Genomic DNA, 115,343 nt, shown 5'->3' with positions numbered 1-115,343 from the left:
GCGCGAAATTCCTGTTCCACCTCCTGCAGATTCCCGGGATTTTCTGTAATGGCAAGGCCCGGATAGTTGGGATTGGGTCGTACCATTGGTAAAAGGTATCCGTCAGAATCCGTCAAACTGGGACAATGGCTCAGGGGGCGCCACTTGATGCCATCCCATTCGCTGGTAAGGGCGAGGTGAAGTCCTACCTCAACGCCGGTATGTTTCCGCAATAACGCTGCCGCCTCCGGAAACCAGGGAGCCACGGCCATTACTTCAATAGAGGTCTCGATGCCATCCACAAACGCCTCGATACTGGCGAGATTGGCCGAACGGGAGGAACCCATATCATCACCCCTGACAATCAATCGGGGGCCGCTGCTTAGCTGGCAAAACGCAACCAGCGAAACGAATAAAAAGGGAAGGAACAAGAGGCATTTTTTAAAATTCATCATGGCAACCGGTGTTTTTAATGGGTAAAGAAATGGAGCTGGTGTGACGATATACTCCGGTATTTCGGGGAGCAACGGCTGTGATTTTTGGCGGAGAAATCGTACCTTCAACAAAGTAACAATAAAATTGGAAATTGTCGAAAATCGTTTGCACATGGCTACCACAGAAAAACACGATCGACGCATGGCAACCATGACCTTTGCCTCCGTCTATCCGCATTACCTAAACAAAGTCGAGCGAAAAGGAAGGACCCGAGAGGAATTGCATCGGGTCATTGAATGGCTCACCGGCTTTGACGAACGCAAGCAGCAGCAACTGATTGAGGCAAAGGTCACTTTTGAAACTTTTTTTCAGGAAGCTCAATTAAACCAACATGCCCGCCTGATTACCGGATTGATATGTGGCTACCGTATCGAGGAAATTGAAAACCCACTCACCCAAAAGGTACGGTACCTGGATAAATTGGTCGACGAACTGGCGAAAGGCCGGAAAATGGAGAAAATTCTGCGGGACGAATAGCTGGAAATCAATCAGCTTGTGGAACTGAAGCAGGTAGAACGGGTAGCTGCCGCGCGTTGAAAAACGAAGGCTACGCTCTATCCCTGGATTTCCTACTCCTCCTCGCTAACTCCGAATGTTGCAGCAATACTAGTGATTTCATACGGCATCAACGATAAACTCAATACCAAATACTCGGATCGAAGACAAAACATCGGTGAGTATCTAACTCTCAGGGATGTGAGTAGAATAGACTATCGACGATTCAGGAAACCTCACAAGTAAATGGATCTGCCAAGGTATCCGTTTTCTTCCAGTACCCACAGAACTACAAACAGCCTTCAATCCCACCTTAGTAAACCAACCCTCCTCCCCTGACCCCTTGATCGACGGGAAGAAAAGTGTAATCATTCCGAAATGACATCCACACAAATAGCTCCCGCCAACCGGCCGCCTTCCATCCAAGTATCCTTCATTGGCAGTGGATGAACAGCCGTCAGATGGGTACACAAGCTCATTCCGCTTTTGATTGCCCTATTTTTGAGCGGCTATTTAATTCGAAACGGCGAGGCCCCCGCACCTTTGTTGATCAGAAATAAAACCGCAACCGAAAACCGCTCCCGGGCATCGATATGCACGTGCCGGTCACTGTTGAAGCGTTGTCTGATCGGGTTTTGGTAATTAAGGTTTAGTAATAACCCCTTTCCCTGCACCTGCAGCCCCGCATTGGCAAAAACTGCCTTTCCGCCTGAGTTAGCCTCAAAAAAGCCTTCAAAGGTATGTTTCCCTCCGTATTCTGCATACAGTCCGGCGAAGGGCACCAGATTTAGTTTCCCGGAGGGTAGGTTGTAAAACAAGTTGGCCTGCCCGTTTGCCTTGTTACCAAATCGGTATTGCTGGGAATTAACCGTATTCATCTTGTATACTGCCTCCACATTCAAACCATAGCGGTTGTAATTTACCATGTAATTCCCCGTAACAAGTACATCCCAGGACCCCGTTCCCAGCTGAAAATTTGGGTTAATCAGTTGCTCGTTTTGGTTGTAGGCAAACGATCCTACGGGAGCCTTTACGCCTGTTCCTACCCAAAGATTATGAATCCATTGGTCATCGGCAGTGGCTTTTTGTTGCAGCAGCTTGTAGTTCATCAGGACCATGGGGTCACCCATGCCGTTCAACTTATGCTGCTCATGGCTGCCATTCATATCGTTATACAGGTATGGGAGTACCAGGTTTAGCTGCCAGCGCTCAGAAAGGGCAAACCGCCCCATCAGGTCCCAACGGTAATAACTATCGTGAGAATGCTCCGGGACCTGTCCGGTGTGCGCTACCGAAGCGAAAAACCGCGCCCGAGAGAATTTAACACCGACAAAATGCGTGTCGGTCTGGGGAATAATCCCGAAGTTGAATCCTCCCAGGGAACAACCGCAGGCCTCACAGGCCCGGGCGGGTTGGTAGGACAAGCCAGCAAACAAGAGGCAAAACAGCAGGATACTATTTTTTTTATGGATCATATTATGGAATAAATTCAGGGTTGGTTAGAAAAGATTCGTCAGTAAGTGCGTGCAAAAAGGCCTTGATAGCGACCTTTTCCTCATTGGTAAGGGATAAACCCGGAAGATTGGCAGCAAATATCGGGTCCAGATTCGGATGTACATGAATGCCTTCCGAATAGTGGTCCAGTACCTGGTCCAGTGTCTGGAAAGAAGCATTGTGCATGTAGGGGGCGGTGACGGCCACGTTTCGAAGGGAGGGCACTTTAAATTTGCCCCGGTCTGCATCCCGCTCGGTGATGCGCCCTCTGCCAGCATCCTTTATTTCCGCCTGTATGCCGTTGTTTCGATAGCTTTGGTCGTGAAACAGCGGTTCCTGGTGACAGCTTTCACAATGCTTGCGAAACAAAGCCATCCCTTCGAGTTCCAGGCTACCAAGGGCTTCCTGATCGCCGGCAACCCAACGGTCGTAAGGGCTGTCTGCCGACACCAGCATCAACAAATATTGACTCAACGCATGCAGCACAAAGGGTCCCGTTACGGTTTCTTGACCAAAGGCTGCTTTGAAGCGTTCCGGGTAAGAAGGATGTGCCCGAAGTCGGGCCACCACATTTTCCATGCGTTCGTCCATTTCCACATGGGATTCGATGGCGGTAATCGGCGTAAAATCGAGGTGTGTCACCCCGCCGTCCCAAAAAAACTCCTTTTGAAACGCCAGATTGAACAAGGGGGGTGCATTTCGGGTACCCACACGATCGTCCACCCCTACGCTAAATGGGTGAAGCCAGGAATCGGCAAAGGCGTGGGCCTGAATGTGGCAATTCGCGCAAGCAACCGATCCATCCCTGGACAACATGGGGTCAAAGAACAGGGCCTTTCCCAGCTCAAACCCCTCCCGATTTACCGGATTATTTTCAAAGGTATACCGGGGTTCTGGAAAATGAGTAGGTTTGACAAAGCGCATAGCTACCGTTCTTTCTTCACCATCGAATGCACATCCGGTTAACAGGTAAATCAGGGCAGCCAGCATGAGGCTGCCCCGGGAATTACATCTTGCCTTCATTTATTGGTGGGTATGGTCCACGTAAAAGGCCGCCGCGAGTGTCGGAGTTAGCGCCTGACCGGCCGCGGGTGAATGCACGTTATTAACGGATTCAAAATTTACCGATTCCAGCCACTTCAGGACATCCATGTGAATATGGGGAGAAGGACGTAGGCTTTCGCTTACGGTCACTGCCGCGTCGAAGGGCAGGCTAATCTGTACGTTGTTGTCAAAAAAGCGCTGCGGCTGCTCTCCTTCAGCCGGGATGTTTTTCCAGCCACCCAAATGAATGCGCAATGCGTTTTGTTCTTGCGGAGAAACAGGTGAATGCCCCTCAAAGAGCAGATTGATGTAACCGGAATTCCAATTCCAAAACCAGGCCCCTGCAGCCCTATCCAGTAGGCCACCTACGGCCCCTTCCTGGATTCCGTCTTCCTTGATTCCCAAGGTGAAATGGATTCGGTCGTATTGGCCGGCGGGAATAGAATGCAGGTGTACCGCATAGGAATCCGGGTCACCCTGCACTACCTGATAATATCCTTTCACCTCGTTCGCATCGGCACTTGCATTCATTTCATCGATAAACAATTCACCGTTCGGTCCCTCCAGACGAACGTGACTGATGTAGTATCCGAAACGCGTAATGTTAAACGGCTGTCCGTTGGCATTGGTATAAGGATAGGTGTCACTGCCCTCCGCCTGCAATTGCATGGGCAGGTTGCCCACCTGATTATCAAATTTTACAATCATTTCCCCCACTTCGTTCATTTCGGGGTCTTCGTTTTCCTGGCAGGAGGCAATCAATAAAAGAGACAGGCAAGCAAGGAGCAGTTTGCCCGCAGTAATGCTATTCAGTTTCATAATTTTTTTACTTTTTTTGTGGCATTTCGCCGATCGTTCAACAAAAGAATATGGGGCCCAGCAATCCTCCTCCACTGCTGCGATCACGGATCGTGTAGTGATCAGAGGCGAGAGCCTGAGGGTGCCCAAGGACCGGATGGAATGCATTCTCTAAGGAATGAAACGGCCAGGGACAATACGATAAAAATCAAATTCTGGGTGGTTTCTTTTCCCGTGCTAGTGCCGCCGTGTATGGAGAGTCCAGATAGGGCAAAAATCGGGGAGTAGTAGGCGTAGACAGCACCGCTCCCCTGTACCCAAAGGCGGTAACCGGCACAAATACGTTAAAATCAGCGCGAAATTCTATCAGAGGTACCTCCCGGTCGCTAGCCTTTTCAAGCTCTTTTTCCAGGTAACACTTTCCCTCACAGGTAGAAAGCGGTACTTCCCGGTTTTCACAGAAATAATCCGAGATAAATGCCTTGTTCATCTGGTAGTTTACGCAGATTACCGAGTACACCATGCTGTTAAGCACGATTACCCAGGCCATACAAATATGCCATAAAACCTTCACCATAAAGGAAAACGGTTTACTTGAAAACGTTCGGAAAATGGACGTTGGAATTAGAAAATAGGGCAACAGTCAACCGGTAGGGTTCGACTTGCTACTCCTCAGGAAAGAAAGAGGGATACGGATTTGGGTGGCACAAAAAGCGATTCACCAACGCGCCCGGAAATAGCCATCCGGTACGGTCGGAATTCCCTCGCAACGGATTTACCGGAAGCCACCTGCTCCAGGGCGAAAGGAGGGTTGAACAGGTACAGACCGAAATCCAGGGAAAAACGATGCTGCGATTCCCGATCTTTTTTGTCTTTTTCGGCACGCAGCTGCTTCGCCAGATAACATTTCCCGTCACATTGCATCTCCGGCCTTTCTTTGTTTATGCAAAACCGGTCTACAATTTCCTGCTTGTTGATTACGTAATTACCTACCACTACCGAATAGATCATGCTATTCAGTAAAACAGTAAAAATTAGCAATAGATGTGGCAAGGCTCTCACAAACGCAAAAAAACGAAAGAATACGTGACTGGGCAAGTGTTTTAACAAAAATATACCCGGGTTGTCTGTGAAATCCGGATTAACCCGGTACGAGACAGGAGCCGAAACAGGGTATTGAAATGTTAGTCAGCCGAATAGTCGATCCTGTAAATGCTCCCATCAAAGCCGCAGATGAGTAGTTCGCCTTGCTGGTCCAAACCAAAAGAAGCCACGGGAAAGGACGCTTGCATCAATTCGGATACCTGCGGTTCGGTTGCAACCGAAAAATCCATGGCCCATATACGTCCCGAGGCAAAATCGCCAAAGATGTACTGACCGGCCAATTCGGGAAGCGCTGTGCCCCGGTACACATAGCCGCCGGTCACCGACACATCGCCCTGACTGTGATCATAGGTCCAAATCGGCAACTCCAGCCCCTCCTGCGAACAATTGGAGGAAGGAGAAAAGCAAGCCATGCCTTCCATGGTATTCCATCCGTAATTCCCGCCATTTTCTATCAGGCTAATTTCCTCAAAGCGATTTTGCCCACATCCGCTGCCCATAAAGCACCGGTCTCCGGGTCAAAGCTAAACTTCCACACGTTTCTCAGCCCATAGGCGAATAGCTCCTCCCGGATGCCTTCCTGGTTTCCGGCAAACGGATTGTCCGCCGGTATGCCATAGGCCAGGTTTCCTTGCTCCACATCCACATCCACGCGCAGAATAGCACCCAGGAGCGTCTGTGGATTTTGTCCGTGATTTTGAGGATCGCCCCCGGAGCCACCGTCACCCACCGACACGTAAAGGAATCCATCCGGGCCAAACGCCAGGTGACCCCCGTTGTGGTTCGAAAAGGGTTGATCGATTTCAAGCAGCACCATTTCCGTCCCGGGATCAGCCCGGTTGGGGTCCGAGGCCGATACCGTAAACCGGGAAACAACGGTCCGGTCCGGATTGGATGCGGTGTAATTGACGAAGAAGTAACCATTGTTGTCATAATCCGGGTGAAATGCCAGGCCCAACAGTCCTTCCTCATTACCCGCATCCTCCACCTGGTTTTCCAAATTGAGAAAGACCGATCGCTGCTCCGTACCCGCTTGGTTGGGAAATACCGAAATCACGCCACGTTGTTCCACTACAAAAAGGCGATCGGTTCCATCGCCCGCATGCACGACCTCCAGGGGCCGATTAAACGATAGCCCGGGGAAGGCATTTACCAATTGTGGTTCACCGGTGTCGACCGGATCGGGCGGGGAGTCGGAGTCCTCCGGTACACAGGCGAAAAAGGCGACAAACCAACAGCAGGCAAGTAAGTGGATGATTCGGTTCATAGGTAAGAATCGTTTGTTGTAAACCAATAAGGACGAACAGGGGACAAACGATGCGTCCTCCAGGCCCCCGGCACCAATGGACGAAGGGTACCGGTAACCAATCTGGCTTACATCGGCGGCACGATGACGACCGTCCGCCAGGTTAGGCAGATGGCTATATCGTAAACATGTACGTAAATTTCAACAAAATGGCTTGATTTCTTCGGGTTTCGATGAACGGGGAAAAGGAATAATTATAGGTATACACCACAAAAAAATCCGACATGGGCAGGTACCTCCATTGCAGGCGACTGTTGATATTAAAGTTTTCGAGCTGTGTATTGTACTGAAGAAAGGAGGTCCAGAACATATTGGTGCTGAAATTGATTTCACTCCGGGTACTGATAAGTGTCAGCGTGGATGCCCCATGTGGCTCCGGAAGGGAAAGTGCATTTTGTTCCCAGGAGAGGGCGAACAGGCCCCAAGGCTGCCTTCTGAGGTTTAACTCGAGCAGGTAGGACGTCAGGTATCCATTGTAAAATCGACCCGATCCAAATTCCCCACGGAAAGGCAGGCCGGTTCGGGTATCGGAGCTATAGGCCAGACTTACCCGCGGGTAGCGGTACAATCCCGGCTGCAACGGCTCCCCATCCGTAAAGCCCGTATGAAACAACAAGCGGGTATCCAGACTCTGGGCCTGAAAATCAATCCTGCTGGTGTTTCGAAACCTGATTTGGTAATCAAGCCGCAACTCGTTGTCCATAAAGGACCAATCCGTGTAGTAATTGATGGTATTTCGGAGCTGAATATCGTGCGCCACGATTCTGCTGCCATTTTCGGGCCGAAAGATGTAGCCCATCCTCCCGTGAAAATGCTCCATGCCAAGATGGTATACCGTATCGTTCAGGGCATCGTAATTACGCATCTGCGGGATAAATCCCATGTCCGCATAATAGTCGTCTTCCATCCCGTAATAATTGACTCGGAAATTCAATTTTCTACCTCCGTGCTCAAAACCGAGCTGCCGGTAATTGCCCATGCCGATCTGGGATTTTTCGGAGAGGTGAAAGGCTCCAAAATAATTCCAACTCCCGGATTCATTGAGGTAGTTGAGTTCCAAACCTGCATTTCTACCAAAATCCGTTCTATCGGGTCCATTGCCGGCGGTTTGGGCTTGCAGGTTGGTCACATAGCCTCGGAGTACCGATCGTTCCCAAAGGCTCTGATTGAATACCCCGACGCTGTAATTCTGAGCCGCTTGCGAAGCAGTGGCCCGAGTACGGATGTTCATCAGGCCGATCCGAAAATCCGGGTTTAGGTTGCCACTCAGGCGGGCGCCATAGGCGATTGGAATGGGACGGTTGTTTTCGTCCAGGCCGATTCGACGGGTAAAAATGGGCTTCGCTGAATTGGGCCCAAATCCGGTAAAGAGGTCGTTGTTTTCCAAAAAGAAATCCCGTTGCTCCGGAAAACGCAAATTGAATCGAGTCAGGTTGGTTTGCTGTACGTCCACATCCACCTGGGAAAAATCCGGGTTCAAGGTCAAATCCAGATTCAGCGAAGAAGTGATGGCTACCTTCGCGTCCATGCCCAGATCGGTAGTCATTTCGGTATCGGTATCCTGCACGGCCCCCGACGTAACGTAAGGGATCAACGATATATTCGTTCCCGTTTTATCCGGAGCTTTGTCCCACCGCATCGCACCGGTGTAGCCAAGATCGTAGAGGCGAAAATTAACCGGCATGGGCGTCCAACTGTAGTACTCATTCTTCGCCATGTTGTTCCGGATGAAATTGATTCCCCAGGTGGCAATGTCCTTCTTGAACCGCAAGGTTTTAAACGGAATGGCTAATTCCACGACATACCTGTCAGGAAGCCGGGTTACGGCTGAAAACCATCGATTATCCCAGCTAAAGGTAAGTTCACGGGGAGCATTGGGCCCCAAAAGATCCTCCGACTGTACGTTATACGGACTGATCCCGAAAAAAAAGCCGTTGGTCCGACTATTTACCGGATCAATGATGACCGCAAAACCATCCCCTTCGAAAAAACTTTTGTCGCGCTCCAGCGTCTGCACCACGTAGGATTGAACGTCGTAACAGATGGCGGCAATGTATACATTATCGGCATCGTAAGTCATGCGTACCTCAGTTCGGGCATCTGCCCTGATCCCATCAAGCGGCTGTTGCATCCAAAAGTTGTCCACCACCACGGCCTCCTCCCAGGACGCCTCCTCCAGTCTCCCATCCACTACCAGCGGATCCACGGCCCGCTGAATTGGAAAACGATAGTCGGCCAGCAGCTCACTGGTCGACTGGCCCCATGACCATGTACCGCGTACCAGTAGTACGAAAAAGAAAAGAACGGAACGCTTCATTCGAACAGGGGTGGTTGGTATGGTCTGTTGGCTCAATTAAACGAAAGGGGATGAGGCGGGAATACCTGATAATAAAATCAATACCACACCCATTCTACCATCGAATTTAAATGTATGCTTGCATCAAATGGATTTTTTGGTTAAAAATTAAACACTACTTTGTGCAAATTTCACCAAATAATCAATTTAGCCTGAAAAATAAATTATCGCAGACAAAAATTACAACCGTTCATCAAAAGATGGGTAAATAACCAGCTTCCCTTGGCCAATGGATTCCTCGGGCCTGGAACCTGGGTCTCCCGGGCTAGCGCTTCTCGCGTAGGGCGATTGATTCCTGTTTTACCTGCGTTCGTTTGAACGGAACCGTTTGGTGGGGTTTTGAATCTCAAACGAATCCCCCTATTTGGACTGGATTCGGCTGCGACAGGCTCAGGCATTGTATTGACGAGAAATTTGTAACAGAAACGGATATTGGCTGGGGCGTATGGGTGGATTAGATGCGCAAGGGAACGTTGCAACAAGAGTTTAGGAAAAAAGGTGTCGTTCTCCCGATAAGATGACCGGTAATACCCCGTTAAAAAATGTGCGTACCGATCGGCATAAAACCGCCGCCGGATTGAATCACACAAAGTGATTGGAAAGGAAATCAAAATAGCTGCCCACCGGAGCAAAATCTATCTACATAGAGCTCAGGCACTAGCGCCTTATTTAAAAGAAAACGAAACACTAGCAACAAACGATTGGTCAATAGACCAGTAAACATTTCAGGCCGCACATAACATCTCAACCCGGTATGGCAGGCCTTCCAGGCATTGACAGGGTATTGTAGCATCTTCGTAGAAGGTAGTGCATCGGCAGCGATAGGGTATCGACCAGGTACATTGGCCTTTGCTCCAATACAGCCGGAGATACGAATCCAGTGAATTTTCACCTACCTACAGATAATCAGACGGTTAGTATATCCGGTTTCGATCGGCTGATCTGGGGTCTGCAATCACTTTCCCACTGTTCAATTTCCCCTGGATGGCGTCTGGTCGAAACGGCCTGCTTGCATCGTAATAATTCCGGGACAGATCGATATCGGAAATCAAGACTCCCGGCTCATTGGCCGGAAGCTTGTTTTGGACCAAACCATCCGGTGTAATGAAATGCACGGGCCAACTCTCGGGAGCCGAAGAATTCGTCAGCGACATGTAAAAATAGTTTGAAGCGGCCATTGCTTGCGATGTTACCGGCATGATCAGGGGATGGATACTGCCATGCTTTTGCCGTGCATTGTAGAACGATTGGAAAACCACGTCCGTATTTAGGCTACGGTACTGTCTGTAGAGTTCCGGAAACCGGATATCGTAACAAATCAACAATCCGCAAGTCACTCCATTCAACTCAAACCTGACAAAGTGATCTCCCGGCGAAAAGTAATTCAGATCACCCGCGGTACAAAACCGTTTGTCATACCTGTCGACCACCTCACCCGAGGAGCTAATGACATACAAACTATTGTGTGGTTTATTACCCTCACTCAATTGGTGCATGGAACCCAATACCACCCAAATTCCCAGATCTCTAGCCAAACTCCTGATGGAATCCGTTGAACGAAATAATTCATCCCAATCAAAATCCTCAATTGAATGCATGTCAACTCCAGGATAGCCAGACAATGCGCACTCGGGAAAGTGTACAATGTCTGCTTTTTTGATTTTTGCTTCAATCATTTGATCCTTGATCCAACCAAAATTCTCCGCGATGTCCGATGAAATAGGAAACTGGCAAGATGCAATTCGGATTTTCCCACTATCGGAACAGGATTTTGGCTGCTCCGTTCCGGAATTTTCGGTACCGCCTTTTAGGGGAGTTTCTTGTCTGGACCATGCCAGATGAACCAACGAAAAATAAAGGATAATTAAAAGAAGGCTACAGCAAAAACGAATGGCAGGTAACTGAAATTTCTTTTCCATGGACTCCTAACTTTTTACCGCTTGGCCAACCGACCTATCGGAAGATACAAAAAAAATGGCTATTTGCTACTTTTGGGCCAGATTTTTCTGAGCCACTTGCGCGCTGCTGCTACGCTCGTCCAATTGCTCCCGTAGCCTAACCAAAACAGCTTCGTAGGTTTCGTCCCCCACCAGGTTAGTAAACTCTTCCGGATCCGAGGCATGGTCGTAAAGCTCTTCGTTGCTCCCATCGGTACTGCTTCCCCAGCGGGTATACCTCCACCGATTCGTGCGCAAACTTGATCCCCCGTTCGTGATGGTATAGGCATACCCTTCTACCGAAGCATCCGTCGAACCCTTTAGTTGAGGCTCCAGGCTCTTTCCCTGGAGAATCGCCGGAATTTCGGCCGAATACCCCGCTACCCCTGCCAGGGTTGGATACACGTCCAGCAATTCCGTGACGGCACTGGAAGTGCTTCCATGCGCCTTTTCGTAGGGCTTTCCCGGAACAGAAATGATCAGCGGAACGCGAACGCTTCCTTCCCATAAACTGGTTTTTGACCAGCAATCGTGCTCCCCGAGATTGTATCCATGGTCCGACAAAAAGACCACAATGGTTTCGTTTCTCAGCTCCAGTCTGTCCAGCGCATCCAGCAACCTACCCACTTGCTGATCCATAAACCGGACGCTGGCCAGGTAAGCACGAATGGTCTTTCGCTGCTGCAGCGCGTTCATCCCCCAAATTTTTTCGTTTTGCCTACGCAAGGCCTGCTCGGGTACATTTTCGCCGATGCTAACCGGCGGCAGCACCACCTCGTCCAGGGAGTACGGAGAAAAACTGCTCTTCGGAGCGATCAACGGAACATGGGGTCGCACAAAACCGACTGCCAGAAAAAAAGGAGCCTCTTTCTTAATCCGCTGCTTGTTCGTGCCATTGGCCGGTAATTTTCCGGCCCTGTTTTCCAATACCGCAATGGCCTGACTGGCGGCCAGGTAATCCGTCTGCGTGGCCTCCAGGCTATCGGCAATTACCATCTGGGCAAAATTGGACCCATAATGATTGTTTTTGGGAGAAAGCAGTTCCAGATTGCCTGAACTCAAGGTTTCTGGACCCAACACATTGTAGGCATAGTCCCAGGAATCGGGATCGTCTCCGCCCGGTTCTCCTCGCTCGATTCCACCCGGAACACCCATGTGAAAGATCTTTGAAATCCTGGCAGTAAAATACCCTTGCTCGCGAAAAAAACCTGCCAGGGAAGGGTGATTAGCCAAAGCAGGCGTTTCCTTGCGGTAGCTACCCAATTGATCGTTGTTTCGCGTCACCCCGTTGGTTTCTGGATACAGTCCGCTCATTAGAGAAGCCCGCGAAGGACCACACAACGGAAACTGGCTGTAAGCTCGGGTAAACCGGACACCTGTTGCCGCCAGGCGGTCCAGGTTAGGGGTATGGTCTGCCACATTCATATAGGGCCCGATGCGCGTATTCAGATCGTCTGAGATTATGAGCAAAATATTTGGCTGCTGGGCAACAGCAGTTGATGAAACCAGCCCGTATACCATCATAACGGTCATCGGGAAAATCCATCCATACCAACCCTTGTGTACCTTCATAGCTATCGTTATTTGAGAATGAACATTCAATTTAAAAAGCGGCTGGTATCCATCCGAAGACCGGAGACAAAGGCCCAGGCAGGCCGCTTTCAAGCAGTGATGCGATACCCTTTTCTCGCATGCAAGGGAATAAATATACCGTATTTTTTTTGGATCAGCCGCTACTACGAAACGCGCAGCGCACGTCATTCGCCTATTTTTTTTTTATCTCCTTGGTACCAACGCACTGTTTTCCAGTAATACAATGTAGCTAGACACGAATAAAACCCCTGACCGCGTTTGGCAGTACCGCATTTAAAAAAACATTACGTATCCGACAACATGAAGCCCGCATTCCACCTTCTCCTCCTAACATTTTTGCTACTCGCCAGCGCTTGCAAGCAGCGGACAGCTACGAACAGCTCCTCCTACCTGAAAAAAAGCCATACCGATAGCCTGTTCCTTCAAGAATACCACGAAGGATTTATCATAAGTACAGACATACCCGGTGCGAATGACGTACGAGCCATTCATGTAGACAGGGATGAAACCGTTTGGATCGCCACCGGGCAGGGTGTCTTTTCTAAGCTTTCCAAATCCGAGGACTGGCGGCAGGAAATCTCAGGTGAAAATCCAGGACCTGCTTACGACCTGGATTCGGACAACTCCGGCCGCATATGGATCGCTGCCTGGGACGGGGTTTATATGGTTGAGGGAGAGGAGGTCTCGAAAATGCAGGGAACCACGCCGCCCATCGCCCGCATTCATGTTACGGTACAGGGAGTAGTCGCTATGGGCCCCTATGGTAGTTGGCTTTATCAGGAAAATCAATGGGTAAAAAAGGACTATACGAAGGCCAGAAGCATGCGTGCCGTAGTATCCGACAAGCAAGGGGGGCTGTGGATCGGGACCGACGTGGGTCTGTACCACTGCACAGGGCAAGGTACTAAAGTGTTTCAAGCAAACGAAGACTTGATTAGCGCCTATGTGCGCGGAATGGATTTTGACGACTCCGGCAATCTCTGGGTAGGAGGGCTAGGGGGCGTCACCATTCGGAATGGGGATCGGGTCATTGGCAAAAAGGAACCGGCAAATGGTATCACCAATGCCAACGTGAATGTGGTAAAAAGGGCTCCTGACGGTACAATGTGGGTAGGGACCGACTACGGAATTACGCGATTTCAACCCGGAAAGGAAGAATATTCCGTCCGATTAAGTAGACGATGGCTGGTAGCCGACGAGGTGAGGGACATTGATTTTGACGGAAACGGCGACGCCTGGGTGGCCACTTCCGCGGGAGTCAGTGCCATCCGCAGACAATCCATGACCCTCTCACAGAAGGCAGCGTATTTTTACGATCAACTAATCAATCGGCACGTCCGGGAACCCTGGATCGTCGGTAGATTCAAATTGGAAGTACCTGGCGACACCTCGACACTGGTGGCCGACGACGACGATAACGACGGAGAATACACCGCCATGTACCTGGCCATGGAGTCCTTCCGCTATGCGGTCACCGGAAGTGAGGAGGCCAGAGAGCGGGCAAAAAAAGCCTTCGATTTTTTACACCTCTTAAGGGAAGTGACCGGCATGGACGGTTTTTTTGCCCGAACCGTTGTTCCAGCCGACTGGGACAAACCCGTACACGATGGGAACCGAACGTACAGCCCCCAGGAATATGCCGAAGAAATTATCCGCAACCCACGACAAAAACCAGTCGAAATTCGCTGGCATCGCTCGCGGGATGGCCGGTGGTTGTGGAAAGGAGATACCAGCAGCGACGAGCTCTCGGGCCATTTTTTTGGTTACTACTGGTATTATTTCCTGGTTGCGGACGAGGAGGAAAAAGCGCGGATTGCCAGTCATGTGGAGAAAATCATGGATCACCTGGTGCGCAACGATTTTTACCTGATTGGTGTGGACGGAAAGCCCACCAAATGGGGCGTCTGGTCTCCTCAAAGCCTGAATGAAGATCCGGAATGGGCTCCGGAACAACCCCTAAACTCTTTGGAAATTCTTTCCTTTCTGAAATTCGCCCATGCAATTACCGGTAAGAAATCCTTTCACGATGCGTACCTGCGTTTGATAAACGAACACGATTATTTGGAAAATGCAAAGAAATTATTCACCACCAATCCCGCCTGGGAAACCTATTTTGATACCTACCTTGCTCTGTATACCTACCCGCCTCTCCTACAGTTGGAAGAAGATCCTGAGTTGGCTGCTGCCTACCGGCAACACCTGGATCAATGGTTTTTAAAATTCAAGGAAACGAAAAGCCCCCTTTTAAATTTCACGTATAACCTGCTAACTGGCGGTACGGAGGAATTGGCAGCCTCCATATTCTTTCTTCAGGATGCACCGCTCAGTTTGGTCGATTGGGAAATTGACAATGGTCGCAGAGAAGACCTGCAACTGGTGCGATCTCCCATATTGGAAGAAGTGCAGGTTAATCAACTCCGACCGCCGAGCGAGTACCGGACCATGCGCTGGGACCGGAACCCCTACTTCGCCCTGGCCGGAAATCCATCCCAGGAACGGGAACCGGTGTACTGGCTCCTACCCTATTGGATGGGAAGGTACAAGCAATTGATACGGTAAGCCCGGTAAAAACCACGAACAACCCTGCCGAATTCCGGTCAGTTGGGTTGGTAGCCGGGTCCTCGTACCACCCTACCGGGCAGAGCACCCGTATGTTGCCCATCCTTGAGCACCTGCGTCCCGTTAACAAATACGTGCATCACTCCAGTCGCGTACCGCATGGGATCCTCGTAGGTCGCCCGGTCTTGAATTTCATCCGGATCAAACAAGACCAAATCCGCAAAAAATCCTTCCTTGAGCACTCCTCTTTTTTCGATTTTCAAATTCATGGCAGGCAATGCGGTAAGTTTGTGAATGGCTTCTTCCAGGGGAATCACCTTCTCATCGCGCACGTATTTTCCCAAAAGCCGGGCAAAATTCCCAAAGGCACGGGGATGGGTACTCGATTTAAGAAAAACCCCTTCCGGTGCAAGCGAGCGTGCATCCGACCCAAAACTCATGTAAGGCAGCCTCAATTGCTTTTTTACATTTTCTTCCGACATCAAAAAGTAGACCGCTCCTACCCTGCTTCCATCCTGAACGACCAGGTCCATGGCGGTTTCGACCGGAGAGGTATTGCGCATTGCCGCCACCTCTGCCAGCGATTTACCCGTTAAGTATTTCAGGCTATCGTTCTTAAAACCAATCAGGAGTATGTCCTCGTAAGACTCCACTCCCATCATTAAACTCTCCCACTCCGTTGTGGGAGTGACCATCTCTTGCAGCAGCCTTTCTCTGACAACTGGGTCTTGCAAGCGCTCCGCCCACTGCTCGTACCCACCTTCCTGAACCCAGGGAGGCATGGAGGCATCGAGTCCCGTGGATCCGGCAGTATAGGTATACATGTTTGTGGTGATGCGTAATCCTGCTGCGCGAGCCGAATCAATCTTATTGAGCACCGCATCGAACTTGTTCCAATTTTCCTTACCGGCCATTTTTAAATGATATACTTCCGCCCGAATACCGGCCTCGTGCGCAATCCGAATCAGCTCGTCCAGGCTTTCCAGCAGTTGGTTTCCCTCGCTGCGCAAATGGGAGATGTACATCCCCCCATAGCTGGCTGCCACCTTGCTGAGTTCGATCAACTCTTCGGTGCTGGAATAAAAAGCAGGTGCATAGATCAGCGAAGAGCCAATGCCCAGGGCACCCTCTTCCATAGCCTGCCGAACCAATACTTTCATGGTATCCATTTCCTCCACAGTCGGAGCGCGGTTTTCAAATCCAACCGTATAAATGCGAAGGGTCGTTGCCCCCACAAAGGAGGCCACGTTTGGTGATACCCCCTTTTCCACGATAAAATCCAGGTACTCGCCCAATGAGGTCCAGGAAATCGGAAATGTTACATCCCCCTGACTCTTCAGTAGTTCGGCTTTCATTTGCTCGCTCAGTGGCCCCATGGAGGTGCCTTCACCAAAAACTTCCAGGGTAACTCCCTGACGGATGTCGCTCTGCGACCTCCCATCTTCGATCAGGGATTCGGTCGCCCAGCTAAGCATGTTGATAAAACCGGGTGCTACCACCAATCCCGTTGCGTCAATTTCTATTTTCCCCTGCGCTCCCGAAAGGGCAGCGATGGCGGCAATCGTGTCTCCCCGTATACCAACATCCGCGGTAAATGCCGGCCCGCCCGATCCATCAATGAGTTGCCCGTTTCGGATCAATACATCGTAGGATTCCTTATCGGTACACCCGTACAGTAGAATTAACGTTGCGAGTAAGGAAAGCAGTGGTCTCATGTAGGTGTTGATTAAAAGGTACGCCCAATCGCCCCGGCCCATTTCACCACTAAAACTAATAAAATTTAGCCAAGCCTCCGCATCGATCCCAACTGACGTCGAAATGGTTAGCAGGAATAAGCAAAATGAGCCGGTTTCCTTCCGCTGTAATTAATCCCTTACTTCCCGTACCAACCCTTCAAAATCTAGAAAAAGTGATTTGTCATTAAATTCAAAGGTACGCGTCTGGTCCTTTCGATCGCCCTGCACATAGGGGGAATCGTACCGTCGGTAATTCGTGTCGACCACTTTCCCATCGACTACAAAGTCTTGCCCAAAGACCAATGCATAGCGTTTCCCGTTTGATTGATAGGTCAAGGATAGCGTTTCCCGATCAAAGACAATCGGATTAGACCGGATCCGCTGCACAAAAGCCGCAAAGGAATCGTCCGTCGCGGCAGCGCCGGCCTCCGTGATCCAATAGGTTCGTTTCCCGTTTTGGACCAGGTTATCCCGGGTACCTTCCGGTACCTGAAAAGGCTCCGCGCCGATCAGGGCGCAATAGGTTTCGCCTTTTTTTCCGAACGCATAGCTTCCCTCCACCAGGACCGAATCAAATTCGTTCATGGGGAAATAGGCATGCGTATACCCCAGTAAGTCCATTTCCATCCAGCCCTTTTTCTCCGGGAGGGCATACAGGGAGAGGTTTACATTTTCGTCTTGCACGCTGTGGGGGATGCGCCCGTAGCCCACCCAATAGTTGGGAGATTGGTTGGGGACTCCTTTTTCCAGAGCAGGGTGGGTATGAAAAATACTAAAGTGATTGCGAATATTCATCCCAAAGACGTGCTGTTGGTCGCCATAGGTGCCGGGATGATATCCCTGAGCCGTAAATAAGCTGTAATCGCTGGTCCTGTAGGTATAGGTATTTCCTTTCTGAATGGCCACTCCATCGGATTGCGGCTTAAGTATGCGACTAACCAGGGGTTCCAAACGCAACCATTTTAGCAGAGAAAAATCCAACGTTTGAAAATCCGCCAGAAAATCGTTTGAAAACATGCGGTATTTTCGAATGTGGTGCAGGGAATTTCGGATCACTTCCGGGTTGGTAAATGCCTCCATTCCCCATTGCATCATCATGCTTCGATTGTCGGTACCACCAAACCCTTCGCTATCTAATTCCGAAATATCCAACCCGTTGCTTTGCTTGATGACCTGAACCGAGGAATCTTTCGCTATTTCGAAAAAAACAGCAGGGATCGTGTAATTGCTGCTTTTGACCAAACCATAGGTCATTCCCGGACCCGGGTCCTCTCCTGCTCCCCAAAAATAATTGATCAGCCTTCCGAGTGTGGAGCTTCGATTTCCCTTTCTATTGCCCTCGTACGCCCGGCCGCTGGTACTGACAAACAGCATCTGTGAACTCTGCGAAGCCATGTCATAAAACAACAAGTCCAGGATCATTTTACTCTTAATGACCACCGCTTCGTCCCTGGCAAAGTCAATCAGGTTGACCAAGGCAGCAATGTCTTCTACATAATACGTCCCCGAATAGAACTCCGTAAACCCGTAGTTCCACCGCATCTCCAACCAATCCAGGATCCGTTCCCTCGCCTTGTTTACGTGCTGTCTGCCGGTCAATCCACTGTTGGAAAAAATACGATCCGGATATTTTTGCCCAATCAAATATTCCGCAGATGCAAAGAGAATTTGGTGGTTTTCACTCCAGTAGCACATGGAATTCTCCCCGGGTTCGTCCCACCAATACCGGAAATCAAAAAGCACCTCCTGGGTTTGTTTCCGATAGGAATCAGGGATACGATCCCCTCCTTCGTACAAAATCCGGATAAGATTCACCAGCCTGAAATCTGCACAATCGTACTCGTTTCGTATGTATTCCAACCCCCCCTCCAATTGCTCCCAATCCACCGCTTCCTCGCCATTTGCCAACTGGTAATACAATTCATTGATTTGTAAATTGATTTCTTTTTCCGGACGTACCGGAAGGATTTCATACCGGGAGATCCGGAGGTAATCCAGCAGAAAAGTAATGGCCAGAAAGACGGCCAATAGTAACAGCCCGTATTTACCTACACGCAAGAGGAATATTCGATGCTTTTTTCCCATTTCCTATTATTAGTTACAGGATACCCTACCCGCTCACCGGGTGGCACCTGAGCCTACTGATTTTTCTACCAGAGCCGTCTGCCATCCCTACTGGCTGTCCCTACGTTTTTGATTTATAAAATACGCGTTGTTATCGTAGCGAGAGGCCTCGGCCCACTTTGCATTCGTTTTCGGTAGCAATTCTCCCAATTTCACTTTGATGCGGGTGTATTCTTTCGCTGATGCCCGATTGTGCCACTCGTTGGGGTCTTTCCTCAGATCGTACAATTCTTCGGAGCCGTCCTCGTATCGGATGTACCGAAAATCGTTGGTCACAACGGCATGGTTATTTCTGGCCCAGGTACTGATCGCATGGGTCTGCCAGTCTTTATTCGGGTCTGCCAGCAACGGGTACAGGCTACTGGCTTCCAGGTGCGGTGGCGGAGCAAGCCCTGCCAGTTCGGCCAGCGTGGGATAGATGGAGAACAACTCCACCGGCGCATCCAGCCGTTTGTTTTTCGGGACACCGGGCCCTGCAAAGATCAGTGGAGCAAGGGTAGCCCGATTCCAAAGGGCTACTTTGGCAAAAGTACCCTTTTCTCCCAGCCGGTAGCCGTGATCGGACCAAATAACTACGAGGGTGTTTTCAGCGTGTTTACTATTTTCAAGAGCCGCAAGCACCTCCCCAATGTAGTGGTCCACAAAGGAAACACTGGCCAGGTAAGCGTGAAGAATGTTTTTCCATTGCCCGTTTTCGATGGCCCAACGGGTGGTAGGCATCATCGGTAGATCGTCGATTTCCAGCGCTATTTGCGGCAGATCATCCCTGTCATTTTCCAGGTAAGCCGGGTAATGCATGCGGGCCGTGTCGTACAGGTCGAACCATTTTTGCGGAACGTGCCAGGGCACGTGTGGGCGAAGAAAACCTACGGAAAGAAAAAAGGGCTGCGCGTAGTCCCGCTGTAATCGCTCGATGGCCCATTTGGCAGAACGGTAATCGGGCATCTGCTCGTCCCGCTCGGGAAAGGCTCCCCAATCGGTGGATGTGCCCTTTTTATCCCAATGAAAGCTTTGGGCCGGCTTGGGACCAAAGCCAGGTTCCCTCCCGCCGCTTTCATCCAATAAACCGTCCGGTGCATGATTATGGAAAATTTTCCCTACACCCAAGGTGTAATAGCCCGCGTCCTTGAAATACTGGTGAAGTAGGGTGATTTTTTGAGTGGATTCGTTGGTCTCCTTGATTTTGTTGTCATCAATAAACCCATAAATCCCCGTAGTCGAAGGCCTCAGCCCGGTCATGATGGACATTCTGGAAGGACTGCACATGGGAGCCTGACACTGGGCATTGGCAAACAGTACTCCTCTCTGAATCAGCCGATCAAGGTTAGGGGTTAGGGCATCCGGATGACCCATCCCACCGATAAAATTGTTCAGATCATCCACGGAGATCATTAGGATATTGGGTGGCCCGGATTGGCGGGCGAGTAGATTACCTTGCTGCGTAATTGGTATACAAAGGGACAAGAAGAAAAATATTTGGAATTTTCTCATGATGGGTATTTATCTAGAGTAGACCGGTGCGGTAAAGTACCAAAAACAGGAGGGCCAGATTGATTGCCGTTCTCAAAATCGCAAAAAACCAATTTCTATTCTCTTTTCTTTCCTGCTCATTTTTCGATATCTCATAAAATAATCTTCCGATCAGGATAAAATTAACCGACAACAGCAACAGGACAAAGTAGCCAACTGCTGAGGGCCAGGCCAAATACCACATCAAGCCTTGCAGCAAGTAGCAGGTGAGTGTCAGGAAACTCGTAGTGCTATGCAATTCCCTGGGATGAAAAAAGGATAGTGGATTGGCTTCCATGAGTTTAAATTGAATGAAAAAATCGGAAAAATCAAGTAAGGAGTTTTATAATATGACGCAAGCATTTTCCTTCGAGGCCAAATGACCGGTTAGCCAAGGGGTAAACTTCGTACAGTTTCATTAGCGATGGAAGGAAAAAGATTGAGGAAGATTGAGCGGGCTTGGACTTCGACAGACTCAGTCCCCAAATCGAAGAAGACGAGCTTTAAGGATGAAACAACAAATCGTACCCCACAACTTTCTTCAATTCTTTATCCAAGGTCCAAAGTTGGCGTTCGTTTCTCTGTACTGGATTAAAAATTACCGCGTCGACTATTCCTACTTCCCGATGAACCCAGCCAGCATTATAGGAATGTAAACCCGATGCTATCACCAAAAAAGGTTCATCCAACGTGGGAACTAAAGAGGCATATTCCAGAATAACACTTACCTCTCTTTTGCTTTTTGCACCTTGCAACAGTTCGGCAAAAATAAGCTCAAGGCCAAACACCCGGCCATTCTCAAGAAGTTCCTAACAAACATCAGAGTATTTGGGATTTCCTTTCAGGTATTCAATCCAGATGGAGGTATCGAACACAACCCCTCTCATTCGCGATTCAAGTCTCGTATTTCCTTCGCAGCGTACCTAAACGCCAACGGTTCATTCAAAACCGTGGCTCCCAATTGCTTGATTTTTTGGGTTCTGATGTAAGCAATTAAAGCAATTTTTACCGTTTCTGTGATTGTATCTGCCCTGGATAATTCCATGGCTTCCGCTATCAACTCATCAGAAATAATGGCTGTAACTTTCCAAATAATAACTTTTTACGCAGATACGATAAAGCATCGTATAATTACCTGTTGTTAAAAGCCAAATTCTAACCAATTTGAACCAACAGGATTTTACTTAAATCGGTAAAGCTGAAAGCGATTTAACTCCCAGCATAGAAAAAGCCAACTGTCTCTCCTATACAACAAGGACCTCTTTAATGATCAGGGCTACTGTCATGCTTCTCCAGGAACTGAAGCACCTGCTTCCTGACAAAACTGTTTTGATCGGGCAACACCTTGCTTAGCTCGTCGTTTAGCCTGCTCGAATTTACTCCATGATGGGTAAAAAGTTTCATCAACGTTACCAACTGAGAACCATTTAATTGCTCAAGGAGCGGAATGGCGTGGTCCACTACCGCCGGATCTAATTGGGGAGCATCCGCCAGTTTGTCGAAAATCAAAGTTTCAATGCCATGCTCTACCCTATCAATAAGCTTGAAAAGCTGCAGTTGTAGGTCCTTTGATGCCAACTGAGTAGCAGTTAGTGATTTTAACAATAAGTAGGACTGGAAATATTCATCCTCAAGCAATACTCCCATCAACCCATCAATCAACACCTCATTTAGCTCCTGGAGTAAGCCAAGCCGTTCAAGGACCCAGGTTCGGTCTGTCTGCTCGGTACTCTGCAGGATTTTGGTAAACAGATACGGGTCCAGGCTGCTTTCTGTAAGACCCATTATTTGCTCCTGAACGGGCCCGTGGACGATTTGGTAAAGCTTATGAGTGGTATACGCCGCTCCCGGTACGACATAGGCCAATACGTCTTTTGCCGTAGCACCCGATACTCCGTCTACTGAAGCGTCATCGGGTGCCGAATGCCCCACCAAGTCCTCAAATGCATAATTACCCAGCGGAAGAAACGGATCAGCCAACAACCGGTGCAGTTGCTCGTATTCACCGGGAACAAACGGCTCATGATCCTGCTTGCTCAGGTACTCTCCATTCAGGAGTTCAAAACCCAGGTATCTTCCGGTAATGTTCCAGTACAGCCGAATCTTCAGCGGTCTGCATTTGTTGTCGAAACACACGCCGGTATGAAGCTCCATATAATAATTTACCGGAATACTGGCGGATCCGCCTTTCTGAGGCATTTCCTGCCGGAACAGGGAATCGTTTATGGACACGAGCAGCAGGCTGGAAGAATCAGCGATGGATAGGGTTGCAGGTTCAAAATACCGGATGTCTTGCCTGTTTTCATCAAAGAATAGGATCAATGACAACCCGATCGAACACGCCTTTATCCAATTGATCATGTCTCGCTGCTTTGACTGGTTTACTTTACGCTTCCGGGACGATTCCTCCGTGTTCTCTTAACAAAGCTTTCAATTCGTCCAGAGGCACCGCCGCCGGTGTCACCCCGTGTCGGAGCGCCAATACGGCAGCCGCTGCTGCAGCCTGGCCCATACCCATACAGGAAGCCTGCACCCGCAATGCGGAATTGGCCAGCCGGTCGCTACTCAGGCAACGCCCGGCTACCAGGAAGTTGCGGCTATTTTTGGGAATCAATGCCCGCAAGGGCACGGTGGCGACCACGTCCTCCTTTAAAAATTCCTGATAAATGGACTCCCCGTTTCGGTGTAAATCTATCGGGTAAAACGAATAGGAAAGCGAATCGGCAAACACTTTCCCGGTAACATAATCTTCATGGCTGACTTGATACAGTCCATCGATCCGGTAGGTCTCCCGCACGGCTGTTTCCGGCTGGGCATCCAGCAGTTTTAATCTTTCGCATCCTGGAAAAGTTCGCAGGGTTCGGATCAGTTTCAGTAGCTCCGCCCTACCCTTGAGGTTTGCCTGGGTATGCAACTCAGCCGTGGAGGAGTCAGCCCCATGCACGTAAACGTAATTGTAGGGGGGCGTAGGCGGAAAATTATTTACCGATGTTTCTACCTTTACCTCCTCGTTGATCAACATGTTTTGTCGGAGCCGACCGTGGTATTCTTTGGGGATTTTGGACAGGTCCAGGGAATCAAAATCGTAGCCTCCAATCCGAAAGATAAAGGATCCGGGTTGGGTATCTGCTTCTTTCAAAAGGGGAAAGCCTGCTATCGCTGCGGCAGCGGCGTTCCCCGAGCAGTCGATGATCTGGTCGCAACGGATTTCGTGGGAAATCCCTTTTCCAACTGTTTTTACGGTCCATTTGCCATCGGCAAAGGAGATTGCTGTGGGGCTTTCGTAGTAGTGAATAGCCACTCCGGCTTCCAGGCATTTTTCTTCCGCAAGCAGGGCATACAGGGCTCCGTTTACGGTCACCTGATGCCTCCAATGACGGATCGTGGTGTTGTTGGGCACGATGGAAAAATTAGGCAGTATGTCGTCGTTCAAATTCACCGCCTCCAGTACCAGTTCCCAACCAATACCTCCGATGACCTGCTTTCCCCAGGCATGGAAAATTCCGGGAAAGGAAACTCCTCCCGTAGTGGTGGTTCCTCCCAATTGGCTACCGCTTTCGATGAGGGTTGTTTTGGCCCCGGCCCTTCCTGCCTGAATGGCTGCTACCACCCCGGCCGTTCCTCCGCCGACGATCAGGATATCGGTCTCGATGGCTTTACGAATCAGGCGATACGGCGGCTTCACCACATCCGCTTTTGCAAATGGACCCGATGCCATCCCCAGGGATAAGGCGCCCATGGCCGCCATCATTTTTCTTCGTTTCATTGCTTTTGTTTTGTTAACCTTCGATCAAAACGTCTCCAACTACCGGCAAGTACGACGCTAAAGGGAACGTTAATGGACAATCCATTAACGGAATTACTTGCCGAAGCCGTCCTTTCGAGCCAACAGGCCGCAAAGAAATTTAACCTACTGCACCTTTCTTACCGCCTCTCCAAAAGCGCGTAAGCTGGAATGCCGTATCTCGTCGTATTCCCGGGAGGCCAGTAATCCATCGGCTCCTGCCTCCATGGCCCTTAACACCGATTCCTGCAACCTTTTGGCATCACTCGGGTAGGCAACCAGGCCTTCGGGTGCGTGCCAGGGCACATCAATTCCGATACCCGCTATTACCTTGGATTTTCCGTCCACACTTGCCACACAGCGCCTGGTCTCGTTGTATACATATTCTGGCCCCATCCCTTTCGGCTCCAACTCATTCAGAGGTACCTGCGCCTCTTTGCCAAAGCCCATCCAGGCATAAAACAAATCAAGAGATTGCTCCAGGGAAAGGTCTTTCAATACCCTTTCGTTCATGCGTTCCATGACCCACCATCGCAAGCGGGGGCCCAAAATATCGTGGTAGAGAATCGGTTTGATAAAATCGGCATGCGTGGCCATTTCCCCGTAGGTAATGGCCGATCGGTAGAAGATATCCCAGGTGGATCGCTGATGATCCACATGCCTTCCAACGATGGCATCCGGCTTGATCTTTTTTATCCGGGTGTACACTTCCTGTTGAATTTCCTCATCGGCCCGAAACCACTGGAAGTTCCAGGCCAGAATCTCGGGGTATTCCTGAAGGTGCCTGAGCACGTTTACCATGACCGTGTCTACCGCCGTCTGGGTCCCGGCTTCTACCGCCTTTATAAACCGATACAGCCGGGTAAAGCCTTCTTTTGCCCGGAAAAAATCAATCCCCTTTCCCTCATTTCGCTTGCGACAGTGTTCGCAAAAACAATCCGGTACGGAGCCCTGAAACAACAAGCGGGAAAGGGCTCCCGTGCGTTCCGCCCCGTACTGCATCCCATCAATATCGTAATTATTAAACAAATCTTCCACCGTTGCATACACCCAATTTCTATAGTCCGGGTTGTTCCAACAGGGCCCACTGCTTGGTTTACCATCTATATCCCGCGTCAGAACACTTTCAAAATTGTGGATGTATTGCATCCCCTTGTCTGCGGATAGTTCCATCAGTCGAATGAGTACTTTCATGTTTCGCTGCCTGGCTAGCGGCAGGATCTCCCTGAAAATATCCTTTTCCGCATACAGGTAGCTGCTATCCGGGCTGAAATGCCGTAAGGTTGTGTTTTTGTAATACCGCTCATCGTGCCGAACCCAGGTTTTAGTAAGCTTTCGATTGGTCAGCAGGGCCGGATCGATTCCATGGTCATTTGCCAGCACATGGGCAGGCCTATTGTCTGCACTGTAATAGGTATGGCTGTAAATCATCAGGGTATTGATAGCTGCCTCATCACGCAAAAAATCCAATACCTTTTCCATCCCCTCATCGTAGAAACTATAGCCGCCCATTTGGATTCCGATCATTTTCTCAGTTGCCGCAGTGGGCCTTGCGTAGGCAGGCAATGTGGCCAAGGTGGGCAGTAGGCCCATTCCGGCCGAGGCCAGGGTCGATTTTTGAAGAAAGGTGCGTCTATCGATCATGGAAAGCAGTTTATTTTGGGTTTCACTACCAACAAGAGAGGCCCCTTGTTTCGGGTATTTTTTTACAGGATGAAATATAGGCATTTCTGTGGTTTTGCCCTTCGATATTCCTTGTTTTTCCTAAACTCAGGAAAGTAGGCCGGATTCCTTCACTCTACGAGCATACCGATAGGCACCATGCGAAAACCATCACGCAACAAGGGAAGGAACCACCTGAAAAAATCAATCCCAATCATTGCTGATTTGCTGCTTTCTTTTCCTCTTTCTCCCGCTTTTTGAAGTATCTTCTGAATAAAAAATTAGACCGCATGGCTTCCATATTCGTATCGAATCGCTCGGTACTGGACTCCAGGTTCATCAGGGTCTGCATCAGGGTAGCCCGGAAAAGGGAGTCCTCCAAAATCAAGCCGGCAGTTCCTTCACCTGCTTTCACTCCCCCGATCAACTGACTAAGCTGCTGAAGGACCCGCTGTGTCTCAGCCCCAGTGGATTCAATCTGCGCCAGGCTTCGCTGCACCCTCGCCGTTATCAGCGTATCCGAGATCAGCGTACCGGCCAACCCATCGCCATTTTCGATGTTTCCCAGCAATTCCTTCCCGGCCAAGGCCAGCTGTGTGGCCTGATCCCCTGCTCGGCGAAACGAACGAATCGCATCTTTCATCTCCGCCAGCAACACCGTATCCGAAAGGGTATTCCAAAGATTTTGGTTTTGGTTGATTTTCTCCGTGATTTCAGATAGATTTATCAGTGTGTTTTGCAGGTAATCTCCCGAGCTAGTGAGTTGCCGAAGCATGTCCTCTGTCCCGATTTGCTCCAGAGGAATCAAGACATCTCCCTCTTCAATCGGCAACGCATCTCCTTCCTGCGGGTGGATCTGCAGAATTTTGTTCCCAATCAGTCCATCGGTATTGATGGTAGTGCGGGCATTTTTTAGAATAAAGGGCGTCATTTTTTTGCGAACCAGAAGATCCACCTGAATCGTATGTTCATCCAACACATTGATGTCACTTACCGTGCCTACATTCATCCCTTTGTACAAAACATTGTTACCGGGCAATAACCCATTCACGTCTTCCATTTCTACAAACACATGCATGGATGTTCCCAGGATGTTCTGATTCCTTCCGATCATGTAGAGCGAAAAGACGAGAAACAGTAAACCAGCGATCACAAGCGCGCCAAGCTTCGCATTGGATAATTTTCTATCTGTACTCATAGTCCTTCGAAGAATTCCCTCACCTTGGGGTCTTGGTTATTGATTAAGTTTTCAAATTTTCCTTCCGCGTAGTTCTTTCCCTCTATCAGCATGATGATACGGTTGGCAGTCATTCGGATACAATTCATGTCGTGCGATATGATGATGGAAGCGGTATTGTATTTTTCCTGAATCCGGTTCATCAGCTCACTGATTTCTCTTGCGGTAATCGGATCCAAACCGGTGGTCGGTTCGTCGTAAAGAATAACCTTTGGCTTGAGAATGATCGTCCGGGCCAGTGCAATTCGCTTGCGCATCCCTCCGGAGAGTTCGGCCGGCATCATGTCAATGGTATGTAAGAGGCCCACGTCCTCCAACGCTTCTTTTACCGCCGACCCGGCATTCTTCGCACGCTGCTCCTTCGTCCAATGCCGGCGAAGTGGGAATTCCAGGTTTTTTCGGACCGTCATCGAATCGTAGAGTGCGTTGCTTTGGAATAAAAAGCCTACATCGGCGCGAAGCAAATCCATTTCGTCCTGATCCAGCAAGCTGATATCCTGATCGAGCACCGTAATCCTCCCGCTATCCGGTTCGATCAATCGGATAATGCATTTGATCAAAACGGATTTACCAGAACCGGATTTTCCAAGAATCACCAGGTTCTCTCCCTCCGAAAGTGCCAGCGAAAAATCCCGAAGCACGTGATGCTGCCCGAAGGATTTATTCAGGTTTTTTACCTCGATGATGGAATTTCCTTTTTCCATAAAATCAGGTAAGTCCCAGGACATCGGCAACTTGCACCGCGATCAAATCCAAAATAAACACCAATAGCGAAGCCACAATCACTGCCGTGGTGGCAGACCTTCCTACACCTTCGGTTCCCTTTTGGGAATGATAGCCTTTGTAACAGCCCACGATTCCAATGGCAAAGCCAAAGAATACCGTCTTGACCATAGCCGGTACAAAATCCCCAAAAATCAATACTTTATAGGCCTGGTACCAATACAAGGACCAACTCACATCTCCTTTCAAATTCGCTCCCAGATAACCTCCGTACAAGGAAATCGCAATGGCCAGACTGGAAAGAATGGGTACCATGACAGTGGAGGCCAACACGCGGGTGACGACCAGGTATTTGAAGGGATTGGTTCCCGAGACCTCCATCGCATCGATCTGTTCGGTCACACGCATCGATCCCAGTTCCGCACCAATTCCAGAGCCTATTTTACCCGCACAAATCAAGGCTGTGATCACCGGTGCAATCTCCCGGACCAACGAAACAGACACCATGGATGGAAGCATGGACGCCGCCCCAAACTCCACCAAGGTAGGGCGTGACTGAATGGTCAAAACCAGTCCCATGATGAAGGCGGTAATCCCTACCAGGGTAAACGTTTTGTAGCCGATAAAATAGCTTTGATTCACAAACTCCTCCCACTCCTGTCGGGGCTTACTGACTTCCCGAAAAAAACGGCCCGTAAATCGGGCTATTTCGCCTACCTCCTGAAAGAAAGGCGTGTTCAGTTTATTGAGTAGTGCCATACATTGGGTTCATGTGTTTATGAATTGTTCTTTAATGGCCATAATTTGTTCCGATCAGAATCGGGGGAACTCCTGCCTATCCGCAGGCAGGATCGATTTCATCTCCCAAATTCATCAACTTTCCCGAAAAAAGCCTTTGCAAAGGTCAAGTCAATGTATGATAAAAATCAGGTAAAAATCCAAAATCAGGAAGAATACTTGAAAAAACTTCTTCCAATAAAGCAAAACCAGCGAACCTGTGTGCTTTCTGAGGAGTTAAAAAAAGGTGTTTTTCGCGTATTCCGAGGCTTCCGGAAACCGATCCCTTATCGGGAAAAGAAGGTGAATCGGTATCCATTTGGGCTAGGTAACGGTTGCCTTACATCTACAAATCCCTTATTTTTACTCTTAAAGTTGATTGAACCCGACATATGCACCAGGAATTCTATTCCAGACTGAAATTAATTCAAAATCCGGGTTGAAGGGACTTACGTTTCTTGAAGCCATTCACCGACATTATTTTGATAGCGGGGATCGTACCGCTTAATCGGTATTCCCGGCAGGCCTATTGATCAAACCAACTAGCCCCATGAAAAGCAGAAGAAAATTCATCAACAAAACCTTGCAGGCAAGCCTGGCAATAAGCTTGTCTCCCCAGCTGAAAGGTTTTGGAGAAATTGTTTCAAAAGATAAGAAAAGACAAATGGATCCTAAAAAAGTAAAATTGCCTGCCAACTACGGGTTGGGAGGAGTGGCCATAGGCAATGGATTCCGGCCTACCACGGATGAACAGGCCCAACTGGCAATGGAAGGAGCCTGGGAAGCCGGTGTCCGGTTTTTTGATACTTCGCCCTGGTACGGCCTGGGTTTAAGTGAACGGCGCTTTGGACGCTTTCTGCACAATCAAAAGCGTGAAGAGTATGTGCTCGCTACCAAGGTGGGAAGACTGCTGAAACCTGCCAAACAAGCTCCGGGCAACAACTCCTGGAAAAATGCCTCCCCATTCGATTATGTATACGACTACAGCGCTTCCGGCGTGCGCCGGTCCATCGAAGACAGCCTGCAACGATTGGGCATCAACAGCATAGACATCGTATTCATCCATGACCTCTCTCCGGATAATGGTGACATGAAGGAAAACTGGAAAGATTACTTTAAGGTAGCTGCCAAAGGAGCCATGCCCGAACTGACTAAAATGAAAGAAGAAGGGCTGATCAAAGGTTGGGGCCTTGGTGTAAACCGCATAGAACCCATTTTAGAAACCCTTAAAATAGCAAATCCGGATGTATGCCTTTCTGCCACCCAATATTCCCTGATGTACCACGAGGATGCCCTGGATCGCTTGTTTCCGGCATGTGAAGAAAAAGGAGTGGACATCGTGGTGGGCGCACCGCTGAATGCAGGTTTTCTGGCTGGCATAGACCGGTACAATTACTGGGGAGAAATGCCGGAAGGCTTTAAGGAAAAGCGGCGGCAAATGACGGAAATCGCCAACAGCCATGGAATAGACTTGATTGCTGCCGCTTTACAATTTTCAGCGGCCCCTTCAGTGGTATCTGCTGTCATCCCGGGGACCCGCTATCCGGATCAGGCAAAAGCCAACGCTGCCGCCATGAAAGTCTCCATTCCTCAGGCTTTCTGGGCAGAACTCGTAGATAAAAAACTGATTTCCGATAAAGCTCCCTGGCCGGCATAAATGTGCTGCTGCGGTGTTAACAGAAAGCTTGACGGAGAGTGGGTGGAAGAGATTGATTCAGATTGAGGAAAGATTGAAGAAGTGTGACCTTCGACGAGCTCAGGCATCAGATTGAGAGCGATTGTACTGATGGTACAGCTGCAGCAGGGCGTACATAAAATCGGGCCCTCCGGTGATGGCTTCGTAATGATCGTGTTGATTGCTTGCTCTGGGAAGCGGATTTCCATCCGGCATAAACCAATCAATTCCTACATCTGCAAAAAAAGCGGCTCTACTGAGAAACTTCTCCGCTCCGGTAATCTCATAAGCATTGATCATGAGGTGGATTACATTGGCAAATGCATCCGGCTTTTGCAACGCATCCTTTTCGGGGGTTGCAGAAAGGTATTGCTCGGCGGCAGCAACAATGAGCATTTTGTACGCATCTGCCAGTTCGGAATGACTATCTTTTAGTTGCGAATACCTGGAAAAAAGCAAATTACCCAAGTCTGCATGCGTGGAATACCCATATCCTGTAGCCCAAACTGCCGTGTAAGGGATATTCATGGACCGATGCCTGGGCTCTCCTGTTGTTGCATGAAGGGTCACTGTAAAGCCACCGCCTTCGTCAATAAGGTGATTTGTTCTATGGAAATCGGAATCCTGCTCCAAAGCCAAATTTTCCATACGGATGGCCAGCTCCCTGTCAAACGGTTTGATTTTATCTGCTGCATTCCATAGGCACCTGGCCATCTCCAGGTTATTATTCAGCCACACGACATTGATATGGTCTCCCTGCTCTGCCCTTCCTGCGATCAGGTAACCGGATTCGGCGATTTCACTATTTTCTTCCATGCGTCGTACTACAGTAGTCATCGCATCAATCAACTCTTCTCTTCTGGCATTATCTTCATTTTCCTTTCGAACATACGCATCAGCCCATGTTGAAATCATCTGTCCGGCATACCTGGGAAATTCGAAACCCTGATACGTTTCACGACTTGACCAGCGCGCATGCCTGGAATAATCTCCTGTTTCCTTGCTGTCAATTTGATTGTCCCACAAACCCAATGCGAAACGCCAGCTTGCTTCCGGAGCCAATCGGTAGCACTGCTCCCAGAATGGCCATTCCCCATTGATCTCGTGCATGTCTATGCCTCCTACCGCCTCACTACGGAAATCCCAGAAAAGGTGCTCTCCCCAGGCCATTAAACCCGTTTCTGCACTCTGGCAATGATTAAAGAAATATTTTAGCGCCTGGTCCGCTTCCCTGGCATATTTTTGATCAGCCGTGATTTCGGTCAACTGATAAAGAATCGCATACAAAGACCGATCCTCCTGAGGATTGGCACCCCCCAGGGACCTGTCGCTTTTACGCACTCCCTGAATCTCTCCGAAAATTTCTGCTGATCCAAGCGTCATATTGGACCTGTCAAGTGCTGCTGCGAATAGGGGCGATTGCAACTCACCATAGCTATCCCTACCTTTTTCAATCATGGCATCTGCGTATGCCTTTACCATTTCCAAAAGCGCATCCCTTTTCGTTTCTTCATTGGAAACAAAGGAATACAGGCCAAGGACTAGTACCCCTAAAAGTAGCGCTACATGCCGCATCGTATCATTTGCATTCTTCATCTTCATCACGAATGTATCTTTTCAACCTTATTCCCCAAAACCCCAAAATAAAAAACGGGTAACCTTCTCCAAAATCAAAAAAGTCCTGGACCGACCCTTATTAAAAGCAGAGCGAAAGCCAATAAAACCCAACGAAATCTCCAGTATGGAAAATTATTTAAAACAATTCAACCTGCAAAGGTAAGCGGGAATTTTTTGATGCGGGGATAAAAGTCTGCTTCCAAATTGGTATATTCAGGTATGGAAAAAGAAAAGGTCCAATCTTCCGTAAAAGAACCCGACTTAAGCTATGGACGGTATACCTATGCAGATTACCTGTCCTGGGACATGGAGGAGATGGTCGAACTGATCAAGGGCAAAGTATTCAAAAAGGCTGCCGCAGCTCCAAACAGGATTCATCAACGACTGACCGGAGACCTCTATACAGACTTAAACCTATTTTTGAAGGGCAAAACCTGTCAGGCCTATATCGCCCCTTTTGATGTCCGTCTTCCGGTCAAATCCAAAAAAGACGACAAAATATATACTGTGGTACAACCGGATATCTGTGTGGTCTGTGACCTCGATAAATTGGACGACAGAGGATGTATTGGAGCACCTGACCTGGTGGTGGAAGTCCTCTCCCCGGGCAACAAGCAACTTGAACTTCAGCATAAATACGAGGTGTATGAGGAATCCGGGGTCAAGGAATATTGGCTAATGGATGCAGCCGGACAGACCGTATTGATCTATACCCTGATACAAGGCAAGTACCAAAGTTCCCGCCTGATGACCTCCGGAGATTGGGCAAAGTCTTCTGCTGTACCGGGATTTGAATTGGACCTGGAAGCATTTTTTGCGGACATCAGATAAGATGTGTTGAACAATAGGATAGCTTACGGCTACCACCTCAGCAATGAGTGAGTAGGTTCTCAAAAAGGCTTCAAGGGTGTTTAGCCAGGGGCATTAAAGCTCCTTTTCCAAAGCTTTTGCTATTTCTAATTCTTGCCAATCGTCAGGAACTCACTTTGGAAAAGCAATCGACCGTATTTAGCGATAGGATTACTAGGAATATAGGTAAACCAGGAGCCCTAACGGGACGAAAGGATCACAAGCAGGGGTACAAATCCGTGGATAAACAATTTTTTTTACATAGCACATCCAATTTCTGAAAGTATACAACCCTTCAAAAAATACTAGCATTACCTTTTCAAGGAATTTATTTCAATTTAGCTCGTTGGAAAAAAGGGGGTGATCACCCCTCACTTGAAATCTCTGGAGGGAAACAGTTCCCCCTGCTGCCCTTTTTCTCCCGAAGGACGCTGGGAAACTCCCCTGCCTGCTTCCCCCTTACCAGCCGACCTGCGGTTTTCTTCCCCTGCACGGGGCTGCAGCAGTTTGTTTAGGTTGTAACAAGCGCGCACCACCACGTGGATGACTTCGCCTTCTACCTGCAATTTGCCGGAAACCATCAGGAGTTTGGACTGCAGGATGATGGATCGGTATTTTTCAAAGGTCTTGGCCCATACCACCAGGTTGGCAAAGCCGGTCTCGTCTTCAACGGTAATGAAAAGCACCCCCTTGGCCGTGCCTGGCCGCTGCCTTACGGTAATCAGGCCACAAACCTTTACAAAAGCCCCGTCCTTCATTTTTCCCAAATGGGCTGTGGGACTCACGCGCAACTGAGCCAGCTGATCGCGCACATGGCTCAGGGGATGGGATTTTAGGGAAAGGGTGGTGGCGGCATAATCCCGGAGTACCTGCTCCATGGGAGGAATGGCTGGTAGGGATACCTCCTTTTCCCGGGGCGTCTCCTGTACCTGCCCCGTAAAAACCCCGATGGGCCTGCCCTGAAGGGCCAACACTTCCCAAAGGGCTTGCCGGCGGTCCAGGCCCAGGGATCGAAAAGCATCCGCATCGGCCAACCGCTCCAGAGCAGACTTGGGTACCCCGGCATTGATCAGATCGGTGACATGGATGTAGGGCTTTTTCCGCTGCTCCACCAGCAGCTGCATGTCGGGCTCGTGCAAGCCCTTTACCTGCCGGAATCCCAGCCGAATGGATAGGTACTGACCGGATTTTTCCTCAAACACATGATCCCAGAAGGAACGGTTAACGTCCACCGGCCTTACCTCCACGCCGTGCTTACGGGCATCGGTGACGATCTGTGCCGGTCGGTAAAAACCCATGGGTTGGCTATTGAGCAGGGCCGTAGCGAAAACGTCCGGATAGTGGTACTTCAGCCAACAGGAAACGTAAACCAGCAAGGCAAAACTGGCCGCATGGCTCTCGGGAAAACCGTAGCTGCCAAATCCTTCCAGCTGCCGAAACACCCGCCTGGCAAAATCCTCCCGGTAGCCCCGGGCCACCATGCCCCCTACCAGTTTTTTCTCGTACTGACTTACCAGGCCATGTGCTTTGAAGGTCGCCATGCTTCGGCGCAGTCCGTCTGCTTCTGCCGGAGTAAATCCTGCTGCCACAATGGAAATTTCCATGGCCTGTTCCTGAAACAAGGGAACCCCCAGGGTACGGCCAAGGATCTCCTCCAATTCGCGGGAAGGATATTCCACCGGCTCTTCTCCCCTACGTCGTTTGAGGTAGGGGTGTACCATGTCTCCCTGTATGGGTCCGGGTCGGACAATCGCCACCTCAATCACCAAATCATAAAAGGTCCTGGGCTTCAGGCGTGGCAACATGGACATTTGGGCGCGGCTCTCTATCTGAAACACCCCCAGGGTGTCCGCATGGCTGATCATCTCGTATACCCGGGGATCGTCTTGTGGAATATTGGCCAGAGTCAGGTGCCGGCCGTAATGGGACCGGACCAGCTCAAATGCCTTGCGTATGCAGGTCAACATGCCCAATGCCAGCACGTCCACTTTCAGAAATCCCAGGGCATCGATGTCGTCTTTGTCCCATTCGATGCAGGTGCGGTTTTCCATCCGTGCATGCAGTACCGGACAGAGGTTGGAAAGCTGGTCCCGGGTGATCACAAAGCCCCCGGTATGCTGGCCCAACTGCCGGGGAAACCCCATGTACTGCCAGGTGAGGAGCAGCGTTTTTTGCAAATGGGAATCCCGGGGATCGAATCCCTGAGACGATACGTTCTCGCCTTGCAGCCATTCTTTGGTCAGTTCGTGTCCCGACTTCGCAAGCCGGTCTACCGCATCCAAAGACAAGCCCATGGCTTTGCCCACGTCCCGCACCGCACCCTTCCAATGCAGCCGGGTAACGGTGGCCACAATGCCTGCACGGTCCCGACCATACTTTTCGTAAATGTACTGCATCACCTCCTCCCGACGCTCGTGCTCAAAATCCACGTCAATATCCGGGGGTTCGTTACGGGCATCGGACATAAAGCGGGCAAACAGCAACTTGAACTTGGAAGGGTCCACGGAGGTAATCCCCAGGCAATAGCAAACCACCGAATTGGCCGCCGAACCCCGCCCCTGACAGAGGATGCCCCGCTTTCGGGCAAAGCGCACCAGATCGTATACCGTCAGAAAATAGGAAGCATACTCTTTCCGGGCAATGAATTCCAACTCGTGCCGGATGGTGTTCCGAAGGGCTTCGGAGATTTGCCCCCCAAAACTGGCCCGGGCACCCTCCCAGGTACGCAATTCCAACTCCTCTTGAGGACTGCGCCCTTCACTGCATATTTCCTCTGGGTATTGGTACGTCAACTGGTCCAGGGAAAACTCACAAGAGGCGGCAATTTCCACCGCCCGGCGAAGGGCGGCCGGGTACTCCCGAAACAGGCGGTACATTTCTTCCCGGGATTTCAGGAAACGCTCGGCATTGGGATGCAGGCGAAATCCGGCATGTTGAATGGTACACTTTTCCCGGATACAGGTCAACACGTCTTGCAGAGCCCTCCTTCCCGGTGCATGGTAGTGCACGTCGTTGACCGCCACCAGGGGAACTCCCAGGCTTTCTTCCAGCTGCGCCATCCGAAACAGCCGTTTCTGATCGCTGCCATTATAGGTAAAAGCAGCAGCCAGGTAAAGGCTATCGCCCAAGGCCTCCCGGTATTCCTCCAGAGCAGAATAAAAGGACGGTTCAAAATCCAGGTGGGTATTCAGGCTAGTTGGAGGAACGGCAATAAATACGCTGTCCCGGGCATGGGCGTATACATCCGCCTTGTACAGGTGGCAGATCCCCTTCTCTGCCCGAAGATTGCCCAGGCTGAGCAGGGAAGAGAGTCGGCCATACGCTTCCCGATCTTTGGGATAGGCCAGTAGGCTGGGACCATCCAGCAAGTCCAGACGGCAGGCCGGAATGAAGCGCAGACCGGATTCCCTGGCAGCCGTGTGTGCCCGGACAATTCCCGCCAGGGTATTTCGGTCGGTCAGGGCCAGAGCCTCGTACCCCAGCTCAATGGCCCGCTGCACCAATTCTTCCGGATGCGAACCTCCCCGCAGAAAGGAGAAGTTCGAAGTCACTTGCAATTCGCTGTAGGGAGTTGCTTGCATGATTTATTGGTATCAATAGGTTGAATAAATCGCTTGGGGTCAGGAAAAATAGCCGTGCAAAAACCATTGGGGTTCCCCTTTTCCGTAAAGTCCCAGCCGGAAAAGCCAGTACCTGCCCCCTTCCGTATCTTCCACACAGTAATAATCCCTGGGCGGCCCGGTTTGCAGCCACCATTCCTGCTCGATGCGCTCCGGTCCATCGGCGCGGACCACCCGGACCAACTTGCCCTTATGTGTAAAATGTAGCGGAGGATAATCGGGCAAGGGCACCATGACCGTAATGGGTTCGGGTACAGGCAGCAGGTGCAGGGGACGCACCGAATCGGGCCAGCCCGTGTCGGGCATTTCGTCAAAGGAAAGCGCAGGACGCACCGAATGCTCCGGCCAATGCCGCTCCTGTGGCAGGTAACGGTGCATGCGGCCCGAACCCAGTTTGGCTCCTATCCGGTCCAGCAGTTCTGCCACCGCAGCCGGATCCCCGGATCGGTGCCAGAGTTGCTCCTGTGGCAGTTGTACCTTTTCCACCAGCAATCCCTCCAGGTAAAACAACTCTATCCCCAAAGCCGGCTCCAGCAAGGGGATTTTCAGCGCAAAGAGCCGGAAAAGGTGCGAAGGATTGTGGGAAGCGCGGCCGGTGCCGATGGTGATTTCCACCGTTTTTCCGTCTACCCGCAAGCCTTTGAAAACCGCCTTGCGCAACCCCTTCCCTTCCCTGCTCAGGCGCTGACAGAGGGTATCCAGCAACTGCCGAAGAGCGATTTCGATCCCTTTGGCCGTGCGAATGGGCTCCAGGCAGGGCAACTGCTCTTCGTACGGAACCCGGGGCTGTACCGGTTGAAAGGCTTCCTCTTCCCTACCCAGGGCCTGCCCCAACCGAAGCAGCAATCCCTCCCCAAATCGCCTCCGCAAGGTAGCCGCTGGCAGGTCGATAAACTGCTGTATTTGCCGGAAACCCAGTTTTTCCAATCCCTCCAGAATTCGTGACTCCAGGCGGAGAGCCGCCGGAGGCAGGGGTAGCAAGGCTTCCCGCTGAGCTCCCACTGCGGCTATGCTGCCCTGTTCTCCGTACCGGGCCAGTGCCCATGCCGCCCCAATGGTGTCAGCAATGGCCCCCCGTACCCGGTAGCCTTTGCCCTCCAATGCCGATACCAGGTCCCTCAGGTAGGCGGATTCACCTCCCCAGAGATGTGGACAACCCGAAATATCCAGCATCAAGCCGGAAGGAGGATCAGGAGCGGGGAATGGGGTGTATTGCAGGCACCACTCGGCCAACCGGTACAGAAGCCGCTTCGCCCAACCGGGCCTGTCGGGAAAGACCCGTATGTCCGGGAAAATGGCCCGGGCATCCGCCACGGCCCTGCCCGGACGGATGCCCCGTGCAAAGGCCTCCCGGCTGCTCGCCTGTACAATGGCCCGACCCCGTTCGTTGCCGGCCAATACGAAGGACTTTCCCCGGAGTTCCGGATGTCGAATAGCCAGCCGGTCCGTAGTCAGGTGACAAAACCAGAGAGATAGAAAACGCTTAGGCATACTTTCGGCTGTTTTGGGTAACGACCTGCCTCTCTTCCCGGAAGACTTCCCGAAAACCCTGACCGTCCCACTGCAGCTGCCAGTCGCCCGGTCTTCCGTTTCGTACCTTCATCAAGCCTACCTTCCAGGCAGGAACGCCCAATCCCGGCATGCCCGTCGACATGGGTGTCGGAACCGGGGCCACTTTCCAGCGGGTGGCACAGGCCAGGGCATGCAAGCTACGGGGCTGATGACGGTGCAAGAAGCCTGGGACACGGCTCCGCTCTACTGCCAATTGCAGGCGCTGAGATTCGGAAAAACCCAATTCCCTGATTTCACCGACCACCGCCACCAGCGCTTCGCAACTGAGCGCCTGCTCCATCGTCCACAGCAGCTCTTTTTCCCTGGGTACGTTCACAAACACCACCCGTTCGGGAGCTACCCCAAAACGCTTCAGGGCGGGAGGAAAGACCTGTGGGCGGGTCCCCAACCAGAGGCAAAATCCACCTTTTTGCAGAAGCATGCCCAGAATCACGGCCAAAAATCCCTGGGTGGACGCCGCCTCGGACGGGGTATCGCTGATAAATTCGTGGTTGGCGGCCAGGGGAAATGCCCCGCCCGGGAAGGCCGCATGCAAGGGACCCAGCTGCAGCCTGGAATCCGGTTGCTGCCCTTTTTGGGGAAGGTATCCTTCCAGGGCCATGATTTCCTGCTTTAACTGCCGCAGCCGATCCATTTTATCACTATTTCCTTTCATCGTTTTCGCAGAATGGGTATATTTGACACGATTCATATCAAATCGTTGACTCTAATACTAACAAACTTCGATGAAAAAGTCAAAAAACTTTTTTCCGGGAAACCTGAAATTTCTCCGGGAGCGAAAGGGCCTCACCCAGCAAGGGCTGGCGGCCGAGCTGGAACTAACCCGGTCCAAACTCAACGCGCTGGAATCCGGTCAAACCAAGGCGCCTGCTCCCGAGGATTTTCTGGGTATCTCCAGCTATTTCGGTATCAGCATCGACAGCCTGATACGGGTAGACCTGCGTACGCTGGGAGAGTTGAAATTGCGGGAGCTGGAAGCGGGAAACGACGTGTACATGCGGGGCGGCAACCTGCGGGTGTTGGCCATCAGTGTGGATAGAGGTAATCAGGAAAATGTGGAATACGTACCCATCAAAGCCAAATCGGGCTACCTTTCCGGATACAACGATCCCGAGTTTATTGCCTCCCTGCCCCGCTTTTCCCTACCCAACCTTCCCCGGCAGGGTACCTACCGGATATTTCCTACGGTGGGGGATTCCATGCTGCCCATTCCGGGAGGAAGTGACATCATCACCCGGTACCAGGACGACTGGACGGCCCTAAAACCGGACAGCCCATGTGTGGTAATCCTGAGCGGACAGCAGGACTTTGTTTTTAAATTGGTGACCTTACAGGCTGAAGGGCAGCTACTGCTTCGCTCCCTGAACCCCATCTTTGAGCCCTTTACGGTGCCTGTGGGCGAGGTAGCAGAGATCTGGAAGTTTCACGCCTATACCAGCAAAGAGATCCCCGAACCCGAAACCGACCTGAAGCAGCTGGTAAGGGCCGTCCGGGACATGCAGCTGGAGCTTAAGGGGAGGAAGGGGTAGGGAATTCAGGAAAAAGGAAATAAGCTTGGAGAATTAAGATAATACCAGCGAGATATGTCGATAATGAACACCTTTCGGAATAAAAATCGATTATAATTTTACAAATGAATCTCCATATATGATGCCTGCAGCTGGAGCAAAAGGCCATTGACTATAAGGAACCTGGTTCTAAATGAACATTACCTCGATAGGAATGTGGCTTTAGCCCATTCCTTAAAACAGAATAGCAAAAACCTGGCTTTAACCAAAATGAATACCTTATAACCAACCTTCCATATAGCAGGCCCATTTGTATACCGAATTGGATGTTGACTTTTTAGCGATTGGTTATTAGATTTAATATGTAATTGGTATTGCATGTTGCAACTAACCGGTCAAAAGAATGAAAGTTGCCTTCCAACTAATTCACACCTGGAAGGAAGGCCTATGTCAGCGTTTAGCTAAGCCTACTCAAATCATGAGCATTTGCTTCAAAAAAGAAAAACTAAAAAATCGATTTATAATCGGGAGTGTAGCCATGGCCCTTTTATTTATGGCATTTGGATCCTACGGGTCTTTTAACCCCTTTGAAATCGGTTTTTACACCTCCATAGGGGCTGGGATAGGTTGGTTCTACGTAAGCTATTATGGGTTTAACTGGTTGCTGGGCAGGAATAAATCCTAAATGATTGGTTTATTCACCTCTTAACAAAATACGTTTCATCCGTAGCAGGTTCCAAATAGTGGACCTGCTATTTTTTTTGCCGCTAAAACCACCAACCTGATAGTGGTTAACCAAAATTTTAGTATTTGGTAGTACCAATTTAGGGCTTAATTTTGATTTAACTTTGCTGCTTTTTCCTGTTTACCAAAATAAACCAATAAATCAATGTGCCTATAAAAACAAAGGCACTAACTAAAATTCCCCAACCGTACAGGTAATGATCAGAAAGGACTTTTAACGCAGCAAAAACAATGACTCCCAGCGCAGCTAATCCTAGAATAACTAATATCTTTTTCATCATCTATTTACTTATTTCTTTAATGGCACATCCTAATGCAGCGCCAACTACACAAAAGGGAGGTAATACCCAACACCCAAACGTGTCAACCGGGTCATTATCCCAATCATCAAAAAGCTTATCTATAACACTTTATACAAGCAATTTTCTCACCTACTCAAACTATTCCCCTCCAAAAAAATCCTTCCAGGCCTCCGCCTTCAGGGCCTTGTCTTCCGCGCCGGTATACATCAGCAGGCGGTAGCGGATGGTTTCCGACTCTCCGGCTGCCAGGCCCCAGTCACCCAGTATCTGCCGGGAAGGGCCCAAACCCATTTGGCTGTCTACGCGCCAGGGCGTGGGGAAAGCCGCATTGTCCGGATGATCCAAAATGGCAATCCGGGCAAAATCCTCCCTCCCATCGAGCTGTATCCCGATATCGCTCCAGATGGCCCGCTGACCTTCCAGCTCCATCCCTTCCTGCCCCGATGCACCCAGGATCTCACCGATGGTCTCGGGCACCCAGGGCATGCGTACAAACAGGCCTCCCACATAGAATTTCCCCATTACCACCTCCTTTTTGGCTTCTCCCTGCCATTCCAGGTCCAGTACGTAGCGATCGGCATAGGCCTGCAGGGACCAGTTTTGGGTTTCCACCATAAGCACCTCTCCCGCCTCATCGAGCATTTCGTACACGGTCTGCCAGCGAACCGTCTCCCCCCTGTCCTGTTGCACATTTACCGAAACCCGTCGCCAATAATCCCGGTTCCAGTTCATAAAGAAATCGCGTTCGTTTACCCGCTTCAGGCCCCAGTAAATGCCGGTTTGGTGGGGATGGTGGTCCGGGCGGTATTCGGTCAACTCCCCCTGTCCATCTGGTGCCAAAATGGGATGCAGGTAGGGCCGTTCGTCCGGCAGTGCACGTTGGGTTAATACAGGTCTGTTTTTATCCGCTGCATATACCGCCATACGAGCTGCGTCCTGGTCCCGATCGATGCGAAGGGAAAGGGGATTCTCTGGCCGGGGAGCATCTGAAGAAGGCAGCAAACTGACCACCGGCACCCGCTTTTCCATTGGTGTGAGCTCCAGGCTTCCCGTTTGGATTCGGATATTGCGAAACCGGATGGAAAAACTTCCCTGGGGATCGTTCTCGTTGTTGGCATGCAATTGCAGGCCAATAAATCCCCGGAGGTAGCGATCGTCTTCCAAATGGGCAACGGGCACCCCGTTTACCCAGGTTCGGATAATGGGACCGACCGCTTCGATGCGGTAATGATTCCACCGATAGCCGTTTTTATCGTCTCGTTTGAAGGCTGCTTTTGCTTCCGGGCCCATTTTCTCGGGCGGGTAAATCCAGCCCCGATCGGCTCCTTCTTCGTAAATGGCCCCGCTCCACTGCTGGGGCTTGGGGTCTACTTCCATCTGATAGCCATGCACCCGGCCGTTTTTGTATTCCGGATAGCTTTGGGAGCGGAATTGGATACCGGAGTTATTCATCAATGTATCCACGGATACCTCCAGCTCGAGCACAAAATCACCAAATTCCTGCTCGGTGCACAAAAACCCGTTGGGCTGACCCGGAACGGTGCTGCCAACGATCATCCCCTCTTTTACTTCCCAGGTATGGGCTCCGTTTAATTCGGTCCAACCGCTCAGGTCCTTGCCGTTGAAAAGGGATTGCCAATCCTGCTCCTGAGCCGGCATCGTAAAGGGGGCCAGAAAGCCTGCACAAACAAGCAGAAAAAGGGAAGCAAGGGTTGTTGTTCTCATCACTATTTTGGGTTTATGTGAAAGTATACGCCTGTTTCCATCAATCGGGCAGGGCAAAAGCAATGACCGAATCTCCGTGAGGGGTGCCGTTTTTCCCTCCCCCGCCGGCGGTAATGACCAGGTATTGTTTTCCCGCTACCTGGTATACGCTGGGGGTGGCATAGCCTCCTGCCGGGAGTTGGTATTCCCACAGTACCTGACCGGAAAAGGTATCAAAGGCCCGGATTTTTTCATCGGGCGTTCCTGCAATGAATACCAGGTTTCCGGCCGTCACTACCGGGCCACCGAAGCTTTTGGCCCCGGTGTTTCGAATGCCTTTGGCCACCAACTCGGGGTATTCTCCCAGCGGAACCTTCCATAGGATTTCCCCCTTATCCAGGTCCACAGCATTTAAGGTACCCCAGGGAGGAGCAATGGCGGGGTAGCCATCCTGGTCCACAAAGAAGGGAGCCACGTTGGCGTAACGAGGCGCCTGACTGGAATTGGAAGTACCGGTTTTAGCCGGATTTTCTTTCGGGTCTCCTCCATTGTGCTGCAGGTAAACGATGAGGTCATCCAGCTGCCTATCGGTAAATTGGGCAAACGCGGGCATCATACCCCGGCCATAGCGCAATACGGATTTGATGGAATCCCCGCCAATCTGCAGGTTTTGAAGGGGTGGGTGGAGAGGAGGATTTCCTTTTTTGTCAACCCCGTGGCAAGCGGTACAGGATGTATTGTACAGAGCTTTGCCCCGGGCAAGTGGTGAGGCCGAAGCGGTATCTATATCCAAAGGTACCAGGCTATGGATAGTGGGCGCCTCGTTGATGTTTACAAACAGCACATTCGTCGCCGGATCAAAAGCAGCGCCGCCCCATTCTGCACCTCCCTGGTGGCCGGGCATGGTGATCACCCCTGCCATGGATGCAGGTGTATACAATGGCCCGGTTTCGTGCTGCCTGAAGATCTCGAGTACATATTCCCGGGTTTCAGGGGTAATGTTGCTCAAATCTGCTTCGCGAAGTGTCGTCCGGTTTAGCGGAGGTGGTTTTAAGGGAAAGGGTTGGGTGGGCCAGGCTTCCTCTCCGGGCACCTTCGAGGCAGGAACGGGCAGATCGACTACCGGAAATACCGGTTCACCTGTCTCCCTATCCAGCACAAAGGTAAGGCCCTGCTTGGTCAGTTGCACCACGATATCCCGGGCCGCACCGGCTCTGGTTACTGTGGCCAAAATGGGAGCCGGAGGCAGGTCGTAATCCCAGATATCGTGCCGCAAAGTTTGATAATGCCAGATGCGCTCACCGGTGCTGGCGTCCAGGGCGATCACGCAATTGGCAAACAGGTTTTCTCCCTTGCGCATCCCGCCATAGATAAAATCCGGTGCAGGCGAACCCGTGGCAAAGAAAACCCAACCTCTTTCCTCATCCACGGTCAATCCACCCCAGGGATTGGTGCCCCCATAGCTTACGTCATCTTCAAATTCCCAGGTATCGTAGCCAAATTCTCCGGGCTGGGGAATGGTATGAAATATCCATTTAAATTCCCCGGTAAGCGCATTGTATCCACGTACGTCCCCAGGTGTGGATGGTGCTCCCTCTGGCGTTCTTCCGCCGATGATGAGCATGTCTTTATACACCATGCCCTGGGTGGTGGCCTCAAAGTCTACCTGCTCCGGATCCTGGGGCAGGTTTTTCCGCAGATCGATCCAACCATTTTCGCCAAAGGAAGTGATCAGGGTGCCGGTAAGGGCATCGATGGCGTAAACCCGATCCTTCACGAAGTTCAGGATGCGTTTATTATCTCCTTTTTCATCTTCCCAGTAGGTGAGTCCGCGATTTCTACCTCGAAAAGGTCTTTCATCATTCCGGTAATCATCCGGTCGAAAAACCCACAATTCTTCTCCTGTGGCGGCATCCAGTGCAACGGCATTCACTTCCGGGGTGGTGAAATAAAGCAAACCGTCTATGACAATGGGGTTCGCATACATTCCCGGTCCTACAGGATTGCCGTGGTGGTATTCCCAGACTTTTTTCAGTGATTGTACGTTGCCGGTATGTATTTGATCCAGTTCAGAATACTGAATACCGGAGGAGTGCCCTCGATAAATCCCCCAGTCCGTATGGTTATTGAGCCGGTTTTGGTAGGTCCGATCCGGCGAGGTATCCGGCTCACCTGGGCTACAAGAGATAAAAAGCAGCGAGCATAGAAAAAAAGGTAGGTATTGGCTTTTTGGGTTCGTTTTTCTCATGCAGGTCTTTTAACAAAGAGTAGTTTGGGATGAATTCCTTATCCCGGTCCGACAATAATAGCAAAAAACGTCCGGAATCTGAGGAGGAAGGCTTACTAAATGTTTAGATTCGAGCCTCAAAAGTGGATTCATTTAGTTATTATTTGGTGACCAAACCCAATTGATTGCTGGATTGGTGTCGGCTGATCACCGGGAATATACCAGTTGTTTATCATAGGTAATTTGATCAACAACGTTTGTATGATCCACTACCAGGCATTTTACCTAAACCCGAAAAAGCATTGGCTTCAATAACTACTTTATATCCCCAAAAAACTCCTCCAAATCCAATTTATATCCCTGGATTACCCTGGACTTCACCAGATCCTCCTGGGGTAAAATGCCGCAAAGGCTCATACTTTCGATTGATCAGGCTGAAAATAAGCATAGAACTCCCCAAAGGCGTATATGTCGGTAGTAGCATTGGTTTTAAGATTGAAACTTTGCCATAATTCATAGGATAATATTCTTTTTTCAGCGGTAACTCTTGTCAAACGGTTTAAAATCGTCAGACAAGTAATCACTTACGACCTGGAAGTCTCGCAATTATGAACATGCTGTTTTAAAAGTTAGCGGGTTAGCCATTATGCTGTAGGGTAAAATGAATCGCTTTGCTTTTACCTGACTCCGACTGATTAAATCAACATTTTACCAATAACTTTTAGCATTTAATGATGCATTAAAAGAGTTTTACTTTACAGATATAAAATTTTTTGTGTAATAATATTTTTTATTTTATTTATTATAAATAAATTTAGAAAAAATTAATTATGAGTACTTTTGCCCCCCGCAATATTTAAATTGGCCAAAGTTTATTCTATTCTTAGTTTTGGCATCTATGCTTGTTGACGATTTATATGGACAAACTGTAAATATTTCAGGTCCGACAACTGTTTGCCCTAATAATTTCCACCCAAGTGGAAACCCAAACCTTAATGGGCATAATTATAGTGCACAAGCTGTAATTGCTGGTATTAATGCGTCCTGCACTAGTTGGGATTGGTTTATTGTAAGCCTTAGCGATGACCTTGAAATTGATGGAGGCGGAGGAAACACAATTTCTGGCTACAATTTTACAGAAACCGGACAATATCTTATAAGGTTTTTTGGAAATGGTTGTGGTATCTTTAATAATATTTCTGTATCTGGGGATTTGTTGGTGACATCTAGAGTCAAAATGCCAAACCCTATAAAGCATGTGACCGCACCAAGTATGTGTAACCCTGGTCAGGCATATACTTATGAAACAGATCCGGCATTAGACCTTAGCGATCCAGCTTGTTATTACCACTATGAATATTATTGGACTGCTCCTTCCGGGTGGGATATCAATGGGAGTGGTAATACTTATCTCGGCCATGATGCCTCCCCTGATATTGTGGCACCTGCCAACACACCTAACGGGGTTTACGATATATCGGTACAATCAACCATACCTAATGGTCAACCAGGACCTTTTCCCAACAATCGATTCCTAAGTGCTCCAAGAACCACTTCGGTTTATGTGGGAGGCCCGTTCAGCACTTCACAGATTACCGTGGCAGGTACCATGGCCGTATGCGGTGGAAATACGTATACTTATACAGCGAATGTACCGGGAGGGCATAAAAATGATTATAATTATGACTGGACCTATCCGTCCGGTTGGATTTTTCAATATGCCGGAGCCAATATTATACAATTGTATGTTCCCACAAATTATACTTCTTATGGCGCAGTAAGGGTGTCCGTTAATAATGGATGTGGTTCATCTTCCTACACAGGGATGACGGTGTTTCCATGCAACTATATGGGCGCTGGAGACTTTTTAATTTATCCCAATCCTTCGGAGAGCGGTGAATTAAATGTGGAATTTATTGAAACAAAAAATATGTCGGAAGGAGGCCAACTTACCGAAGTTATCTTTAACGTCGAATTATATGATAATCAGGAAAAATTAGTGCGTACAGCAGAATCAAGATCGGGAAAAGTGAACCTGGATACAAATAATCTGCAACCTGGCACTTATTTTCTTCATATCCATAATGGAAAAGAAGTTTTGTCCAAACAGATAATCGTTAAATAGCTGGAATATGTTATAAACCAGCCAATTATGACCCGGCCAATAAAACTATAACCGAAATGTCACTATCAAAAAAATGTATTCTCTTCGCTTTAATGGGCTTTTTGATGATTGCCCAGAATAAGCTGAGTGCTCAATCTGAGCCGGAGACCGAGGCCGATATTTTCACGGCGAAAAACTCCGTACATGCCGAATTACTTGGGAACTCCGGTGGCTATGCGCTTAATTTTGGGCGTATCCTTCACCAAAAAAACAGGATGAAACTTTGGGTAAGTGCAGGATTTTCTTTGCGTCGTCGTGGAAGTAGTGAACCCATATTTTCAGCCCATTGGACACCTTACTTTCCGGCAGAGATTACAGTTTTTTTGGGAAAGTCCAAGCATAATTTGGAATTAGGAGCCGGGTTCTATACCCTACGTAACAGATCCTATACCGTTGACGAAAGTTTGCCGAATTTTATAAGAGAAGAAATACATTGGGACCAGTTTATTCTGGCCAGGATAGGTTACCGATATCAAAAACCTGAAGGAGGCTTCTTTTTCAGGGCTGCCTACACTCCAGGGATTCAATTTTTCAATTCCGAAACTAGGGGGAAGGAAGTGTTCTATAGTCCATTCCTGATTGGAATCAGTTTAGGGTATAGTTTTTAAAAGATGTCACTAGCTGTCTGTATAGGAAGTAACTGTCGACAAACGAATACCTTTCCGTAGTAGGACAAAGCAATGTTTACATCGCTACTTTATATCCCGAAAAAACTCCTCCAAATCCAGTGTAAACCCCTCTATCACCTTGGACGCCGCCACATCCCCTGAGGTAAGAAGCCGCGAGGGCTGATATTTCCCATTGATGAGCCTGTAAATGAGCAAATCCTGAGTTTCGGCATGAATGATCCAATATTCCCCGACTCCGTTAGATTCATACAACTCAAACTTATGCTTCAATTCGGTTTTACTATTGCCCGGAGATAAAATTTCCACGATCAGGTCCGGGGCTCCGATGCAACCTCTTTCATCCAGTTTCTCCGGATCGCAAATCACACAAATATCCGGCTGTACCACATCATGAATTTTTTCATCATCTTTGGATGAGGTTGGAAAGCGAACATCGAAGGGCGCATCGTAAACTTGACAGGGTTTGTTCTCCAAAAAGTAATAGAGTTTAGCTGACAACTTTATTGAAATCCGCTGATGGATGCGTCTGGGTGCAGCCGCAGCTTTCTTGAAAATCCTCCCCTTGATCAATTCAACCACTTCCTCCATCTGCCAGGTCAGGTAGTCGGCATAGGAATGGTTGCTGTATTCCAAATCCGGTTCTTTGACCATATCGGTTTTTTTGGTATCCATGATCTAAATATATCGATTTTAAGCCTTAGAAGAAAGATTGACATGGTCCTTAAGGAAATATAGCTCCTGATTTTCCAAAAAGGGCAAACGACCGGTTTTGGGGTACTTGTTTTATCAGAAGGCAAAACGGATTTTACCTCCCCCGATACCTCGATGGGATACAAATCTTTTTTAGCCGTTACTGTTTCCTTCAATACACGTTTCTCCGTTTTGGAAAAAGTGCGATCGCATCCTCGATAATGCGCTGAGGATAGCCCAGACCAGCACCAGGGTCATCTGGATCGAATTCCTTACCCATGAACCGTTGCCAATCTTCCAACCGAAGACGATCGTCCAAATGGCTGTATTGGAAGGCATTCAAGGCTTGAAGTAGGACAAATCCATTGGTGGTAGTGTTGGCTTCCTTCATGATCCCTTCGAAAGCAATGTCAGTGTCTCCCAAAAAAGCGAGTGCTTGGGAGGCCATGATCCTGTTTGCAGCAAATTCCTCTTCCCTGATCATGGCAATCAAATGACTTTGAAGGCTGTTTCTTCGATCTGGATGGAGAAAAACTCCATAAGCGCCCCAATACCGAATGATCGGATTTTCATCCTTCAGGTAATTCAGGAAGTTTTCGGTTGAGTCCTCCGTTACTGCTTTGGCGACCTGGAGAATTTTCCGAACCGGATAATCGGTACTTTGGGCAAAGTCATAGAGGGTTGCATATTGTTTTCCCGGCCCGGCCAGATCATGGAACATAGACTCTGGAATTAATCCGATATCCCTGGTTTCAATCATCCAGCGATCCATCTCTATTGAAAGCTTTTTAATTATTTGTTTGGATCCTGGCAATTCAACAAGGTTATCCACCTGCCAGGGATCATTTTCGGTGTCAAAAAATTGCACCACAGGTTTTGGCTCGTAAAACTGAGACTGAACTTCATTGGTTTTTCCCTCCTCGTAGGCTGCTTCATAGGCACGCCAATTGGCCTGTACCTGGTAGCCGTACCTTGAATCCCTGCCTCTGGGTCTGTGGGGCATAAAGTTCCTGATATAATAAAACTTACCGTCCGTAACGGCTCGTGCAAAATCATACCGCTCACCCATCCTGTCCCGGGTAAAATGTATATAATCTGAGGATTTCTCAGATTTTTCTCCCAGCAAGGCTTTTCCCTGCATCAGATCAGGCACTTCACACCCTGTAATGGAAAGCAACGTGGGCGCCAAATCTACAAAACTGACCAATGATGGATCTACCCTTACGGCAGGCTTTGCAGACAGGTGTTCCCATTTCTCGGGAAGATGTACCATCAGTGGCACCTGGGTGCCCCCTTTGTAGATATACCGCTTGGATCGGGAAAGCTGCCCTCCATGATCCGAGTAGAAAAAAACGATGGTGTTTTCAGTAAGTCCTGCCGCTTCCAGTTCCTGTAGCAACTCGCCCACCTGGCTGTCCATCAAAGTGATCAGGTCATGGAAACGGGCCCAGTCCTCCCTGATTTCAGGAAGATCCGGGTGATAAGGAGGAAGCTGAATGTCGGCTGGATCGATCCGTGGTTTCTCCGGAATCATTTCATTTTCCACATAATGGTCTATCCTCTCCTTACTAAGCTGGCTTTCGTGGGTAACTGTCAGATTGAAAACCGCAAAAAAGGGCTGATCCGCTTTTCTGTTTTTGTAATGGGCGGTATTGCTGGATTCATCCCAAAGTTCCGGATCGTTGTTGTACGGAGAATTGTAGTCCTTCTTGCTGTTATTCGTACAATAGTAGCCCGCATCCCGCAACAATTTCGGGTAAATAGGAATTTCTTCCGGTAAGGGTACCTTTGAACGCATCTGATGAGTCCCGATGGAAGACGCATACATTCCGGAAAGGATCGTAGATCGCGCGACTGCACAAACGGGTGCATTGGCATAGGCCTGGGTGTAGCGAATCGAGCGTTTTGCCAGCCGATCCAGGTTGGGAGTATGGGCCTGCACAAAGCCATAACTCCCCAGATAAGGACTGATGTCCTCGCAGGTGATCCATAGGACGTTTGGTCGTTCGTGAGGCATCTCCCCGGTCGTCCCCCGTTCTGCTAGCAATAGGAAAACCAATACAACGCAAGCCTTTACAGGCAGGTAAACAGCGCTCATTTCAATGTGCTTCCCTCGATCGGTTTTGGAAATTCACGCATGGGGCTGTACCGCAGGTAGGAGTCAAAGACCTCCGGATCAGGCCCCACTACCCGCGGGTCCTTTGTTTCCCGAAGTTCCGCAAGTAGCGCCTGCCGCAAGGTTTCTTTGATTTCCGCATAATCCGGATCCTCGGCCAGATTATTCATGCATTCCGGGTCGGATTGGAGATCGTAAAGGAGTACCTCCGGGTTCTTTTCAAAGGCCGCTTCAAAATAGGGCCGTACGGATGCATCCTCCCGGTTTTCCACCAGGTACGACTTGGTAGGCGCTGCATCCACGTCGGTAAAAGCCCAATCGGAACGATGCTGGCCGTTTTCATCTATTCCATAAAGGGGAAGCAACTCCTCCTCGTTGTCGGGATTGATGCGTTGGGGAGCTCCGGCGGGCCAACGATCGGGTTTCATGTTCCAGATCAGCAAATGATCCTGGCTGCGGATGACCCGCTGTGGATAACCCCAGTTTTGGTAGCGGGATGCAGAGTGTCGCTCACGACCGGAGAACACGTACTTTTTCGCTGGATCGACGGTCCCTTGTTCGGAAGACTCCAAAATGGAGCGTATGCTGACACCGGTAATCGGCAGCATTCCTTCCGAAGGGGTTTGGGTCAGATCCAGAATGGTGGGCGCCAGGTCGATGAAGTTGATGGGATCGTCCACCGTACGGCCCGGAGGAAAGCCTTTGGGATACCGAATGGCCAGCGGAACATGAATCCCGTAATCGTAACCATTGGCTTTGGCTCGGGGAAAAGCCATGCCGTTATCGGAGGTAACGATGACGACGGTGTTGTCCAGTTCGCCTTTCTCTTCCAGGTAATTCAACATGTCTTGTAGATGCCGGTCAAACCATTCGATTTCGACGGCATAGTCCAGCAGATCTCCCCGGACAATGGGGTGGTCGGGTAGAAAGCCGGGAACTTCCGCATCGGAGAGCTTTTTATCGGTCCGTTTCCAGGAATCCTGCTCAAAGGCCCGGTGAGGTTCCGTAGCGCCGTACCAGAAGAAAAACGGATCACCGGCTTCACGCACATTTTCCATGAAATACTTAAAGTTTTCAAAGTAGTTGAGGGTATTGATTTGGGCAGCGGGGCGTGCGTCGCCATCGGAGCCCGCTTCGTAGCGAATCTGACTGTGTTCGATTCCCGCGGCATCCGTTGCCCGCCAAAGGGAATCGTTTTCGTCCCGTGCATACCGGAAGGGAGACACCCCTTTTCCGGTACGTCCGGTCGTGTAGCCATTTTCGGCGAGCAGGTCTACAAACGGCACGTGTTTCTTCAACCATGGAGCCGCATGTTGACCGGATTGTTCGTTTTGCCAGTGGTGGCGACCGGTAATGATGCTGCTTCTGGAGGGCGCACATCCCGGAGAACCAGCGATGCAATTGGTAAAAAACACGCCTTCCCGGGCCACCCGGTCAAATCCCGGAGTATTGACAAAGTTGCTTCCGGCAAAGCTGGTGTGGTAGTGAGATTGGTCGTCGCTGATGACAAAAAGGATATTGGGGGGTCGCTTCTCCGTTTTTTCGTCGGCGGAGGAACAGCCAAAAAGCAGGAGAAGGGCGAGCAGGGCAATGGCTATCGGTGCATTTTTCATGGAATCGATGCGTGGTTTCGGGTGTGAATTTTGTTAATTGCGGGTAATATAATCAAACATTTTGGGTTTTCCCGTACCGGTTGCAGCCGGGCGAGCAGGAACGATTATTCTGCAGCATATCCGGGATTTTGTACGAGTTGGGCACCGGTATTCCGTTCAATCTCAGAGAATGGGATGGGAAACAGGTTGTGGTAGGGCTGTACATCCACCCCGAAATTGGTTACATCGGGCCGGCCTTCGCAGTACCTGTTGGTGCGTTCGTAAAGTAAGCCCAGGCGGTTGAGAGTCAGACGCCGCTTTTCTTCAACCCCGAGTTCCCGCATCCGTTCATCCAATATAAAATCGATGTCCACTTCCTCCGGCGTTACCAGTTTAGCATTGGCCCTGGACCTGACCACATTGATATCACTGGCGGCTTCTGTCAATTGGTTATTGCCAAGATAGGCTTCTGCGCGGAGCAGATAGGTTTCTGCCAGGCGGATATGGTATTGGTCACTATAGGTAGTTCCTGCCGTTGAGGAATTCAGCAATTTCAACTCTGCATCTACAAAGAGTTCTGGCGGATGCTGTCCTGGGGTAGTGACTTTGGATTGGTAGGGATAAAAATACCGGATGGTATCGTCCAATGATTGTCGGAATAAAGGCATATGGTCAGAAATCTTTTGACCGTACCATACGGACTCTGGGTTATTGAACAAAACGTCCCGAACAAAATTGTATTCAGAATTTCTCATGTCTTGCCAATCGTAGTGCCAAATCCCATAATTAAAATGATTGGTACCTCTGAACCGGCCGATTCCCCGGCCACCCGTATAATCCGATACTCCCTGTGGGAGGAATGGGGCTACCCCTGATGGATCACGAACGATAAAACTCCAGGGTCTGGGTGCATGGTCTCGCTCCAGCTGTGGACCTATTTTAGAAGATGAGGAAATAGCTCCGCCAGGTACATCCACTTCGTATTGCCAAACCCATATTCCTTCTGTGTTTCCCACGCTCCTATTTTGGTTAAACCTCCGGAACAGATCCCAGTACACGTCCCCTGGTTCGCTGGAAAGGGATCCAAAACGTTCGGTCATTAATGCTGTATTTGGATCATTGATCACCATGCTGGCGGCCTCAATTGCGTCGTTCCACTGCTCCAATGAAACGTACACCTCAGCCAACATATGGTAGGCAGCCAAGTTATTGATTTCGCCATCACGAACTTCGGTAATTCCAGGAAGGTTGGCGGCTGCAAAAGTTAAATCTTGAGCTGCCTGAAGGTAAACTTCCTCTCTGGTAGCCCTGACATAATCGGTTTTTGGAGAACTCACTTCTTCTAACTCCAAGGGTACCCCACCGTACAGATGAGCCAAATTTCGGTAGGCGAAACCTCGGAACAACCTTGCTTGCGCTTCAATAACAGTTTTTTGCTCATTATTCATTTGCGAGTTTTCCATCCGGTTTAAAATGGTATTAGCACCAGAAATTACCCGGTAATATTGCCGCCAATGGAATTCCACCATTCCGCTAGTGGGCAGTAAAGTGGCTAAGTAAGAACCGAATCGTACATTGAGTTGATTGGCACCATTATAACCCAGATCGGTCCCATAGATATAATCCAGCGGCCGGTGCTCGCCATCGGATAAAATCACCCTGGATTGGTCATAAAGCGCATAAACGGCAGCATTAAAGTCAGAGAAGGTAATGTAGGAATTTTCCGGGCTGGCAAAATCCAACGGGACCTCCTCTAGTATTGCGGATTCGTCACAACCTGTAAGGCCAATTAGTAATATCCCTGCAAAGAATATGATATGGTTATATAGTTTCATGATTCACTGAGTTTAATAGTTAAAAACTAACGTCTAATCCAAGGGAATAGCCCTTCATCACCGGCAAACCTGAGGGATCCAATCCACTACCGGTTTCGGGATCCCAACCAACCCAATTGGTCCAGGTGGCCAGGTTTTTTCCACTGACAAAAAGCTTCAGGCCCTGGATACCAAACTGCTGGATCAGGTTCTGATCGAAACGATAAGCCAGTGTTACGTCCTGCAATCGTACAAAACTGCGATCCCCGTAATACCGGTAATCGATTCCAGCCACCTGGTCTTGTCCCCGGTACCTGGCGTCAGGGTTGGAAGGGGTCCAATAATCAGCTTCCACAAACAAATTCGATCTGCGTGCGTTGTCCGATTGTCCTAAACTCGGATTATTGGCACCCAAATAACCATTCCGTCCACCTTGAATTGAGTTCAAAAAGAAGCGAAACGTAAAGTTATTGTACCTGAGCTCGTTCATCAACCCAAAGCGAAAGGCTGGTTCGCTTCTACCAATGATGACCCGATCGTTCGCATCCACTACGCCATCGTTATTTTGGTCAATTATTTCATGCGTACCCACGAAAAATCCAGGAGGCGGCTCCTCGCCCAACTGAATGATGCCGGCGGATTCGTAATCAAAAATCGAATTTATGGACTCTCCTATGAACAAACCACTTCCTATGAGATCATCTTCGACCCCATTCTCATCCGCATCCAGCCCCAGTAAGGAAACGATTCGGTTTCGATTGGAGGCAATATTAAAATTGGCATTCCAGTTGAACCTATCAGAACTCATCACATCGCCTTTTACTACGAATTCCACACCTCTGTTGGCAATCTCGCCTACGTTAGTAGAAATATTATTGAAACCGGTAATTTCAGGTATGTTGATGCTGAATAGCAAATCATTGGTGGTATTCTGGTAATAATCCAATGTACCTGTCAATCGGCTATCGAATAAGGAAAAATCGAATCCAAAATTGTATCCCGTAGTGGTTTCCCAGGACAAATCAGCATTGGAAAGCGTAGTCACGCGCTGGCCAAAAATAGTTGATCCTCCCTCTCCAAAAACATAGGCTGGATACAACGCGACACGAGCTAAAGAAGAGTATCTGCTCGTAAGATTACCGTTCGTTCCGTAGGAACCTCTGAATTTCAGGTAGCTGAATGGAGATTGGTCTAAAAAGCCTTCTTCACTCAATACCCAGCCCACACCTACGGATGGAAATATCCCGAATTTGTTATTTTCTGCAAATCCTGAGAAGCCATCCCGTCGAACGGTGGCCGTTATCAGGTATTTTTCACTGAAATCATAATTGACTCTAGCTGTTTGGTACAAATAACTTTCATCCCATGCGCTGGATTGAATCAATTGTAACTGTCCAAGACTCAAATCATTGTATCCAAGGCCTAAATTTGCATAATTGGTACCATTTGCCTCAGTACCTTCGTTTTTCAATTCTCGTCGCCCAGCCACCATGGTCAGATTGATGGTATGATTGTTATTGAAAGTTTTGCGATAGGTTAAAATATTATCCAAGGTCCAATCGTAGGCATGGTAATTACGCTTAAAGGCCAGGCCGGCAGCGCCAGCACCATATTCGTTGCTTCTGTAATGCCTTCTCCAGGTATAATTGTTTCCAAAATTCACGCGAAAATTCAACCCCTCAATGTATGGAATTTCAATATCCATATAAACGTTTGCAAATAAGTTATTCCTTTTATCAAAATCGTTAGACAAAGGGCTTAGAAACGGATTCGCCCGAATGGCACCATCGGGATTTAGAATCACGTTTCCTTCTTCGTCCCATGGAACTACCAAGGGTGGCAAGGATGTGATATTACCCATTGCGGGGATTTCACCGGAATTATCTGCAAAGGACCCAAACGTCTGTACGCCAAATCGAAAACCCTCTAAAATTTGGTGGTCCAGGTTTATTCTGGCCGTGATTCGCTCGAATTGATCGTTCATAATGAACCCCTCCTGTTTGGTGTAGCCACCGGAAAGAAAATAAGAAGTGGATTCGGTAGCTCCCCTTACGCTTAGGTTGTGGTTGTTTATATATCCTGTTTGGGTGGCGGCTTCCCACCAGTCAAAATCTGTCCCGTTCTGAAATCCTTCAAAAACAGCTGGCTCAAACAAAGCTGCCACATTGTAATCAGGATTAGGCTGGGTATAGTCGGGAGGGAGAAAAGACTGTTGCCAATCCTGATCTCTAACCTTTTCAAGAAACCCTTCCCGATCCATCAATTCTGGTCTATTGGTTGGTGTTTGAGTCGTATACGTACCCGTATAGTTGAAAATCGGTTTTTGCTCCACTTTTCCGCTCTTGGTAGTAATCATGATTACGCCATTTGCAGCCTGGGCACCGAATATGGCCATGCTACTGGCGTCCTTCAATACATCGATTGATTCAATATCGTTTGGATTCAAATCGCTGAGGCTTCCGGTAAAAATAATGCCATCCACTACTATCAATACGCTCTGATTTCCGCTCAGGGTAGTTCTTCCTCTGACAGAAATAGATGGATTCTGACCTGCCCGATTTACCTGACCCACATTTAATCCAGGGACCGATCCTTGTAAGGATTGGGCTATGTTTACATTGGGAGATTCTCTGAACGCCTCAATATCCGCTCGTACCACGGACCCGGTTACATCTCTCTTCTTTTGCGTTCCATACCCGATCACCACCACCTCCTCCAATGAGGCCGCGTCCTGTGATAAGCTGACATCAATGGTGGTTTGCGTACCTACTTCAACCGTCTTTGCCTCGTAACCAATGTACGAAAAAACCAATGTGGCGCCGTCCGGAACGGATATCGTATAATTACCGTCAATATCGGTCACGGTCCCGGTGGTGGTGCCCAGCACGGTAATCGAAGCCCCGGGCAGCGGTTCTCCGCTTTCGTCGGTTACGATTCCGGATACAGTTACATCCACTGGCACTTCCGTGGTCAAAATCGGCTCTAGCTGCTGCGTATTCCAGGCTGCCCGTTGGACATGGATATTGCGATTGACTTGCTTGAAATACAAGCCCGTCTGTTTGCCAAGGACCGATAACAAGGCATACACACTTTGCGTCCCTGCTTCGGTGGTGACCCGTGGGATAGCTCTCAATTCTTTATCGGTAAACACGAAACTAAATTCCGTGGCCCTTTCGATGAGGGAAAAAGCCTCTTCGATTTTTGCATTGTCGAGGGAAATGGACACCATTACTTCCTCAATATCCTTCACCTGAGCGATACCGTCCGAGGCAAAAAGAAAATTTATGGAAAGAAACTGAATCAGAAAGGCGTACGTAAATAGTTTGGTCATGCGGATAACATGTGAGAGTATAAGATTTTTCATACCTTTACGCTGTTTGTTTTAAAACTATACTGAATGGTTTTGGATGAACGAAATCCGGAAATTCCCTGGCAGGAGCTTCCGGAGAATGATGGGCTGGGGATGTTGGCGCATTCCCAGCCTTTTTTTATCAAGGGTCTTAGATCATAGGCTGTGGGGATTTATTCTTAAATCGAATGGTTACGTTTTCTTTTTCGATGGTATAGTCAAATCTGGCAGAAAATTTCAATCCTTCCAGAACGTTCTGCAGGGTCTCGTCCTGAAACTTTCCGGAAAGCAACACCCGCTCTCCAGATCGGTTTATAACGCGAATTTGCACCCCGTACCAGTTTTCGAGTACCCGAATGGCCTCTAAAAGCGGCGTCTCCTGAAAAACAATGCGTTTTTTGGTCCACCCGATTACCCGGTCTGGATTAAATTCGCTCTTTACCAGCCGAGCTTTTTCGATGTCTATTTTCAGTGCTTCTCCAGGAACCAATAGGACCGGCGCCTCCGGAAAACCCTCTCGGTTGACGGCCACTTTTCCGCTTAGTAAAGAGACATCTACGGTTTCTCCTTCGTAGGCCTTCACATTGAAACTGGTTCCCAGGGCAGTGGTGGTGGTATTTCGGGAACGAACCCGAAAGGGACGCAGCGAATCCTCTGCTACCTCAAAAAAAGCCTCTCCTTTTAAAAAAACATTTCGGTCACCGGTACCGAAATTTTCCAGGTACCGTAATTCACTTCCGGAATTGAGAACGACTTGCGAGCCGTCACTAAGGGTGAGGTAGGATTTTACACCCGGGACAGTGGTATGTGTCAGGTAGCGGACCGGAGAAGGCGCAGTAACTTGCGGCAATGGGGGCTTCGAAAGTAGCCGGCCCGAAAGATACCCCAATCCCAGAGATAGAACCAGTACACAGGCTACCCGAAAACCAAAATGCTGGTAAATTTTCGCAGGAGAAGGACTGTGTGGCTTATGGCGTTCAAAGGTAGTTAAAGAATTCAGTGGGACCACTTTTTCCTGTCGGATCGCTGCTTGCCCGGATGCCTTTTTTTCAATGCCTTTCCACAAACCCAAAATTTCCGTTTCAGAGAGGTGGGCTTTATTCTTTGTATTCATCTGTAGGATGATCAACCGTGCTTGGTTTGCGGCCATGTACCGGGAAGGGTGTTTGGTCAACAAGTCCTCCCAGAAAAGATTGGATGCAGCATTGGGCTGCAACACCCACCTTCTGAAAGTTGGATCCAATACAAAATCTTCTGCGGTATAGCTGGATATATCCATAAGAATACAAATACAACCACATAAGTCCACACAATAAAAAATCTATCCTATTTCAGCATAAAACGGTTGAAATTTACATTAAATTTAAAGTTTGGGCTATCCGAATAAAAACGCGGTAAAATAAAGTGCGTCTTGATAATAAAATGATAAGTATCATGCCAAAAATGCCTTGAGGAGCAGGCTTATTAGCAACAGTCGTTTCTTTAGATTCCCGATGGCCTTCCAGGCAAGGGTATAAACCGATTGCACGTTGATTCCCATGATGATGGAGATGTCTTCGTAGCAATGGTTTTCGTAGTACAACAGGTGGATCACTTCTTGTTGACGGGAAGGAAGCGATTCCAATGCCTCGCTAAGGTTTTTTCGGGTCTTTTGGGAGGTGTGTACAGCAGTTCCTGCTTCTTCGGGTTCCGTTTGTAACGCGTTCTCCAGTTCTTGGTGTAAATATCCATACCGCTTTTTGTCCCTTCCTATCTCTTTATGGATACGGTTACTCAGGCATTTGAAAAGGTAAAGCCGTGCATTATCGGTAGCTTTTACCGAATCCCGGTACTGCCAAACCGTCAAAAAAACTTCCTGTATGCAATCTTTTACCAGGCTTCGATCCCCCTTTATGGACATGCCCAACCGAAAGAGTTCCCGAACGTATTTCGTATACAATCCTTCCAGCCCGGCCATATCGCCCACTCTGATTTGGTTCCAAAGCGCATGATCGTCAGATTCCGAGCCAACTCCATCAATCGAGGCTTGTTTATACATTACAGGTAAATTGGATTTAGATCTTTTTAAACTAATAAAATTCGACCAGTATAAAAAGGACGAAGGCCATTTTTCTCTTTTTCGAAACCACGCAAGGGATCGGAGTTCCAAGGTTCCCATTTTTGACTTGTACTGGAAAAGGAACCGCAGCCACATTACTTTATGTTGCTACTTTTTCATCCAGATCTGCAAAGACCATCTACCAGGGGACCAACATCGCATGGATACCCCCAAACGAAGGAAGGTGCATCGCCGGCGCCTTTGGCAAGGCAAGGTCACCCGGGAAGGCCTAGCTGAGATACAACAGCCTGCACGCGAAAAGTAAAACCGCTCCTGATTTTTAAAAACGTATTCCAACAACTACAGATTAAATACCGTCATCATCCCGGATTCAACTACGTGGCCCAAGGAAAGGAGGTACAAAAAAAAGGTGTTTGACGTTGGCAGGTCCATAGATCGGCGAATCAACGGCAAATATCAACAGGCTGTTCCCGGTCTGCCCATTCAAACCTGTGCTGAACCTGCGAAAGCAGAAATGCAAACGGACCTATGGGAAAACAGGAAACTACAACTTGCTATTGGCCTTATTTTCCAATTCATCCCTATTTCCATCTGGCGAGGAGCATCGATTTTATTGGATCACTGCCTTATTGATGTAACCAGGACAACGCAAGCAATTTCACCCGCCTGGTTTAAATCCAGCCGAAAAGCTGTGCCGCATTGGCTCCGAGTATTGCCGCCTGTTCCTGGGGGGAGAGGTGAGAGAGGTAACCCAGCAGGTCCTGACGGTAGCGGAGGTAGGAATCTGCCGTCGCATCTCCACTAAAGCCTCCTCCATAGATCATTCGTTCAGCGCCCCAGGCATTGGTCAATTGGCGGATGATCGGTCCTACATCCTGGTGAGGATAGCGCTCTGGTGGAGGAATCGATGAAAGCTTCATCACGGTGTTGGGAAAGTCAGCCCAGCGTATTACCCGGGCATGCTCCTCCGGTGATCCCTGAAACGGACGCCCAAGGTGGTCGATGATCACCGTGGTATCAGCGAATTCCCGGATGTACCGCTCGAAGCCGGGAGCATAGCGGGGTTCGAAATGCAATTGCACCGCAATCCCGGCGTCGGCAACGCTGCGCCACCATTTACGGAGTTCTGGTTTCCCAAATGGAGGCAACCTATCTGGAACGTACGCATGAACCCTCGAGGCCACTATGTTTCCTTGCCGTTCCCTCAAAAACCCGGGCATGGCTGCCAGCGATTTCGGCCGGTCAGCAAAAAACAGGCAGGTACCCTTCAGTCGACCGCCACCGACTTCCAGACAATGGTCCAGGTAGCGATGGTCGTCTTGGTAGGGTTCCGGATGGACGACGATCGCGTACTTGACTCCTGCTCCGTCCATACAACTCAGCAGGTGTTCCGGGGTGGCAGCAGAAGCTGGTCGGTAGGGTCCATTGGGGTGATACGGGAATTGCTGGCTGTCAGGACCAGCAAAACAGTGCAGATGGGTATCGACGACCGGCGGATTAGTTCGAGTCTTACCCAATCCCGACATCGAGGTCAGTGCGAGGCCCGCAATTGATCCGCCTAAGATGCCCAAACAGTCACGGCGGCTGATGCTATTTATCTGGCTGTTTCGTTTGGATCGGCTTTGTTGCCCGGCAAAATAAACGGCTGTTGAGTCGTCATTTGTAGCAAAAGGTTCCATTCTCAAGGCTATGTGGGTTTGGGGTTAGTCTAGCTAAAAGTTACTACAGTCTTGTTTAAAAGCCAAATAAATAGAAGAATGAACCGGTATTATTCTTTTTCTGGCAAAGTATTTGCCTTGAGTAGCTACACCCGTGCTGTATCAACGGATGTATCTGGATTCATCCATTTCTTTGGCACTATCCCCGAGGTTTTCCCTAGGTCAGAAACCATCTTACCCCGAAATACCATTCGACAGGTACTTGTTGTTGGACCCTTTTCGGTTGCACCGCCGCTTTTTTTAACCCGGATTATAAAGACCTTTCCTTCGACCCGTTCCAGCAACTCGCCCATCTTCCCGGTTCGGTAGTCGGCATAGAAAGGCTGAACCTATTCCGGATCCGATACATTCACGGAATCGATTTTTTGGGCTGCCATGGACCAAATCAACCGATTTCGGGTAAAAAAAAGCTGACCATTTGGATGGGAAAATTGCCTTACCGGATGGGAGCAGGTCCTTCAGGTCGCACTAAGTTCGTTATCGCTTGCTGGGAGCGGGAGCGTTGACGCGGGCATCCGGCACTTCCATTCGTATCCATAGGCATCCGGACGAAAAGCAAGCAATAAACATGGAACGATCTTCGGTCAAAAAAAACCCATCAGTAAGCGGTCAACTTTTTGAGCAATTGCGGATTCACTTCCTGCAGGTAAGCATGAAGCTTCTTGTCCAGTTCCTCTGCCTTTCCGGGCTGGGCCGCGTTCAAATCATTGGTCTCCCCAAGGTCGGTCGGTAGGTGGTACAACTCCAGGTTACCGGTTTTCCAAAACCGAATGAGCTTATAGTCTCCCTGAATCAGGGCCGAGTGGGGATAACCATCGCTGTATCGGTGAAAAACCAGGAAATCATTCGTTCTTCGAACCTCACCGATTCCTTCCGATTGCAGCAGGCCAGCAAAACTTCCTCCATCCAGGTTATCGGGTAGCTGACCCCTGTATCCGGCGAGTGTAGCAAGAGTTGGCAAAATATCCCAACCTCCCACCGATTCCCGACACGTACTACCCGCTGGAACTCCTGGACCTTTTACGATGAAGGGGACCCGTATCCCGCCTTCGTACAGGGTCCATTTACCGGCACGAAGCGGTGCATTCCGCAAGGGGCGATCGAAACTGTCTGGGTGTTGCAGTTTTTGGCGGGAGGGTACCGGGGGCAGCATTTCCACGGACCCATTGTCCGCCATCAGTAAGATATAGGTATTTTCGGAAATGCCCAGAGAGGCGACCTTATCCAATACCTGACCGATGGTGGCATCCATGTCCTCCAGCATTCCCGCCCAGGCCGGGTGGTGGTGCTTCGTTCCTTTCGGTTTGTTCCGGTATTTCTCCAGGGTGGCTTCGCGGGTCTGCATGTCTACATGCGCAGCATAATGCGACAGCTGCAAAAAAAAAGGGTTTCCCGCACGCACCTGCCGTTCCATAAAGTTGATGCCCCTTCGGGTGATGGAGGCGCTACGCTTGGGATCATTGGTAAGAAACACTGCCTCCCATTTATCGTCCTTTCCCGTCATTAAATTACCGTGTGCATTCCCGGTATCTCCGTCGCTTTCATCGAAGCCCAAATCTTCGGGGAAAATGTCCGCCCGCAAATCCCACTTGCCGAAATGTGCGGCCCGATACCCTGGGTCAATGCTTTTCAGCACTGCCGGAATGGTCAACAGAGGCAAATTCGACCGGGGATCATGCGTATCCGGGAAGGTCTCATCCCCCAGCCTCGCGGGCGTTTGTCCAAATAGGATGCTCCTTCGGGTAGGCGAGCAGATGGCAGCCGGCGCGTACGCATTGGTAAAGCGCATGCCTTCCCTTGCCAGGCGATCCATGGAAGGCGTTTCAAAAAAATCGCTTTTGGATGCCGGAATACGGTCGTCCATGCCGATGGAAGTGCTACTCCACCCCTGGTCATCGGTGAGGATAAAAATAAAATTAGGGGGATTTGCCTGTTTTGGAGTAGAAATGCTGCTTCCAGCTGCCGTACACAGCAGCAATAAAAGTAAAAAAACAAAACGAACACGTTTCATGATAAGTAGATACGCTTACAGCCAAACGTTTGAATACCTGTGATTTACCATTCCAAGCGGTTCTGTTTGCAGGCACCCATTATCTTTTCCAAAAAGTGGCAGAAAATGAATGTGATCCGTGAGGGTTCGAACCATGAATTACAGACCAATAGGAAAGTACGGCGGAACACCTTCAACGTTCAGCTCATCCCCAATGTTAAATTTTTCAACTGATTTATAACCTTTCAGGAAGGAAATTTACTGTTTACAGGCCATAGGTTGGTTTCTTTTGATAAAAAAACGATCCTTCACCCTACTCTTTAGCGGATGGATTTGGCTTGGTATCCCTTACCCTATTTTTCCATTCCAGACGCTACTCCATGACTTGTTGTTTTTCCGATTCTTATATTTTACATGAATTAGTTTGTTCTTTTCAAAAGGATCTTCTGAAAGAGTATCTAGTATTCTACCAAAGGTCTTCCCCGTAAGACCATCCTTCGCGAACAGGTTCCTTTATGTAGGCATCCAACTCCGGACGACCAATGGCCTTCATGTTTTTTGCGTCGTAATTAATAGTTCCGCCAAAACGCTGTGCAAGTACCCCGACAAGTCCCATTTCGGTTAAGTCTGCACCATAATCGAAGTTTGATCCCGGCAAGGTGTCGTTTTTAATGGCCGCCACCCATTCCTGTACCGGTTTTTCTTCTTCCACTCTAGGAATGGTTTCTGCTGGTTTATTCTTTTGGAAATCGATCCATTCTTCTTCAGGAACAAGTAATCGGGGATTATTTGGACGACCACCATGGTAAAGGGTCTTCTTCGAACCAATCATGATCATCCCATTATCCGGCATTTCTTCGAGCCCATACTCTTCCTTCAATTCCGGTTTGCCCATGCCTTCTATCCATTTCATGGTAACAGGTGGTTTCGTACCGCGAGCTCCAAATTGCCAGGTTATCGTTGATTCCTGTGCAATCATGCTATGATCCGGAACTTCGGGGTTTGGTACTACCGCGTCTACGGTATGTGGCATGCCCAGATCCAATGCCCAGAAAGGAGCATCCAAGGTATGACAACACCAGTCGGCCATTGCTCCGCTACCAAAATCGTAGAAAGTTCTCCATGATTTAGGTGCATATTCATTGTTAAAAGGAAGATCCGCTGCGGGACCTTTCCATAAATCCCAATCCAATTCTTTGGGTACTTCATGTACTGGAAATGGAAACCCGTCAGGCTTCGAGAAATATCCATCCGGACTAAACCTTGTCGGACCACCCCACCTGATCACTTCTCTTACCTCTCCAAGAACCCCTGCATCATACCATTCCTTTACCAGTCTGATTCCATGGGTTGTATGTCCCTGATTTGCCATTTGCGAAACAATGCCATAATGCTTTGCTGCTTTTTTCATGGTACGGCATTGCCAAATATTATGCACCAATGGTTTTTCGACCAATACATGTTTCCCAAGTTGCATGGCAGCCATTGCTGCAGGGAAATGGGTGTGGTCAGGCGTAGCGATCATTACGGCATCAATGTCGTTGGCCATTTCGTCGAACATCCGCCTGAAATCTTTGTACTTTTTAGCTTTAGGCACCGTTTTGTAGGCATTTTCAGTCATTCTGTCGTCCACGTCGCACATGGCCACTATATCCTCTACGGCAACCTGACTCCAACTCGCACGACCTCTGGCTCCTACACCGATCATTGCAAAACGCAATTTTGTACTTGGCGGACGTTTAATAAAATTAGGAATAAATAATGCTCCTATACCCGCTGTTGAAGCTGATTTTAAAAATGTTCTTCTTGTTGTTTTCATTATAATTTTACTAAATGATCTGATCCTTAATTGGTTACCTTCTTTTTTCGCTAAGCCAGTCCATGTTTTACTACATTCAAAAACCGGGTAGATAAGCTTTCCACCTACAGAATCATCATTATTCAGGTAATATCAAAGTAAATGGGTTAGAATTTGCCAGATTAATCGTTAAAGTTTTGAAAATTCACGTTTCAGAACATACTTCTTCGCTTCTAGCTGTCACGTGATGATGCCTTCCTTGCCCTTTTTGTCCCGGAAAGTGATTTTGGTGTGAATGCGGCGGCCGATCAATTATAATTGGGGTTTTGCGTTAGTTCTGCTTCGGTGTTTGCATCGATTTCAGATTGAGGAATCGGTAGCAACTCATCCCGTCCAACCGTAAACGTAGGCCCAGAGACCGGATTGTACATCTGGATTCTCTCTCCTAAGAGCCCCACTCTCCTCAGTGTCAGCTGACGAGGTTCCTCAATGACCAGTTCACGCGCCCGCTCGTCCAGTAGATAGTGGATATCCACGTTTCCGGGATCGACCGGTGTGGCATTTGCCCGGGATCTGACCACATTGATGTCATTAGCGGCATTGACATTATCCCCGTTTTTGAGGTGTGCCTCTGCCCGTAACAGATACGTCTCGGCAAGTCTGAAGATGTATACGTCGTTGTAGATATTTCCTCCCGGATCATATCCCTGAGGGTGTCCCATGGGCATGGAGGCCTTTTTGATGTACACAAAAACATTTCTAACCTTTTGGGCTTCTGTGGGAACGATTACCTCTCCAAAATGGGCCGATTCCGGATTATTGATCACGAATTCCCTTTGCATGTTATGGGGGGAATTACGAATATCGTTATCAAAATCGGATTCCCATATGGTAGAATCCAGGTAAACTGAGGGCCGAATAAACCCAACCGGACGCCCCCAAAATTCATCCCTTAGAATCGCCTGAAGGCCGTCTGGGGTTCTTACGGGATCCATGAATGGCCCCCAGGCCCGCTCGGTACGATTAAAGCTCCCCGCTCCGCCGGGTAGATTAAATTCAATTTGCGCGGTCCAAATAACCTCTGTATTGGCAGGGTCGTTCTGATTGCGGTACCTGAACAAATCCCAGAACACATCCCCTGGTTCGCCGGCGAAGGATCCGAACCTATCGTTCATTAATTCGTACTGGCCATCGTCTATCACCGCACTTGCTGCCTGAATCGCTAAATCATAGTCTTCTGTGGATATATAGGTTTCTGCCAATAAGTGATCGGCTGCGGCTTTAACCACGCGTCCATTGTTTGGGTTTTCTACGGGCAAATTTTGAGAAGCAAACTGTAAATCAGCAATCATGAAGTCCAATACCTGATCCCTGCTGGCCCTGACAAAATCGAGTTTTACCCCTGCGATTTCTCCATCGATGATCGGGACTCCTCCATAATGGTACACCAGATACCGATAGGCAAAAGCCCGATAAAACCTGGCTTCTGCGATTACTTCATCTTTATCCGAGGGCTGGTCCCAAGCGACGTTTTCATTTTCTGCACGAGTAATGATGACGTTTGCATCTTTAATGATGATGTAGAGCAGATTCCACAAACGGCTAGGGTAGTTTGTGGTGGGGTTAATGATGGAATAGTCTCCGAAGAAATTTTTCCTATCCCAATACCACCCGATATCTGTCCCATAATTAAGACTCATTAAGTCATCGCGATCGGACCATGCCGTTCCAGGTGCATCGGGGACAAACAATGCCCGGGTCATGCTATAAACACCTACCAACCCAGCTCTGAAACCATCCGTATCAACGAAGGTAGTTTCCGGACTTAAAAAGCTTCTGGGGATTTCTTCCAAGATATCATCTTCGCAAGAAAGGATCATTGGCGCCATCAACATGCATAGCGCAAAGATCAGTTTATTATATATTGAGTTGTATGTTTTCATTTGAATTCGTGTTTTTGTTAAAATGAGGCATCCAGACCAAACGTAAATGTCCGCATTAGCGGCACGTTCTGAATCGAGGTTGCATTTTCCGGATCATAGCCGCTCCAATTCGTAAAGGTGTAGAGGTTTTTGATGCTCGTATAGATCCTTAGGTTGGAAAAGCCTATTTTATTTAACAGTTCATTCCCCAAGGAATACCCCAGGTTAACATCTTGTATTCTGACAAAACTTCGATCTTCCAGGTAGGGATGGTTTCTCACGGGAATGTAGTCGATACTTGCCACGGTGTTGGACGGATTATCGGGCGTCCAGTAGGGAATGTCCACTACATTGAATCTTTCTGTCCAGGATGAAAACTGTGCATTCGGGTTGTGCATAAAGATGTTATTTCCGACATAGAAATTCCTGGCTCCGCCTCCCTGAATTGAATTGATCATCACGTATAGCGAGAATCTTTTGTATCGCAAAGTGTTGGATACACTGAATGAGTAATTGGGATTGTTTGAACCCAAGATGTGCCGATCATCACCACTGAGTTCCCCATCACCATCGTAATCAATGATTCGAAAATCCCCCGGCTCGTATCCGGGAGGCAGATCGCTTTCACCCAGCTGGTGTATTCCATCGATGCCAAAACCGAAAATGGTACCCAAAGGATGTCCGATAAACCATCTGTTTGCAATATCATCGTCTTCGACCCCGTCGCCATTTTCATCCGTTCCGTATAGTTTTTGAATTTCATTTCGCTGACGTTCAAAAATCAGCCCGGTTTCCCAGGTAAAATCCGGCGTCTGTATGTTTAGCGAATTCAGGGCAATCTCTACGCCTTTGTTACCAACCTGCCCGATGTTACTCAATATCGATGACTGCCCTGTCGTTTCGGGAAGAGCCCGATTCAGCAACAGATCACTTGTAGTAGACGTGTAATAGTCGATTGTACCGGTTACCCTGCTTCCAAGAATTGAAAACTCTGTGCCAAAATTATAAACTTCTGTTGTTTCCCAACCTAAATCATTGTTGGCCAGAGAGTTTACAAAAACGCCATTCGCAATTCCGCCACCATCACCAAACACAGCATTTCGGCTGGCTAGCCTGGCCAGCGTTTGATACCGGGCAATTGCCTGATTGCCGTTTTCACCATAGGAAGCCCTCAATTTCAATCGATCGAAGAAATCAACATTACTCATAAAGGGTTCGTCAGAAATGATCCAACCCAATCCGAGCGCTTTGAACGTGGCATACTTATTTCCCGCTGCAAACACCGAGGAACCGTCCCTTCGGAGGGTGGCCGTCAGGGAAAATTTGTCATCAAAAGAATAGTTTACCCTACCCATGAAACCCAGGTTGTTTTGCTCGCTAAAATCACTTGAAACGGATTGAATTGCCCCCAACTCCAAACTGTAATATCCCAGACTTTGATTGAAGAAATCAGAGGATACTGCCCGGAAATTAGAGGCTTTTCGATACTCCCGACTGTATAGAAAGGTCCCATCAATTGCGTGACGGTTATTAATCACCTTTCGGTAGTTCAGGATATTATCAAATATTCGGTAGAAATCATCAAAAGACTGTTGAGAGGCTACTCCGTTGCTTTGCTGCGCGAGCCTGTTATCCTGAAAGCGATTTGCTTGTCGATCTCCCTTGTTTAGGGAATAATTCATGGTCCATCGCAAGCCGGGAATAAATGGTACATCCAACTCACTGGAAAGCAATCCCCATAAATCCGTTCGTATGTCCTCATCGTCAATCAAGGTGGGATAATACGGATTCTCAAAAAAGGGATCATCCATTGGAAATTGACGAAGGCCTCCATCTGGGTTTCTTAAGCTGCTGTAAGGACTGAGGCCATAAAGTAAGTTTACCGGAACACCCGAATAGTCTAAAGAGGTAAATGAAGATCGCACACTTACTTTAAACCAGTTAGTGATCTCATTGGATAGATTTACACGAAGTGTTCTTCGCTTAAAATTATCGTTTTCGACGATTCCCTTTTCATCGAAGATGGTCCCCGAAATGAAGTATTCGGTGGCATCGTTACCCCCTGAAATACTTAGGTTGTAATTTTCAGTAGTCGATGGATTTACCAATTCATCGTACCAGTCTATGGTCGTTCCTGACAGGTAATTTTCAGCCTCGATCGGGTTTAGGTAATCGGTGATGTTTTCCATCAGGGCTTCCTGTCCGCTTGCCTCCCGGAAATCAAGCACCTTCTGTATGTAATTCGGTCCATCAAGGACATCTATTAATTTCACCGGGTTGGAGATCCCGTAGTTCGCACGGAAATTAAAGACCGGCTTTCCTGTTTTTCCTTTCTTCGTTGTAAGCAGTATCACTCCGTTCGCAGACCTTGATCCATAGACCGCGGCCGCGCTAGCATCTTTCAGAATATCCACTGTTTCGATATCATTCGGATTGATATTATTTAAAGACCCATTATAAATGACACCGTCTACGACAATAAGCGGATCGTTTCCAGCGGTTATCGAGTTTGTTCCCCGTACACGCAGGGAGGGCTCCTCTCCCGGACGATCCGGTGTACCGATCGTCATGCCGGCTACACTTCCTTTAAGTGACTGAAGAATGTTGGTATTCAACAAATCCTGCGTCTTCTCGGTATTCATCCGTGCAACTGAGCCCGTGACATCGGACCTTTTTTGGGTACCGTATCCGATCACCACCACCTCTTCCAATGAGGACTCATCGGGCATCAGGGTAATGTTGATGGTGGTCTGGGCGCCAATGGCTACGGTTTTCGATGCATATCCGATGAAGGAAAATACCAATGTTGCTTCTTCAGAAACCACAAGTGAGTAATTGCCATCAATATCGGTTACCGTACCTGAACTTGTACCTTGTACCGTTATGGTCGCTCCCGGTAGCGGTTCTCCATTTTCGTCCGTAACGGTACCCGAAATGGTTACATCCTCATAAAAATCAACAGCTGTTTTTTCCGCTATTTCAATTATCCGTAAAACGGGGCCCTCCCCGTTTCGTGCCAGTGCCGCTCCCACGTTGACACATTGAAGTGTGAGTGCAAAGGCTACAACTTTTTTCAAGTAGATCGCCTTCCTTGGTAGTAATTTCCTCATATAAATACAGTATTAATTTGGTTGTCCAACTACATAAATATTTACTGGGAAAATATCGTTTGAGCACGGAAAACGATGAAAGGTGAAAAATAACGTTATCCTGACTACCTGAATAAAACTCTTTCCCGCGCTGCGAGAAAGGTTTTGGCTAAGGCTACCTGTCAGCAGGTAAGCATGATCAGTTTAGCCCGTTCCATTCCCTGTTCTCAGCAGGGGTCCAGGCACGTTCCGCGTTTTGGGAAGTGGCAACAGGATTCAAATGAATTTTCTCAATGAATATTTGTGATTAATTTTTAAGGATTTTAGTTACGAAAAAAAATACTGGAAAGCAACTATTTTACACAAAAACGAACCAAATTATCGATTTCAAACTTGCCAATTTAACGTAGTGATTACCCCTATTTTATCTTAATAGGGTACCATTTATTCTGTAGAGTATCCTGATCTGATAAGTTTTTCCTATTAAATTTTCTTCCATCCCGGCCTCGGACTGCGATTTTTTTTCTACCTACAGTACTTTGATTGTAACGTAATTTGGTCTAGTTTCCCGAGCTAATTAACTAGTTGAACAAGCAGGTTCTGCACGATGTTAATTTGCATTTATTCATCCTTTAATCACAAACTATGTTTAAATTCTTACCTAACCTATCGGGATTGGTAACTCCTGTAACCCGATTGCTTGGAGGTCTTTTTTTAATGACCCTCCTTGCCTCCCAGTTTGCCTGGGCGCAAAACCGCTCGTTGAGTGGTACAGTCACCTCCGGCAGTGGTGAACCGCTGCCTGGAGTAAGTGTTCTTTTGGAAGGTACAAACACCGGTACCGTCACCAACATTGACGGAGAATACCGGATCAATGTACCTTCTCCAGATGCCAACCTGGTTTTTTCATTTATTGGATACCAATCCAAAAGGCTACCGGTCGGTAGTCAGTCGGTACTAAACGTTACGCTTGAGGAAGACCTGGCCCAACTTGGGGAAGTGGTTGTAACCGCCTTCGGTGTGCAGCAAGAGAAAAAATCGCTGGGCTATGCCGTGCAGGAAATCAAGGCAGCATCCATCGTAGAAGCGCAGCAGCCCAACCTGGTCAATGCCTTGCAGGGAAAAATCGCCGGTGTTCAGATCAACAATTCCGGTGGAGCACCCGGAGCCTCTTCTGTAATTTTGATACGCGGAGGAACCTCGCTTAGTGGTAACAACCAGCCTCTATTCGTGGTGGATGGTATTCCGATTGACAACAGTGCTCCTACGGGTAGGGGAGTCGGACTAGGAGCTCAGAATACGGTAAACTCTAACCGGGGCATAGACATCAATCCGGAGGACATTGAATCTATCACTGTGCTTAAGGGACCGGCGGCGGCGGTACTTTACGGCCTCCGCGCTTCAGAAGGTGCCGTAATCATCACCACCAAAAAGGGTACAGCCGGACAGGCCCGTATTACCTACAGCAATGCCTTTTCTTTTGATGAAGTCAACCGCCTGCCCGAATTACAAACCCGGTTCAAGCAAGGGGTCAACGGCGATTTCAACCCCGAGGCCAGAATTTCCTGGGGTCCTGAGTTCGGTCCGAATGAGACCGTTTATGATAACCTGGGAAACTTCTTCCGTACCGCCACCACCCAGCGACACGATATTTCGGCTTCAGGGGGTAACGAACGCTCGACCTTTTACCTCTCCGCCAGCCGTTTTGACCAAAACGGTGTGATTGAGAATACAGATTTCAACCGTACTTCTTTCCGTATCACCGCGGAAACCAAACTGTCTGATAAGCTAAAAGTCGGCGGCTCTGCCAACTACACGAACACCCAAAACTCTTTTGCCCTGCAGGGCTCGGGCGTTGCAGAAACCAATATCATCGGTGCCACGGGAGGTGGCGGGGGTGGTACCATGCGCGGTATCTACAACTGGCCGCTCAATGATGATATGCGCAATTACCTGAATCCGGATGGCACGCAGCGTACGATCCTGGGAGTCGCGCAAGATGCTGCTTTTATTGACAACCCTTACTGGAGTATTTACAACAACCCCAACACCAGCAATGTCAATCGAATGATTGGCGTGGCCAACCTTTCTTACGATCCGGTGGATTTCCTCAACATCACCTATCGGGCCGGTACCGACTTCTTCAATGAAGAGTTTCGTAGTGTAAGGGGTACGGGTACCGTGATCGGTGGAGAAGAAAGAGGCGCCATTACCGAAAACGACCGATTTAACCAAATCACTACTTCCACCCTGCTTGCCACGCTCAAGCATTCTTTTCCCGGGGAGTTCAATGCCAACCTGACCCTGGGACACAATGTGGAAATAGCACGAAGCGTCACTACTGACTGGTACGGCCGAAATTTCATCGCGCCAAATTTCCCAAGTATCAATAACGTAGAGCAAAGTGACCGTACGGTATCACAAGGAGGCTCCCGCCGCCGTATCGTTGGCGCATTTGGAGACTTGAACATGGACTGGAAGTCCATCGTCTTTTTAAACGTTCGGGGGCGTAATGACTGGTCTTCTACCCTACCGCCCAATGCCCGTTCGTTCTTCTATCCATCCCTTAGCACCTCTATTGTTGTCTCCGACCTGCTGGACGAGATAGGTGTTACCAATGATGGACCCAAAAAAACACTGTCGTTTGCCAAAGTCAGGGCTTCGTGGACCCGGGTAGGTAAAGATGCGCCGCCTCACGTATTGGGCAACCGCTACTTCAACACCACCAATTCGTTTACTGCGGCTCCTCGTGGATTTATCGTCGATACCTACGCGTTTGGAAGCCCCGACCTGCGTCCGGAGTTTACCAATGCCTTTGAAACCGGATTGGACCTTCGTTTCTTTAGCGGCCGCCTGGGAGTAGACTTAACGTATTATACGATGAGCTCTGATGATCAGATCCTCTTTACACGAGTACCTCCTTCGGCAAGTTCATTCATCGCCTACCTGAACGGTGGACGTATCGATAACGAAGGGGTGGAACTGATGATCAATGCCGTGCCTGTGGCACGCGAAAAATTCCGATGGGAAACGGATATCAACTTTTCCAGAAATACCTCTACCGTAGTTGATCTTCCCGGTACCCTGGACCGGGTGGAGCAATCGGATGCTTCTGTAGACGGTTTTGTGGCACAAGGAGCAGGCTTCCTGGGCGCTTCTCTCTTCGGTATCAATGGTGATGTCTGGAAAACCAATGAAAATGGTGTTTTATTGCTAAACAACGATGGCTATCCGCAAATCGACCCCATTAAGCAGATCATTGGAGACCGCAACCCGGATGCGCTTATTGGCATCACGAATACCTTACGGTACAATGATCTCTCTCTATCCTTTCTTTGGGACATTCGCATCGGTGGAGACATTTACAACGCCACCGAAAACGCCTTGGTGCGCAGCGGCCTCAGCCCCAAGACGCTTGATCGTGGAACTACTACCGTGTTTGACGGAATCATAGAGTCTACGGGTGAGCCCAATACACAGCAGGTGGTACTGGATCAGAATTTTTACCAACTGATTTATCGGGGTAACGGTCCTGCCTTTGTGGAGGATGGGAGCTGGTATCGCCTACGCTATGTGACGCTTTCTTACCGCATGCCAAAATTCCTGCTGGAGAAAATAGCTGTCAAAGGACTGGAATTCTATGCTACCGGACGAAACCTGATCCTCATCACTGACTACTCGGGCGTGGATCCCGAAGTAAGCTCTGGAGGCGCCGGTGTGGCCGGAACCGGTTCTATGGGCATGGACAATCTAGGTGTACCGGCTACCCGTGGTTTCGATCTGGGCCTTAGATTGAGTTTTTAATCAAATAATTGATGAAGAAGATGAAAATCAGAACTATATACAAACTATTCCTTGGCCTGGTGCTGAGCTTTACGGCTACTTCCTGTGAGGATTTTCTGGACGTCAATGCCGATCCAAACAACCCCTCTTACATTCCGGTAGAGAACCGCATCATCGGTGCAATCACCATGTCCAATGGGGCCTCCCAGTGGCGGGCCTCTCGGGAAATCACCGCGGTGGTGCAATATGCCGCTTCCGGTCTACGCGCTTCGGGTGCCGAAACATGGAACTTTAGTGCCAGTAACTTTTTCTGGCAGAACGCCTATACCTGGGCCATTCCTAACTGTGTGGACTTGGTAGTCCAGGGACAAGAGGAAGGTTCTCCACACTTTGCGGGTGTAGGCCGTACCCTGGAAGCACTCAACTTTGGCATGCTCACCGATCAGTTTGGACGTATTCCGGTAACCTCTGCCTATGATGGCGTGAGCCAGGTAAACCTGACACCCTCTTTTGATGAGCAAGAGCTCGTTTACCAGCTTGTCATTGAAAAACTGGACGAAGCGATCGCATTCTTTAATGCCAGTGAAAATGCGAAAGGGCTTAACCAGGCCGGAGGAGATATCATGTACCAGGGAGATGTAAATAAATGGCGTCGCTTTGCCTATTCACTCAAGGCACGTTACCTGAACCACCTAAGCAAGAAAAGCAACTACGATCCCCAGGCGATTCTGGCAGCCGTAGAGAATGGCTTCAATGCGGATAATATGGACGCTGAGTTTCCGTACCTGGAGGGTGGACAGGCTACTGAAGCCAATCCATGGAGCAACGTAGGCTACGGCGGGTTTACCAGCCCCACCAGCCCGCGCTATTTCTCCTATACACAGTTCTTTGTGGACCTGCTCAAAACGCTCCCGGTGACCAATTCAGCATACACTGACCCGCGTATCGGTATCATTATGAACCCCGCTCCGGCGGATGGTGAGTTTCGCGGACTCATTCCTGGCGAAGGTGTGCCGGGCGGACGTGAAGGTAACGGCCCTTTTTTCAATGGGGACGATTATGGCCGGGTCACCGGAGGCTTTTATTCCCGACCTGACTCACCCTTTCCGTTTATGACGTACTCAGAGCTGAAGTTTATCGAAGCAGAAGCCCGGTTGAGATCGGGTGACAACGGCGGAGCATTGGCAGCCTACGAAGAAGGTGTCCGCGCCAATATGCGAAAATTGGGAGTACCTGCCGATGAGATTGATGCTTTCTGGCAGGCCGTCCTCGATGATGGGGTGAACGCCCATTTTAATGACCTGACAACCGGTCTCAGCCATATCATGCGGCAAAAATACATAACCCAGGTTTTCAACCCCGAAACCTGGGTAGACATGCGCCGCATGGACTTTAGCCAGGATATCTACGGACCTTCGCTACGCCAACCTTCGAACCTCAACCCACTATTTGGTCCGGGAGAATGGATGAGGGCCATGATCTACGAAGGTAATGAGATGGTTAGAAACGGTGACAACGTGGGGGATAACAGCCCGGAAGTACGACTAAAAACACCGCTTTGGTGGGACACTGCCAATTAACAAATGCAAGGCGACTAGTGAAAGCTGCTTCAACTTTTTTTGGAGCAGCTTTTTTTTCTAATGGACATCCTTCTGAGGTTTTTCCATCCATAGCAACTAACGGTTTTGTACCGAACTTTATCAAACCTGTTGAGTGGATTGTTTTTTAAACCAACCATCACAAAAAAGGTTAGCCTTCATTACTTCTTTACCAAAATAATTTGGTTCAAGTGTTGCCGCTTTGCTTTGCATACCCGACCGTCGGCTATCGAAAACAGGACCGCAATCCAAGTGAACTGGAGAAACCCTGACCAAGGCGTATACGGGACAGGATCGGCTCGATCGGGTAGTTGTTTCAGTGCATGACGTATCTGGCGTAAGCGAACCTGCTTCTAAACCGGCGGCGATCTATTCGAGCAGACCGTCCTCGTTTTGAGCAAATTTACTCGGTCCAACGCCAGTAGGAGAACTTGCAAACGCAATAAGATAGGGGTTTCTTTCAGGCAGTCGCCTGACGATACGTGAATACGCATGGCTCCGTAATAAAACCCAATCCACCCAACAAACGGTACCTGTACCAAAAGGATTGCTTAAAAAAAACGCCTTGAATGTAGCAAACGAACGCTTATTTTTACCATATTGGCTTTAATTCTGGGCTTTCAGAAATCTATCCAACAGTTAGCATCCGGGAATCTCGCCAAAAATCAAGAAAATTATGATCAGAATGTACAAGCTACTTGTTTTTTCTTCCGTTCTTTTGGCTTTCACTTTTTGCTGTCAATCGCCGAAAAGCAATCACATAGTACACGACACCATGGAAGAAACCTACTATTCCCCCGAAGATTTTGACCGGATAGAAAAGATCGACGCCCACGTACACCTGCGGACCGATTTTGATACGGTATTTGTTCAGCAGGCGATTCGGGATAACTTCCGTTTACTGAACATAAGCGTGTATACGTCTCCGCGCCTAACACCGGAAGCACAGGAAGATTTTTCATTGAAGCTGATCGAAAAATACCCGGAAGTCGTTGCGTATGGCACTACCTTTTCGCTGGAGGGATTTACCCAAAGTGATTGGGAGAAAAAAACACTGGCGTATTTAAAAGAATCGTTTGCCAAAGGGGCCATCGCCGTTAAAGTATGGAAAAATATCGGCATGGAATTGAAAAATGAACAGGGGGAACTGGTGATGATTACCGATGCTGTTTTCGATCCTGTCTTGCGATTAATAAAAGAAGAAGACATTACCCTGCTGGGCCACCTGGGCGAACCAAAAAATACCTGGCTGCCACTGGAGGAAATGACGGTACAAGGCGACCGGGATTATTTTCGGGAAAACCCCAAGTACCACATGTATAATTTTCCCGATCTTCCCTCCTATGAGGAACAGATTGCTGCCCGGGATCAACTGCTGGCCAATAACCCCGATCTGAGATTTGTTGGAGCCCATTTGGGAAGCCTGGAATACGACGTGTATGAACTGGCAAAGAGGCTGGATTCCTTTCCCAGTATGGCGGTGGATATGGCCGAACGCATCTCTCACCTGCAACACCAGGCTGTCACCGATTGGGAAGGGGTGCGTGACTTTATCATCAGCTACCAGGACCGCCTCATTTACGGAACCGATCTGCGCGCCGGAGCATCGGACATACAGGCGAAAGGACTAACGGAACCCGAGGAAATTTCAGCGCATGCCCATCAGGTTTGGTTACGACATTGGCAATTTTTTACCGGGGACGAAGAAATGCAGGTACCAAAAGTCACCGGCACCTTTAAGGCCTTGAAACTGCCCAAGACGGTAGTGGATAAAATCTATCGAATAAATGCCGAAAAGTGGTATCCGGGAATCCGTCACTAGATTTCAGTACGTTTAAATTTAAAAAAAATACGATGAATAGTCTTGACCGCAGGTATTTCCTGAAGCTTTCTACGCTGGCCCTTGGAGGCATTTCAATGGGGTTACTGTCCAATCCATCCAAGGCCGTGGGCCTCAAGCAAAACCTCAGACTGGGTTTTGTGGGTATTGGCGGTAGAGGCTCCTACCACCTGGACACCGCACTTGGAATTACCGGGGTAGAGATCCCTGCCATTTGTGACATCGATCCCAAAAACCTTTACCAGGCCAAACGATGGATTGAAGAATCCGGTCAACCGAGCCCCAGACTTTATGACAGGGGGCCAACGGACTTTATCAGGCTATGCGAGGAGGAAGAGCTGGACGCCGTGATTTGCGCCACCCCCTGGGATACCCATGCTCCGGTATGCCTGGCGGCCATGAGAAATGGAAAACATGCGGCTTGCGAGGTTCCCATTGCCCAGACACTTGAAGAAGCATGGGAATTGGTAGAAACCTTTGAAAGCACCGGTAAGTGAGCCAGTATCGTATTGGGTGGTTTTGGAGACCTGACCATGTTGAATATGGTGCGAAAAGGATTATTAGGGGATATCCTCCATGTAGAAAGTGGCTACATACATGACCTGAGGATGGTGAAGTTTAATCCCGAAGAAGAACCTTGGAGATTGCAGCCTGCGATCGATAAAAACGGCAATCTCTACCCCGACCATCCCATGAGAAACATGATGCCGGTGCTGGACATCAACCATGGGGACAGGTTTGATTACCTGGTATCCATGAGTACGAAATCCGGCATGCTCAACGACTATGCCAGAGCCCAATACGGAGAAAAACATCCGTACGCCACGAAAGAGATGGCGCTTGGGGATTACAATGCCTCACTCATCCGAACCGTAAAGGGGAAAATGGTCACCCTAAACCACGACACACACACCCCCCACCCCCGGGAAAGTTTCCGACTTCAGGGCACAAAGGGAATTTATTTGAAGGAAAGGGATGCCCAGCGAATTTATATTGAAGGTAGAAGTCCAAGGGAACATCAATGGGAACCCGCAGCGCCGTATCTGGAAGAATATGCGCATGAAATTACGAAAAATTACGCCCCACCCGAACGCAAAGGAGGAGCAATCCGCGGACATGGCAGTGGAGGAATGACCCAAACCCCCATCAACTGGCACCGACTGATCCTCGCCTTGCAGGAAAATAAACAGCCGGACTGGGACGTGTACGATTCGGTAACAAGTGCTGCCATTATCCCCCTTACCGGCAGCTCTGTCGCCGATAAAAGCAGGCCGGTAGATTTTCCCGATTTTACCCGTGGAAATTGGCAAAAAAGACCACTACTATATACCTGAAAAAGATCGCCTTAACGGATGAATGGCCTCCTGAGCGTAGCAGGAATCTTTTTTTGTACCTGGAAAATGACCGGCGTTTCACTGGTTGGTACCCGTTTATTTCCCGAACGGATATCGAATGTACCCAGCTCATCGACCGATCCCGGAGCAAACCTAACGTCAAAAAAATCAGGCAAATCTTCCCGTGTCAAGCAGGTTGATTGGGTGAAAATTTAAAAAAATGCCAGGTCGAATACAGGAAACCGGTTCATTGCGCTAAAAACCCAAATTCGCTGAATCGATCAATTCGACCATTCGCTTCATTTTTTTCTGAATGACCTTGAAATGATGGGCCTCTTCTGGTGATATCAGGGAAATGGCCTCTCCTTCCGATCCTGCCCTTCCGGTCCGACCGATGCGGTGAATGTAATCCTTTGGGGAACGAGGCAGTTCGTAATTGACCACATGGGGTAGAAATTGAATGTCAATGCCCCGAGAAGCGAGATCCGTGGCCACCAAAACCCGTAGGTTTCCTTGCTTAAAATTACGAAGCGATTCCGTCCGTGCCGCCTGACTTTTGTCCCCGTGAAAGGACCGAGCCTGTATGCCGTGTTTTTTTAGTTTGGCGGCGAGATTATCTGCCGCTCGTTTGGAACTGGCAAAAACCAACACCTGTTCCCAGTTTCCCTCGGTGATTAAAAACCGCAACAAAGGTCCCTTGTTTTCGGGCCTGACCAAATAGGCCGATTGCTTGATTTGAGCAGGGGAAACGGTATCTTGCCCGATTTCTATCCGGACCGGTTCATGAAGCAGTTTGGTCGATAAGCCTGCTACCGCTTCCTCCGTGGTCGCAGAAAAAAGGATATTCTGCCGTTTTTTGGGCAAGCTGGACAAGATTTCATCCACCTCTTCCTTAAACCCAAGATTCAGCATTTTATCGGCCTCATCCAGAACCAGTATCTCCAATTTGGACAAGTCCACAGCCTTTTTTGAAAGCAAATCCAATAAGCGACCGGGAGTCCCGATCAGGAGATCGGTTCCGTACAGGTGTATCATTTGGGGATTAATGGATACCCCACCATACACCGCCATGGATTTTACGTTCCTTGGCAAGCTGTTGGCAAACGTTTTTACTGTTTGATCGACCTGAAGAGCCAATTCCCGGGTAGGCACCAGCACCAGGGCGGCAACTGCCCTACTTTTTACGGCAGTCTTCCCCTGAAATAGGTCCAGGATGGGCAACACGAACGCGGCTGTTTTTCCCGACCCTGTTGGAGCCAGGGCCCAAAGGTCTTTCTTTTGAAGAATAGCGGGTATTGCTTTTATCTGAATCGGGAAGGGATTTTCGTAGGTTTCGATACGTACTGCTTCAAGCAGTGGCAGTGAAAGACCGAGGTTGGAAAAGCTCATGGCTAAAGGTACGTCTTTTTTCGAAGTATCGGTACATTGCCGGGCACCTGTTAGGGCATCGGCTACCCCCTGAAGGTTTTGTCAAATGGTAGAAACGATTCGTATTCGGAGCACCTGACTTGCCCGTTGCATTTTCAAATGACGATGCTGCAGAGTTCGAACCGCGGTGAAAATCTAAGAAAATCTACTTCCTACCCAAACGTTATATACTGGAGGTTTGCTAATCGTTATTCCTATAAATTACCAGTTCGCCGTGCGATGGTCATCTATTACCCTAAGGATTCTATTGGACAAACTACTGATCGCCCGGATAAGGTACTGCGCTCGGCTAATCAAGCAATAGCCCATCCGACCAGAAGTAGCTATCGTCCTTAAAAACAAATACCGTCAGATGAAAACCGGCTATTTTCTGGGCTATGGGGTCGAATTTTACCAGTAGCAGACTGCCTGAATTGAGCCAACATAAAAAAATCTAGCAGAGGGGTGCTGAATTCTTGAGGGCACGACAGGAGACCAGATCTTCACCGGGAGTTGTCCCTGCTGCATACCAGACCGCCCACATACGACCCTTGGGACTTACCGCCGAGCTAGAAATCCCTGAAAACTTTCTACTCTCTTTAAAGTGTAGTTGGCTTATTTCAGCACCTTATATCAGCCGTGGTAGATCCAATTTAGCGGAGTTGTTTTGCGCAAAGGAGCTTTGATTCGTGCAAAAAATAAGGGAAAGTCCGATAATGTGGGTAAGATGGATCATTTTATTTCCTTTTTAAGTTTGCCAAAACAGCAAAGTGGTAAACGTGTATATGGGTTGTAGGTCTTGAAAAGGCTACCCTTAGGCAGCAAGCCGGCCAAGTTAAAGGGACGGCTACCTGTTTCCAACCAACGTCCGAGGATGGATTTTGGACAGGGAAATGATCCTCACTACCAAGACCCTATTCTTTTGCCCGCTTAACAAGGTCTGAATAATTCCCGGTTAACCAGAAGAAAAATGGTACTTTTACCTGTTATTGCTTCTCAGCATTATTTGGACCAATTTATCATGTCTTTCCGCGTTTCATGAGGTATTTTTATTAATTTCAATGTTTAATGGAACGTCGGTATTATTAACCCTATCAAAATGCAGTTCTCAGCAACGTCTGATTTACCAATATACCAAAAGTGGAGTAATACATTTGTAGATTCACGACCAAAAAGTCTGAAGGCTTTAAATGTTCGCTTAGCTTTGTCAACATTATCGTTTATTCTGGTTTTTTGGTGCCCTCTATATCTGAATGCCCAAGATGCCGTTAATTCAGGGGAGTTTATTGTGGAGCCACCCACACTAACCAATCTTGGATTTGAGTGGTATATCGCGGGGGATGATAACCGAAATGCGACGGTAGCCGTAGCGTATCGGATCGCTGGATCGGGTAGCGAATGGAAAAACGGAATGCCCCTGCTTCGAATTGGTGGGGAACATATTGAAAGAGCGGGAATTGATTACACCACTCCCGCCATGTTTGTGGGAAGTATTTTGGATGTTGCTGAAAACACAGCCTATGAGGCTCGCTTTACGCTGGAAGATCCTGATGGGGTTGAAGGGGAAGCCGTTAACGTAGTAATTGTTTCCACACGTGCCGAGCCTAAGGCTGTCAGTGGGGGAAGGGTAAGACATGTATATTCCCAATACCACACGGGCGAGAAAGAAGAGCCAAATTATCCGGGCTTGGTTTCTGCCTATGGGGGTTCTACCAATACGAAGGGAGATTGGAATGTGGTAGCTGAAGATGTGGTACAACCTGGGGATATTATTAAAATACATGGGGGACTCTATCAGGGGAATCTGCTTAACTATCCCGATTGGCATAATATACCCTTTGACGGAACCTATTTTTTCACGGCAAAAGGAACGGCAGAACGTCCTATCGTGATCGAGGCGGCAGGGGATGGTGAAGTCATCTTTGATGGAGCAGGAGCGGCAATTCTATTTAATGTCATGGCCACCGAACATCATATTTTTCAGGGGCTTACCTTTAGGAATGCCGGCAGAGTTTTCGAAGCCGGCAGGAAACATTTAGCAGGAGCAAGTGACTTGACTGTTCGCAATTGTCGTTTTGAACATGTCGGTGAAGGTATTGTGACAGAATATGCCGGTTCAAAAAACTTTCTGATTCAAGATAACGTCCTCATTGGTCGTGATGATCGCTATAGAACGTACGGTTGGCAAGCTCACAGGGAAGGTTTAACTCCTTACGGGACGCATCTGCTAGATTCTTACTATGGCATCAAAGTATACGGTTCTGGGCATGTAATTGCCTATAATTCGATTGCCTTCTTCCACGATGCCATTGGCATATCAACCTATGGAACCCCAGAGAAAGCGCAGGAGTTAAAAGCGGTGTCCATCGATATCTACAACAATGATTTACACCTCTTGGTCGATGACTTTATTGAGGCGGATGGTGGTGTGCACAATATTCGGGTTATGCGGAATAGGGGTATGAACTCTGCGGGGAGTGGAATAAGTGCGCAACCCGTATTTGGCGGTCCTGCCTACTATATTAGGAATGTGCTCTATCATATAGGGAGGGGAGCGCTTAAAATTCACGGAGGAGTACCTGGTCTCATCGCCTACCATAATACTTTCATTGCTGAGAACAACGCTGGAGGCGGACACCCAAATTCGAACTACCGGAATAATTTGTTTCTTGGTGCGGATGGGCCGACGATCATTGCTGCTTTCCCGTATACAACTACCTATTCAGTAGCGGATCACAACGGGTACCGGCCCAATCGGGGACCTGATAGTCCTGAAAATCAGTACATGTGGCTATCTCCCAAAGGAGAGCGGATCGGATTTAAGACATTGGCGGATCTGCACCAAGCAAGTGGTCTAGAAGCACACGGTATAACAGTCGATTATGCTATTTTTGAGAATCTGAAGATGCCTATCAAAGCCCCTGGAGAAGACAAGCCTGGCCCGGTTTATCACGCTGTAGATCTTAACTTTAAACTCAATCCGAAGGGGAAGGCAGTAGATTCAGGGGTTCTAATACCAAACGTAAATGACAACTTCTCTGGAAAAGCTCCGGATCTGGGCGCCCTCGAAGTTGGATTACCGGAACCCATTTATGGAGCCCGAAGTGAAATCTATAATCAGCCGTTTTATAGGTGAAGAGGGACGGGGTAAATTGTATTAAGAGGTGACCTTAAATATATATAATGCAATAAAAAAAATAGTTCTCACATTCTGAGATTTAAAGTAACATTCTGTTGGGTAATATAAACGTTTGATTTGAACAAAAAAAGTTATCCACAAGCTTCGGTCAACGACCTGTCACCCTATATCATGAAGCGACCGGAAAACGGGAGACAGAAAATCGGAGGCCGGAACGGGTCGGATGATTGGGGACGGTTGACAGAAGATGGGCATAGGTATTTAATTTTATCGTTGAATTAAAAAATTATCACTGATGGGCCAACTTGTTTGCCGCTAAAATGGGAGGCAAAGTTAGGGGCACATGGATTGGATATTGGACATTAAAGAAATTTTACCGACTTTTACTATATGGAACAATTTTCATCCCAAATTGTAATCGATCCGAATATACGTTTCGGAAAGCCTTGTATCAAAGGTACGCGCATTGCGGTTGTCGATATACTTCAATGGCTAGCGTCAGGTATGAGTAAGGAGGAAATTCTTGCTGATTTTCCGATATTAAAAGAAGAGCACATCCTTGCGGCACTTGCATTTGCCGCCAATAGGGAGGCTTTTATCAAAATCGTGGCGGCATAGCATGAAATTGCTTTTGGATGCGAACATGTCCTGGCGTTTATCACGCAAGCTTAGCTCCCACTTCGAAGATTGTATCCATGTTGACAGTATCGGTCTTGAAATACCAGCCAAAGACCTTGATATTTGGAAATATGCATTAATCAACGACCTGATAATCGTTAGCAATGATATTGATTTTTTAAATCTTGCCAATTCAAGAGGTTTTCCACCAAAAGTGGTTCTATTACGAACGGGCAATCAAAGCAATGCTTTTTTGGAGCAATTGCTGATCAAACACAAAAAAGATATTGAAGAACTATATTTTTCAACGGAGTACGGCTTTCTTGAAATCGTATAATATATGTGATTTTTACTAATTCTTAACAATCTAGAAAGGTATCTAGACAAGTTTTTATCTTACTCCCGTGCTAATCAATTTTCGATTCGTTTAAACCTTAAGAATTATCTCGCTATTTCTTTCCGATAAGATATCACTTTCTGAAAAATGCGTCATAAGGATATCCTGATTCCCCGTCCGGCTAAAATCATACGTGATCCAAATCGTGCCATCGCTAGTTTGCTGACCGTCAGCATAAGATACCCCGGGCCGCTCATCAAGCAATAAACCGTTTGACCAAGTGAAACCATCATCTTTGGATATAAATGCCATCAGATGCGAACGTCCGATTTTCTGATCTATGGGACCGTGTTTTACGAGCAAAAGATTGCCTTTATTTAGGTCTTCACCGGGAGTAATCCCCGCATACCAAACCGCCCATATACGCCCCTTGGGACTTACTGCCAGGCTAGATATACCACTAAACTTTCGGCTCTCAATGGAGTGTTTCTGCGATATCTCGGAAGCTTTTATTAGTCATGGGGGATTAAATTCAGCTCGGTTGTCTTGTGCGAGAGCACTGTTAAATTAGGCGCAAAGAAGAAGGGATAATCCAATAGTTCGTTTGAAGTGGGTCATATGGGTCTTAATTCGATTCGCTAAAATACCGTGGAATACAGATTTTAAGCCCAAATTAGTTGATAGGGGTGAATTTTGCCAGTGTTTATACTTTATTTTCGCTATCCTAATCTCTGTTAATTCTCTGTGATTGCTTGGAGGTCTTTGGGGTGAATTTTCTTTTTCTATGTGTAGACTTGGTACTAGGCTGCTTTTTTTGAACAGGTTAAAACTAGAATTTTTAACTTAGTGATTATGAAAAAGAGCAAATTTAGCGAAGAGCAGGTCATCAAGATCCTCAAACTGCAAGAGGACGGCCACAAAGTAGAAGATATATGCCGGAAGTACGGCATCAGTTCTGCGACGTTTTACAGCTGGCGGAATAAATATTCGGGCATGGATGTGCAAGAACTTCGTCGTCTCAGAAGCCTGGAGGAAGAAAACAGTCGCTTGAAGAGAATAGTGGCCAACCAAAGTCTGGAGATTGACATGATCAAAGATCTTTTGTCAAAAAAGCCCTGACGCCCGTGCAAAAGCAGGAACAGGTGACCTACCTTGAAGATACCTACAAGGTGTCCCATGCATGGGCGTGCAGCGTCGTATCGGTATCCAGAACCACAAAGTATTACCAGAAGAAAATGCCAGCAAAAGATGCCCAGATCAAAACGATGATTGAGCAGGTGATAGGCTGTAGCCGAAAAGGCAGAAACAAGGTGATCTGCCTGGTGCAGAAAAAGTATCCTCACATTAGTGGTAGCAAGATCAGGCGCGTGTACGAGCAAGAGGGATTTAGCCTGCACAGGCGTCTGAAACGCAGGATCAAGAATCAGCCCGCCAATCCGATTGAGATTCCATTAGTGGCCAACCAAGAGTGGGCAATGGACTTTATGTCTGACACGTTGGAAAACGGGAGAAAATTCAGGACGCTGAACGTGGTGGATCATTTCAACCGTGCCTGCATGGGGATTGCGGTGGCACACAGCCTGCCGTCTGTACGTGTAATCGAATACCTGGAGCGTATGATTGAATTTCAGGGCAAGCCCAGGCGTATCCGAACCGACAACGGTCCTGAATTCAGAAGCAAGAAGTTTCAGGCATGGATGAGCGACCAGCAGATAACGTGGTCGCCAATCCAGAAAGGAAAACCCCAGCAGAACGGAATCGTAGAGCGGTTCAATAGAACCTTCCGGGAAGATGTGCTTGATGCTTACCTATTCAGTTCCGTTGCGCATGCTCAAGACCTAGCCGATACATGGAAACAAGATTACAACAATCAGAGACCCCACCAGTCACTGGGATACCAAACCCCTTCTGAATATGCGGCGTAAGGTTTTCCAAAGGAATAAAACTCCCAAAACAGGGAGACAAAAAGGCTGCCCACTGGACAGCCTTGGAACCCGTTTCGGTCGGCCAGCCCTATCCCTGGTGGGTTGCTCCTCAGCAGCGCCCACTTCCGTTTCGGACCGGCATGGCAAAATTCAAAACAAAAACCTACATTTACAACCTGTCAAAATTCCCAGCCATATACCACTTTGAAATCGCTTGACCTAAACTGTCTATATTCCGGCTGTTTTAGAAAAACCTCCGTATTCCGCATACTCTGAATAAATTAGGTTTCAAAAATGGCTAATATTTTCCCTCGCCACACTAACTGATTAAATAATTGATATGCGCAAACCCCTATTTTCAATATTACAACTCTTTTTCAATTTCCGCCAACCACTTATCATAGTCCCTTTCCAAACATTCCGCTTTGTCAGGATAAACATGGATAAGGTTAGTTTTTTCTAAAGGATCCAAATTTAAGTGAAACAAAAACCTTTCACCATTGACTACATGGTATTTCCAATCGCCATCCCTCACCGCAAAGGCTTTTGAATCCTCATAGGGGTTGTTGAACCTCCAGAAGAGCTGTCTGGGTATCAGCTTTTCATTTTGAAATAAAACAGGACCTAAATCCACACCATCCATATCATTATCATTAATAAAATTTAAACCAGACAATGATAGAAATGTTGGTGCTAGATCCATGGTCATGGAAGTTTCAGAGGTAATACGACCTGCCTCAATTTTTCCAGGCCAATTGGCAATTGCTGGAACTCTGTGCCCTCCTTCCAGTAAATCTCCCTTTTGTCCGCTATATGGAAAATTACTCCCGACCCAGGAATAAGCACCATTATCGGAGGTTATAAAAATTAAAGTCTTTTCCCTTAATCCCAAGTCCTCCAGTTTTTCAATTACCTGGCCAATGCTCGCATCCACCGCCTCAAGCATGTCTTTGTATGCCCTTCGGTATTGGCTTTCGGGTAAAGGCCCGAATTTGCTATCATGCCATGTTTTTCCCAGGGTCCTATGAATTGGGTCATTTGGCCCCTGGAAAGGAAAATGGACCGCAAGGTGGGAAATAAACAGAAAAAATGGCGTTTCACTGGATTCCTCTATAAATCTAATTGAATAATCATTTACCAAATCGGTCAAATATCCTGATTCTTCCAACAATACCTGATTTTTATACCAATCTCTCTCCCCTTCACGGGATACATGGCTGTGATAATCCGGCGTGTTGTTACTTACACAGCTTTGTGAAAACCCCTGATCGTTCGGCTCAAAACGGGTTACATGGCCCAGATGCCATTTACCAAAAACAGCAGTTGAATAACCTGAGCTTTGCAACCTCTCTGCGACTGTGGTTTTGTGGAGTGGCAGCCCCTCCTTCAGAGTAAAGCCTATGGCATGCTCTACTTCCGACCTCTGCTGGTATTGTCCAGTCATCAATGCAGCCCTGGTTGGACTACATACGGGGGCATTAGCATGAAAATCCGTAAAAAGAATCCCCTCCTTGCCCAAACGATCCATATTGGGGGTTTGATGATCTTTATTCCCAAAAATTCCAAGATCTCCATATCCAAGGTCATCTATTACAATCAGGATTATATTGGGAGCATGCAAACCTCCATGTATGTTTCCATCATGAAGAACCTGTGAGATTCCTCTTCCTTGGTTAAGCAAAAAAAAGAAAATAAAACCAGCACCTATAAAATTCATTTTCCAAAATTTTTATGATTCCTTTCATATTTCTATTAACAAATGATAGAAACAATGAACATCCTCCAATTATCAAGTCATAATAATCAGGAAAATGCAGGCTGGGCTAAATTACTTTCCCGGAATAGCTGATACAAAGCCATACAAACCTCGCCTCTAAGAACAGCGGCATCCCCATCCCTACTTTTATACAGCCAGGAATTCGGATTAAGTTTGTTGCCATTGCTCTTTTCCAAGTCCTGAATAATTTTCATTATGTCTTTAATCCGGACCGTTTGATCATTTGGTTTCCAACCCGCAGGGATTATCCCTGTACTGTCCGTCAGATTGGTAAATATACTGACCCATAGTTCAAAGTCATTAGCGGTCAGATTTTCCTTTGGCCTTGCCAAATAGGAATCAAAAAACCCTTTTGTTCCCCAAAACTGTATCGCATCAAAAGCTTTGTCCTCTCTTTGCATGTCTTCAAAATAAGTCAATATCTGGCGTTTCTTAATCAAAATACTCTGGAGATAGGGAATTGGCACATCCTTTATTTCCACCTGCAATTCTCTGGATAGATGGGCCGAAATACCAGCAACCTGCCCTATCCCCATCCATAGGGGTTCCATTCTTACGGTAGAAAAGGCTACATGAGTAGTGGAAGCAGCCACAGGTACTATTAGCCCGAGAACTTTTTCAGGAACCAAAATCCTGTATGGAATCTGATACGGGGATATTTCCAGCATACCGATGTATCCTTCCAAAACCTTATTGTCCATAGATGGCACTTTGGAAACGGGAAAACTGTCAATTGGAAACTCTCCTGTAATTATGGTATCTTCAAAAACAGTCGTTCGTTTCGCATTGCCCTGCAGGGTTACATCATTTTCCGTTAGGGTGTACATTCCTTTCAACCGCCTTGCCTCACGGATATAAAACTGCCATGGAAAATGTTCATTATCTGTAAACTCATCCTTGGGAAGGTGGTATTGCAAAGCCAAATTCCTGTGCGCTTCTGGAATCTCCGGATCATTCTGAACAAAATAAATCAGCCCCAGAGTAAGTTCCCTATGTCTTTGGAAGATTTTTTCCCTTGTTTCCCAGTCTGACTCTGGATAAGAATAATTTTCTCCAACAAATGGGAAACCTAATGGCCTTGGATTGATATTGACATCATATTTACGGTTTGGTATTTCGGTAAAGGAGAAGACCCGGACCATGGTATCAAAGTGATCCGCATAATAACCATGTCCTTCTTTGAACACTTTAGGTGCGCTAAGCCTCCCCTCCTTTAAATCCGCAAAATATTTTACATAATTATTCCTATCATATCCCGAAGGCGGTTCAGAAAGTACATAACTGTTCTCAGGGTCATCGGTCATGCAAAGGCGATAAGTATATGCAGGTAATTTATAATCCCCTTCTCCTGTACTTCCTTCCAAAAAAGATTTTTCATTGAAATCAAAAAAAATATGTCCGGCATGCTCCTCATCAAATTCATCTTTTCCTTCCCTACCTAACCGGTATTCAGCGCCGGCAAGTGCAAATATATCTCCTTCATAGGTGGCATCCACAAACACTTCTGCAATTAAATATTTCCTATCTCCAGAATTTCGGTCGATAAAAACTATCCCGGAAACTCTTTCATCATTCATGTCTACTTCTTCAATTTGATAATTCAGCAGCACCCGAATATTTTTCTCTTCCCCTATCATTTGGTTAAATACAAGCTCAGCAACCGAAGGTTCATAATAATAACCTTCTTTGCAAAGCCGAACATTATTGGAATCTTTTCCATATTTATCGGTGTAGTATTGAAGCACCTGCCCGGTAAATTCTTTAAAAAGCCCAGCTATTGCCTCCTTGTTTTCTATATCACTTTTCCCCAAACCACTTGTTGTCATCCCTCCCAAATGGCCATGATATTCAGTAAGTATCACCTTAGAACCCATCCTTGCTGCCGCAATCGCCGCCATAATTCCCGCTGGTGTTCCTCCGATAACAGCAATATCTGCCCTATCCTCCCCCTCAGATTCTGGTTCATTCCATACACATGCCGCAGTTATGCCACTACCAGAAAATATTGTTCCTAGAGCACTTATTTTAATAAAATTTCTTCTATCCATTTTATAATCATCTATTTTGTTTTTGGTTTGGGAGGCATTTCTAGTTTATCCAATTCTGAAATTTCAATCTTTAAAACCTCTACAGTCTGTTTGGCTCCTCCAAATGCGATATATAAAGAACCCTCGTGTTCCATCACATGTGGGTAGTCTATATGTCGTCCGCCAACCAGGTAACCCATTTTGGTAAATACTAGACCGTCATCACTGATGGCAATGGTAAGGGGATCCCGTTTAAGAGGATTAGAGTTGGAAACGAGTACATAACGGCCATCTTTTAATTTTAATCCACTAAATTTTGAAGTTGCATCTGGGAAATTAGTTTTTACGAGTGGAGTCCAGGTTCGACCATTGTCAGTGGAGAAAGACCGGTAGAGATTTCCGCTCCTTTTGTTGTCTCGAAACCAGGCTACAATATTATTATCCGGTAACACCATCCAATAGGGTTCCTCTGCACCAAATTCTCTATTTTGGTAACTTACAATTGGATAATTCTCCCACTTTCCAATAGATTCAGTACCCCCGATCAACATATATACATCAGAGTTTTTATCCCTGCGAGACATCATCCATTCTCCATTAGGGAGTTTTTTGGGAGGAAAATTATTCATGGCATTGTCAAACACAAGACCCTTGTGCTTCCAACTCTTATTACCTTCTGTTGCCAATTCATAAGCATGAAGCTGAAGACCTTCACCTCTATAAGATGGCGCATTGTATCTGGTAGCTAAAGCCAATAATTCCCCGTTTCTGATCCAAAACCCTCTCGCAATCCACCCAAATCCATCATCCGGAGGCCCAGCAAGATCTCTCGGCTCTGTCCAGTTTATTCCATCCTCAGAGGTAGAATAGGAGATCAACTGTCCTGGCTGGTCATGGCCCGGAACAATATCTCTATGTTTTATCGGATCCTCACTCCTATGCACTCCAGGTCCATCACTCCACATTGCCCAAAATCTACCATCATAGAATGTAAGGTAATTATGCTGATTCGTCTTTCTTCCCCATGCATAGCGCACATCGCTGACTATAGAATGCTCCGAGGGAATTTTGGGCAGAGAGGAAAAATCGAATTGCTTAAAATCCTCAGGCACCCAATCCCCCTGTAACATCAGTGAAGATTTGGGGTTAGTGGAGGGATGGGGGTAATTCAGGTTTTGACTACAAACAGGGCTCTGTAACCAATACAATAGCAACCAGGTTATGAGGGTCTTTTTCATTTTACTTAATTAAAATACGGATTAAAGAATAGAATAACATTTTACCTTTTCAATGGTGCCATTTCCAAATTATCCAAATCAGAAATCTTAACCTTCAATACTTCGATTTTCTGTTTTACCGATCCAGCAAAAGCAATCAGTAAATACCCGTCCTGTTCAATGACATGCGGATAATCTATATGGCGGCCACCGGTCAAATAGCCCATCTTCGTAAATACCATTCCGTCTTCACTTATGGCTAACGCAAGGGGATCTCTTCTTTCAGGGTTGGGATTAGAAACTAACACATACCTTCCATCACTCATTCTTAAACCATTGAATTTTGATCTGGCATCCGGGAAATTTGTCCTCACAGGATTGCTCCAGGTTCGGCCATTGTCCGTCGAAAAGGACCTGTAGAGGTAACCGCTTCTCCTGTTGTCTCTAAAAAGTGCCATCAGGCTTTTTCCGTCAGGAAGCACCCACCAATAAGGTTCTTCAGGATCCATTTCCTCCGTAGAGCCTGTTACCGGGTAGGATTCCCACTGATCAAATCCTTTTATTCCCCCGACCAGAAATTCAATTCCTGATTCTTTATAATCATAAGCCCTACGGGACATTAACCACTCTCCTGAAGGCAAAAGCTTTGGGGGAAAATTATTGATGGCATTTTTATAAACAACTCCTTTCTCCTCCCAGGAATTGGATTCCCCATTCCATTTGTAAGCCAGTAATTCCAGGCTTGGTCCAAAAAACCCTGCTGCTTCATCCAAGGATGCCAATGCCAGAAGTTCCCCGTCACGTTGCCAAAAACCTCTTGATATCCAACGCATTCCTTTGTCAGTCCTAGTATTGTAAAGCTCCGATTCAGGTCCGGAGCCTTCCGGATAAGAAGTTAGAAAATCGGGATCAGACCATTGGAGACCATCCGGGCTGGTGGCATATTTAACTATTTGACCTACTCTGTCCTCTACACCCGGACCATCGCTCCACATAAGCCAATATTTTCCCTCAAAAAAGGTTAGATAGGAATGCTGGTTTACACCACCACTTGCCTGTGCCTCCGAAAATGAGGCATGGTTAACCCCTTCAGCCGTCACATCGCTGACGAGTGCATGTTCTAAAGGAATTCTTGGAAGATTATCAAAATCAATTTGATGCGGATGGTCAAACCAATCTCCAGACAGCATTAGGGGCGACTTTGGATTAGTTGCCGGATCAGGATAATCCTCTGGTTTGGTGTCTTCACCTTTCTGACTACAACCAAAAATTGGTAAAAGAAATATTGTAATTGAAATAATAAAATATTGTTTTTGTATTATTTTCATATTTACATATTTTATTTTTTATAATATTTTCCATTTTGGTAATACTTTTGATTGACTTCCTTCTCCCAATCTTGGAGCTGGTTAAAAAGGTCTTTGACTATTGTTGGGTGTTTAATGGCTAAATTTTTGTCTTCCCCGATATCTTCATGGAGGTTATAAAGTTCCATAGATTTTCCTGGATCCATTACCACAAGTTTCCAATTACCGGATCTTACGGCCGAACTGCCACCCACCTGCCAAAACAAATGCCTGGAATCCAACCTTTTTCCATTCAAAAGGAGTGGCAAGAGATTGATCCCATCCAGGGAATTGCGGCCATTCTTGTCCGGGGCATCTATTTGTACTAGTTTAAGCAAAGTTGGCAGAATATCCATTGTCATCACGGTTTCATGGCTTACTGTTCCGCTTTCAATTCTCCCTTGCCAGTGGGCAATTGCGGGCACCCTGTGCCCCCCCTCATAGACAGTGTGTTTTGCCCCACGCAACGGGTGATTGGAGGATATTTCGGTATAACCTCCGTTGTATTCAGTAATGCCCCCATTATCTGAAATAAATAATACCAATGTATTTTCATCCAGATTCATCTCCAATAATTTTTCCATAATAGCGCCGACACTTTTATCCAACTCCTCAAGCATTCTTTCCACCACTTTACCTACTTTTTCGGGTGAGTGAGCTCCCAACCTGTTCAGGGGTCCACTAACCTCTCTATACCTTTTCCCCAGTACTCTATGCGGTTCATCTTCTGGGCTCTGCCATGGAAAATGAATTGCCAGATGGGAAAGTAACAAGAAAAATGGTCCATTTTTATTGGCTTCAATAAACTCCATCGCATGGTTAGTAACCAAATGGGTAACATATCCCTCTTCCCGCACCAATTTATCATTGTGCCACCAATCCAACCGACCAAAAGTGTTCACATGGGAGTGGTAATCCACTGCCCCATGAAGCATCCCTCTGAACTCGTCAAACCCGAAATTTAGAGGACTCTGCTCCTTATTATACCCAAGGTGCCACTTACCAATAAACCCGGATTTATATCCTTTTTGGTTTAGATAATGAGCAATGGTAATCTCATTTTTCGCTTCCGGTGCGCCAAGACCCAGAGAATTTTCGCCCAAAGCACCTACAATTCCTATTCTTTGTTGATAGCGACCTGTTAGTAGGGACGCACGGGTAGGGGAACAGTTGGCCCCATTTGAATGAAAATCGGTAAATCGAATACCTTCTTTGGCCAATTGATCAATGTTTGGGGTATTAACCTTTCCGCCATAAGCAGACAAATCTGCATAGCCAAGATCGTCTGCCAGGATCAATATGATATTAGGACTTTGTGTTTTAGCACCCAATGCGTTTACCATTGACCACGAAGGCAATTGTAGCCAACACCCTGCTATTAAAATAAAATATTTAAAGTTACTCAACATCGATAAAAGTCTTCTCACCTCCATTCAGGATGTTGTTCTAAATTTTTAGCTCTGTCAATTGCATCTTGGGGAATTGGCCATACATAATGTCTGTTTGGATTAAATACCCTAAGCTCAATATTATTTTCAGGAAGCAAGCCTGGAACATATAGACTTTTCAATTGCACATTTAATGTTTCCTCAGCAATTCTCCACCTCAAAATATCGAAATAGCGTAGACCCTCTCCAGCTAATTCCACCCTTCTTTCATTTCTAATAAAAGTACGGAGAGTGCTTTGATTCCCATATTTTACTCTATCAACTCTCGGCATTCCCGCACGCATCCTAATTTTGTCTAGAACATCATAAACAGAAGGATCAGGCCCAGATTCTTCATTTTTTGCTTCGGCATACATTAGCAGTACATCCGCATACCTAAAAATAATCCAATTAACGTATGATTGCCACTCAGCTCTCGCTCTTAATTCTCCGGTGTATTTTCGAAAATATAACCATGTTATGGAAAACCTTTGATCGGATCCGAAAGGATTATAAACTACTCCGTTAAGATTTGAGTAAGGATACAAAAACGTCGCAAAGTATCGCGGATCTCGATTGGAAAATGGATTCATTGGATCAAATAAAGGAGATTCTTCAATTGTAAGTCCGTCAATCATTTCATAAGATTTTTCTAGCTCCGCTGTGGGTAGAATTAGTGCAAATCCACCCATGCTAACCGGAGCGTAATTCCGGTTCATTGTGTTGATCTCTACATCCTTTGCATACTGCCTTGCCAAAATAACCTCCTTTGTTTGGTTATTAAAGGATTGCAAAAAAAGCTCTTCAAATTTCGGATGCAATTCATACTCATTCAAATCCATCACCTGCTTTGCAGCAGCGGCAGCTTCTGCCCAACGTTCATTGTATAAGAGTACCCTAGCCTTTAAAGCCAGAGCTGCTCCCTTAGTAAATCTACCTGTCTGGTTAACAGGCCAGTTAACTGGCAACTGTTCAATTGCCAAATTTAAATGTTCTAAAATATAATTTAAAACTTCCTCTTTTGGGGATTTTGGAATATCACTTTCTGGTATGCTCAATGGATGGGTAACCAAAGGCACATCTCTATATAGCGTTATTAACCTAAAGTATTGATAGGCTACCATGAAATTAACCTGACCTGAAAGCTCATCGAGCTTCGCCTGAGATATATTCGGTACCTGCCCAATAAACTCAAAAAATTCAAGACTTTCCCTGATTTTTCTAAAGTTCCAATATCTATTTACATTTGGGTCTATCGGCTCAAATGTTCCATTGGCAATTCTGTTGGCTCCGAGGGCTGCTCTGCCAAAGGCATTGTCACTGAAGGCCTCGAACTGTGCATCGTCGGTCGTAGCAAGGCCATTATACAAATTATTTACCCAGAACTCAGCATTCACGGCGGAGGTCCAAAATGTTTCCGCTGATGGAGAATCAAGGGGTTGCCTCTCTAAAAAATCATCCTCGCAGGAAACAGCCAATAACATAATAATTATAAAACTGGACTTAAGTATATTCGATTTCATAATTTCTGCAATTTAAAACTCAATATTTACACCAAAACTGAACAACTTGGATAAAGGATACCGTCTCTCTATCAACCTTCCCCCCACACCAGTAGGGGATTCAGGATCGTAGCCCAGAAATCTAGTAAAGGTGAAAGGGTTTTCAGCACCTATGAATACCCGAGCCCTACTTATTCGGAGGTCACTTAAAAGGTTGGTGGATAAATTATATCCCAACTCCAACTGCTTAATTCTAAAATAGGAAGCATCCTCCAACCAGAAGCTGGAAAAGTCGTTATTGATACCTCCAGCAGTCCCACCACCAATTCTAGTTTTCGGGAACCTGGCATTCAGGTTATCCGGCGTCCACCTATCCAAGTGGTAAGTGCGAAGGGTAGAGTTTGCTCTATCAAAATTATGTGCAGTCCATCCATTGCTCCAGACCAAATGGCTCATCACTCCTTGCCCAAAAGCGATAAAACTAAAATTCTTATAATTAAGGCTCAATCTGATCCCATAAGGAAATCTCGGATCAGACCTTCCCAACCGTACCCGGTCGGCTGCCGTAATGGTATTTGGATCCCCTCCGTTTTCTTCAAATTTAATATCTCCAGGTGTAGTCCTTGGGTTCTGAAAGGAATGATTCTCCACGTCTTCAATATCCTGGAACAATCCTATGGACCTCCAGCCGAACCACTCGTTTACAGGAAATCCCTCCTCGGTAATGGTGTTTCCACTGAACCTAGGGCTGACACCCCCCATGTCGACAACTGTTTCAGTAGCATTGGCCAGATTTAGGGTAAGGCCATAACTAAAGTCTCCTAATGCTTTTATGTGGGAGAGGGCCAATTCCCATCCCTTATTGTCTATCCTGCCTGCATTCTGTACAGGAGCAGGTTGTCCGAAGGTGGTGGGGACCGGAAGCAGTAATAGGATATCTCTGGTTTTTTCTTGAAAAACGTCAAAATCAACCTCTAATAGATTGTCCAACACGCTGAATTCAATTCCCAGATTCATGGCTTCTTTGGTTTCCCAGGTTAGTAATGGGTTAGGAGCGCCCCCGGTTGTTACACCTCTTTGTGGGGAACCATTAAAAAAATAAGTCGACTGGGATAGGGTATTGGCGAACGGGTAGAACCCCACATTTTGATTGCCTACCTGACCCCATGAACCTCTAAGTTTTAAAAAGCTAAAAACAGGGTTGTCTTTCAGAAATTGTTCCTGGGTCAACACCCAACCGGCAGACATGGAAGGGAAAAATCCCCATCTCAAATCTTCCGTAAATCTGGAAGAACCATCATAGCGCATACTTGCCTCCAATAAATAACGGTCCTTGAAGGAGTAATTGCCCCTTGCTATGAATGAAGACAGCGCCCAGTCAGATGCCCCTCCTGATATATTCCAAAATGAAGGGTCGGTACTGCCTGCGCTGATAACATAAATATCCTCGGTGAGAAAATCACGGGTACCTACCACTTCATTATTCTGACTAAACCATTCTCTGGTTACACCACCCAAAATAGAAAAATTATGATCACCTATAGTGATTTGGTAATTGGCAATCAAGTTGAGGTTTTGAAATATATCTGAGCTATGACGAATATCTAAAAAATTAAAAGGACTCTCCAGTATGATTTGATCTGGATCATTTTGATCATAAAGAGTGATTTTCCGTCTATAATCCCGCTCCCTTGACTGGTTACTGACCATTCCATAAGTGCCGGTTAAATCAAGATTAGGTGAAAAATTGTATTTTAAGGAAAAATTTCCAGTAAGCTGATTACTATTCAATATCGATTCTCCCCCATCCTCGGACGCCAAAGCAATCGGATTGCCCCCCCCTGCCCCAGACGTAGTCTGAAGCCATCTGCTTCCATCTGGACTCTTTATGGCATCTATCTGGGGCTGGGCTGCCACAAAGGACAGCATATTTCCCAGATTACCACCTCCGGGTGCTTTCCTGACGGATGGAGAATACGCACCGTTGAAATTTAACTGAAGCTTTTTACTTAGTTTATATCCTTCATTAAGCCTAAGGTTAAGGCGTTCAAATCCTGTATTGATAACAGTCCCATCCTGCTTTAAATAGCCAAGTGAAAAATAATAGTTATGAAATTCGTTACCACCCGAAATACTAAGGTTTTGGTTGGTCTGCATAGCATTGGAAAGCATATAACCGTCCCAATCATGGTCTTTCCATTCAGGTGAAGAAAAAAGTTGAATGTCATTTTGGGTAAAAAAAGGAGTTGCTCCTGGATTATCGTTTTCCATTGCTTCATTAAACAATAAAGCGTGATCTAAGGCAGAAACTTTCTCAGGGAACCTTGTTGGCTGCTGCATGCTAATAGTGCCACTGTAATTTATTCTTGCTTTACCGGATTTTCCTGATTTGGTAGTTATCAAAATTACGCCCCCTGTTGCCCTTGACCCGTAAATGGCGGCAGATGCGGCATCTTTTAATACACTTATGGATTCAATATCGTTTGGATTAATCTGATCCAGCGACGAGGGTACCCCATCAACAATAGTTAGTACTGGGTTATTGGTAAAGGTACTAGTACCTCTAATCTTGAAATCGATGGACTGGTTCCCTGGTTGACCGCCAGTTCTAACAACGGTCAGACCAGCTACCTGGCCTTGAAGAGCCTCCTCCACTGATGCCACAGTTCTGTTCTCCAACTGATCTGCTTCAATTACTCCAACAGCCCCTGTAAGGTTAATTCTTTTTTGGGTGCCATAACCCACCACAACCACTTCCTCAAGGGAACTGGAATCCGGCTGTAATCTTACTTCTAACCCTGACTGTCCCCCCAGTGTTACTAGCTTTGATTCATAACCGATATAAGAAAAGACCAAGACCGACCCCTCAGGGGCATCAATCATAAAGTTTCCATCCAAATCAGTAACAGTTCCCCTAGTGGTGCCTTGAATGGTAATAGTCGCACCGGGTAAAGGCTCTCCATTTTCGTCCAAAACCCTACCAGTAACGTCAAAATCAATACTGCCTAATTCCTCGAGTTCGGGTACGGTCTTAGAAGATGTAGGTTTCACATGGATATTTCTATTCACCTGAACAAAGTTGATAAATACCTGTTTTGAAATTATCTCTAAAATATTGTAAAGACTTTGGTCTAATGCATCAATAGAAACTTTCTGATTAAGATCTACTGATTTGTTAGTATACGTAAACCTAAAATCCGTCTTCGCTTCTACCAGCCGGAAAAACTGGCTTAAGGACTTATCGGTGAGGTTTACCGAAATCTTTACCTCCTCCAGGGTTTTTCGCTGTGCGTTCCCTGTATTGGCCAGTAGCACCGTACAGAAGAAAAGCTGAATCAGAAACCCATACATTACTCTTTTGGACAGCATAAGTAGTTGCCTAAGTATATTTTTTTTCATAATATTGAATTGTTTAAGTGATTGAACTTGAACCAGACCTTGTCCTCTTTCCATGGACACAAGGCTGTGAGAAGGCAGCGTCCCGTTCCCCCAGAACGGACGCTGCCTTTGTCGTTAACCGCTGTCAATGTGCTCCATCATTCGATTAATTTGGGTTATATATCGTTACTTGTTTTCCTTCAATTTTATAGCTTATCCCGGAGGTATAGAAGATACCCTTTAATACATTTTCCAATAATTCGTCTTGATAAACGCCGGTATATTTCCAACCACTGGGAATCGGGCCCTTTACCAACACTTCGACGCCAAACCAATTTTCAATTTTCCGCTTTGCTAATTCAAAAGAGTCTTTTTTAAATACCAACTGCTTGTCTTTCCAGCCCAGTATTTCAACCGGATCAAAACCGGTCTTGTAAAATTCACCGCTCTTTTCCATCACCAGCATTTCATTGGGATCCAAATTGACTTGGTTGCCTCTATAGTCATGGACCCTCACTTTACCTGTCACCAAGGCCACGGCAATTTTACCACTCTCCTCTTGATTGACATTGAAAGTGGTACCCAACACCTTAATCCGGGTCGTGCCGGAGCTCACAAAAAACGGCCTGCCGACCTCATGTTGAACCTCAAAAAAAGCTTCTCCGATTAGTTGAATCTCTCTTCGTTCTGGTCCGAATTGCTTGGGATATTGAATGGAGCTGCCCGCATTCAGGAAAACCTTACTTCCATCTGCCAAGGTAATCAGGGATTTAACCCCTGCCGGATTTTGTTTCATTATCATGGGAATCTCTACAACGGTCTCTTTTACCTCCTCCCGTTGAAACATCCCGGCGTAGCCCATCCAACCGCAAAATCCTATGACTAAAATCGCCGCTAATTTTCTTATCGAGAGGAAACTCCACAGGCGAAAAGCCTCCTTTGGTTCCACTCTCTTCGATTCGAGGGGTCCCGCGGAGCGTACGATATTTTCGAAGGTTTCTAGGTAAAGGGTGTCGGTAAAAGGCAGACTTCGGCTACTTTGAATGCCCCGGATTAGCTGGGCTGCTTCTAAAACGACGGGGCGCTTTTCGGGATACTCACGTAGCCACTTTTCCCAGAAATGACAGTTGTTTGCATCCGGAAATTTAACCCATTGGATAAAAAATTCATCCATTAAGAAATGTTCCAGGTCGTAATCTTTATATCGTAAATAGGTCGGATTCTCCATTCGATGTCATGCGTCTTTATTTGGTGATTTTTTTAATAGAACTTTGAGGCTATCCAATGCCCTGTATACAATTTTTCGGGCTGACTTTACCTCATTCAGGTCCATTACTTCCGCTATCTCTTTATAAGTCATTCCCTCTTCATACAGCAACACTACTGCCTGCCTTTGCCTTGGAGTCAATTGATTGAGTGCCTCCTGTATCAGTGCTTTCTGTTCGGATTCATTTTCCTGCTGAATCAGTTTCGTTTCAAAAGACACTTCAATGTGAAAAAAACTCCTATCCAGCCCTTCGATTGTTACATTTGTTCCTTGGTTCTTGTTCAGCTCCCGGATTAGATCCCGCTGCAGGCACTTATAGAGGTAGGATTTTATACTCTTTACTTCGCTTAAGCTGCCCCTCTTTTTCCGCAGACCAATAAATATATTTTGGATACAGTCCTGAACCATTCCCTGATCCTTGCTGATTTGGCTGCCAAACCCAAAAAGGGAGGCCGCATGTATGCGGTAAATATAGTTAAAAGCCATTTCATCACCCGCATCAAATGCGCTCCATATTTCCGTATCCGTTTTGTCTTTAAAAATCTCCATGGTGACCGCGTGCCGAGACGGCAAGGGGATAACGGGTACGGTGGTTTTATTTTTTGGGTTTATGTTCATGAGCGCTGGATATATCGCTTATATACTAAAGAGGAGGATAAACGATAAAACGACCCCACAAAAATCATTATTTTTACAAATATTTTAAAATTAAAATTATATACTGATTTTTGTTAAAATAAAAAAATATAATAAAAACACTTACCAATATACGTTAATATACCAATGATTATTTTAAAAATGGATGATATACAACAATAAAAACATAGTAGAAATTACTATTTTCGAAAAAAAAACTATGAAATATAGGTCCTAAAACCATCCGACTACCTGTCTGCCCTAAATCCGGGTTGGATCCCAGGGCTTTCTTTAGCGACCGGGAGTCCCGATCAGGAGATCGGTTCCGTACAGGTGTATCATTTGGGGATTAATGGATACCCCACCGTACACCGCCATGGATTTGACCTTTCTTGGCAAAGCTTTCGCAAAGGTTTTTACCGTTTGATCGACCTGAAGAGCCAGTTCACGGGTAGGCACCAGTACGAGAACAGCAACTGCCCTGCTTTTTACAGCGGTTTTCCGCTGAAACATATCCAGAATCGGTAATACGTAGGCGGCTGTTTTTCCAGATCCAGTTGGAGCCAGGGCCCAAAGGTCTTTCTTTTGAAGAATAGCGGGTATTGCCTTGGTCTGAATCGGAAAGGGATTGTCGTGGTTTGCTTCGCGTATTGCGTCCAGTAATGGTGTTGAAAGACCGAGGTTGGAAAAGCTCATGGATACATTTTTGGCCAAAGGTAGGTATTATTACTTAGTATCGTTGTAATACCGAAAGCATAGAAAGGCAACGGATTCCAAATGTATACGAAGCCAAACCGCAATCGGCAGGCTAATTCCTTCAAAGCAAAGAAGATAAAACCCTCAGGCTTCTGGTTGATTTTATTGATCATCAAATTTCAACGTAAAATTCCTGCTGGTCGAACTTTCTGCCGTAGGAAAATCATCTGGTATGGGTTGAGTAACCTTTCCTGTTGCCGCCCATTCCGTTCCTCTTAAAAATGAAGTGATAAAACCAACGCTTTCGATTGAAAAATCATCGTGCCCCAGCGTGGTATGAAACACCCGCCCTTTGCCGTAGTCCAGCACCATCAGCATGGGTTCGTGCCGGTCAGTTGGAGCTTTGCCCGAAACATCCTTACCGGTAGCCAGTACGGTCATGTCCTCGGCCGGACCACGCAGTTGAGAATAGCACTCATCCTTGGTGGTTAGCCATACTTCCGGCATTCCCCTGGTGATGGGGTGATCCTTCTCACGAATGGTGATGGGAAAAATATGGCTAGGTCCATGGGCACCGCCTTTCCCCGGTGAAGGATCTCGTACCAGCTCGCCTTCATTCGTATAATATACATAAGGGCCATCTTTTTCAGTACGGTCACCCCAGCCTCCCAGGCCAATCATTTTATTGTATTCCAGCCAGTCTGGAAAAGAATTGTTTGCGGCGTGAAAGGAAACAAAGCCTCCGCCTGAGGACATGTATTCTTCGAATGCTTTTTGGGTTTCCTTCGGCCAATCCGCCGCCTTCCAGCCAAAGTTGGAAATCACCACATCGTAATTTTTGAATACGGGGGCGAAATCCGGATCATGTTGCGGGGTCTCCAGATCTGTGGTTGCGCCCAGTCCCGCCAATGGCAAGTATTTCTTTTCCCTTTCTGCTCTCCAGGTAAATCGGGTTCTGTAAATATCTACCCGAAAAAGCCCGGTTTCTTCCAGGTACTGCTTCATCATTAGCGTAGCTTTTGGCCATACCTCATGGTTATTCTGACCGTCAACGATCAACGCTTTTAAAGGGGCTTTTTCTTTCACTTCATGATGAGGTAGATTTGAGATCTTATTCTCCGTCCGGAAGCTTTTAGCAACGGCATGGACACTAAAATCTAGTAAAAGAAAGCACAGAACAAAATATGACAGGAATTTCATAGGGTACGTTTCGAATTTTTGGAATAATTATTTCTTGATTAAACCCTTTCCACGTGGCTCTTTATAGAATAAACGTTACTTATTTAAAACAGTGGGCACGGGAGCATGTACGGCTGCTACCCAATTTCTAAGTTTTTCCAACAGGTTTGTTGCTACTCCGCTTTCTCTGCCAGAAAGGTCTTCTTGCTCTGAAATATCCGTTCTCAGATTAAACAGTTCATAACGATCGTATTCATAATAATAAATCAATTTCCAATCACCAGCGATGATTACCGAAGAGGGTACCGCACGCCAGTAATTTTTGGTTCCATCAAAAGCTGGCAATACCTCCACGCTTCCCCCCAGGTAAAGCGGAAAATGAAAAAAAAGCGCACGATCCCTGTCAAAATATTCTCCTTTGAGAATGGGTAGAAAAGAATTCCCATCCACCGGCTGATGTTGCGGTAGCTCCGCTGAGGCGATTTCCGCAAAAGTAGGCATAAAATCAATACCGGACACCGGAATGTCGGATTTCGAACCGGCCTGGGTTACACCCGGCCATTTAATACAAAACGGTACGCGGATTCCCCCTTCATAAAAAGTACCTTTCCCTGCCCTTAGCGGAGCATTATCGGTGATGGATGAAAGCCCCCCATTATCCGAGGTAACGATCACAACCGTGTTTTCTTCCAGATTCAACTCTTTTAATCGGTTCAGAACCCTGCCTACACTACGATCTATCTGTTCTATTTCGGCTGCATACACCGGATCGTAATTTCTGTCCGCCCCTCCTTTGAGTTTGTTGCTGTAGTAGGCTATCCGCTCCTGTCTCGCCATCAGGGGAGTATGTACCTCCCAATGACTGAGATATAAAAAAAACGGATTCTCTTTGTTCTCGTCAATAAAATGGAGCGCCGCATCCGTCAGCCTTTCTGCGACATGATCATCGTTATAAAAACGCTTTTCGTCGCCGCAATAATTGGTGATTTCGCCGATTTGACCGGCGGCAGATAACACATCGAAGCCCTGATTATCGTCCCCAATATGCCATTTTCCGAGCCGAGCGGATACATAGTTCACTTTTTTCAGCAGCTCTGCAAGCGATTCAAATTCCGATGAAACGGTATTGATGCTCACCGGGATTGTATTGAACGTGGAGTTTTGGCCCTGGGTAGGCACTTTGAAGCGCATCTTCGAAACATCGCCTCCCCTGGACACCCCTTGCGGAATATACACCTGATGACGGGGCGAGTACATACCGGTCAACAAACTCGCCCGTGTCGGGGCACAATTCGCAGCCGAAGGGTAAAATCGGGTGAAGATCATTCCCTCTGAAGCGAGTTGGTCGATATTCGGCGTTTCGTAAAATTCGGCCCCATTAAACCCCACATCCATCCAGCCAAGATCGTCGGCAAGGATGAGTACGATGTTTGGTGGCGTACGTTTTCCTCCAACAGTCTGCCCTTTTGCCTGCTCAGGAGAGAACAAATTCAAAAATAAAGCTACTACTACACAACTGATATTTTGGGCTTTCATTTCGTACGTGTCAAATCAATGGAAAAAGTAAAAATTATTTTCATCAAAAAACGTAGGAAATAAAGAAAAATGCCTTTTCAGGAAAAAATTAAATTTCATTCCAGGTTAAAAACAGAATTAACGGTTAGGAAAGGCAATTTTTCTATTCTAAACGATTCGAATTAGGGAGTTCAGGAATCTTTTCCATTTATTTCATTGAATACCATGTCTACCTTAATGGTATCCCGCGGATATTCTAAAACCGATGCCCCATTCGCTGAAATCAAAATAGGCGTTTTCAAAGTCGATTTATCCTTGATCAATACCGTCAAAAGATCGGTTTCATCCATATCTTCTCCTTGAATGTTCGCTTTAAAATAAGTCGATTTCTCGTCGAAGAGATCAATCACACGTTTGTTTAGTTTACTTGCCAATTCCAAAACCTGGGTCGGGGTCATATCATTTTTCGCTACATCCAATTCATTGATTTTGTGCTTATGTAACGTCAAAACATAGGCATAGGCTTCCATGTCCTCCAGTTTATTACCGTTGTAAATAAATTTGATCTCGTTTTTCTTCAAATCAAACATGATTTTCTTTTTTTAGATCTAAAAAATGGAAGCAATTACCTCAATTTCAACCATAAATCTTGTACCCGATTGCCTAATCCTTTATTCCCAAACCGCTCAAATTTATGTTTGCGTTAAAGACGGGGAAAGACCTACATCCCCAAGAAATCAAACCACCCGGCTATCCGTCTGCCACAAGTCCGCATTGGCCCCTAATGCTTCCTTCAGCGGTCGCGTAGCCTCGTCAAGCGCGTTTAGTAGAGTGGGGCTAAGCGTTACTTCTGCGCTCGCTGCATTTTTTCTGACCTGGGCCGCATTTCTGCCACCAACAATCGCTGCGGCCACACCTTGCTGATACAGCAACCAGGCCAAACTGATATTCCCCATCGGTACTTCCGCCTCCTTGGCAAGCTCCCTGATCCTGGCAATGGTTTGGAAGGTCAACGCCTCGCAACCGTCCTCCTGATGCCGGGATTGAGACCTTTTCTTCGTGAAATGACGGGTTCGTGCCCGATCATCCGGAACTTCTGTTTCAGAGCTGAATTTCCCTGTCAGCAACCCCTGCATGATCGGGGAATAACAAAGGACCGGCACCTCGTCCGCGAGGCATTGGGGGAGGATCGAAAACTCAACGGCCCGAAAAAGAAGGTTGTAGGCCATTTGGTTACTGCTGATTTGGAATCCGGAATCCTTGCAGCTGTCCAGGCTTTGATTTCCAAAGTTGGACACCCCGTAGGCGCGGATTTTCCCCGCATCCCGGAGTTCTTGAAGAGCTCCCAGCGTGTCCGCCAACGGGATCTCCGGGTTGGGCCAGTGGAGCTGGTACAAATCAATGTAGTCGGTCTTTAGATTTTTCAATCCCCGTTCGCAGGCTTTCTTAAGGTTTTCCGGTGCAAAATCGGCTGGGCCGGCTTTTGATGCGATGATAATCTCCTTTCGCCGTTCTCCCAGCGCACGCGCGAGCAGATTTTCCGAAGCACCTGCCCCATAAGCCTCTGCCGTATCGAAGGTGGTAATACCCTGATCAAAGGCGGTTTGGATGGCCGCCAGGGAATCCCGCTCGTCCTGGGGACCCCAATTGAAGCCGCCAACAATGGCCCAACAGCCAAAAATCAAGCGCGAAATTTCCAGATCGGAATGTGGCAAATGGTAGGTTTCCATGGCTATCAATCGAAGGTTTCTTCAAAAAAAGGGAATTTACGCACAAAATCAAACCTTAGCGTCCAAAGAAAGTAAACTGTTTTTATTTACCCGCTTCCTCGATGGCTGGCCAAATTAAGAAGTCTTTGCGAAGTGCGTCAGGTTATCTTGAACTTGATTGCCTGATCGGGTTTGACATTCAACCACATCAGGATTGCGAGTACATTCAACACGGTCCCGATAATAAAAAATGGGGTAACCGAGCCGGTCCAATCCCGCAGATACGGAAAAGCAAGCGCCGTGACAAAGGATCCGATATTTCCGGCCATGTTCATGGTGCCCGAAACAGCACCCGAGTGTGACTTCCCGATATCGTTGCACAGAGTCCAGGATGGGCTAATGGTCATATCCGCTCCAAAAATCGCCACCGAAAGAAACAAAATCGCCAGGGTGACTTCCGTTGCAAATAAGCTGGCCATTAGGCCGCCGGCCGCCAGGGTAAACCCAATGGCAGCCGGAACTACACGTGACCACTTAAAATGACCATTTTTATAAATGGTATCCACCAGCCAGCCGGAAAACATGTTTCCAAAAGCACCTGCGACCAGTGGCAGGGAGGCATACACCCCCGCCTCCAGATTGTTTAGCATAAACTGTTCTTTCACGTGCGGAAAAAGCCAAGTAAGACAAAAGAAAAACGTAAAGTTACTGGCAAAATACTGGCCCATGGCCAACCAAAGATTGCCGGACTCCACCAATGACTGTACAGCAAAGGTAGATTTCACCTCTGGTTCCGAATTTGACCGAGAGAGCCGGATTTCTTCTTTTTCAAAAGCAGATACCCGGGGGTGCTCTTCAGGATCATCCCGGAAAAGCAGGTACCAGGCCACTGCCCAAAGTATCCCCAGGAAACCCAGGGTAAAAAACGTGGCACGCCAGCCAAGGGAGTCGATTGCCATAGCTACCAGGGGCAGTGCAAAAGCAGCACCAAACCTACCTCCGGAGAAATTGATCCCGTTTACAATCCCTCGCTCCCGAATCGGAATCCAATGGTACACCGCTTTGGCTATTCCTGGATAGGCGCCCGCCTCTCCGACCCCAAACAAAAACCGGATCAGAAAAAGCGAGACAAAGTTGGTAACTGCACCCGTGAGGGCTGTAAAGAACGACCACAAACTCACCACGGCAGCCAGAGCTCTCCTGGGGCCAAATCTATCGCATAGGATACCCAGGGGTGTCTGAAAAAGCGCATAGCCCAGGGCAAACATGGACAATACCCAACCAAACTGTTTGTCACTCAATTGCAGGGCCTCGGTCATGGGGTCTTTTGCAACGGAAATACCGATGCGGTCCACATACACCAGCATGGACAAGAGAAAGGTGCCCGCCACCATAAAGAACCTACTGGGAATAAAGGGCTTGTGATGTAACGTGTGCACGGCTATTTTGGGTTAGGTTGAATGAATTTTTTGGGCGAACATCCGGCATCGGACAGGGGTCGGCTACCTGTCCTGATTCGTAGGTTTTTTCAATTTATTTTCTATGACCTCCCTGGACTTGGTTAAATGAGCTTTCATTGCTTTTTCGGCAGCTTCGCTGTCTCTGTCCAAAATTGCCTCCACAATATCGAGGTGATCTTGGAGGGTTTTTTCGGGTGGACGAATCAATCCGATACGCTCAATATACGTGATCAGGTTCCCTTGCTTAAACAGCTTGTACAGATAGTTATTCTTACATTTTTCTACAATGAAGTTATGAAATTGGGTATCGGATTTTTTGTATGCTTCGTAATCTTCTTCCCAACCTTCCTGCTGAGGGTGAAAAAAACGACGAAGTTTATGCGCCTCGGCCGGGGTATAATTCTTTGCCAGAATACCGGCAGCTGTGGACTCCAGAGCTATACGACAATCAAATATTTCCAAAATTTCCTTGTCGTCAATGGATTTGACCTTAAACCCGGTCTTATTTTTGGGCTCTATCAGGTTTTCAGCCTCAAGCATGTGCAAGGCCACGCGCAAGGGTGTGCGGCTAATCCCCATTTGGGCGGCTAATTTTTCCTGGATAATTTTCTGCCCAGGCGCCAATTTTCCATGAATGATCATCTTCCGTACTTCACGATAGGCCTGAATTCCTAATTCATCGTTTTTTAACATCTTCTTACGATTCGATTGGCAGAACAACTTACAGTATACGGTATATCAAAATACAAATTTCCGCTCACTTTATCCGGTTTATTGGCACATTACTTTTTAAACGGTTGGATTGATATATTGCTTCGACCACTTTGAGCGTTTTCATGTATTCCTTAATACCGGTTTCGAACATTGCATTCGTGAGAATACCCTGAATAAAATGCAACTGACAGGCATATACGCTGTCTCCGGAAAACCCATTTTCGGTCGGTTTAAACGGAACCTTACTGGCCGCGAAGCCCAGAGGCTTGTGGGAAATTTCCCCATTCGTATGCAGTATCAGACTACCCTGATCTCCCTCAACAAGCATTTCCCCAAAGGTGAAACGAACATTATCGTGCAGGGGCTCGTTGTAGCGGTTGGCATCGAAAAGCGCCGTGCAGCCGGATTTAAACCGAAAAAACACCATACCCGTATCCTCCCCTTTGATAATGGGATTCAGCGTTTTCAGATTTGCAAAAACCTCGGTAACCTCTCCTTCCAGGTAGCGGAAGGTGTCCACAAAATGAACGCCCGTTTCGTGTATTAGCAAGCGGGGCATGGTCCGAAAATAGGGCTGTCGATCCAGGTATGCATGCTCGCCCCAGCCATCTCCCAGACGCATACGGAAGGTATATTGAAAAATCTTTTTGCCGATCTTACCGCCCTGTATCAGGGATTTGATCTCCCTGTACCAAGGCTGAAACCGCCAGTTTTCATGGACCATAAATCGAACCTTGGCACCTTTTACCAGATTGCAGATCTCCCGGGCTTCCTTGTAGGTGTCTGCCAGCGGTTTTTGGCAAATAATGTGGATCCCTTTTTCCAAGGCCAGCTCGATGAGCGACTTGTGGCTTACCGGAGGCGTTACAATATCAATAAAGTCGGGCTTTTCCTTTTCCAACATCACCGAGACATCTGCGTACACGTTGGGAATTTTAAAGCTCTTTGCATACAGTCTGGCCTTTTGAATATCCTTATCGGCAATACCCGTGATTTCCACCTGCTCCATACGGGACCAGGCGTCTCCATGAAACTGACTAAAGTATCCAGCACCGACAATTACCCCTTTTAGTTTCTTCATTTTAGCGATGGGGTTGAGGTAAACAAGTCGTACACCCTGGCAAGGCTTTCCTCATTACCGACGTTTCCAGGGTACACCACGTAAGGAATGCCCGGAAACTTGGCTTCGTCGCCCAATTTCCATACCGGAACACCCGGAATCACCTGCCCTAACACCAATGCTCGCTTCATCCCCAATCCTTTGACGGCGACATCGTTGGAGGTAATGCCACCTTTGGCGATCAAAAAACCAGGCTGAATACCGAGCCTATCCACCACATCCACCAAAAATCCGGTTACCTTTTCCCCAATGGCCAGGCTGGCCTCCGGACTATCCCCAGAAACGAGGGTCCGGGAAGTGTACACCAAGGGGTTTATACCCGAGGCTAGACACATTTCTACATTTTCCACTACCCGTTGTAACAGCGCCCGGCTGGCGGCCTCAGAACCAATGATTACTTCCACCGATACCAAAATGGCCTGTATGCCCTGCCTTTTTAACAGCTCCTCAAGTTGGGCGGTGGATTTTTTTACATAAGAGCCCACGATAACCAAACCGCCTCTCCCCGGTTTTCCTCCCGGCGGTGTCCAAACCTGCGCAAGCATCCCACTAAATGCAGAAACAAAGGAAGCGGCGGTTCTGAAATTAAACCCCTTGCCTGTTTTTACCAGCTGGTGCAGCACCAGGCAGGTTTTTTCCAATTCCTGATACGTGGTATTGTTGACAACCATCACTTCGTTCCCGGCAAGAGCCTTCAATTTTTCGAAGATTACTTCTTCTCCTGCTGCAATATCCGACAGGGAGAGACTTTTAACGGATGCCTGTTTGATTTTGCCGGCTGATTTTTCTTCCACCCATTTGGTGAGGTCGGAATGCCCGTAGCCAAAACTCTTGTCCTGGGCAAATACCGTCTCCGATACCGGTATCTTGTGCCCGCCTTCCACGATGTAATGGGTGTTATTCTCGGTGATTCTTCCCCCTTCAAAAAAAGCAGGAATCGACAACGTTGGTAGATTCCCCAAGCCTGCGCCCTGGCTCAAGGCTTCAACTTCCGAGGGAAAATACCCCCGTAGGGTGGAATCGCTTCGACTGATCAGCAAATACCGCCGGCCGGTTTTTTGTGACGCGTACACCAGATTTTCCCCGATTTCCCGGGCGCGTTCGGTAGCGCTTTCCAGCGGCAGGCTTCGGGTGTTGGCAAGGACAAAAAACAAGGGCGTTTTCTTCGAAAATTCGTACACAAACGCCTCCCGGGTCCAATGACCCAATACCGGAACATCATGGGCCGTCTGGGTACCGGTAGGATCATCGTCTACAATTACCAGCGAAACTTTTTGTTCGTGAAATACGTTTCTGATTTGATCGCTGTAGGGCCTTCTCAAGGAATCTTCCGTCGTCATCATTCGCTATTTTTGTGAATCGGTCGGGCCAAAACCCGCGCTGGTGCTCCGTCTCCACCCGCAATTTTCAGGGGCATCACCATCAGTTCCACCTGATCCTCCCCATGGATTTCGTCCAAATTACAAATCCCTTCAACAATAATTACCTGACCCGAAAACAAAATGCGGTGGATCAAGGTGACTTCTTGCAGATCGTTCACGTCAGCTACGGAGGGAGGCTCTACCGCTAAGATTTTTACCCTCTTTTCTACCAGCCATTTTGCCAGCTCCTCACTGATTCGGGGCAACTGGTTTCGGTATTTATTGGGGTCGGAACGGGATAATTTACTCCAACCCGTCTTGATTACCAAGCTATCACCGCTATTCAACGCCACCTTCAGACCCCCAAGGTCCACCGTACGGATCAGTGCAGAGGGCGCAATGCCGGTAAGGTCGAGGACTTTAGCATTACCAAAGAGGCTTTCCAGAGGCATTTGGTCGATAGTATGCCCGTCCACCCCAAAATGAATGGGAGCATCCATATGCGTGCCGGCATGGCTGTAAATCTGAAGGTTTACCGCATTCCAACCGTCCCGCTCCAGGTTTTTCGCTTCGCTCAGCGCCACACCGGGCATCCCCGGACCAATGGTCTGTGTAAGGTCTATCCAATCCATCCTTATTGGTTCAGCGCCTGAATCACTTGCGTGGCAAACTCCTCCGTCCCCGCAGTACCTCCCAGGTCGATGGTTTTTATGCCTTTTTGAAATACGGCTTCAATAGCTCTCACAATTTCTTCGGCCGCCGCACTCTCTCCGAGGTGCTCCAGCAAAAGCGCTCCTGACCATATGGTCCCCACGGGATTGGCGATACCCTTTCCAGCAATATCCGGAGCCGAGCCGTGAATGGGCTCAAACATGGAGGGAAATTCCTTTTCGGGATTGATATTCCCACTTCCTCCAAGGCCAAGGCTTCCCATGATACCTCCTCCCAGGTCACTCAGGATGTCTCCAAACAAGTTGGTGGTAAGGATCACATCAAAGTATTCCGGGTGTAGGATGAAGTTGGCACTGGTATTATCGATGTACATTTTCTCCAACTTTACATCTTTGTATTGCTCCCCTACCTCTGCGATTACTTCATCCCAATACTTCAAACTGTGTATTAAGGTATTTGACTTGGTGACATTGGTGACTTTTTTCTTCCGCTTTTGGGCCAGTTTAAAGGCAAAGTGCGCTACCCGCTCAATCCCTTTTCGCGTAAAGATACTGGTATCAGTGGCCAGCCCTTCGGGGCTTTCGGGTCTGAAAAAGGCTCCCGATTGTACAAACTCCCCTTCGTTGTTTTCCCGGATGACAACAAAGTCTATTTCCTGGGACGTTTTATTTCGAAGCGGGCTTTCCAATCCGTTAAATAGCTTTACAGGCCTGTAATTGACATATTGCTGAAAGGTCGTCCGTACTTTGAACGTGTATAGTTTCGCGGGTAGGGTATCGTCCACCTCCGTCAGCCCAACGGCACCAAAAAACACGGCATCAAAGCCCTTCAGGGTATCCAGTCCATCTTCGGGCATAAACGCCCCCTCTTTGAGGTAGCGACCCGCTCCCCAGCCATAAAACGTGTAATCCAGTTTAAAATCAAATTTTTTAGCCGCCGCTTCCAATACGGTAAGGGCCGCAGGGATGATTTCATGACCGATGCCATCACCGGGAACAATTGCTAATCGATACGTTTTCATAAAATGTAGTTAATGTATGGTATGTATTTCGTTACCTGGACACTCATTATTGTTGTGGTATAAAATCAATGATACTTTTCCAACGGGCTCGGGCAAAACCAAATCCTTCCCCTTCTGGCACCAATCCATTGGAATGCGGTAAAAACTCTACCTGAATCAGACTGCCCGTTTCAATGGGAACATCTGCTACCCGGACTTCATGTGGCGCATACTCGGACATTCCTTTTCCATGAATACGGGGGTTTTGAAATTCCATCACCTTTTTACCGTCAATGCGCAGCATGTAGGTACTTTCTCCATCCGACTCCAGTAAGGAGGTAAAGCGGATGGTGTACATTCCCGTTTCCTCGCCGAATAACGTAGAGGCAGCAGCCCACTGATCGGTCGGTTGTTCCACCGTATTGATGGCGATTGCGCCCCTAACTTTGTCGTAATATGCCGGCGAGAACCCTTCCAGGGCTATGTCCCAGTTCTCAGGCTGATGTAAGCGCCTAAATTCCTCTGGAAAATTACTAATTTCCTGGCGCAAAATGTCAAGATCACCGTTTTTATCCCTGAATCGCTGGGGTGTTTTCCCCCAATCCGACGCGGGTGCCAACAAAAGGATTGTAGCTATTTGAATGGATAATTGCTTCATTTGCATCCGATTTAGTGGTCAATATCTTAAGCGCTCCTCCCGCGAGTTACTACTGGTTTACTCCGGTAATTTCCCGTACCAAGTCAAAAAAACCTTGTTTCCGGTCGGAATGGATACCCCAATCTACAGGCATGCTTTGAAATCCCTCTTCGTACGGTTCTCCATCCCGTCGGTAGTCAAAAAAACCCCAGGAAACATAGTTTTCTACAGCGACGGTAAAATTGTTTCGTTCCTGATCAAAGTCGTAGTGATCGTCTTCGTTAATTACCACTGGCATGGGGCGGAATCCCTCCACCTGCCGGGTATCCGCGATCAGCTTCTCCATTTTCTCCAGGGTGTTTACGCCATTTCCATGTATCAAAATATAGTCGGAGGATTTGACGACATTTGGCTTGGGAGGCGTATTCCCTTTGTAGCTGGTGCTCACCAATAAGCGGTTTCCATTGTGCTCCATGCTTTTGACCAGGTCAATGAGCTCGTGTACCCGGGCTGGTTTCAATATCTCGTGATCGTACGCATTGACATCGCATTCATTGTTCACCTCAATCAAGACGTTTCGATACCCTTCCTGCAATACCCAGTTTACGGAATTCTTTACCGCCTCGATTATCGCAGTTTCGTCGTCCAGGTTTTGGTCCTGCCCAAAGTAGAAAATGCCCAGCATCACCACCATCTCCAACTCGTCGGCCTTGTCCAGCACCAATCGCAGCCGATCCATGTATTCAGGTCTCAGCCGACCGTCGGAAAAAAAGGCAGAATTGTACCAATCTTTATTCCCATAGCCAATGGGACTCCCACCCTGTAAATTAATGGTAAATGCATTTAGACCGTAGGCTTTCCAGTGCTCCATAGCGGCCACAAATTCGGCCGTATTTCTATCCGGATCCCATTCCCCGGTATCCGGATAACCAAAAAGTGTCATGGTTTCGCTATTTAAATCGTCGAAAATTCCCTGGACCATCCTGGAGTTTATCAGCAATCCTTCGATGGTATTTCCCTTCCAGGTCCTTCCCTCAAAGGTAGGTTTTCCGTTTACATGAAAGGCCGCACCTTCTATGGCGACCACGGTCCGTTGATCACCCGGTTTACAGGCGATCAGGCCAAGCCATAGCAGGCTGTATGCATAAATCATAAAATTAGTTCTCTTTTTCATACGATTTGTTTAAGAAATGTTTACACTAGATAACGGGCATCCGCCCGGCATTACCCGCCAGATTCGGGTAGTTCGCTCGAAGGAACGAAATCCAACCCGGGGCGGAAATAAGTAGCGGTAATCCATGAAAGTATGATCCGCTGCCAAAGTATATGCCCCCAAATGGCTGCGCTATATTCCCTTGCATATGCGGGTAGGGCTGAGCAGGTCGGGTTCATTTTTTTCGGACCAAAATTACCCAATCCTCTTTTGGATCGGATGGGGGCATTCCGAGATTTACCCAACCGGGACCCGATACTTCGGATACTTTTTCTCTCTGCACCCGGGGCGTTTTGATGTTGGGTAAGGCCGATAAAACGGAGGCCGGTTCCCGGGAATAGGTAGACTCAAAAATCATTTCTTTGCCTTTTTGAAGCGCTCCACCGGTCCTGGGATTGTACCAGTCCACGGTATAGGTTCCTACATGTCCTTGAAGATTAAGTGCGGAGCCCCCGCCGGCCGGCAGGTAGATTACGTACAATTCCCCATTGCTGACAAATACAAAATCCCGTTCACTACGGGTTAGGTCGTTGGCATTTTCCATTTCCCAAAAGGGGATTTGGTTGTTTTTGAAGAAATCCATGGCATGCCGGGTATAGTCCCACAGGGCATCTCTACTCCGCCAATCTTCCATGTTCAGGTCATTTTGCTCTTCCGCATAACCAAAGTACCACTCCACTCCATCTCCTCCGGCAGCAATAGTAGCCCAATAGGTAGCTCTGGCTTCGTCTTGGTTGTAGTTATCGTCGTAATCATCCGTGGTGACCCCGAGCGCGCCGGTGCCGGCTTCGTCCATGGATACGTTCCATTTTCTTCCCGTCTGCCGGGATGCATTCACCCAATACGAAATGACCTCGAAGTTGTGCCAGGGACGCATGCTATTCGTTTGGATGGAAGGGCCCTCAAAGTACTCGAAACCCAACAAGGGAGTATAGCTTTGTTGGTATTGGTTGGGAAAGGTATGCGTCACCACGGGATGGTCATAGGGATCCAAGCTGTGAATGTACATGGCATCGGCTTTGGCATTTAGCTGCTCCGGATCGTTCAATTCATCCCATAAGTCGTGTTCTTCCCCCAAATTCCAGTTCAGTGCGTGGTGGTGGGAAAAACGGGCGATCAATTCCCGGTAATACAGTTTTCGTTCGGGTCCCAGCCTGCCACCGTTTAGCAGCTGATCATTCTCATTTTCGTGGGTTTTAAAATGCAGGAACAATCCCATTCTGTCCGCATGTGAAAACACAATTTCCCATTGGTCCAACTTGGAAACATCGTATCGGTCTACCTCTGTATGGCTGATCCAGGGCCAGGTGTTTTTTCCATCCCCCCCGGCGGATAGGGTCAGAAAAGAGACGGCATTCATTCCTTTTGCTGACAGGTAGTTGAGTCCGCCGATCAAACCTTTTCCTTTAGAGCCTTGCCAAACCGGGTCTCCCTCCTTCCAATCCCGCAGGTGGGCTTCGTACTTTTTAAGCGGTGTCGCGCCCCGCCCGTCTTTGTGTTGGGTCGTTCCCCAAATTAAAACATCACCCGCATCCTTCGAAAGGCCGGTATGGGTATAGGTGCCATCAAAGTCTACATACCCCAATAGCGTTTCCGGAGCATCGGCGCCTCCTTTCATGAACCATTCTCCATTGTCAAATCGCAGGTAATGTTCGCCAACGTACCTGAGAACCCCTTTCCCACGATGGTCTACGCCGGATTTATCCGTATCGGCAATAGAAAAGGTCCCGGTAGCTCCGTTGAAGGAAACCGGTTCTCCAGCGGTTGAGCTCGCATTTACTGCGATGTTTTCTCCCATTCGGAAAGAAGCCTGGTAGCTCCACTGCCCGGTTTGGGGCACATTGAAATGTACCCGCCATTTGTTTCCAGAAGTAGCGCTGGTCTCTCTGGCATTTCCATCTGCAGCGAAATATCCAGGCACCTGGTATACTAGTTCTCCGCCCTCGTACCGGAAAGTAACGTTTAAGCGATAGCCCATAAACGGGTTGTATGCATCGGCCTCACTGACTTCCGGTCCATCAAATGTAATCGATATGGCATGCCATTTTT

The 115,343-nt window shown here is 47.7% G+C and carries 81 protein-coding genes and 1 pseudogene (2 of these 82 running past the window's edge); 18 read left to right on the top strand and 64 right to left on the bottom strand.

The genetic code is table 11. The features are described 5' to 3' along the window. Positions 1-434 carry the 5' end (the start) of a ChbG/HpnK family deacetylase gene (locus ABWH99_RS11075; RefSeq protein ID WP_375586336.1) on the bottom strand. Its footprint begins 1,420 nt before the window's first position, so 434 of the gene's 1,854 nt are visible here — the first part of the coding sequence; it begins with the start codon at positions 432-434; its stop codon lies off the left edge, out of view. A gap of 151 nt (positions 435-585) precedes the next feature. Here ABWH99_RS11075 and ABWH99_RS11070 point away from each other — a divergent pair, with 151 nt between their 5' ends. Then, entirely contained in the window at positions 586-951 is a 366-nt protein-coding gene (locus tag ABWH99_RS11070; protein ID WP_375586335.1) for a DUF2200 domain-containing protein, read from the top strand. 527 nt (positions 952-1,478) lie between these two features. Here the strand turns inward: ABWH99_RS11070 and ABWH99_RS11065 are convergent. The 9 genes and pseudogenes from ABWH99_RS11065 to ABWH99_RS11025 form a co-directional block, all read right to left on the bottom strand. Continuing rightward, on the bottom strand, positions 1,479-2,444 hold the full coding sequence (locus tag ABWH99_RS11065) for a hypothetical protein (RefSeq protein ID WP_375586334.1): 966 nt from the start codon (positions 2,442-2,444) through the stop codon (positions 1,479-1,481). Position 2,445: 1 nt separating this feature from the next. Further along, positions 2,446-3,486: a cytochrome-c peroxidase gene (locus ABWH99_RS11060; protein ID WP_375586333.1), complete on the bottom strand. Its 1,041-nt coding sequence runs from the start codon at positions 3,484-3,486 to the stop codon at positions 2,446-2,448. Beyond that, the gene (locus tag ABWH99_RS11055) at positions 3,487-4,326 is read right to left on the bottom strand and encodes an MbnP family protein (RefSeq protein WP_375586332.1); all 840 of its coding nucleotides are present in this window, start codon (positions 4,324-4,326) and stop codon (positions 3,487-3,489) included. It lies immediately after the preceding gene. Between the two features lie 187 nt (positions 4,327-4,513). Further along, complete coding sequence (locus ABWH99_RS11050) at positions 4,514-4,882, bottom strand: hypothetical protein (RefSeq protein WP_375586331.1); 369 nt, start codon at positions 4,880-4,882, stop codon at positions 4,514-4,516. A gap of 95 nt (positions 4,883-4,977) precedes the next feature. After that, positions 4,978-5,316 carry a hypothetical protein gene (locus ABWH99_RS11045; RefSeq protein WP_375586330.1) on the bottom strand — a complete coding sequence of 113 codons (339 nt, stop codon included), beginning with the start codon at positions 5,314-5,316 and terminating at the stop codon, positions 4,978-4,980. 173 nt (positions 5,317-5,489) lie between these two features. Next, positions 5,490-6,676 (bottom strand): annotated as a pseudogene (locus ABWH99_RS11040) (PQQ-dependent sugar dehydrogenase). Between the two features lie 154 nt (positions 6,677-6,830). Further along, positions 6,831-9,032, bottom strand: a complete 2,202-nt coding sequence (locus ABWH99_RS11035) for a DUF5916 domain-containing protein (protein ID WP_375586329.1) — start codon at positions 9,030-9,032, stop codon at positions 6,831-6,833. 953 nt (positions 9,033-9,985) lie between these two features. Next, the gene (locus ABWH99_RS11030) at positions 9,986-10,990 is read right to left on the bottom strand and encodes a carbon-nitrogen hydrolase family protein (protein WP_375586328.1); all 1,005 of its coding nucleotides are present in this window, start codon (positions 10,988-10,990) and stop codon (positions 9,986-9,988) included. Positions 10,991-11,056: 66 nt separating this feature from the next. Then, positions 11,057-12,580, bottom strand: a complete 1,524-nt coding sequence (locus ABWH99_RS11025; RefSeq protein ID WP_375586327.1) for a sulfatase — start codon at positions 12,578-12,580, stop codon at positions 11,057-11,059. Between the two features lie 321 nt (positions 12,581-12,901). Between ABWH99_RS11025 and ABWH99_RS11020 the strand changes: the two genes are divergently transcribed. Then, the gene (locus tag ABWH99_RS11020) at positions 12,902-15,160 is read left to right on the top strand and encodes a regulator (RefSeq protein WP_375586326.1); all 2,259 of its coding nucleotides are present in this window, start codon (positions 12,902-12,904) and stop codon (positions 15,158-15,160) included. A 38-nt stretch (positions 15,161-15,198) separates the two neighbouring features. Here the strand turns inward: ABWH99_RS11020 and ABWH99_RS11015 are convergent, their stop codons facing one another. The 11 genes from ABWH99_RS11015 to ABWH99_RS10965 form a co-directional block, all read right to left on the bottom strand. Next, positions 15,199-16,875, bottom strand: a complete 1,677-nt coding sequence (locus ABWH99_RS11015; protein ID WP_375586325.1) for an amidohydrolase family protein — start codon at positions 16,873-16,875, stop codon at positions 15,199-15,201. 150 nt (positions 16,876-17,025) lie between these two features. Further along, complete coding sequence (locus ABWH99_RS11010; protein ID WP_375586324.1) at positions 17,026-18,981, bottom strand: hypothetical protein; 1,956 nt, start codon at positions 18,979-18,981, stop codon at positions 17,026-17,028. A gap of 87 nt (positions 18,982-19,068) precedes the next feature. After that, complete coding sequence (locus tag ABWH99_RS11005) at positions 19,069-20,511, bottom strand: sulfatase (RefSeq protein WP_375586323.1); 1,443 nt, start codon at positions 20,509-20,511, stop codon at positions 19,069-19,071. A 13-nt stretch (positions 20,512-20,524) separates the two neighbouring features. Then, positions 20,525-20,827: a hypothetical protein gene (locus tag ABWH99_RS11000; protein WP_375586322.1), complete on the bottom strand. Its 303-nt coding sequence runs from the start codon at positions 20,825-20,827 to the stop codon at positions 20,525-20,527. A 585-nt stretch (positions 20,828-21,412) separates the two neighbouring features. Next, entirely contained in the window at positions 21,413-21,589 is a 177-nt protein-coding gene (locus ABWH99_RS10995) for a type II toxin-antitoxin system VapB family antitoxin (RefSeq protein ID WP_375586321.1), read from the bottom strand. 203 nt (positions 21,590-21,792) lie between these two features. Then, positions 21,793-22,890 (bottom strand): hypothetical protein, encoded by a 1,098-nt coding sequence (locus ABWH99_RS10990; protein ID WP_375586320.1) that lies wholly within the window; start codon positions 22,888-22,890, stop codon positions 21,793-21,795. Between the two features lie 25 nt (positions 22,891-22,915). After that, positions 22,916-24,295: an FAD-dependent oxidoreductase gene (locus tag ABWH99_RS10985; protein ID WP_375586319.1), complete on the bottom strand. Its 1,380-nt coding sequence runs from the start codon at positions 24,293-24,295 to the stop codon at positions 22,916-22,918. A 144-nt stretch (positions 24,296-24,439) separates the two neighbouring features. Further along, positions 24,440-26,041: a hypothetical protein gene (locus tag ABWH99_RS10980; RefSeq protein ID WP_375586318.1), complete on the bottom strand. Its 1,602-nt coding sequence runs from the start codon at positions 26,039-26,041 to the stop codon at positions 24,440-24,442. Positions 26,042-26,189: 148 nt separating this feature from the next. Then, positions 26,190-27,173, bottom strand: coding sequence for an MlaD family protein (locus ABWH99_RS10975; protein ID WP_375586317.1), 984 nt, complete (start codon positions 27,171-27,173; stop codon positions 26,190-26,192). Beyond that, positions 27,170-27,916 carry an ABC transporter ATP-binding protein gene (locus tag ABWH99_RS10970; protein WP_375586316.1) on the bottom strand — a complete coding sequence of 249 codons (747 nt, stop codon included), beginning with the start codon at positions 27,914-27,916 and terminating at the stop codon, positions 27,170-27,172. Before ABWH99_RS10970 ends, ABWH99_RS10975 begins: the two co-directional genes overlap by 4 nt. A gap of 4 nt (positions 27,917-27,920) precedes the next feature. Next, positions 27,921-28,694, bottom strand: a complete 774-nt coding sequence (locus ABWH99_RS10965; RefSeq protein WP_375586315.1) for an MlaE family ABC transporter permease — start codon at positions 28,692-28,694, stop codon at positions 27,921-27,923. A gap of 568 nt (positions 28,695-29,262) precedes the next feature. Between ABWH99_RS10965 and ABWH99_RS10960 the strand changes: the two genes are divergently transcribed. Then, on the top strand, positions 29,263-30,369 hold the full coding sequence (locus ABWH99_RS10960; protein WP_375586314.1) for an aldo/keto reductase: 1,107 nt from the start codon (positions 29,263-29,265) through the stop codon (positions 30,367-30,369). A 99-nt stretch (positions 30,370-30,468) separates the two neighbouring features. Here the strand turns inward: ABWH99_RS10960 and ABWH99_RS10955 are convergent, their stop codons facing one another. Then, positions 30,469-31,989, bottom strand: a complete 1,521-nt coding sequence (locus ABWH99_RS10955) for a hypothetical protein (RefSeq protein WP_375586313.1) — start codon at positions 31,987-31,989, stop codon at positions 30,469-30,471. 234 nt (positions 31,990-32,223) lie between these two features. On the opposite strand from ABWH99_RS10955, the gene ABWH99_RS10950 reads away from it, so the two are divergent. Then, complete coding sequence (locus ABWH99_RS10950) at positions 32,224-32,835, top strand: Uma2 family endonuclease (RefSeq protein ID WP_375586312.1); 612 nt, start codon at positions 32,224-32,226, stop codon at positions 32,833-32,835. A gap of 389 nt (positions 32,836-33,224) precedes the next feature. Here ABWH99_RS10950 and ABWH99_RS10945 read toward each other — a convergent pair whose 3' ends face one another. From ABWH99_RS10945 to ABWH99_RS10935, 3 genes are read right to left on the bottom strand one after another with little or no spacing between them, the layout of a single operon-like run. Continuing rightward, positions 33,225-36,434 carry an error-prone DNA polymerase gene (locus ABWH99_RS10945; RefSeq protein WP_375586311.1) on the bottom strand — a complete coding sequence of 1,070 codons (3,210 nt, stop codon included), beginning with the start codon at positions 36,432-36,434 and terminating at the stop codon, positions 33,225-33,227. 39 nt (positions 36,435-36,473) lie between these two features. Further along, on the bottom strand, positions 36,474-37,964 hold the full coding sequence (locus ABWH99_RS10940; RefSeq protein WP_375586310.1) for a DNA polymerase Y family protein: 1,491 nt from the start codon (positions 37,962-37,964) through the stop codon (positions 36,474-36,476). Further along, positions 37,957-38,700, bottom strand: coding sequence for an ImuA family protein (locus ABWH99_RS10935; RefSeq protein ID WP_375586309.1), 744 nt, complete (start codon positions 38,698-38,700; stop codon positions 37,957-37,959). Before ABWH99_RS10935 ends, ABWH99_RS10940 begins: the two co-directional genes overlap by 8 nt. Before the next feature lie 70 nt (positions 38,701-38,770). Here ABWH99_RS10935 and ABWH99_RS10930 point away from each other — a divergent pair, with 70 nt between their 5' ends. Together ABWH99_RS10930 and ABWH99_RS10925 are read left to right on the top strand one after the other, a co-directional pair. Then, complete coding sequence (locus ABWH99_RS10930) at positions 38,771-39,574, top strand: XRE family transcriptional regulator (protein WP_375586308.1); 804 nt, start codon at positions 38,771-38,773, stop codon at positions 39,572-39,574. A 382-nt stretch (positions 39,575-39,956) separates the two neighbouring features. Beyond that, positions 39,957-40,238, top strand: coding sequence for a hypothetical protein (locus ABWH99_RS10925; RefSeq protein ID WP_375586307.1), 282 nt, complete (start codon positions 39,957-39,959; stop codon positions 40,236-40,238). A 157-nt stretch (positions 40,239-40,395) separates the two neighbouring features. Here the strand turns inward: ABWH99_RS10925 and ABWH99_RS10920 are convergent, their stop codons facing one another. The 3 genes from ABWH99_RS10920 to ABWH99_RS10910 all read right to left on the bottom strand — a co-directional run bounded on the left by ABWH99_RS10920 (position 40,396) and on the right by ABWH99_RS10910 (position 44,551). Then, positions 40,396-40,578, bottom strand: coding sequence for a hypothetical protein (locus tag ABWH99_RS10920; RefSeq protein ID WP_375586306.1), 183 nt, complete (start codon positions 40,576-40,578; stop codon positions 40,396-40,398). Positions 40,579-40,737: 159 nt separating this feature from the next. Continuing rightward, positions 40,738-42,324 (bottom strand): DUF6807 family protein, encoded by a 1,587-nt coding sequence (locus ABWH99_RS10915; protein WP_375586305.1) that lies wholly within the window; start codon positions 42,322-42,324, stop codon positions 40,738-40,740. 40 nt (positions 42,325-42,364) lie between these two features. Next, positions 42,365-44,551 (bottom strand): PQQ-binding-like beta-propeller repeat protein, encoded by a 2,187-nt coding sequence (locus tag ABWH99_RS10910; RefSeq protein WP_375586304.1) that lies wholly within the window; start codon positions 44,549-44,551, stop codon positions 42,365-42,367. Positions 44,552-45,428: 877 nt separating this feature from the next. On the opposite strand from ABWH99_RS10910, the gene ABWH99_RS10905 reads away from it, so the two are divergent. Then, complete coding sequence (locus tag ABWH99_RS10905) at positions 45,429-46,655, top strand: T9SS type A sorting domain-containing protein (protein ID WP_375586303.1); 1,227 nt, start codon at positions 45,429-45,431, stop codon at positions 46,653-46,655. A 56-nt stretch (positions 46,656-46,711) separates the two neighbouring features. Then, on the top strand, positions 46,712-47,302 hold the full coding sequence (locus ABWH99_RS10900) for a hypothetical protein (RefSeq protein ID WP_375586302.1): 591 nt from the start codon (positions 46,712-46,714) through the stop codon (positions 47,300-47,302). Positions 47,303-47,386: 84 nt separating this feature from the next. Here ABWH99_RS10900 and ABWH99_RS10895 read toward each other — a convergent pair whose 3' ends face one another. The 12 genes from ABWH99_RS10895 to ABWH99_RS10840 form a co-directional block, all read right to left on the bottom strand. Then, complete coding sequence (locus tag ABWH99_RS10895) at positions 47,387-47,995, bottom strand: Uma2 family endonuclease (RefSeq protein WP_375586301.1); 609 nt, start codon at positions 47,993-47,995, stop codon at positions 47,387-47,389. A 190-nt stretch (positions 47,996-48,185) separates the two neighbouring features. Continuing rightward, on the bottom strand, positions 48,186-50,111 hold the full coding sequence (locus ABWH99_RS10890; protein ID WP_375586300.1) for a sulfatase: 1,926 nt from the start codon (positions 50,109-50,111) through the stop codon (positions 48,186-48,188). Continuing rightward, entirely contained in the window at positions 50,108-51,742 is a 1,635-nt protein-coding gene (locus tag ABWH99_RS10885; RefSeq protein WP_375586299.1) for a sulfatase, read from the bottom strand. The genes ABWH99_RS10890 and ABWH99_RS10885 overlap by 4 nt, the downstream gene beginning before the upstream one ends. Before the next feature lie 104 nt (positions 51,743-51,846). Continuing rightward, positions 51,847-53,556, bottom strand: a complete 1,710-nt coding sequence (locus ABWH99_RS10880; RefSeq protein ID WP_375586298.1) for a RagB/SusD family nutrient uptake outer membrane protein — start codon at positions 53,554-53,556, stop codon at positions 51,847-51,849. A 19-nt stretch (positions 53,557-53,575) separates the two neighbouring features. Beyond that, positions 53,576-56,899 (bottom strand): SusC/RagA family TonB-linked outer membrane protein, encoded by a 3,324-nt coding sequence (locus ABWH99_RS10875; protein WP_375586297.1) that lies wholly within the window; start codon positions 56,897-56,899, stop codon positions 53,576-53,578. Positions 56,900-57,035: 136 nt separating this feature from the next. Next, positions 57,036-58,163 (bottom strand): FecR family protein, encoded by a 1,128-nt coding sequence (locus ABWH99_RS10870; protein ID WP_375586296.1) that lies wholly within the window; start codon positions 58,161-58,163, stop codon positions 57,036-57,038. A gap of 153 nt (positions 58,164-58,316) precedes the next feature. After that, positions 58,317-58,922 (bottom strand): RNA polymerase sigma factor, encoded by a 606-nt coding sequence (locus ABWH99_RS10865; RefSeq protein ID WP_154854961.1) that lies wholly within the window; start codon positions 58,920-58,922, stop codon positions 58,317-58,319. A 692-nt stretch (positions 58,923-59,614) separates the two neighbouring features. Continuing rightward, positions 59,615-60,622, bottom strand: a complete 1,008-nt coding sequence (locus tag ABWH99_RS10860; protein WP_375586570.1) for an amidohydrolase family protein — start codon at positions 60,620-60,622, stop codon at positions 59,615-59,617. Between the two features lie 637 nt (positions 60,623-61,259). Next, positions 61,260-62,672, bottom strand: coding sequence for a sulfatase (locus ABWH99_RS10855; RefSeq protein WP_375586295.1), 1,413 nt, complete (start codon positions 62,670-62,672; stop codon positions 61,260-61,262). Between the two features lie 445 nt (positions 62,673-63,117). Next, positions 63,118-64,470: a Gfo/Idh/MocA family protein gene (locus ABWH99_RS10850; protein ID WP_154854955.1), complete on the bottom strand. Its 1,353-nt coding sequence runs from the start codon at positions 64,468-64,470 to the stop codon at positions 63,118-63,120. A gap of 287 nt (positions 64,471-64,757) precedes the next feature. Further along, a complete protein-coding gene (locus tag ABWH99_RS10845) occupies positions 64,758-66,392 on the bottom strand; it encodes a RagB/SusD family nutrient uptake outer membrane protein (protein WP_154854953.1) in 1,635 nt (544 codons plus the stop codon). A gap of 17 nt (positions 66,393-66,409) precedes the next feature. Further along, positions 66,410-69,481, bottom strand: coding sequence for a SusC/RagA family TonB-linked outer membrane protein (locus ABWH99_RS10840; protein ID WP_375586294.1), 3,072 nt, complete (start codon positions 69,479-69,481; stop codon positions 66,410-66,412). A 624-nt stretch (positions 69,482-70,105) separates the two neighbouring features. On the opposite strand from ABWH99_RS10840, the gene ABWH99_RS10835 reads away from it, so the two are divergent. The 5 genes from ABWH99_RS10835 (at position 70,106) to ABWH99_RS10815 (ending at position 78,015) form a co-directional block, all read left to right on the top strand. Then, on the top strand, positions 70,106-73,264 hold the full coding sequence (locus ABWH99_RS10835) for a SusC/RagA family TonB-linked outer membrane protein (protein WP_375586293.1): 3,159 nt from the start codon (positions 70,106-70,108) through the stop codon (positions 73,262-73,264). Positions 73,265-73,284: 20 nt separating this feature from the next. Next, positions 73,285-74,823: a SusD/RagB family nutrient-binding outer membrane lipoprotein gene (locus ABWH99_RS10830; protein ID WP_375586292.1), complete on the top strand. Its 1,539-nt coding sequence runs from the start codon at positions 73,285-73,287 to the stop codon at positions 74,821-74,823. 694 nt (positions 74,824-75,517) lie between these two features. Continuing rightward, positions 75,518-76,663, top strand: a complete 1,146-nt coding sequence (locus tag ABWH99_RS10825) for an amidohydrolase family protein (protein ID WP_375586291.1) — start codon at positions 75,518-75,520, stop codon at positions 76,661-76,663. Positions 76,664-76,695: 32 nt separating this feature from the next. Continuing rightward, the gene (locus ABWH99_RS10820; RefSeq protein ID WP_375586290.1) at positions 76,696-77,178 is read left to right on the top strand and encodes a Gfo/Idh/MocA family protein; all 483 of its coding nucleotides are present in this window, start codon (positions 76,696-76,698) and stop codon (positions 77,176-77,178) included. A gap of 36 nt (positions 77,179-77,214) precedes the next feature. Continuing rightward, a complete protein-coding gene (locus ABWH99_RS10815) occupies positions 77,215-78,015 on the top strand; it encodes a hypothetical protein (RefSeq protein WP_375586569.1) in 801 nt (266 codons plus the stop codon). A 255-nt stretch (positions 78,016-78,270) separates the two neighbouring features. Here the strand turns inward: ABWH99_RS10815 and ABWH99_RS10810 are convergent, their stop codons facing one another. After that, a complete protein-coding gene (locus ABWH99_RS10810) occupies positions 78,271-79,404 on the bottom strand; it encodes a DEAD/DEAH box helicase (protein WP_375586289.1) in 1,134 nt (377 codons plus the stop codon). Positions 79,405-80,521: 1,117 nt separating this feature from the next. Between ABWH99_RS10810 and ABWH99_RS10805 the strand changes: the two genes are divergently transcribed. The 5 genes from ABWH99_RS10805 to ABWH99_RS10785 all read left to right on the top strand — a co-directional run bounded on the left by ABWH99_RS10805 (position 80,522) and on the right by ABWH99_RS10785 (position 85,441). Then, a complete protein-coding gene (locus tag ABWH99_RS10805) occupies positions 80,522-82,558 on the top strand; it encodes a hypothetical protein (RefSeq protein ID WP_375586288.1) in 2,037 nt (678 codons plus the stop codon). Positions 82,559-82,951: 393 nt separating this feature from the next. Further along, positions 82,952-83,179 (top strand): DUF433 domain-containing protein, encoded by a 228-nt coding sequence (locus ABWH99_RS10800; RefSeq protein WP_375586287.1) that lies wholly within the window; start codon positions 82,952-82,954, stop codon positions 83,177-83,179. Position 83,180: 1 nt separating this feature from the next. Beyond that, positions 83,181-83,516: a DUF5615 family PIN-like protein gene (locus tag ABWH99_RS10795; RefSeq protein ID WP_375586286.1), complete on the top strand. Its 336-nt coding sequence runs from the start codon at positions 83,181-83,183 to the stop codon at positions 83,514-83,516. A gap of 852 nt (positions 83,517-84,368) precedes the next feature. After that, positions 84,369-84,635 carry a transposase gene (locus ABWH99_RS10790; protein WP_375585647.1) on the top strand — a complete coding sequence of 89 codons (267 nt, stop codon included), beginning with the start codon at positions 84,369-84,371 and terminating at the stop codon, positions 84,633-84,635. Between the two features lie 5 nt (positions 84,636-84,640). Then, positions 84,641-85,441 carry an IS3 family transposase gene (locus ABWH99_RS10785; protein WP_375585646.1) on the top strand — a complete coding sequence of 267 codons (801 nt, stop codon included), beginning with the start codon at positions 84,641-84,643 and terminating at the stop codon, positions 85,439-85,441. Positions 85,442-85,805: 364 nt separating this feature from the next. On the opposite strand, the gene ABWH99_RS10780 is transcribed toward ABWH99_RS10785, so the two are convergent. The 23 genes from ABWH99_RS10780 to ABWH99_RS10670 all read right to left on the bottom strand — a co-directional run. Further along, the gene (locus ABWH99_RS10780; RefSeq protein ID WP_375586285.1) at positions 85,806-87,158 is read right to left on the bottom strand and encodes a sulfatase-like hydrolase/transferase; all 1,353 of its coding nucleotides are present in this window, start codon (positions 87,156-87,158) and stop codon (positions 85,806-85,808) included. 86 nt (positions 87,159-87,244) lie between these two features. Next, complete coding sequence (locus ABWH99_RS10775; protein WP_375586284.1) at positions 87,245-89,266, bottom strand: FAD-dependent oxidoreductase; 2,022 nt, start codon at positions 89,264-89,266, stop codon at positions 87,245-87,247. Positions 89,267-89,277: 11 nt separating this feature from the next. After that, the gene (locus ABWH99_RS10770; protein WP_375586283.1) at positions 89,278-90,483 is read right to left on the bottom strand and encodes an exo-alpha-sialidase; all 1,206 of its coding nucleotides are present in this window, start codon (positions 90,481-90,483) and stop codon (positions 89,278-89,280) included. 41 nt (positions 90,484-90,524) lie between these two features. After that, positions 90,525-91,790 carry an exo-alpha-sialidase gene (locus tag ABWH99_RS10765; protein ID WP_375586282.1) on the bottom strand — a complete coding sequence of 422 codons (1,266 nt, stop codon included), beginning with the start codon at positions 91,788-91,790 and terminating at the stop codon, positions 90,525-90,527. Between the two features lie 11 nt (positions 91,791-91,801). Next, positions 91,802-93,241 (bottom strand): sulfatase-like hydrolase/transferase, encoded by a 1,440-nt coding sequence (locus ABWH99_RS10760; protein WP_375586281.1) that lies wholly within the window; start codon positions 93,239-93,241, stop codon positions 91,802-91,804. Further along, a complete protein-coding gene (locus tag ABWH99_RS10755) occupies positions 93,232-94,758 on the bottom strand; it encodes a RagB/SusD family nutrient uptake outer membrane protein (RefSeq protein WP_375586280.1) in 1,527 nt (508 codons plus the stop codon). Before ABWH99_RS10755 ends, ABWH99_RS10760 begins: the two co-directional genes overlap by 10 nt. A 12-nt stretch (positions 94,759-94,770) precedes the next feature. Continuing rightward, the gene (locus ABWH99_RS10750) at positions 94,771-98,136 is read right to left on the bottom strand and encodes a SusC/RagA family TonB-linked outer membrane protein (RefSeq protein WP_375586279.1); all 3,366 of its coding nucleotides are present in this window, start codon (positions 98,134-98,136) and stop codon (positions 94,771-94,773) included. A gap of 145 nt (positions 98,137-98,281) precedes the next feature. Next, on the bottom strand, positions 98,282-99,289 hold the full coding sequence (locus ABWH99_RS10745) for a FecR family protein (protein WP_375586278.1): 1,008 nt from the start codon (positions 99,287-99,289) through the stop codon (positions 98,282-98,284). Between the two features lie 60 nt (positions 99,290-99,349). Then, positions 99,350-100,000 (bottom strand): RNA polymerase sigma factor, encoded by a 651-nt coding sequence (locus ABWH99_RS10740; protein WP_375586277.1) that lies wholly within the window; start codon positions 99,998-100,000, stop codon positions 99,350-99,352. Positions 100,001-100,309: 309 nt separating this feature from the next. Beyond that, positions 100,310-100,714, bottom strand: a complete 405-nt coding sequence (locus tag ABWH99_RS10735) for a DEAD/DEAH box helicase (protein ID WP_375586276.1) — start codon at positions 100,712-100,714, stop codon at positions 100,310-100,312. Between the two features lie 162 nt (positions 100,715-100,876). After that, entirely contained in the window at positions 100,877-101,800 is a 924-nt protein-coding gene (locus ABWH99_RS10730; RefSeq protein WP_375586275.1) for a ThuA domain-containing protein, read from the bottom strand. 189 nt (positions 101,801-101,989) lie between these two features. Next, a complete protein-coding gene (locus ABWH99_RS10725; protein WP_375586274.1) occupies positions 101,990-103,429 on the bottom strand; it encodes a sulfatase in 1,440 nt (479 codons plus the stop codon). A gap of 170 nt (positions 103,430-103,599) precedes the next feature. Next, positions 103,600-103,998 (bottom strand): arsenate reductase family protein, encoded by a 399-nt coding sequence (locus ABWH99_RS10720; protein WP_375586273.1) that lies wholly within the window; start codon positions 103,996-103,998, stop codon positions 103,600-103,602. A gap of 147 nt (positions 103,999-104,145) precedes the next feature. Beyond that, entirely contained in the window at positions 104,146-105,138 is a 993-nt protein-coding gene (locus ABWH99_RS10715) for an aldo/keto reductase (protein WP_375586272.1), read from the bottom strand. A gap of 137 nt (positions 105,139-105,275) precedes the next feature. After that, positions 105,276-106,556: an MFS transporter gene (locus tag ABWH99_RS10710; RefSeq protein ID WP_375586271.1), complete on the bottom strand. Its 1,281-nt coding sequence runs from the start codon at positions 106,554-106,556 to the stop codon at positions 105,276-105,278. Between the two features lie 63 nt (positions 106,557-106,619). Then, positions 106,620-107,270 carry a GntR family transcriptional regulator gene (locus ABWH99_RS10705; RefSeq protein ID WP_375586270.1) on the bottom strand — a complete coding sequence of 217 codons (651 nt, stop codon included), beginning with the start codon at positions 107,268-107,270 and terminating at the stop codon, positions 106,620-106,622. A 64-nt stretch (positions 107,271-107,334) separates the two neighbouring features. After that, complete coding sequence (locus tag ABWH99_RS10700; protein WP_375586269.1) at positions 107,335-108,372, bottom strand: Gfo/Idh/MocA family protein; 1,038 nt, start codon at positions 108,370-108,372, stop codon at positions 107,335-107,337. After that, a complete protein-coding gene (locus tag ABWH99_RS10695; RefSeq protein ID WP_375586268.1) occupies positions 108,369-109,754 on the bottom strand; it encodes a four-carbon acid sugar kinase family protein in 1,386 nt (461 codons plus the stop codon). The genes ABWH99_RS10700 and ABWH99_RS10695 overlap by 4 nt, the downstream gene beginning before the upstream one ends. Then, positions 109,751-110,404 (bottom strand): cyclase family protein, encoded by a 654-nt coding sequence (locus tag ABWH99_RS10690; RefSeq protein WP_375586267.1) that lies wholly within the window; start codon positions 110,402-110,404, stop codon positions 109,751-109,753. Before ABWH99_RS10690 ends, ABWH99_RS10695 begins: the two co-directional genes overlap by 4 nt. A 2-nt stretch (positions 110,405-110,406) precedes the next feature. Continuing rightward, entirely contained in the window at positions 110,407-111,465 is a 1,059-nt protein-coding gene (locus ABWH99_RS10685; protein WP_375586266.1) for an isocitrate/isopropylmalate dehydrogenase family protein, read from the bottom strand. 46 nt (positions 111,466-111,511) lie between these two features. Then, positions 111,512-112,102 carry a hypothetical protein gene (locus ABWH99_RS10680; RefSeq protein ID WP_375586265.1) on the bottom strand — a complete coding sequence of 197 codons (591 nt, stop codon included), beginning with the start codon at positions 112,100-112,102 and terminating at the stop codon, positions 111,512-111,514. Positions 112,103-112,151: 49 nt separating this feature from the next. Next, complete coding sequence (locus ABWH99_RS10675; protein ID WP_375586264.1) at positions 112,152-113,255, bottom strand: hypothetical protein; 1,104 nt, start codon at positions 113,253-113,255, stop codon at positions 112,152-112,154. A 214-nt stretch (positions 113,256-113,469) separates the two neighbouring features. Next, positions 113,470-115,343, bottom strand: partial view of a DUF5060 domain-containing protein gene (locus tag ABWH99_RS10670; RefSeq protein ID WP_375586263.1) — the 3' portion only. It continues 100 nt past the right edge of the window; only the last 1,874 of its 1,974 coding nucleotides appear in the window; its start codon lies off the right edge, out of view — the gene reads right to left on this strand; the stop codon is at positions 113,470-113,472.

The organism is Cyclobacterium xiamenense (assembly GCF_042140265.1).
GTDB lineage: Bacteria > Bacteroidota > Bacteroidia > Cytophagales > Cyclobacteriaceae > Cyclobacterium > Cyclobacterium xiamenense_A.
Note: the sequence above shows the minus strand (reverse complement) of the source record. Positions and strands in the feature narration are given on the sequence as shown.

Bases quoted from the DNA above. Each gene is read 5' to 3' on its own strand.
- ABWH99_RS10735 (WP_375586276.1), bottom strand. From the start codon at position 100,714: ATGAGCTTTTCCAACCTCGGTCTTTCAACACCATTACTGGACGCAATA.
- ABWH99_RS10675 (WP_375586264.1), bottom strand. From the start codon at position 113,255: ATGAAAAAGAGAACTAATTTTATGATTTATGCATACAGCCTGCTATGG.
- ABWH99_RS10945 (WP_375586311.1), bottom strand. From the start codon at position 36,434: ATGCAAGCAACTCCCTACAGCGAATTGCAAGTGACTTCGAACTTCTCC.
- ABWH99_RS10950 (WP_375586312.1), top strand. From the start codon at position 32,224: ATGGAAAAAGAAAAGGTCCAATCTTCCGTAAAAGAACCCGACTTAAGC.
- ABWH99_RS10960 (WP_375586314.1), top strand. From the start codon at position 29,263: ATGAAAAGCAGAAGAAAATTCATCAACAAAACCTTGCAGGCAAGCCTG.
- ABWH99_RS11005 (WP_375586323.1), bottom strand. From the start codon at position 20,511: ATGAGAAAATTCCAAATATTTTTCTTCTTGTCCCTTTGTATACCAATT.
- ABWH99_RS10725 (WP_375586274.1), bottom strand. From the start codon at position 103,429: ATGAAAGCCCAAAATATCAGTTGTGTAGTAGTAGCTTTATTTTTGAAT.
- ABWH99_RS10865 (WP_154854961.1), bottom strand. From the start codon at position 58,922: ATGTATAAACAAGCCTCGATTGATGGAGTTGGCTCGGAATCTGACGAT.
- ABWH99_RS10820 (WP_375586290.1), top strand. From the start codon at position 76,696: ATGAATAGTCTTGACCGCAGGTATTTCCTGAAGCTTTCTACGCTGGCC.
- ABWH99_RS10895 (WP_375586301.1), bottom strand. From the start codon at position 47,995: ATGGATACCAAAAAAACCGATATGGTCAAAGAACCGGATTTGGAATAC.
- ABWH99_RS10755 (WP_375586280.1), bottom strand. From the start codon at position 94,758: ATGAAATCGAATATACTTAAGTCCAGTTTTATAATTATTATGTTATTG.
- ABWH99_RS10875 (WP_375586297.1), bottom strand. From the start codon at position 56,899: ATGAAAAATCTTATACTCTCACATGTTATCCGCATGACCAAACTATTT.
- ABWH99_RS10900 (WP_375586302.1), top strand. From the start codon at position 46,712: ATGTCACTATCAAAAAAATGTATTCTCTTCGCTTTAATGGGCTTTTTG.
- ABWH99_RS10830 (WP_375586292.1), top strand. From the start codon at position 73,285: ATGAAAATCAGAACTATATACAAACTATTCCTTGGCCTGGTGCTGAGC.
- ABWH99_RS10910 (WP_375586304.1), bottom strand. From the start codon at position 44,551: ATGAGAAAAACGAACCCAAAAAGCCAATACCTACCTTTTTTTCTATGC.
- ABWH99_RS10825 (WP_375586291.1), top strand. From the start codon at position 75,518: ATGATCAGAATGTACAAGCTACTTGTTTTTTCTTCCGTTCTTTTGGCT.
- ABWH99_RS10855 (WP_375586295.1), bottom strand. From the start codon at position 62,672: ATGAAACGTGTTCGTTTTGTTTTTTTACTTTTATTGCTGCTGTGTACG.
- ABWH99_RS11050 (WP_375586331.1), bottom strand. From the start codon at position 4,882: ATGGTGAAGGTTTTATGGCATATTTGTATGGCCTGGGTAATCGTGCTT.
- ABWH99_RS10805 (WP_375586288.1), top strand. From the start codon at position 80,522: ATGCAGTTCTCAGCAACGTCTGATTTACCAATATACCAAAAGTGGAGT.
- ABWH99_RS10765 (WP_375586282.1), bottom strand. From the start codon at position 91,790: ATGAAAATAATACAAAAACAATATTTTATTATTTCAATTACAATATTT.
- ABWH99_RS10740 (WP_375586277.1), bottom strand. From the start codon at position 100,000: ATGAACATAAACCCAAAAAATAAAACCACCGTACCCGTTATCCCCTTG.
- ABWH99_RS10800 (WP_375586287.1), top strand. From the start codon at position 82,952: ATGGAACAATTTTCATCCCAAATTGTAATCGATCCGAATATACGTTTC.
- ABWH99_RS10700 (WP_375586269.1), bottom strand. From the start codon at position 108,372: ATGAAGAAACTAAAAGGGGTAATTGTCGGTGCTGGATACTTTAGTCAG.
- ABWH99_RS10985 (WP_375586319.1), bottom strand. From the start codon at position 24,295: ATGAAACGAAGAAAAATGATGGCGGCCATGGGCGCCTTATCCCTGGGG.
- ABWH99_RS10840 (WP_375586294.1), bottom strand. From the start codon at position 69,481: ATGAGGAAATTACTACCAAGGAAGGCGATCTACTTGAAAAAAGTTGTA.
- ABWH99_RS10930 (WP_375586308.1), top strand. From the start codon at position 38,771: ATGAAAAAGTCAAAAAACTTTTTTCCGGGAAACCTGAAATTTCTCCGG.
- ABWH99_RS10810 (WP_375586289.1), bottom strand. From the start codon at position 79,404: ATGAGCTTTTCCAACCTCGGTCTTTCACTGCCACTGCTTGAAGCAGTA.
- ABWH99_RS10880 (WP_375586298.1), bottom strand. From the start codon at position 53,556: ATGAAACTATATAACCATATCATATTCTTTGCAGGGATATTACTAATT.
- ABWH99_RS10870 (WP_375586296.1), bottom strand. From the start codon at position 58,163: ATGGATATATCCAGCTATACCGCAGAAGATTTTGTATTGGATCCAACT.
- ABWH99_RS10980 (WP_375586318.1), bottom strand. From the start codon at position 26,041: ATGCCTATATTTCATCCTGTAAAAAAATACCCGAAACAAGGGGCCTCT.
- ABWH99_RS10685 (WP_375586266.1), bottom strand. From the start codon at position 111,465: ATGAAAACGTATCGATTAGCAATTGTTCCCGGTGATGGCATCGGTCAT.
- ABWH99_RS10680 (WP_375586265.1), bottom strand. From the start codon at position 112,102: ATGAAGCAATTATCCATTCAAATAGCTACAATCCTTTTGTTGGCACCC.
- ABWH99_RS10940 (WP_375586310.1), bottom strand. From the start codon at position 37,964: ATGCCTAAGCGTTTTCTATCTCTCTGGTTTTGTCACCTGACTACGGAC.
- ABWH99_RS10815 (WP_375586569.1), top strand. From the start codon at position 77,215: ATGTTGAATATGGTGCGAAAAGGATTATTAGGGGATATCCTCCATGTA.
- ABWH99_RS10695 (WP_375586268.1), bottom strand. From the start codon at position 109,754: ATGATGACGACGGAAGATTCCTTGAGAAGGCCCTACAGCGATCAAATC.
- ABWH99_RS10905 (WP_375586303.1), top strand. From the start codon at position 45,429: ATGCTTGTTGACGATTTATATGGACAAACTGTAAATATTTCAGGTCCG.
- ABWH99_RS10885 (WP_375586299.1), bottom strand. From the start codon at position 51,742: ATGAAAAATGCACCGATAGCCATTGCCCTGCTCGCCCTTCTCCTGCTT.
- ABWH99_RS10850 (WP_154854955.1), bottom strand. From the start codon at position 64,470: ATGAAAACAACAAGAAGAACATTTTTAAAATCAGCTTCAACAGCGGGT.
- ABWH99_RS10915 (WP_375586305.1), bottom strand. From the start codon at position 42,324: ATGAGAACAACAACCCTTGCTTCCCTTTTTCTGCTTGTTTGTGCAGGC.
- ABWH99_RS11045 (WP_375586330.1), bottom strand. From the start codon at position 5,316: ATGATCTATTCGGTAGTGGTAGGTAATTACGTAATCAACAAGCAGGAA.
- ABWH99_RS11035 (WP_375586329.1), bottom strand. From the start codon at position 9,032: ATGAAGCGTTCCGTTCTTTTCTTTTTCGTACTACTGGTACGCGGTACA.
- ABWH99_RS10760 (WP_375586281.1), bottom strand. From the start codon at position 93,241: ATGGAGGTGAGAAGACTTTTATCGATGTTGAGTAACTTTAAATATTTT.
- ABWH99_RS11020 (WP_375586326.1), top strand. From the start codon at position 12,902: ATGAAGCCCGCATTCCACCTTCTCCTCCTAACATTTTTGCTACTCGCC.
- ABWH99_RS10745 (WP_375586278.1), bottom strand. From the start codon at position 99,289: ATGGATGAATTTTTTATCCAATGGGTTAAATTTCCGGATGCAAACAAC.
- ABWH99_RS10790 (WP_375585647.1), top strand. From the start codon at position 84,369: ATGAAAAAGAGCAAATTTAGCGAAGAGCAGGTCATCAAGATCCTCAAA.
- ABWH99_RS10990 (WP_375586320.1), bottom strand. From the start codon at position 22,890: ATGATCAATTGGATAAAGGCGTGTTCGATCGGGTTGTCATTGATCCTA.
- ABWH99_RS10955 (WP_375586313.1), bottom strand. From the start codon at position 31,989: ATGAAGATGAAGAATGCAAATGATACGATGCGGCATGTAGCGCTACTT.
- ABWH99_RS10845 (WP_154854953.1), bottom strand. From the start codon at position 66,392: ATGAAAACATACAACTCAATATATAATAAACTGATCTTTGCGCTATGC.
- ABWH99_RS10775 (WP_375586284.1), bottom strand. From the start codon at position 89,266: ATGGATAGAAGAAATTTTATTAAAATAAGTGCTCTAGGAACAATATTT.
- ABWH99_RS10835 (WP_375586293.1), top strand. From the start codon at position 70,106: ATGTTTAAATTCTTACCTAACCTATCGGGATTGGTAACTCCTGTAACC.
- ABWH99_RS10780 (WP_375586285.1), bottom strand. From the start codon at position 87,158: ATGAATTTTATAGGTGCTGGTTTTATTTTCTTTTTTTTGCTTAACCAA.
- ABWH99_RS10975 (WP_375586317.1), bottom strand. From the start codon at position 27,173: ATGAGTACAGATAGAAAATTATCCAATGCGAAGCTTGGCGCGCTTGTG.
- ABWH99_RS10720 (WP_375586273.1), bottom strand. From the start codon at position 103,998: ATGTTTGATTTGAAGAAAAACGAGATCAAATTTATTTACAACGGTAAT.
- ABWH99_RS10860 (WP_375586570.1), bottom strand. From the start codon at position 60,622: ATGGAACCTTTTGCTACAAATGACGACTCAACAGCCGTTTATTTTGCC.
- ABWH99_RS10890 (WP_375586300.1), bottom strand. From the start codon at position 50,111: ATGAGCGCTGTTTACCTGCCTGTAAAGGCTTGCGTTGTATTGGTTTTC.
- ABWH99_RS10750 (WP_375586279.1), bottom strand. From the start codon at position 98,136: ATGAAAAAAAATATACTTAGGCAACTACTTATGCTGTCCAAAAGAGTA.
- ABWH99_RS11025 (WP_375586327.1), bottom strand. From the start codon at position 12,580: ATGAAGGTACACAAGGGTTGGTATGGATGGATTTTCCCGATGACCGTT.
- ABWH99_RS11060 (WP_375586333.1), bottom strand. From the start codon at position 3,486: ATGAAGGCAAGATGTAATTCCCGGGGCAGCCTCATGCTGGCTGCCCTG.
- ABWH99_RS11070 (WP_375586335.1), top strand. From the start codon at position 586: ATGGCTACCACAGAAAAACACGATCGACGCATGGCAACCATGACCTTT.
- ABWH99_RS10715 (WP_375586272.1), bottom strand. From the start codon at position 105,138: ATGGAAACCTACCATTTGCCACATTCCGATCTGGAAATTTCGCGCTTG.
- ABWH99_RS10925 (WP_375586307.1), top strand. From the start codon at position 39,957: ATGAAAGTTGCCTTCCAACTAATTCACACCTGGAAGGAAGGCCTATGT.
- ABWH99_RS10795 (WP_375586286.1), top strand. From the start codon at position 83,181: ATGAAATTGCTTTTGGATGCGAACATGTCCTGGCGTTTATCACGCAAG.
- ABWH99_RS10690 (WP_375586267.1), bottom strand. From the start codon at position 110,404: ATGGATTGGATAGACCTTACACAGACCATTGGTCCGGGGATGCCCGGT.
- ABWH99_RS11055 (WP_375586332.1), bottom strand. From the start codon at position 4,326: ATGAAACTGAATAGCATTACTGCGGGCAAACTGCTCCTTGCTTGCCTG.
- ABWH99_RS10705 (WP_375586270.1), bottom strand. From the start codon at position 107,270: ATGTTAAAAAACGATGAATTAGGAATTCAGGCCTATCGTGAAGTACGG.
- ABWH99_RS10770 (WP_375586283.1), bottom strand. From the start codon at position 90,483: ATGAAAAAGACCCTCATAACCTGGTTGCTATTGTATTGGTTACAGAGC.
- ABWH99_RS11000 (WP_375586322.1), bottom strand. From the start codon at position 20,827: ATGGAAGCCAATCCACTATCCTTTTTTCATCCCAGGGAATTGCATAGC.
- ABWH99_RS11030 (WP_375586328.1), bottom strand. From the start codon at position 10,990: ATGGAAAAGAAATTTCAGTTACCTGCCATTCGTTTTTGCTGTAGCCTT.
- ABWH99_RS11065 (WP_375586334.1), bottom strand. From the start codon at position 2,444: ATGATCCATAAAAAAAATAGTATCCTGCTGTTTTGCCTCTTGTTTGCT.
- ABWH99_RS11010 (WP_375586324.1), bottom strand. From the start codon at position 18,981: ATGGGAAAAAAGCATCGAATATTCCTCTTGCGTGTAGGTAAATACGGG.
- ABWH99_RS10920 (WP_375586306.1), bottom strand. From the start codon at position 40,578: ATGATGAAAAAGATATTAGTTATTCTAGGATTAGCTGCGCTGGGAGTC.
- ABWH99_RS10970 (WP_375586316.1), bottom strand. From the start codon at position 27,916: ATGGAAAAAGGAAATTCCATCATCGAGGTAAAAAACCTGAATAAATCC.
- ABWH99_RS11015 (WP_375586325.1), bottom strand. From the start codon at position 16,875: ATGAGACCACTGCTTTCCTTACTCGCAACGTTAATTCTACTGTACGGG.
- ABWH99_RS10965 (WP_375586315.1), bottom strand. From the start codon at position 28,694: ATGGCACTACTCAATAAACTGAACACGCCTTTCTTTCAGGAGGTAGGC.
- ABWH99_RS10935 (WP_375586309.1), bottom strand. From the start codon at position 38,700: ATGAAAGGAAATAGTGATAAAATGGATCGGCTGCGGCAGTTAAAGCAG.